This window comes from Nocardia sp. NPDC003269 (assembly GCF_042888005.1).
Classification (GTDB): Bacteria; Actinomycetota; Actinomycetes; order Mycobacteriales; family Mycobacteriaceae; genus Nocardia.
This window is the reverse complement of record NZ_JBIAPA010000002.1, coordinates 793,334-905,597: the sequence shown is the minus strand read 5'-3', so window position 1 is coordinate 905,597 and position 112,264 is coordinate 793,334. Positions and strand designations below refer to the sequence as shown.

Genomic DNA, 112,264 nt, shown 5'->3' with positions numbered 1-112,264 from the left:
ACGGTGACGCGCTGCGCGCGGAGATCCGCTGGGTGGCGCGCCGCGCGAACGTCCCGGTGATCTTCGGCGGCGCGGTGGACGAGGACGCGCTGCTGCTCACCGAGTTCGTCGGCACCGTCACCACCGGACTGCGCGGGCTGACGGTGCTGCGCACGTCCGGGCTCGGCGGCCAGGCGATGGAGCGCCGCAGGCCCGCCTCGGTGGCCGACTATCGCGGCGCCTCCACCATCACCCACCACTACGACGGCCCGGTGTGCGGCGAGGGCCTGCGCTCGGTGGTCGCCGTGCCGGTCGTGGTCGACGACCGGCCGCGCGCGGTGCTGTACGCGGCGACCAGGGGCACGGGCCCGATCGGCGATCGCACGACCGAGGTAATCCTGCAGGCGAGCAGGCGGCTGGCCACCGAGATCGCGGTGCGCGACGAGGTGGACCGGCGGGTCAGGATGCTCGCGCTCGCGACGCCGGCCCCCGCCGCAACGCCCGCGGTCACCGAGGAGCTGCGCGGGATCCACGCCGAGCTGCGGGCGCTGGCGGCGGCCAGTGGCGACGCGGCGGTGCGCGCCCAGCTGTCGGGGGTGTGCGATCGGCTCACCGGCGTCATGACCGGCGAGCCGGCGGCGGAGGTGCCCCGGCTGTCGCGGCGCGAACTCGACGTACTCGCCCAGATCGCGCTCGGCTGCACGAATCAGGAGGCGGCGCTGCGGCTCTCGCTCGGCCCGGAGACCGTCAAGAGCTATCTGCGGCAGGCGATGACCAAACTCGACGCGCGAACCCGGCACGAAGCGGTGGCCCTGGCCCGGCGCCATGGGCTCCTGCCCTGATGTGTGATCGGTCACCCTCCCCGCCGTCCTGACGGCCGGTGCGCGCACCCGCGAGCGGCGCTGCCGCCGAGCACGGTCCCCCGGCGCGGAGCCGGACTCCGGTGCCACCGGAGTGCGCCGTCGCCCGAATCATCCGTGGACGCACGGCCTGTACTGCGAACATGGGCGAAGGGGGCCGGATCGACCCGGTCGATCGGCCGAGCTTCGTTGCGGCGGAAGCCATTCCGGATGGAACGAGCAATCCCCGTCCTGGACGATGACACAACGAATTACCCCTCCGGATACCCGAATATCTTTGGGACAAAACAATCTCGACGTCGATCCGGCCCGGTAGCGTCGGTCGGATGACGGAGCCTTTTCAATTGGCCGGCGTCTCGCTGGACTGTGACGACCCCGAAACCCTCGCCCGCTTCTATCTCGGGCTGCTCGGTGGCCGCGTGCTGTGGAACGACGCCCACAGTGTCGGAATCCGGCTCCCGTCGGGGCTGACGATCGCCGCGCAACGCGTCGAGGACTACTACCCGCCGCAGTGGCCGGGCAGCGCCGCGGTGCAGCTGGAGCTGGCCGCCGACGCCGACCTGGACCTATGCGAACAGCACGCGATGGCGATCGGTGCCAAACCCGCTCCGGTGCAACAGGACCCGCGCTGGCGCGTGCTGCTGGATCCGGCCGGGCACCCGTTCTGCATCACCACCAGGGTGGTGCCCGCCTAGCGCGGGAGTTCGGGCTCCGGGAGCAGGTCCGGCCTGCGCTCGCGGGTGCGTTCCAGGGACCGTTCGTGCCGCCAGGCGGCCACCTTGGCGTGATCGCCGGAGAGCAGGATCGGCGGCACGTCGAGGCCACGCCAGGACACCGGGCGGGTGTAGCTGGGACCTTCGAGCAGCCCGTCGGAGAACGAATCCTCCTGGTGGGACTGCTGATTGCCGAGCACGCCGGGGATCAGCCGCACCACGGCCTCGGTCATCACCAGCACGGCGGCCTCGCCGCCGATGAGCACGTAGTCGCCGATGCTCACCTCTTCGACGCGGACGCGACGGGCGGCGTCGTCGAAGACCCGCTGATCGATGCCCTCGTAGCGGCCGCACGCGAACACCAGGTGCCGCTCGGTGGACCAGCGCTGCGCGGTGGCCTGGGTGAACGGCACGCCGGCCGGGGTGGGGACGACGAGCAGGGCGTCGTCGGGGCAGACCGCGTCGAGCGCGTCGCCCCAGACGGTGGGCTTCATGACCATGCCGGGACCGCCGCCGTAGGGCGAATCGTCGACCGACTTGTGCACGTCGTGCGTCCAGTCACGCAGGTCGTGGACGCCGATCGAGATCAGGCCCTTGTCGACGGCCTTGCCGAGCAGCGCGGTCCGCAGCGGCTCGAGGTACTCCGGGAAGATCGTGACGACATCGAGTTGCACGAATTACTCCGGATCGAGCAGGCCCTCGGGCGGATCGATGACCACCAGTCCATCGGCGATCGACACGGTCGGCACGATGGCGGTGACGAAGGGGATGAGAATCTCGCGGCCGTCGTCGGCGGCGCGCACCGACAGCAGTTCGCCCGCGGCCGAGTGCAGCACCTCGGTGACCTCGCCGACGACGGTGCCGTCGGTGAGCTCGACGCGCAGGCCCTCGAGCTCGTGGTCGTAGAAGGCGTCCTCGTCCTCGGACGGGGGCAGCGAGTCGCTGTCGACGACGAACAGCATGCCGCGCAGCGCGTCGGCCGCGGTGCGGTCGGCGACACCGTCGACGAAGACCAGAAGCCGGCCCGAGTGCTCTCGGGCCGACTTCACGGTGTAGTCGCGAGTCGCCGCGGATTTCGGCATCTTGCCGTGCAGGGTGGCACCGGGGGCGAACCGGAGTTCCGGCTCGTCGGTGCGCACCTCGACGACGAGTTCGCCGCGCACGCCGTGCGACTTGGCGACCCGACCTACGACGAGTTCCATCTAGGCGTCGGTGTCGACCACGTCGACCCGGATACCACGGCCACCGATGCCGGCGACCAGGGTGCGCAGCGCGGTCGCGGTACGACCACCGCGCCCGATCACCTTGCCCAGGTCCTCGGGGTGGACGTGCACCTCGACGGTGCGCCCGCGCCGGCCGGTGATCAGCTCGACGCGGACGTCATCGGGGTTGGCGACGATGCCGCGAACCAGATGTTCGACGGCATCGGCAACAACGGCAGTCATTACTCGGCAGCCTCAGCGGCGGGGGCCTCGGCGGCCTCCTCGTCCTTCTTGGCGGCCTTCTTCTTGGGGGTGACGGCCTCGGCGACGGGCTCGTTGTCGGCGGCGGCCAGCGCGGCGTTGAACAGGTCCAGCTTGGACGGCTTGGCGGCCTTCACCTTGAGGGTGCCCTCGGCGCCCGGCAGGCCCTTGAACTTCTGCCAGTCGCCGGTGATCTCCAGCAGACGCTGCACGGACTCGGTCGGCTGCGCGCCGACACCCAGCCAGTACTGCACGCGCTCGGAATCGATCTCGATCAGCGAGGGCTCTTCCTTCGGGTGGTACTTGCCGATGGCCTCGATGGCCCGGCCGTCACGACGGGTGCGGGCGTCGGCGACAACCACGCGGTACTGCGGGTTGCGGATCTTGCCCAGGCGGGTGAGCTTGATGCGAACAGCCATGCTGATCTGCCTCTTTCAGTAGTTTGGTCACCGCGCGATTCGGCGACCCGCATGGTCTGCGGGTCCGGTTTCGCGCATGAAGTGTGTGACCGCCGCGCGGTACGTGACCGGAGACGGGCTGACACTGTCCAGGAAGGACGGTTGTTCATTGTGCCAGACCGGTCCGCGCCGACTGAAATCGGCCGTTCCGGGTGGCGACCGTCAGCGGTGGCCGGTGACCGGGTCCGGGGTCTTCACCACCAGCCCGCGCAGCACCACCCAGTCGGGGTCGGTGAGCGCGGCCGGGGCGGTGCGGGGGTCGTCGGCGTAGACGACGAAGTCGGCCGGGGCGCCCTCCTCGACGCCGGGGCGGCCGAGCCAGGTGCGCGCGTTCCAGGAGGCGGCGCCCAGCGCGTCGTGCGGCGAGAGGCCGGCGCCGCCGAGGGCGGCGATCTCGTCGGCGATCCGGCCGTGGCGGATGGAGCCGCCCGCGTCGGTCCCCGCGTAGATGGGCACGCCGGCCTCGTGCGCCTTGCCGACCGTGTCGCGGACGCGTCGGTGCAGGTCACGCATGTGGGCGGCGTAGACGGGGAACTTGGTGGCGCTGTCGGCGATGCCGGGGAAGGTATCGATATTGATCAGGGTGGGGACCAGGGCGGTGCCGTGGGCGAGCATCAGCTCGATGGTGTCGTCGGTGATGCCGGTGCCGTGTTCGAGACAGTCGATGCCCGCGTTGATCAGGCCGGGCAGCGCGTCCTCGCCGAACACGTGGGCGGTGACGCGGGCGCCGTTGGCGTGGGCGGCGTCGATCGCCTGATTCAGGATGTCGTCGCTCCACAGTGGGCGCAGATCGCCGACGGAACGGTCGATCCAGTCGCCGACGATCTTGACCCAGCCGTCGCCGAAGCGGGCCTGCTCGGCGACGATCTCCGGCAGGTCGCGTTCGTCGTCGAGCTCGATGCCCAGTTCGCGGATGTAGCGCTTGGGGCGGGCGATGTGGCGGCCCGCGCGGATGATGCGCGGGAGTTCGGCGTGCTCGTCGATGAAGCGGGTGTCGATCGGCGAGCCCGCGTCGCGCAGCAGCAGCGCGCCGGCGTCGCGTTCGGTCTCGGCCTGCTCGATCGCGCCCTCGCGGGTCTCGTCGCCGCCGCCGTAGCGGATCCCGACGTGGCAGTGGGCGTCGACCAGGCCGGGCACGATCCAGCCGGTGCGGCACAGGGTTTCGGCCCCGGGCACCGGCTCGAAGGTGACGAGCCCGTCGACGACCCAGAGGTCGCGCTCCTCGTCGCCGGGGAGAACCACACCACGCAGATGCACACGAACCTCCAGACGTCGGCCTGGCCCCAACCTACCGCCCGCGCTCGGCCGACGCACCCGGGTCGGCGGGCCGCCACCGGCTACCGGGCGAGGTCCGGTTCGTCGAGGAAGACCGTCACCGCGACGATCCGCGGCTCGTCGGCCGCGAAGTCGACGAAGGCCACCCCGCGCGCCGCGCCGATCCGCACGCTCGCGCTGACCGTGCGCCCGGCGGCGATCATCTTCTCCCACCGGATGTCCCGGGCGAACTCGGCGAATCCCGCCGCGTCGACCGGTCGCCCGGCGGGCGCTTCCACCGCCGCCCGCGCGCCGAGCAGATCCCGGACACCGGCCAGGTCGCCCGCGGCGGCGGCGCCGAAGAGCCTGCCGACGACGCGTTTGCCCGTGGTGCCCACACCGCGCAGGCCGCGCATCATGCCCATCGCGCCACCGAACCCCAGCTCGGAGACCAGTTGCGGGCCGAGTTTGGTCCCGGCCAGCATCCCGGACGGACCGGTGCCGAGCAGCCGCCGGATCATCACCGCGAGTTCCCAGTGCGCGGCCAGGCGCGCGATCCGCCAGCCGTCGGCGGATTCGATCAGGTCGTAGCGCAGGTGCATGGGCACGGTGACGGTGGCGCCGGTCGACATGGTGGTCTCGATGTGCAGGTCGCGCACCACCGTGCGCCCGGCGACCAGGTCGCGCTCGACCCGGAAGGCGATGGTGTTCGGCGCGATGAAGACGTTGTAGAACCGCGAGATCGCCTCGCGGCCGATGTGTTCGCGCGCGCCGTACGGATCGTGCACGGCGGCGTTGTCGACGAACAGGCCGACCCAGGCGTCCTTGTCGTGCGCCGCCACCGCGCGGGGCGAGGCCTGTACGGCCGCCAGCAGGTCTTCCGCGGTCCGATCCAACGGCATGTAGGTCCTCCATAGTCGCGCTGCCCCTGCCCGATCCATGATAGAACGTGTTCTAGTTTTGCGTCGGCGATCGTGCCCGGCGCGCTGTTGGACAAAGGAATCTCGATGGACTGGTACACCGGAAACGCCACCTACGACACGGTGCTGGCCATCGCCTTCGCCTTCGCCGCGTTCGTGATCGTGGGCGGACTGTTCGCGCAGAGTCCGTACGGCCGTTTCGCCTCGACCTCGATCGGCTTCAATCTCAACCCCAAGCTGGGCTGGTGGCTGATGGAACTACCCGCGACCGTGGTGTTCGCGGTGTTCTATCTCAGCGGGCCCGACCGCTTCGAGCCGGTGCCGCTGGTGCTGGCGGCGATCTGGCTGCTGCACTACGGCAATCGCGGCTGGTTCTTCCCGCTGTCCATCCGGCAGGTGCCGGGCAAGAAGAGCAGCTTCAACTTCTCGGTGGTCGCGGCCGGGGTGTTCGTGACCTCGCTGCACGGCTACCTCAACGGCGCCTTCTTCAGCAACGACTACAAGAACCAGTACGGCACCGCCTGGCTCACCGACCCGCGCTTCCTGATCGGGCTCGTCGTGTACCTGTGCGGCTTCGGGCTGCTGGTGCGGTCGGAGGCGATCGTGCGCAATCTGCGCGACAAGAACAACCCCGGCGCGGCCGAGTACCGGGTGCCCTTCGGCGGCGGCTTCCGGTTCGTCAGCAGCCCGGCCTACCTGGGCGAACTCATCGCCTGGGCCGGGTTCGCACTGCTCACCTGGTCGCTGGCCGGGGTGGCGATCTTCCTGATCACGGCGGGCAACCTGGTGCCGCGCGCGTTCGCCACGCACCGCTGGTACCGGGAGAAGTTCGTCGACTACCCGGCGAATCGCAAGGCCCTGATCCCCGGCGTGATCTGACCCGGAGACGAGAACACCGCGGCCGATGCTCGGCCGCGGTGTTCTCGTCGGATCAGTTCTTGGGGAACTTCAGCTGGGACAGGTCGATGCCTTCCAGACCCGGCGGCAGCTGGTCGAGGCCGGGCGGCATCTGCGACAGGTCCATGCCCGGCGGCAGACCGGGCATCCCGGCGGGCATTCCGGGGAAACCACCGCGCATCTTCGGCGGGGTCGGGCCGCGCCCACCCTTCTTGCCCTTCTTGCCCTTCTTGTTGTTGCCGCGGCGCGCGCCGGGCAGGCCCATCTGACGGCCCATCATGGCCATCATCTTCTTGGCCTCGAAGAAGCGGTCGACGAGCTGGTTGACCTCGGAGACCTGCACGCCCGAGCCGTTGGCGATGCGCAGGCGGCGGGAGGCGTTGATGATCTTCGGGTTGTCGCGCTCGGCGGGGGTCATGCCGCGGATGATGGCCTGCACCCGGTCGAGCTGCTTGTCGTCGACCTGGGCGAGCACGTCCTTCATCTGACCGGCGCCGGGCAGCATGCCGAGCAGGTTGCCGATCGGGCCCATCTTGCGGATGGCCAGCATCTGGTCGAGGAAGTCCTCGAGGGTGAGCTCGCCGCTGCCGATCTTGCGGGCGGTCTCCTCGGCCTGCTGGGCGTCGTAGACCTGCTCGGCCTGCTCGATCAGGGTGAGCACGTCGCCCATGCCGAGGATGCGCGAGGCCATCCGGTCCGGGTGGAAGACGTCGAAGTCCTCGAGCTTCTCACCGGTGGAGGCGAACATGATCGGCGAACCGGTCACATTGCGGACCGACAGCGCGGCACCACCGCGGGCGTCGCCGTCGAGCTTGGTGAGCACGACGCCGGTGAAGCCGACGCCGTCGCGGAACGCCTCGGCGGTGCTGACCGCGTCCTGGCCGATCATCGCGTCGAGCACGAACAGGGTCTCGTCGGGCTGCACGGCGTCGCGGATGCCCGCGGCCTGGCGCATCAGCTCGGCGTCGATACCGAGGCGGCCCGCGGTGTCGACGATGACCACGTCGTACTGCTTGGCCTTGGCCTCTTCGACACCGGCGCGGGCGACGCCGACCGGGTCGGCCGCGGAGATGCCGAGCGGGTTCTCGCCGCCGCCGATCGAGGTGCCGGGGTGCGGGGCGAACACGGGCACGCCCGCGCGCTCGCCGACGACCTGCAGCTGGGTGACCGCGCCGGGGCGCTGGAGGTCACAGGCGACCAGGATCGGCTGATGCCCCTGGGCCTTGAGCCACTTGGCCAGCTTGCCCGCGAGGGTGGTCTTACCGGCACCCTGCAGACCGGCCAGCATGATGACCGTCGGCGGGTTCTTGGCCAGGTTCAGCCTGCGGGTCTCGCCGCCGAGGATGTTGACCAGTTCCTCGTTGACGATCTTGACGACCTGCTGGGCCGGGTTCAGCGCCGCGGAGACCTCGGCGCCCTTGGCGCGCTCCTTGACGTTGGCGATGAAGCCGCGCACCACGGGCAGCGCGACGTCGGCTTCCAGGAGGGCGAGGCGGATCTCGCGCGCGGTGGCGTCGATGTCGGCCGGTGACAGACGCCCCTTACCGCGCAGATCCTGCAGTGCACCGGTAAGCCGGTCGGACAGGGATTCGAACACCGATCGCGCTCCTGATCTGAAAGGGACGTCTATTGCCCTCCCAGGGTAATGGGTGTTATTCCCGGTGCCGCACGTGCGGTGGCGCGGTGCGCCGCAATTCGTGGTTTTCGATGTTCACCAGGTACACCGCCTCCCGGCCGGTGAGACCCAGCTCACGCGAGAGCGACTCGATCCGCTCCCATTCGGCATCGGGACTGTCGACGTGCCGGGCGGTCGTGGAGGCGATGGTCATCGCCGCCAGGGCCTGGGCGCCGGTGAGCGTGCGCCCCGGTAGCCACGAAACCACCCACAGGTCACCGCCGACGCAGCGCGCGATATGCGAGGTCGCGTCGCTGGTCATCATCGATGCGGATACGACTTCGATAGCCACGGATCTGCTCCCCTCGAACGAGTGACAGCCAGACCTCTCGAATGCTATAGGTCTCATCTCGACTGATCGGGCACCGGAGACCGTTGACGGGCAACCTGATAGCAATCGGTGGTGAAACTGTGTCCTGACTGTCTCAGTCGGCGCTCGGTTCGGGGGGCGGCGGCGGTGCCGGGAGCGGGACCACGTCCAGGACCGCCTTCTCGATGCGGTCGCGCAGCTGCGGGCTGTCGGCGTCACCCAGATCGAGACAGAACGCGTCGACCACGGCCGAACCCATCGTGACCACCTTGGCCCAGCGCACGTTCACCCCGGCCGTCGCGAAGCTACCGGCCAGCCTGCTGAGCAGGCCGACCCGGTCTTCGGCGCGCAGTTCGAGAATCACCTGCCCCGGCGTACTGGTCGCCGACCAGATCATCCGCGGCTGGGCCCGCGCGTACCGGCCCGGTCCGGCGCCGATCGCCTCGGCCTCGCGCTTGGCGAGCACCTCGGGCAGGTTCAGCGCGCCGGTGGTGGCCCGGATCAGCTCCTGGCGCAGCAGACCCGCGTCCGGCGGGTCGCCGAACTTCGGGGTCACCGCGAAGGTGTTGATCGCCGACTCCCCCGCACTGCCCAGCGAGGCCGACAGCACCCGCAGCGAATGCAGGGCCAGCACGCCGGCGGCGTCGGAGAGCAGGCCGGGCTCGTCGGGCGCGATGACGGTCACCAGGTAGGTGTGCTTGCCCTCGCCCGGGGCGAGCGTGACGTGGACGCCGCCCGCGCGCGCCTTCTCCAGCAGGTCGGGGTCGATCGGTTCCGGCTGCGGCAGCGGCTCCCCCGCCATCACCAGCTTGCAGCGCCGCACCAGATCGCCGATGAGCGAGGCCTTCCAGTCACCCCAGACGCCGGGGCCGGTGGCCATCGAGTCGGCCTCGGCCAGCGCGTGCAGCAGTTCGAGCAGACCGACGTCACCACCGAGCGCGTCGGCGACGAATCGCACGGTCTCCGGGTCGGCCAGGTCGCGCCGGGTCGCGGTGTCGGGGAGCAGCAGATGGTGGCGCACGATCGCGCTGAGCGTGCGCACGTCCGAGGGCCACAGGCCGAGCCTGCGGCCGATGTGGGTGGCCAGTTCGGCGCCGACGACGCTGTGATCGCCCGCCCTGCCCTTGCCGATGTCGTGCAGCAGCGCGCCGAGCGCGAGCAGGTCCGGCCGGGCGACCCGGGTACTGAGCGCGCCCGCGTAGGCGACGGTTTCCATCAGGTGCCGGTCGACGGTCCAGGTGTGCAGGGCGTCGCGGGGCGGCAGATCGCGGACCGCGCCCCACTCGGGAAACAGCCTGCCCCACAGGCCGGTGCGATCGAGCGCCTCGACCGCGTCGATGCTGCCGCGGCCCGCGCCCAACAGGACCAGCAGGTCGTTGAGGGCGTCCTTGGGCCACGGCTCGCGTAGCTCGGGGGCATCCTCGGAGAGCCGGTTGAGCGTGGTCGCCGACATCGGCAGCCCGGTCTGCGCCGAGGCGGCGGCGACCCGCAGGATCAGGCCGGGATCGCGCTGTGGCCGCGCGTCCCTGGCCAGCACCACCTCGCCGGAGTGCTCGACCACCCCCTCATCGAGTGGTCGGCGCACCGGCATCCGCCGCAGCCTGGCCAGGCCGCGGCGCGGCAGCGCGTTGGCCGCGGTGCGCAGGCCGACATCGGTCGAATAGCTCACCGTGCGCGCCGAATCGCTCAGCGTGCGGGCCAGATCGAACCGGTCGCCGATGCGCAGCGCGGCGCCGATCTCGTCGGCGTCCTGGGCGCGCAGCTGGTCGCGGGCGCGACCGGCGACCCGGTGCAGTTCGGTGCGCACGTCCAGCAGCCTGCGGTGGGCCTGCTTCAGCCCGCCGCCGGGGACCTCGGGGCCGAGGCCGGGCATGGCGTCGGTCAGCTGGGCGATGGCGAGCGCGTCGAGCAGCTGGATGTCGCGCAGGCCGCCGCGGCCGTTCTTGAGGTCGGGTTCGGCGCGGTGGGCGATCTCGCCGCTGCGCTGCCAGCGCGCGGTGGTCTGGGCGATCAGCTCGTCGAAGCGGGACCGGATGCCGGTCCGCCATTCCCGGCGCACGCCGCCGATGAGCAGGTTGGACAGGTCCTCGTCGCCGACGATGTGGCGGGCTTCGAGCAGGCCCAGCGCGGCGACCATGTCGTCGGCGGCCACCCGCAGCGCCTGCGGCACGGTGCGGACGCTGTGATCGAGCTTGATGTGGGCGTCCCACAGCGGATACCAGAGCTGATCGGCGACCTCCGACACCACGGCCGGGTCGACGTCGTCGTGCAGCAGCACCAGGTCCAGGTCGGAGAACGGCAGCATCTCGCGGCGGCCGAGGCCACCGACCGCGACGACGGCCAGGCCGCTGTCGGCGGTGATGCCGAGCTCGTTGCCCTTGCTGGTCAGCCACAGTTCGAACAGGTCGACCAGGGCCGCGCGCAGCGATTCCGGATCGAGCCGGGGATTGCGGGGCCCCGCCCCGTCGAGCAGCTGCGCCCTGGCCTTCACCAGGTCGGCCGCCCCGTTGTTCTGAATACCGCCGTTCTGTTGTGCCACAGTCCCACCGCCATTCATGCGGGCGGCCCCGCCCCGACCGGTCCTGCCGGTGGGAGCGGGGCCGCCGCTCGATCGTTTACAACCGTGCGTCGCTACCGAATTACAGTGCGTCGCTTCCGCGCTCGCCGGTGCGGACCCGGATGATGGTGTCCACCGGGGTCACCCACACCTTGCCGTCACCGATCTTCCCGGTGCGCGAGGCCTCGACGATCACCTCGACGACCTTCTCGACCGACGCGTCGTCGACGACGACCTCGACGCGAACCTTCGGAACGAAGTCCACCGAGTACTCCGCACCGCGGTAGACCTCGGTGTGGCCCTTCTGCCGGCCGTACCCCTGGACCTCACTGACGGTCATGCCGAGCACGCCTGCCTGTTCCAGCCCGGTCTTCACGTCTTCGAGCGTGAACGGTTTGACGATTGCCGTAACCAGTTTCATGTTCGTCATGCCTCCTTGACGAGCGAGCGTGCCGTGCCACCCACAGCAGCGAAATCGTAAGCGGTTTCCGCGTGCTCGGACTCGTCCAGGCCCGCCGCCTCGGACTCTTCGCTCGCGCGCAGGCCGATGGTGAACTTGATCGCGTACGCGATCACGGCCGTCGCGACGAGCGAGTAGGCCAGGACGGTGAAGGCACCGACAGCCTGCAGCTTCAACTGCTCGACTCCACCACCGTAGAACAGACCCTCGACAGCTGCGGGAGCTTCGGCCGTGGCGACCAGGCCGACCATCAGGGTGCCGACCAGACCACCGACGAGGTGGACGCCGACGACGTCGAGCGAGTCGTCGAAGCCGAAGCGGAACTTCAGGCCGACGGCCAGGGCGCACAGCGCGCCGGAGACGACACCGATGGCCAGCGCGCCGACCACGTTCACCGAGGAACAGGCCGGGGTGATGGCGACCAGACCGGCGACGATGCCCGAGGCGGCACCGAGGGAGGTCGGGTGACCGTCACGAATCTTCTCCACGAGCAGCCAGGCGAGCATCGCGGCCGCGGTGGCGATGGTGGTGGTGATGAAGGTGGCACCCGCGATGCCGTTGGCACCCAGCGCCGAACCGGCGTTGAAGCCGTACCAGCCGAACCACAGCAGACCGGCGCCAAGCATGACGAACGGCAGGTTGTGCGGACGGAACGGGGTCTTCGGCCAGCCCTTGCGCTTGCCGAGGATCAGGCAGAGAACCAGGCCCGCCGCACCGGCGTTGATGTGCACCGCGGTACCACCGGCGAAGTCGATGGCCTTGAGGTTGTTGGCGATCCAGCCGCCCTGCTCAGCGGTGTAGCCGTCGAAGGCGAAGACCCAGTGCGCGACGGGGAAGTAGACGACCGTGGCCCAGATTCCGGCAAATACGAGCCACGAGCCGAACTTGAGGCGGTCGGCGACCGCGCCCGAGATGAGTGCGACCGTGATGATCGCGAACATGAGCTGGAAGGCGACGAAGACCGTCAGCGGGATACCCGCGGTGATCGGGGCCGTCGGGTCCTCCGGGGTCGCGGTGAACAGCGGGATACCCGGCGAGTCGGCGCCGGTGCCACCGAAGATGCTCTTCAGCCCGAAGTACTGGAGGGGGTCACCGAGGAGGTTGCCCTTGTCCTCACCGAAAGCCATCGAAAAGCCGTAGAGAACCCACAGGACGGTGACCACGCCCATCGCGGAGATGCTCATCATGATCATGTTCAGCACGTTCTTGCCACGGACCATACCGCCGTAGAAGAACGCCAGACCCGGCGTCATGAGCAGCACGAGCGCTGCGGACGCCAGCATCCAAGCGGTATCACCGGTATCCGGTGTACCGATCAGTGGAAATGCCACCTTGTCTTCCTCCTCATCTCGGGCCTCGCCGATGACGGCAAAAGGACCTGTACAGAAGGGTCGCCACTCGGTGTTTCATCCGTTGAGCTGTGGTGTTTCACCTGAGTGAACGGATAGCGCGGTTGTGTTGCTTCCACGTTTCCTGCGGTTGGCCGTCGCGGAGCGCCTCACGGTGAGGCCGGTACGAGTGTGCGGTTCGCCCGCGGTTCGCGCGGGGAGGTGGACCCGGCGTTTCCCCTGGAAAACGACGATGCCCGCCCGATCGCTGGATCGGGCGGGCACCGTAGGGATGGTTACGCGGCGCCGCCGAGCAGCGCGTCGACGAAGGCACCGGGCTCGAACGGCGCCAGATCGTCGGCGCCCTCGCCGAGACCGACGAGCTTCACCGGCACCCCGAGCTCGTGCTGCACCTGGAACACGATGCCGCCCTTGGCGGTGCCGTCCAGTTTGGTGAGCACGACACCGGTGATGTCGACGACGTCGGCGAACACCCGGGCCTGCATCAGGCCGTTCTGGCCGACGGTCGAGTCGAGGACCAGCAGCACCTCGTCGACCTCGGCCTTCTTCTCCACGACCCGCTTGACCTTGCCGAGCTCGTCCATCAGGCCGGTCTTGGTGTGCAGGCGGCCCGCGGTGTCGACCAGGACCGCGTCGACCCCGCGATCGATGCCCGCGGTGACCGCGTCGAAGGCGACGGCGGCCGGATCGGCGGCCTCCTTGCCGCGCACGGTCTCCGCGCCGACCCGCTCGCCCCAGGTCTGCAGCTGGTCGGCGGCGGCGGCGCGGAAGGTGTCGGCGGCGCCGAGCAGCACCCGGCGGCCGTCGGCGACGAGCACGCGGGCCAGCTTGCCGGTGGTGGTGGTCTTGCCGGTGCCGTTGACGCCGACGACCAGCAGGATCGCCGGATGATCGGCGTGCGGCAGCGCGTGGATGGACCGGTCCAGCTCGGGGCGCAGCGCCTCGATCAGCACGTCACGCAACGCGGCGCGGGCCTGTTCCGGGGTGCGCACGCTGCGCGCGGCCATCTCCTCGCGCAGGCGTTCGACGATCTTCGCGGTGCTCGCGGTGCCGATATCGGCCAGCACCAGGGTGTCCTCGATCTCCTCCCACGACTCCTCGTCGAGGTCGCCGCCGCCGAGCAGGCCGAGCAGGCTCTTGCCGACGGCGTTCTGCGAGCGGGACAGGCGGCCGCGCAGGCGCTCGAGCCGGCCCGCGGTGGGGTCGATCTCCTCGATCGCGGCGGCGACGGCGTCGACCTCGGCGGGAGCGGGCTCCTCGACGACGGCGGGTTCGGCGGGGGCGGCCTCGGCCGGGGTGGGTTCGGTCTCGGTGGGTTCGGGCTCGACCGGTGCCGGCTCGGCGGGCGCGGTCGGCGCGGTGTCGGTCGCGGTGGTGTCGAGGGAGCTCAGGTCGTCCGGGACCACGACGGTCTCGTCGACCTGCACATCGGCCTCGGGCAGCGGGACGTCGGTGATCCCGCGGCGGGGGGCATCGCGCGGGACGGCCGCGTCGTCACCGACGTGCGGCTGGCCCTCGTCGTCGGTGCGCTCCCCCACCGGTTCGGGCTTCGGCAGCGTGGCCGCCGACCCGCCCTGACTGAAACTGAATCCGCCGGACGCGGTGTACCCACCGGACCGGTCCGTCAACTCCTTGTCCGGCTCGGGCGGTGCCAGGGAGATCTGGCGCCGCTTGTACAGGACGAAACCCGCGACGAGCGCCACCAACAGCACGGCGGCGATCGCGGCGATCAGGATCCACGCTTGCGAACTCACCCGGCCGAGTCTATTCGGGGGGCGGGTCGCGGCACGTCGGCGGCGTCGGCGCGGCGGGTCGGTGACGGGCGCCGGGGCGCATCGGCACGCCGGGGAAACACTACAGATTCGTTGTCCTGCGGAACTTCTGGCGCTCGCCCCATAGGATCGGCGACGTGACCGATCGAAACGTGCTTGGGGGGCCGCTGGAAGAGTGCGGCACCGATCCTCTCACGGGCTTCTACCGGGACGGCTGCTGCAGCACCGGTCCGGAGGATCTCGGCAGCCACACCGTGTGCACGGTCGTGACGGCGGAATTCCTGGAGCATCAGGCATCCATCGGCAACGACCTCAGTACTCCGCGTCCGGAGAACAATTTCCCCGGCCTGCAGCCGGGCGACCGCTGGTGCGTGGTGGCGGTGCGCTGGCTGCACGCCCACGAGGACGGTGTCGCCGCGCCGGTGGTGCTGGCCGCGACACACGAGAACGCCCTGGAGGTCATCTCCATGGACATCCTCCGCAAATACGCGGTAGACGTCCCGGACGACGTCAGCGATCTGCTGTAGGAACCAGGTGACGTCTGCGGTGCGCCTTCTGCCTGCAGGCTGCCGAGCAGTAGCGGGCGGGCCTGCCGGTGCTCGACCGGCGCACCGGCTCGGCGCACACGGGACACCGCGGAGTTTCGTCACCCCGGCGCGTTTCGTCACGGTCTGAGGGCGTCGGTTCCGTGACGCCCGACGGGCGGCCACGCAGCGCGTCGAGGACGAGCACGACGGCGGGCGCGAGCGGGTCGCCCGCGCGCCGATGCCGTTGGATCGCAACGCAGCCGGTGAAGATGTCGAGCACGTCGGCGACGCCGACATCGGGCCGGACCGTGCCCTGACGCTGGGCGGCGGTGAGCAGGGCGCCGAGCGCGCGATGGAAGCGGTTGCCCGCGCCGCGCAGCAGGGCGCGCGGCCAGCCGTCGTCGGATTGCACCAGGTCGCACAGGTCCTTGTTGCCCGGCGTCGTCACGATGACATGGGTGCACAGCGCGAAGAAAGCCGCGCCGGGGTCGGGATCGGCCAGGTGGTCGGCGGCCAGCGCGGCGAGCCGGTCGACCCGCTGCTGCATCACCGCTTCCAGCAGGTCGGTCTTGGTGGGGAAATGCCGGTGGACCGTGCCCGCGCCGACCCCGGCCCGGCGGGCCACCTCGGCGAGTGAGACGGTGGTGCCGCGTTCGGCCAGCAATCGCTGGGCGGCGACCAGGATCAGCGCCCGGTTGCGCCGGGCATCGGCTCGGATCGCCGGTTCCACGCCGTTGTCGACGGTCATTTCGTTACGCCTTCCCCACACCACGCCTGGTCGACCGGGTCGTCCCGCCCGTACCGTCCGGCATACGGGTCGACCGACCCGATTGTAGGGAACGAAACGGAGCTCATCCACATGTCATCAGCACTGCCCGTTCTGATCACCGGCGCGACCGGCAAGCAGGGCGGGGCCACCGCCCGCAAGCTGCTCGCCGACGGCCACCCGGTCCGCGCCCTCGTCCGTGATCCCGCCGCCCCCGCGGCCCGCGCCCTGGCCGCCGCGGGCGCCGAACTCGCGGTCGGCGACTTCGACGACCCGCCGACGCTGCGGGCGGCGGCCACCGGCGTGCGATCCGTATTCCTGGTTCCCCCAGCCGATTACGGCCCCGACGGCTGGGACGCGGGCGACGAGGGCCGCCGTGGCGCCGCCATGGTCGACGCGGCGCGCGCGGCGGGCGCCGACCAGATCGTCTTCACCGGCGTGGCCACCCTCGGCTCGGCCGAGTCGTGGGGCCAGGAGGGTAAGCGCCGGATCGAGGACGCGGTCGCCGCGTCCGGGCTGCGCTACACCGTGCTGCGCCCGGTGCGCTTCATGGAGAACTACCTCATCCAGGGCCTGCCGGTCGACGGCATCAGGGCGGGCGGGGAACACCGGCACCTGTTCCCGGCCGACCGGCCGCTGCAGATGATCGCCCTGGCCGACATCGCCGAATTCGCCGCGCTGGCCTTCGCCGATCCGGCCGGCTGGCACGGCCGGACCCTGGAACTGGCGGGCGAGGCGATCACCCCCGTCGCGGCCGCCGCGGCCATCGCCGAGGCGATCGGCAGGCCGGTCCACTACCGCGAGATCGCGGAGTCCGAGGCCGAGGCGATCGGCCCCCAGCTGGGCAATACCTGGCGCCTGCTCCGCGAAACCGGCGGCTGGCACGCCGACCTGCCCGCCCTGCGCCTGCTGCACCCGGGCCTCACCACGCTGCGGGAATGGCTGGCCACCGGCGGTGCGGCGCGGATTCTGGCCACGATCGAGGAGTCGGCGCCGGTCGCCTGACGCCCACCGGCTCCCCGCGCCACGAGACGGAATCGGCAGGCCGGGACGGTGACGGCGGGATCCCGCCAGCCACCGGTACGGCCGATTCCTACCGTCGATCGATGTGAATGCTGAAGCTGTCGCCACGCTGCCCAGAACCCCGCTGCGTGGCTCCGTCGTGTTGTTCATGTCGCTGGCCGCGGCGCTGGGGACCTCGGCGCTCTATCCGCTGCAACCCGCGATCGCCGAGGTGGCGGACTCGGTCGACGCGCGGATCGCGGTGGTGGGTATCGCGCTGGCGTGCGGGCCGGTCGGATACCTGGTCGGGCTCGGGCTCCTCGTTCCGCTGGTCGACCGGTTCTCGCCCGCGCGGCTGCTCGCGGTCCTGTTCGGGGTGCTGGCCGCGGCGTCGGCGATGTGCGCGGCGGTCGAGCGCGCGTGGCAGCTGGGGCTGGTGATCGGTGTCGTCGGCGCGTGTTCGGCGGTGGGCGCCGGGCTCAGTTCGGTGGCGGGGCGACTCGCGCCACCGCATCGGCGCGCGACGATCCTCGGCATCGTGACCGCGGGGATCTCCGCCGGGATCCTCGCCGGGCGGATCGTCGGCGGGTGGCTCGCCGACGAGATCGGCTGGCGCGGAATGCAGCTGACCTTCGCCGCCGCCTGCGGCTTCGTCGCCCTCGGTTGCCTGGTGGTGCTGCCGGGCGAGCGGGGCGCGACCGACCGCGGCTACCTCGAGACGCTGCGCTCGCTGCCCCGCCTGCTGGCCCGCGACGACACGCTGCGCTCCGCATCGATCCGGGGCGCGCTGTGGTTCTTCGCGTTCTGCGCGGTGTGGAGCGGACTCGCAGTCGCGCTGGCCGAGCCGCCGTTCGCGTATTCGGCGGAACGGATCGGCCTGTACGCCCTGGCCGGGCTGTCGGGCATCGCGGCGACGCGGGTCGCGGGCGCGTGGACCGATCGGGTCGGCCCGCGGCGGGTCCTGCTGATCGGCCTCGCGCTGGCCGGATTCGCCGCGCTCGTCCTGGGCGGCACGCTGCGCAGCACCGCGGTCACGCTCGTCTGCCTCGCGCTGTTCGACGCCGGGCTCTTCGCCGCCCAGGTCGCGAATCAGAGCACCGTGCTCGCCATCGACCCGGCCTCGCCCGCCCGCTTCAACAGCGCGTACATGATCGTGTACTTCGTGGGCGGCAGCCTCGGCACCGCCTTCGGCGCGGCCGCGGTCGAGTGGTTCGGCTGGACCGCGACGGCCACGATCGCGGCACTCGCGATCGTGGCCGCGGCGACCGCCGTCGCGCGGATCAGTTCAACGCGCCGTTGTAATCCGGGAACTTGAAGGTGCGCTCGGCATGCCCGCCGGACAGGTCCGATGGGCTGTTGCCGATGTTCGCGACGATCGTGTACCCCTTGCTCTCGATATCGACCCGGCTCGCCGTCTTGTACTCGGCCAGTCCGGCATTGCCCGCCGACAGCGTGGTCGGCGCGCTGCCGTACAGCCCGTCGACGGGGTAGCCCACCGAAGTCAGGTTCGCCTGCGAGTAGGCGCCGATCAGCGCGGGCCTGCCGGTGACGAAGATGATCGCCGCGCCGTTCTGCTTCGCCCAGGTGGCCAGGTCGAGCACGGGCTGGATCGCCGGGATGATCAGCCCCGCGTTGTAAGACGTCTCGAGCGTCGTGTTGTCGATGTCGAAGACGATCGCGGGCTTGGTCGCGCCGGGCAGCCGACCGGCGAGGTAGGTCTTGGCCTCGGCCACGACGGGCGTGATCTCCCCGATCCACTGCGCATACGGCGGCAGCTCGGACTTGTTGCCCGACAGCGAGGACGAGCCGGAGGAACCACCACCGGACAGCGACGACGATCCGGTGTCGGCACCCGCCACGGGGAACGGGGCGAGGAGCGCGGCCGCGATACCGGCGACCAGCGATGCTGTAACACGTTTCATCCGTCGCACGCTAACAGCGGCCCCGACCGATGAAATGTGTTGGCATTTCACAATCCCGGACAGTGGGACTGCTACGCCGGCGCGCCCACCGGATCGGTATCGGTCACCTCGGCCCGGTTCAACCGCTGCGAGATCACCTGGGTGATGCCGTCACCACGCATGCTCACGCCGTAGAGCGCGTCGGCGATCTCCATGGTCGGCTTCTGGTGGGTGATGACGATCAGCTGGCTCTTCTCCCGCAGCTGCTCGAACAGGCCGATGAGCCTGCGCAGGTTGGTGTCGTCCAGGGCGGCCTCGACCTCGTCCATCACATAGAACGGGGACGGCCGCGCCCGGAAGATGCTGACCAGCAGCGCGACCGCGGTCAGCGACTTCTCGCCACCGGAGAGCAGCGACAGCCGCTTGACCTTCTTGCCCGGCGGCCTGGCCTCCACCTCGATGCCGGTGGTGAGCATGTCGGAGGGGTCGGTGAGCACGAGCCTGCCCTCGCCACCGGGGAACAGCTTGGCGAAGACGCCGACGAACTCCCGCTCCACGTCGGCGTAGGCCTCGGTGAACACCTGCAGGATGCGCGCGTCGACCTCGGCGACCACGTCGAGCAGGTCCTTGCGCGCGTTCTTGACGTCCTCGAGCTGGGTGGCGAGGAAGTTGTAGCGCTCCTCCAGCGCCGCGAACTCCTCCAGCGCGAGCGGATTCACCTTGCCGAGGGTGGTGAGGTCCTTCTCCGCGCGCTTGGCGCGGCGCTCCTGGGAGGCCCGGTCGTAGGGCATCGGCTGCGGCGCGCTGACCTGCTCGCCGCGTTCCTTGGCGGCCTCGTACTCCTGCATCTCCAGCGCCGAGGGCGGCAGCGGGACATCGGGTCCGTATTCGGCGACGAGATCGGCCAGCGCGATGCCGAACTGCTCGGCGATGGTCGTCTCCAGCTGTTCGATGCGCAGCGCCGCTTGGGCTTTGGCGACCTCGTCGCGGTGCACGGCGTCGGTGAGCTGGGCCAGCTGGGTGGTCAGCGCCCGCGCCCGCTCCTTCACCTGCTCGAGCGCGGCGGCGCATTCACCCCGGCGCCGGACCAGCTCGTCGCGCCGGGCCGCGGCGGCGGCCACGACCCGCTCGAGCTCGTGCGCGATCTTCGCGCCCGACTCCGCGACCGCGGCGGCCACCGCGGCCGCCTGGCGACGCGCGGCCTGTGCCCGTTCGGCTCTGGCCCTGGCCTCGCGCTCGGCGCGGGCGGCCCGGCGCAGCGAATCCGCCTTGCCGCGGACCGATTCCGCACGTTCCTCGGCGGTGCGCACGGCCAGCCTGGCCTCGACCTCCATGGTGCGGGCCTCGGCGAGCGCGGCCGCGGCCTCCTCGCGTTCGCGGCCCGCGGTCTCGGTGCCCGCGGCGCCGTAGCTGTCGTCGCCGCCGTCGTGTTCCATCTCGGCGTGGCGCAGCCGGTCCTCGAGCTCGGCGAGGGACGCCAGCGACTTCTCCCTGGCCGCCTCAGCGTCGGCGCGCTGGGTCGCCAGGCGCTCGCCCTCGGTCTGCGCCGACCGCGCGGTCTGGCCGACCCGGGCCAGCCGGTCGTAGATCGCCAGCAGGGCCTGGTCGGATTCGTGCAGCGCCATCAGCGCGTGGTCGGCGGCGTCCTTGCGATCGGTCTGCTCGGCCAGCGCGCCCGCCAGCGCCGCTTCCAGCTCCTCGGCCCGGCGCTGCGCGGCCGCCAATTCGGCGGTGGCGGTATCGATCTCGGCCTGCACCTCGAGCTGGCTGGGCATCCGCTCCGAGCCGCCGACGATCCAGCCCGACCCGGCCAGATCGCCGTCGCGGGTGACCACGCGCAGTTCGGGACGCAGCGCGACGAGTTCGGTGGCGGTCGCCAGATCGTCGACGACCACCACCCCCGCGGTGAGCGCCGCCAGCGCGGGGCGCACCGCCTCGGCACCGTCGACGACCTCGGCCAGCCAGCGCGCCCCCGACGGCAGGCCGCCGCGCTCGGCCGGAACCAGCCCGGCGGTGGCGAAGACGAAGGCGACCCGGCCACCGTCGCCGGAGCGCAGCTCGCGTACGGCGGCGTCGGCAGCGGTCGGGGTCTCGGCGGTGATCGCGTCGGCCAGCGGGCCGAGCAGCGCGGCGACCGCGGCCTCGAAACCGCCGTCGACCCGCAGCTGCGCCGAGAGCCGGTCACCGAGACCACTGACCCCGTGTTCGAGCAGCCAGGCCGCGCCGTCCTTGCGGGCCAGGTTCATCCCGAGCGCTTCGATGCGGGCGCCGAGCCGGGCCACCAGCTTGCTCGCCTCGCGGTCGTGCTCACGCAGTTCCCGCACGCGTTCGTCGGCCAGTGCCAGGGCGGCGACGGCGTGCTCGTGCTGGGCGTCGAGGCCCTTCTCCCCCGCGTCCAGTTCGCCGAGTTCGTCCTGCACCGCGTCGTATTCGACCTGGGCGGCCTCGCCGCGATGGCGGGCGTCGGCGATAGCGACCGAGAGCCGGGCGATCTCGGCGTCCACCGATTGCGACTTCGTGCGCAGGTTCTCGACCTGGCCCGCGAGCCGGGCCAGCCCCTCGCGCCGATCGGCGATCGCGCGCACGGCGGCCAGATGCGCCTGCTCGGCGGCCTTGGCGGCGTGCTCGCGGTCGGCGAGCGCCTCCCTGGCGGCTTCGAGCGTTTCGGCGGCCATCTCCACCGCGTAGCGCAGCTCGGCTTCCTCGGCCTCGATCCGGTCGGCCTCGGCCTCGAGCTGCTCGGGGTCGCGGCCGGTCCCGACGGGCGTCTCGGTGTGCAGATGCCGCGCCCGGTCACCGGCGATGCGGATGGTGGCGTTGACCCGCTCGGCCAGCGCGGACAGCTGGAACCAGGTCTGCGCGGCGGCCTCGGCGCTGGGACTCAGCCGGGAGAGCTGGAACTCCTGCTGCGCGAGCGCGGCATTGGCGGCGTCGAGCTCGGTCTGCACGGTGATCTGCTGCTCGCGGGCGTAGGCCTCCTTGCTGAGCTGGGATTGCAGCTCGCCGCGCCGGGTCACCAGATCGTCGGCAGCCAGCCGCAGCCGGGCATCGCGCAGGTCGGCCTGCACGGTCTGGGCCCGCCGCGCCACCTCGGCCTGCCTGCCGAGCGGCTTGAGCTGGCGGCGCAGTTCGGTGGTGAGGTCGGTGAGCCGGGCGAGGTTGGCCTGCATCGCGTCGAGCTTGCGGACGGCCTTCTCCTTGCGCCGCCGGTGCTTGAGCACACCCGCGGCCTCCTCGACGAACGCGCGCCGGTCCTCCGGGCGCGACTCCAGGATCGCCGAGAGCTGGCCCTGCCCCACGATGACGTGCATCTCGCGGCCGATACCGGAGTCCGACAGCAGTTCCTGCACGTCCATCAGCCGGCAGCTGCTGCCGTTGATCTCGTACTCGCCCGCGCCGTCACGGAACATCCGCCGGGTGATCGACACCTCGGCGTAGTCGATCGGCAGCGCGCCGTCGGAATTGTCGATCGTCAGCGTCACCTCGGCGCGGCCGAGCGGGGCGCGACCGGTGGTGCCCGCGAAGATGACGTCCTGCATCTTGCCGCCCCGCAACGCCTTGGCACCCTGCTCACCCATCACCCAGGTGAGGGCGTCCACGACATTGGACTTCCCGGACCCGTTCGGCCCGACGACACAGGTGATCCCCGGTTCGAAGCGCAGCGTGGTCGCGGAAGCGAAGGACTTGAACCCTTTGAGGGTCAAGCTCTTGAGATGCAAGGCCGGCCCGCCTCTCCGCGATCAGGCCAGACTCGAGCGCGAGGAAAGCGGCGCATGCGGCTGGCGGTCGGTATCGGGTTGCGGTAGCCCGTTCCCGACGAGATACCCGTGTGCTCGCGTGAGCATACCCGTCGCTACCGGGTGCTCTGCGGCAGTGCGTACGATCCGGGCCGCGGGGCGGCCACCGGGCCGCCGAGCGTTCAGCCCCGGTGCGGGCGATCCGGGTTGTGCGGGTCCATGTGCTGGACGTGCTTCATGTGCTTCTCGAGCTGGCGCAGGTGGGTCTGGGTGCCCGGCGTGGCTTCCCAGCCGGTGAGGACGCGGAAGACCAGGACAGCACCCCACGGGCCGATGACCCACATCGGCCAGAAGTAGGTGAGCTCGCCCGCGCTCAACGAGATCAGACCCCAGATGACCACCACGATCAGGCTGACGCCGAGCCAGCTGCCCGCCTCGATGCGCTGCCAGACCGGGATCCGCGCGCCCTTCTTCTCGGCGGGCGCGCTCGCCTGCTGCGTGGTCAGCTGCGGCAGGTCCGACAACACGACGGCGAGCTCGTCGCGGGTGGCGGTCGCGTAGACCTTGGCGACGCGCTGGTCGTATTCGGTGAGGTCGAGCCTGCCGTCGGCGAGATGGGTGCTCAGCTGCGCGACGATGGCGTTGCGCTCGGCATCGGACGCGCGTGTGCCTGGGGTGATGTCCATCCCGACATCCTCTCGTTCACCAACCACAGTGGACAGCTGTTTCCAGCCTCCACCCTCCACTGTGTGATGTCAACCGCGGCGCCGGTCACAGGATGGCGAACGCCACCACCAGACCCAGGGCGAAATGCGCGGCGGCGACCACCAGCACCTCGGGGGTGTAGGTGTCGGAATGCAGCGTGCGGCCGATGTCGATGCCGGTGACCTTCTCGATCACCCGCACCGAGACCACCTGCGCGATGATGCCGACCAGGCCGTACACCACGGCGGCGATCAGCCCCTCGGACAGCTTGTTCACCCCGCCGGTGGCCAGCACCGCGAACACGACGATGAAGGCCATGCTGACCATCCCCGCCGCGGACACGATCAGCGCGTTCGGCTGGCCCGCGACGACGAGGTCGCGCAGCTTGCCGGGCGTGGTCAGGTCGATGGCGAAGAAGCCGATCAGCATCAGCGCGAGACCGATGAGGCAGTACAGGATGATGGCGCCGACGCCTTCACCGAGCGCGCTCCAATAACCCGATTCCAGGGCGAGGGCGGTCATCGTGGTCCTTTCGAACAGTGTTGTGTGGTCACGGGTCAGTCGACGATGCGGTGCGGGACGAAGGCGGCGCCGTCGTCGGTGATCAGGCCCGCCGTCTCCCGGATGCCCAGGCCCGCCGCCGTGTCACCGACGACCCAGGCGCCGAGCACCGGGCGCATGCCGTCGAATTCCGGGAGCGGATCGAGCAATTGGTAGACGAAGCCCTCGGCGCCGTAGACGCCGCCGGTCGCGGTCTCCATGCCGGGACCGACGATGGTCATGTTGGCGCCCTCGCGGCCGAGCTTGGGCTTGCGGATGTATTCGGTGAGCTCGTGCGGGCTGTCGAGGTAGGCGGGCAGCAGGTTCGGGTGGCCGGGATACATCTCCCAGAGCACCGCCAGCAGCGCCTTGTTGCTGAGCAGTGTGGTCCACAGCGGTTCGACCCAGGCGGTGGCGGGCAGGCTCTCGACCACGCGCTTGCCGAAGTCGTCGTCGAGGATCCACTCCCACGGGTACAGCTTGAAGGCCGCTTCGATCGGCGCCTCGGCCAGATCGACGAACCGGTGCAGTTCGGTGTCGTAGCCGATCTCCTCGATCGGCAGCGCGACCGTGTCGAAGCCCGCCTCGGCGGCGGTCTCCTGCATGTAGGCGGTGGTCACGTTGTCCTCGCCGGTCGCGTCCGCGCCCGACCAGGTGAAGTGCAGCTCGGTGCCGGGCAGCACGCCGCGCAGCTCGGTCCAGCGTTCCACCAGCTTCTCGTGCAGCGAATTCCACTGGTCGCCACCGGGATACACCTGCTGCAACCAGTGCCACTGGATGATCGCGGCCTCGAGCAGCGAGGTCGGGGTGTCGGCGTTGTACTCGAGCAGCTTGGCCGGTCGGCGCGCGTCGTAGCGCAGGTCGAAGCGGCCGTAGACGTACGGGTCACTGCGCCGCCAGGATTCGGCGATCGGCCCCCAGCTCCATTCGGGCAGGCCGAAATCGGCGTAGCGCTCGGTGAGGACCACGTGCTCGGCCGCGTGCAGGCACATCGACTGCAGCAGTTCCACATCGGCTTCCAGCGCGAGGATCTCGTCCATCGAGAACTCGTAGTGCACCGACTCGTCCCAGTACGGGCGCGGCTGACCGCTGGCATCGCGGCCGGGCGCGCCGTAGACCAGTCCCTGACTCTCGATGATCTGCTGCCAGCCCGGACGCGGCGTACTCGCCACCCGCCGCACTAGGACCCGCTCCCGCCGGTGGACTTGCTGCCGAGCCCGCCGCGCTGGATCGTGGTGCCGCTCTTGGTGGTGATGGTGGCGTTGCGCGGCTTCACCGAGCTGCCGCCGCTGGGCGGCTTGCCGATGGTGGGGGTGCCGCCGTAGTGGTACCGGTACTGCGGCCAGCCGAGCAGGATCAGGCTGCCCGCGCCGCCGTGGCTGGTGTCGCTGCGGAAGTTGGATTTGCCGTCACCGCAGTAGTCGTCGGCGACGACGACCTCGTTGCCGTTCTGGTCGATCTGCACGCAGGACGCGGTCACCTGATCCGGCGCCGAGATGGCGCGATAGGCCAGGTAGCCACCGCCGACCAGGGCGGCGACACCGACGACGGCGACGCCGCCGATCATCACCCGTTTCCTGGTGCGCCGCTTGGCTTCCGCGGCCTCGGCGGCGGCGCGCTGGGCCTGTTCGGCCTGCTTGCGCGCCTTGTCGCGGGCCCGTGCCTCGCCGACCGTCGGCGGGCGGGGCTGGGTGACACCGGGTTCCTGCCTGGCCATCCGGCCGGGCCTCGCCTGCTCGTTCGCCGTCGGTTCCGGCGGCTGCTGCGGCATCGGCGGCCAGCCCGCGCCGGGGTCGGGCGGTGTCCAGCCCGCACCGGGGTCCGGTGGCTGGTGGGGAGAGCGTCCGGAGCCGCCCGCAGGCGGCTCGTCGGGCGGACCAGGGTTCTGTGTGCTCACCGCTGCCGCCCCCTAGCCCCCGAAGTCACCACTAGCGCTCCTCGAATCCCGTCATGTCGCCCCGCGCGGGCTCCCAGCTTTCCACAACCAGGTCGACCCGACCAGGCGCCTGGCCGGACCGTAGCAGGTCCAGCAGCTTCGCGCCCGCCGTTCGCGGTCCTTCGGCGACGACGTGCACCCGCCCGTCGCTGTGGTTGCGGGCATAGCCGGTGAGCCCGAGTTCCAGTGCGCGCGAGCGGGTCCACCAGCGGAATCCCACTCCCTGCACCATCCCGTGCACCCACGCGCTGAGCCGCTGCGGCCCCTCGCTCATGCGTCGATATCGAAGTTCAGCGTCACCTTGGTGCCCGCCTTGAGGGTGCGGCCCACGGTGCAGACCTTGTCGACGGCCCGCTGCACGGTGACAAGTAGTCGCTCGCGCGCGGCCTCGTCGAGCTCGGACAGGTCCAGCTCGAGGACCTCGTCGAGCTGCGGGTACAGCTCGTTCTCGCGGTCGGCGTCGCCGGAGACGCGGATGGTGGCGTCGAAGTCGTCGCCGAGGCGGCGCGAGAGCGGCAGGTCGGAGCTGAGGCCGGTGCACGCGGCGAGCGCGATCTTCAGCAGCTCGCCCGGAGTGAACGCGCCTTCGACGCCCTGCGAGGCGATCAGGACCTCGGCGCCGCGATTGCTGCGACCGGTGTAGGCCCTGGTGCCGGTGCGCTCGACCCACAGCTCGGTGGGTGCGGTGGTCACGGGTGCGTTCTGCTCAGCCATGCCTAGATCCTGCCATTCACGTCGCGGACGATTCACGCCTGGGAACGCTTGCGTGCGCGGCGGCATTCCGACGGGGTGACCCGCGGCACCCCTCATTCCTGGAAGCGGTACCCCATGCCCGCCTCGGTCAGCAGGTGCCGGGGGTTGGCCGGGTCGTCCTCGAGTTTGCGGCGCAGCTGCGCGAGGTAGACCCGCAGGTAGTGGGTCTCGGTGGCATAGGCGGGTCCCCACACCTCGCGCAGGAGTTCCTTGCGGCCCACCAGCTTTCCGCGATTGCGGACCAGCATCTCGAGCATCCCCCACTCGGTGGGGGTCAGGTGCACCGGCTCACCCCGCTTGGTGACCTTCTTGGCGACCAGATCGACGGTGAACGAGTCGGTGACCACCACCGGGTCGACGCTGTCGACCTCGGTCGCGCCGCGCCGGACCGCGGCGCGCAGCCGGGCCAGCAGTTCGTCCATGCCGAACGGCTTGGTGACGTAGTCGTCGGCGCCCGCGTCGAGCGCTTCGACCTTGTCGGCGGAGTCGGTGCGCGCCGAGAGCACCAGCACCGGCGCCGAGGTCCAGCCGCGCAGCCCGGCCAGCACCTCGATGCCGTCCATATCGGGCAGGCCCAGGTCGAGCACGATGACGTCGGGGTGCCGCTCGGCGGCGGCACGCAGGGCGGCCGCCCCGTTACCCGCGGTGATCACCTCGTACCCGCGCACCGACAGATTGATCCGCAAGGCCCGCACGATCTGTGGCTCGTCGTCGACCACCAGCACCTTGGTGGCCGCGGGCGCCTGATTCTTCACTGTTCCGCCTCTCCGGGACTTCTGGCCAGGCTCGTGTGCGTGGGGACATCGGGTCGGCGGCTTGCGGTCGGGTTCCCGCCCGCGTGAGCCCGTGCCCGGTGAGTTACCCATGTCGGCGCGTTCATTCTGTCGTCCCGTGCGGTTCGGCGGTGAGGTCGGACGACGGCGGTACACCCGACGGCAGGTCGACGAGCATCGTCAGACCGCAGCCAGGAGTCGGTTCGGCGTGGACGGTGCCGTCCATCGCCTCGACGAAGCCGCGCACAACCGACAGGCCGAGGCCGACTCCGGTGGTGTTGTCGCGGTCACCGAGGCGCTGAAAAGGCTCGAACAGCTGCTCCTCGGTGCCTGCGGGGACGCCGGGCCCGACGTCGACGACGGCGATCGAGACCCGGTCGCCGTCATGTTCGGCGGTGACTCGTACCGGTGTATCGCGACCGGAGTGGCGCAGCGCGTTGTCGATCAGATTGGCCAGCACGCGTTCGAGCAGACCGAGGTCCGCCAGTACCGAGACCTCCCCGACCTCCACCTTTACCCGGTCCATCGCCGCGCGCCGCAGGCCGCGGGTACCCATCCCGACGCTGACCAGCGCGCGATGCACCGCCTCGTCCATGTAGACCTGCCGCAGCTGCGGGGTGACGACACCGACGGCGAGCCGCGACGAATCGAGCAGATTGCCGACCAGCGCGGTCAGCTGGTCGACGGACTCCTCGATCGCCTCGAGCAGTTCGCCGGTGTCCTCGGCCGAGAACTCGATGTCGTCGCTGCGCAAGCTCGACACCGCCGCCTTCGCTCCGGCCAGCGGGGTGCGCAGATCATGGCTCACGGCCGACAGCAGCGCCCGGCGCAGCCGATCGGCCTCGAGCAACGCGGCCGCCGCACTGGCCTCTTCGGCCAGCTCGGCCTGCCGCACCAGCCCGACGGCCTGGTTGGCCACCGCGTTGAGCACGGGGCGGTCGGAGGAATCGATCGCCCGGCCCGCGAGCAGCAGGTGGCTCAGCGCGTCGCCCGCCTCGATCACGGTGTCGGCGTCGGATGCCCTGGCGGGCGGGTCGACCCCGACGGAGGCGACGATCTGCTCACCGCACTGCACGCTCACCGCGCGCTGCCCGTAGGTCTCGCGGACCTGCTCGAGCAGATTCGGCAGATCGGCGCCGTGCAGGACCGAGCCGGCGAACATCGTCAGCAGCTCCGCCTCGCGCGAGGCCTTGCGCGCCTGCAGCGTCCGCTTGGCCGCGACATCGACCAGGGCCGCCACGGCCACCGCGACGATGAGCAGGACCACCACGGTGACGAAGTTGTCCGGCTCGGCGATGGTGAAGCTGTAGCGGGGATCGGTGAAGTACCAGTTCAGCAGCAGGCCCGACAGCAGCGCCGACAGCCCGGCGGGCACCACGCCGCCGAACAGCGCCACCGCCACCACACCGATGAAGAACATGGCACTGAGCCCGCCCAGCTGCAGCCAGCCGTCGAGGAGCAGCCCGCACACCAGGCTCACCAGCACCGGCACGACGATCGCGGCCAGCCAGGCCGTCACCGGCCTGTGCGGACGCAGCCAGTGCCTGCGGACGCCGCGGTTGGCTTCCTCGTGGGTCACCATGTGGACGTCGATCTTGCCGGAGCGCTGCACCACGGTGGAGCCGATGCCCTCGTCGAGGATCCGCGCCCAGCGGGACCGCCGCGAGGTGCCGAGCACCAGCTGGGTGGCGTTGACCTCGCGGGCGAATTCCAGCAGCGCGGTGGGCACGTCGTCACCGGTGACGGTGTGCAGCGAGGCGTCCAGACCGGCGGCGAGTTCGCGCAGGGTCGCCATCCGCTCGGTCGAGACCCCGGCCAGCCCGTCACCGCGCACCACGTGCACCACGACCAGATCGGCGCTGGCCTTCGACGCGATCCGCCCGGCCCGGCGCACGACGGTCTCCGATTCCCGGCCGCCGGTGACCGCCACGACCACGCGTTCGCGGGCCTCCCACAGCTCGGTGATCTTGTGGTCGGCCCGGTATTTGGCCAGCGCCGCGTCCACCTGGTCGGCCAGCCACAGCAGCGCGAGTTCGCGCAGCGCGGTGAGGTTGCCGGGGCGGAAGTAGTTGCGCAGCGCCGCGTCGACCTTGTCGGCGGCGTAGACGTTGCCGTGGGAGAGCCTGCGCCGCAACGCCTCCGGGGTGAGGTCGACCAGTTCCACCTGGTCGGCGGCCCGGACCACCGCGTCGGGCACGGTCTCGCGCTGCTCGATCCCGGTGATCTGCGCGACGACGTCGTTGAGGCTCTCCAGGTGCTGCACGTTCACCGTCGAGATGACGTCGATGCCCGCGTCGAGCAGCTGTTCCACATCCTGCCAGCGCTTCTCGTGCGCGCTGCCCGGCACGTTGGTGTGCGCCAGCTCGTCGACGAGCACCACCGCGGGCCTGCGGGCCAGCACCGCGTCGACGTCGAGTTCGGGCAGCTCGGTCCCCCGGTAGGCGACCGTCTTGAGCGGAATCCGCTCGATGCCGTCGAGCAGGTCGGCGGTCTTCTTCCGGCCGTGCGTCTCGACGACGGCGGCGACCACATCGCGGCCGCGTTCCAGCCGCCGGTGCGCTTCGCCGAGCATGGCGTAGGTCTTGCCGACGCCCGGCGCCGCACCGAGGTAGATGCGCAGTTGTCCGCGTTTCACCAGTCCATCATCGCGGGTCGGCGGGCCGGGGCAGGCGAGCGCACCGGCAACACTCCGACGGTCACCATCGGCGCGTGCGAGGTGTTCAACCTGCCGAGCACACGGATCAACAGCAGCGATCCGACGAAACCGAGGATCACCGCAAGGGTCACAACAGACACCGCGATCTCACTTTCCGTGAACAGGGGCCCGGCGGCGTCCGTCGCCGGCCGGAGCCCCATTCTCACCGCGTGTTCGTCGCCCGATCTCGATCTTTACGGGGTGTTGACGGCTTTGGCCCCGGCCTTGACGGCTTCCGCACACCCGATCGGGGCGCCCCCGCGTCAACAGGCCGTAAAGGCCGCGCCGCCCGGCGCTAAGGAGTCGTAAGGAACCCACGCCGCGCCCCGTTCCGGCGTTTCACTCACCTTGGCGCTCCACCTCGGAGCGCAAGGAGGTTGGAAATGTCTGTCGTGGTGTTCACGGTGCTCACCGTGGCGATCTTCGCGCTGCTGGGCGTGATCCAGCGAGGGGTGGAGAAGCTGTGATCGCGAACCTTGTCGGTCTGGCTCTGGCCGTCCTCGTCGCCGTGTACATGGTCGCGGCGCTGCTCTTCCCCGAGAGGTTCTAGGTGAACACGACAACCGCGGGGATCGCGTTCGTCGCGGCCCTGGTCATCACGCTGGCCCTGGTGCATGTGCCGCTCGGCGACTACATGTACCGGGTCTACAGCAGTGACAAGCACTCCCGCGCCGAGCGGCTGATCTACCGCGCCATCGGCGCGAAACCCGAGGTCGAGCAGACCTGGCCGATCTACGCCCGCAGCGTGCTGGCGTTCTCGGCGGTGAGCATCCTGTTCCTGTTCTTCTTCCAGCTGGCGCAGGGCGCGCTGCCGCTGCACCTGAACGACCCGGGCACCGAGATGACCCCGGCGCTGGCCTGGAACACCGCCGTCAGCTTCGTCACCAACACGAACTGGCAGAACTACTCCGGCGAGTCCACCCAGGGTCACCTGGTGCAGATGGCCGGTCTGGCGGTGCAGAACTTCGTCTCCGCGGCCGTCGGCATGGCGGTCGCGGTGGCGCTGGTGCGCGGCTTCGCCCGCCGCCACACCGGTGAGCTCGGCAACTTCTGGGTCGACCTGGTGCGCGGCACCCTGCGGATCCTGCTGCCGATCGCATTCGTCTTCGCGATCGTGCTGATCGCCGGTGGCGTCATCCAGAACTTCCACCTGCACGATCAGGTCGCCCAGACCATCGGCGGCGCCCAGCAGACGCTCACCGGCGGGCCGGTCGCCAGCCAGGAGGTCATCAAGGAACTGGGCACCAACGGCGGCGGCTTCTACAACGCCAACTCCGCGCACCCGTTCGAGAACGCGAGCACCTGGACGAACTTCCTGGAGATCTTCCTGCTGATGGTGATCGCCTTCTCGCTGCCGCGCACGTTCGGCCGGATGGTCGGCAGCACCAAGCAGGGTTACGCGATCGTGGCGGTGATGGGCACGATCGCGCTGATCAGCATCGGGCTGACCAACCTGTTCCAGCTGCAGCACCACGGCACCGTGCCGACCGCGATCGGCGCGTCCATGGAGGGCGTGGAAACCCGCTTCGGCGTGGCGAATTCGGCCAGTTTCGCGGCGTCGACCACCCTCACCTCGACCGGTGCGGTGAACTCGTTCCACGACTCCTACACCAGCCTCGGCGGCATGATGACGATGTTCAACATGCAGCTGGGTGAGGTGGCGCCCGGTGGTGTCGGCTCCGGTCTGTACGGCATGCTGATCCTCGCCGTGATCACGGTGTTCGTCGCGGGCCTGATGGTCGGCCGCACGCCCGAGTACCTGGGCAAGAAGATCACCCCGCGCGAGATCAAGCTGGCCGCCTCCTACTTCCTGGTGAGCCCGCTGATCGTGCTGATCGGCACCGCCATCGCGATGGCCATGCCCGGCCAGCGCGCGAGCATGCTCAACGGTGGCCCGCACGGCCTCTCGGAAGTGTTGTACGCCTTCACCTCGGCGGCCAACAACAACGGTTCCGCCTTCGCCGGTCTCACCGGCAACACCGAGTGGTTCAACACCGCGCTCGGCCTGGCGATGGTGTTCGGCCGGTTCCTGCCGATCATCTTCGTGCTGGCGCTGGCCGGTGCGCTGGCCCAGCAGGGCACCACTCCCGCGTCGATCGGCACGCTGCCGACGCACCGGCCGCAGTTCGTCGGCATGGTCGTCGGCGTGACCGTGATCCTGGTCGCGCTCACCTTCCTGCCCGCTCTCGCGCTCGGGCCGCTCGCCGAAGGAATTCACTGACATGACCAGTCCCACCCTCGAAACACCGGCCGCGCCGCGGCCAGAGCACCGGACCAAGGGCGTACAGAAGGGCGTCCTGGATCCGAAGCTGCTGCTCACCTCCCTCCCGGACGCGCTGCGCAAGCTCGACCCGCGCACGCTCTGGAAGAACCCCGTGATGCTGATCGTCGAGATCGGCGCGGTGTGGTCGACCATCCTCGCGATCGCCGATCCGAGCTTCTTCGCCTGGGCGATCGTGGTCTGGCTGTGGCTCACCGTCGTGTTCGCCAATCTCGCCGAGGCCGTCGCCGAAGGACGCGGCAAGGCGCAGGCCGACACCCTGCGCAAGGCCAAGACCGACACCGTCGCCCGGCGGCTGGCCGACTGGACCCCCGGTGGCCGCATCGTCGAGGAGCGCGTCGCCGCTCCCGAACTTCGCCGCGGCGACTACGTGGTGGTCGAAGCCGGTCAGGTCATCCCCGGTGACGGTGACGTCGTCGAAGGCATCGCCTCGGTGGACGAATCGGCCATCACCGGTGAATCCGCGCCGGTCATCCGCGAATCCGGCGGCGACCGCTCGGCGGTGACCGGCGGCACCACGGTGCTCTCGGACCGGATCGTCGTGCGGATCACCCAGGAGCCGGGCGCCAGCTTCATCGACAAGATGATCGCGCTCGTCGAGGGCGCGAGCAGGCAGAAGACGCCGAACGAGATCGCGCTCAACATCCTGCTGGCCGCGCTCACCATCATCTTCGTGTTCGCGGTGACCACGCTCCAGCCGCTGGCCATCTTCGCGAAGGCGAACAACCCCGGCGTGCCGGACACCTCGGCGCTGGATGTGCACGGCATCACCGGCATCGTGATGGTGTCGCTGCTGGTCTGCCTCATCCCGACCACCATCGGCGCGCTGCTCTCGGCCATCGGCATCGCCGGCATGGACCGGCTCGTGCAGTGCAATGTGCTGGCCATGTCGGGTCGCGCGGTCGAGGCCGCGGGCGACGTGAACACCCTGCTGCTCGACAAGACCGGAACGATCACCCTCGGCAACCGCCAGGCCGCCGAATTCGTGCCGATGCCGGGTGTTCCCGACGACGAGCTGGCCGACGCGGCACAGCTGTCCAGCCTCGCCGACGAGACGCCGGAGGGGCGCTCGATCGTCGTGTTCGCCAAGCAGACGTTCAACAAGCGGGAACGCTCGGCGGGCGAGCTGCCCGGTGCCACCTGGGTGGAGTTCACCGCGCAGACCCGCATGTCGGGCGTCGACCTCGCGGACGGGCACCAGCTGCGCAAGGGGGCAGCCGGTGCCGTCACCGAATGGGTTCGCGCCCAGGGTGGTGCGGTGCCCGAGCAGGCCTCGGTGATCGTCGACGGCATCTCCGCTTCGGGCGGCACGCCGCTGGTGGTCGGTGAGGTCAAGGACGGCACCCCGCGACTGCTGGGCGTCATCCACCTCAAGGACGTCGTCAAGCAGGGCATGCGGGAACGCTTCGACGAGATGCGCCGCATGGGCATCCGCACGGTGATGATCACCGGCGACAACCCGTTGACCGCCAAGGCGATCGCGGACGAGGCGGGCGTGGACGACTTCCTCGCCGAAGCGACGCCGGAGGACAAGCTCGCCCTGATCAAGAAGGAACAGGACGGCGGCCGCCTGGTCGCGATGACCGGCGACGGCACCAACGACGCCCCCGCCCTGGCCCAGGCCGACGTGGGCGTGGCGATGAACACCGGCACCTCGGCCGCCAAAGAGGCGGGCAACATGGTCGATCTGGACTCGGACCCGACCAAGCTGATCGAGATCGTCGAGATCGGCAAGCAGTTGCTGATCACCCGCGGCGCGCTGACCACGTTCTCCATCGCCAACGACATCGCCAAGTACTTCGCCATCATTCCGGCGTTGTTCGTGGCGCTGTTCCCCGGCCTGGACGCGATCGACATCATGCGCCTGGCCAGCCCGCAGTCGGCGATCCTGTCCGCGGTCATCTTCAACGCGATCATCATCGTGGCGCTGATTCCGCTGGCGCTGCGCGGTGTCGACTACCGGCCGAGCAATGCCTCGAAGCTGTTGAGCCGCAACCTGACGATCTACGGGCTCGGCGGCATCATCGCGCCGTTCATCGGCATCAAGATCATCGACCTGCTCGTCCAACTCCTCCCCGGGATGTCCTGAAATGCGTATGTCAACCTGGATCCGCCAGCACCTGGCCGCCCTGCGCGCCCTGCTCGTGCTGACCGTGATCACCGGAATCGTGTATCCCGTCGCGGTGTTCGCGGTGGCCCAGCTGCCGGGACTGAACGACAAGGCCGACGGCTCGCTGATCGAGCGCGACGGAAAACTGGTGGGCTCCAGCCTGATCGGGCAGTCGTTCACCGACGCCGACGGCAAGGCCACGACGCAGTACTTCCAGAGCCGCCCGTCGGCCGCGGGCGACGGCTACGACCCGCTGTCCACCGCCGCGAGCAACCTCGGCCCGGAGGACATCGTCGACACGGCTGCCCGCACCAGCCTGCTCACCACCGTGTGCGCGCGCTCGAAGGAGGTCGGTGACCGTGAGGGGGTCGACGGCGCCCGTCAGTTCTGCACGAAAGACGGTGTCGGCGCGGTGCTCTCGGTGATCGGCCCGCGCGATGCCGACGGTGACGTGTCGCGGCCGGTACAGGTCGTCAGCGTCAACGAACTCTGCCCGACGCAGCCGTTCCTGGCCACGTTCCGCGGCGTCGCCGTGGAATGCGCGAAGGAGGGCGAGGACTACTCGGTCGGCCGGATCATCCCGATCCTCGGCGACGCCCCGGTCGACGCGGCGGTGCCCGCGGACGCGGTCACGGCCAGCGGCAGCGGCCTGGACCCGCACATCTCCCCCGAGTACGCGGCCATCCAGGTCGAGCGGGTGGCGAAGGCGCGTGGGATCACCGCCGATCAGGTGCGCGAGCTGGTGGCGGCCCATACCGCCGGGCGCACACTCGGGTTCCTCGGTGAGCCGCGGGTGAACGTCGTCGAGCTCAACCTCGCGCTGGACGAACGCTTCCCGTTCCAGGGCTGAGCACCACCGCGCGACATTCGGGGCCGGATCCGTACGGATCCGGCCCCGTTGCCGTCTACTGCTCTTCGTCGGTGATCAGCGCCCACCCCTCGGGCAGCCCGTGCACGGTCACCGCCGACCCACAGACCTCGAGGTCGACCGTGACGTCACCGAGCCGGAACTCCGAGAGCCGCACACATCCCCACGCCTCCGGCACCTGCGGCCGCACGGTCAGGGTCTTGGCGGGCACATCGGGGTCGAGCCCGAGGAACGAGCGCACGAGCAGCAGCGGCGCGGCACTCGCCCACGCCTGCGGCGAGCACGAGGTGGGATAGGGCACCGGCGCCGCGAAACGGGCCCGCGGGAAGCCGCAGAACAACTCGGGCAGCCTGCCGTCGAACGCGGCGGCAGCGTCGAGCAATCCGCCCGCCAGCTTCGTCGCCAGCGCCACCGCGCCCGGCACATGCTGGTACCGCATCAACCCGGCGACCGCGATCGCCGTGTCGTGCGGCCACACCGACCCGCAGTGATAGCTCATCGGGTTGTAGGCGCCCATGGTCGAGGCCAGCGTGCGCAGGCCGAAGCCCGAGTCCATCTCGGCCCTGGCCAGGTTCGCGATCAGGCTCTCGGCGTGTTCGTCGGTGGCGATTCCCGACCACAGGCAGTGCGCCGCGTTGCTGGTCAGCGCGTCGACCTGGCGCTTGCTGCCGTCCAATGCCACGGCGTACCAGCCGCATTGGGGTAGCCAGAACTGTTCGGCGAACTTGGTCCGCAGTTCGGCGGCCCGCTCGCGCATGCGGGTGGCCAGGGCCGGATCGTCGAACTGATCGGCCAGTTCCGCCCGGGCCAGATACGCCGCGTACACGTACCCCTGCACCTCGCAGAGCGCGATCGGCGCCTGCGCGATGTGGCCCGCGGCGTCGTTGATCCCGTCGAAGCTGTCCTTCCAGCCCTGGTTGATCAATCCGCGATCGGTGGCGCGCACGTACTCGACGAAGCCGTCGTCGTCGCGGTCGCCGAAATCGGTGATCCAGCCGATCGCGGCGTCGGCCGCGGGCAGCAGGGTGGCGATCGAGGCCGGCTCGGCGCCCCAGCGCAGGCACTCGGCCAGCAGCATCACGAACAGCGGTGTGGCGTCGACGGTTCCGTAGTAGATCTGGCCGCCGAGCACCTGCCCGACCGCGGGACCACGCCGCATCTCGTGCATGATCCGGCCCGGTTCCTCCTCCACCAGCGGATCGACCGTCTGGCCCTGCAATTCGGCCAGCTGCTGGAGCGTGCCGAGGGCGAGATCGGTCTCCAGCGGCAGCGACATCCACGCCGTGAGCAGCGAGTCCCGGCCGAACAGCGTCATGAACCAGGGCGCGCCCGCGGCGACGAACGGCCTGCCGGTGCCGGAATCGGTGTGGATCTGCAACGCGCCCAGGTCGCTCTCGCTGCGGCGCAGGATCTGGTTGAGCAGCCCGGAATCGGCGCTGATGTCGGTGGCGGTGGCCCGCCAGGCCTGGATCTTGCGCACCGGCTCGCTGGCCCGGTAGCGCTCGCCCGGGGTACCTTGGGTCTGCGGGCGCTGCGCGGCGCCCGCCGGTTGCGCGGTGATCTCGGTCTGCCAGCGGCCGCCCGCGGGCACGACGACGCGCCAGATCATGGTGCCGGGCAGCACCATCGGCTCCACCGTCGAGGTGAGCGCGAGCCCGCGCGACAGGTCGGCCCGGTCGTGCAGCAGCAGTTCGCCGTCGGAGGTGGTCATCTCCGCGCGGCGGCCGCCCATCCGGCCTTCCTTCACCGAGAACAGGTCGACGAAATCGGCGTCGACGTGCAGCTCGAGCACCACCGCGGTGGCCTCGCGGCTCATGTTCTCCAGGGTGATCAGCTCGTGCATGCCCTCGGCGACGAGCCGGTCGCGCACGACCAGCAGGGTGCTGTCGGCCCGGCCCTGCTGCGGCGGCCTGCGCAGCACGAACCGCGCGGCGAAGGCCTCCGGGCTGAGCACCGACAGCGGCTCGGGCCGCTTGCCGTCGATCATCAGCTCCCAGCGCGAAATCACCCGCGCGTCACGGAAGAACAGGCCCTGCGGCTTGCCCGGCTCGATGTCACCGAGCCGGTCGGACAGGCAGAAGGTGCCGCCTTCGACGAGGGTGACGTTGCCGCCGTTGCCGCCGAGCCCCGCGGGTTCCCCCGCGTTGAGCGGGCTCGGCGACGACGCGTTGTTCAGGCTCATCCGCGCCCGCTGACCGCCGCCCCGACCGGCATCGGCATGGTGAAGGCGTTGCCGTAACCGATCGTGGTGCGGGCCAACAATTGCCGGTACACCTGCTCGTAGCCGCCGCCGAGGGTGTCGGCGCCGAAATTCGCTTCCACGTGTGCCCGGCAGGCCGCCGGATCGAAGGTCGCGACTTCGGCGATGGCGGCGGGCAGCTCGTCCGGTTCCTCGCAGATCCGCCCGGTGACGCCGTCGACCACGACCTCGGCCACCGCACCACCGCGCAACGCGACCACCGGCGTTCCGCAGACCATCGACTCGATCATCACCATGCCGAACGGCTCCTCCCAGCGAATGGGGAACAGCAGACACCGTGCTCCGGACAACAGTTTACGCTTGGCCGCCGCGTCGGCGAGGCCGAACACATGATCGGCGTCGGTCAGCCGCGGTCGCACGTACTCCTCGAAGTAGGCCTTCTCCGGTGGCTCGGAGCACTTGCCCGCCAGGATGAGCGGGATGCCCGCCGCGTGCGCGGCGTCGAGTGCCAGATGGGGGCCCTTGTCCATGGTGAAGCGGCCGAGGAACAGCGCGTAGTCCTGCTTCTCGGTCGCGAACGGCCACAGGTCCGGCCGCAGCGCGTTGTGCACGCGGCCCGCCCAGGGCAGTTCGGGCGCCAGTTCGCGCTGCCGGTCGCTGATCGCGACGAGCGAGCATTCCTCGCCCAGTTCGCGGTAGTAGCGGTAGCAGTCGTCCTGCACCGGCCCGTGCACGGTCACCACGGTCGGCAGGCCGAGATTGGCGTACGCCGGGGCGTTGAGCGGGCCGGCGAAGGTGTGATCGTGCACCAGGTCGATCCCTTGGGTCTCGGCCAGGCGCTCGATCGCGCGGCGCACCCGCAGCGCGTGCACCACCTCGGGGAACGGATCACCGAGTCGTTCCGGGACGATCCGGTCCCACAGCGGGACGAAATCCGCCTTGGTACCCGGCTCGCCCGCGCCGAACAGGGTGACGTGATGGCCGCGCTCGCACAGCGAGTCGACCAGATCGGCGACGACGGCTTCCACGCCGCCGTAGGCCTTCGGGGGAACATCGAAATACGGTGGAACAACCATCGCGATCCGCAGTGGGCCGCCGTTGTGCTCGATCGCATAGAGATCGGACGTGGAGAACCCGGTCGGCGACATTGCCGACGTATCTGCACTCATGACCTTCCTTCCAGGGACACAACCTCGCAACACTTGCGCGAACAAGAGATGGCCGCCTCGGCGGGGGTGGAGACGAGAGCTTCACCGCCGTCCATGGGGCATGGTTGGCCTGGCCAAGCGGGAAGCGCACCACGCGGGTGCCCGCCTGAACAGAGGGGCCGTAGTGGAACGTACCCCGCTACCGGAGAGTAAACCAGTGGGTTGCTGGCAAAACGTGTCGGCGATTCCTTGACGAGACAGGAGATTCCGCCGTCAGGGGCGGTCTACGGCGTACAGAATTTCGGTTCCACCGGGTCGACACATGGGATGTTGCCGAACTCGGTCATGGTGAGCCTGGCCTTACCCCGGGTCAGGTAGTCGAGGAACTGCGCGACCAGCGAATCACCGGCGATCGGACCGTGCGTGTAGGCGTATTCCACGCCGGTGAAGCGGTAGGCACCGGACCGGATCGTCTCCGGCGTCGGGCGCACCCCGTCGATCGTGACCGCCGCGACCCCGTCGGCGATCGCCGAGGTCTCCAGATACCCCACCGCGCCAGGAATTTTGGCAACGAACATAGCCACTTCGTCGGTGACATCGACCTCGCACTGCTCGCCGCCCACGGCCATGCCGACGCAGCTGGTGTAGCGGAACACCTTGCGGTTGTCCTCGAGCAGCCGCGATTCCAGCGCGCGCCGGGTGCCCGAGCCCGCGGTCCGGTCGATCAGGACCACGGGGAGATCGGGTCCGCCGATCTGGCTCCAGTTCTTGATGTTTCCCCGGTACAGGTCCCGGATCTGCTGGGTCGAGAGGTCTTTCAGCCCGACCCCGGGATGCACGACGAGCGAGAACGAGCCAAGGGCCAGCGGGAGTTCGGTGAGCGCCGCGAACGAGGTTCCCTTGGCGCCGTCACCGATCGCGAGCATGCCCGGCGTCGGTCCGGCCTTGGTGATCGCGCGCAGGCCCGGCTCGGTGCCGGTGAAATCGAAGCTGAATCGCGCTCCGGTGCAGGTCTTCTCGTAGTTCCCCGCGGCCGCGCGGATCATCGGCGCCATGGCGGTCGAACCGACGACGGTCAGCTCGCCCGCGGCGCAGTCCCGCGGGGGTGGATCACCGCGCAGCACCGTGGCCAGCAACTGCACCATCACCACCAGGGCGAGGAACACGCTCAGGCCGAGCAGGGCGGGTTCGCGCCGGGAGCGGCTGGTGGTCTCGACGAATCGGCCGCCCTTGAGGCTGCCCGCCTTGGTCACCACCTTCGCCGCGTTGATGTCCTGCGGATCGGGCGCCGGACCGGCGAGCACGGCCAGCACCTTGTAGTGCTCACCGCGTTCGAGCCGTTCGCTCGGCAACACGATCCGCGCGGCATTGTCCGCGCCGACGCCGGCGGCCAGCTCCCGCAGGGCGTCGCTGAGCGCGGTCACCGAGTGTCCGGTGCGGGTGACCCGCTCGGTGACCTCGAGCGCACGGATCGTGTGGTGCGGGAACAGCAGTCGCGGACTCTCGCCGACATAGTCGTCGGCCTCGATCGCCGTGGAGCCGTAGTTCTCGATCCGGATCAGCACCACCGACACCGGATCCGCGGTCGACGTGCCGCCCTGGGCCGTCGCGCCGTTCGGGTCGGCGAGCTGGATCCGGCTGGCCGGCGTATTCATCTGCACGCGGTAACCGAGGCGCTTGCGGCCGACGAAGACGAACTCCCGCAGGAACGCCGCCGTCGCCACGAACAGACCGAGCACCGACAGCACGATCTCGACCGGGAACTCGCCCATCGGCTCCCCTCCCCCACCCGGATACCTGTCTCCGCCTGTCTATCAGGCGGATCCGACATCGCGGCGCCCGGCGCCGGTTGTTCGGCGAGTCTTCACCCGGTGGTCGTCGCGCACCAGGTCAGCAGCTCGTCGACCGGCCAGGTATTGATCACCCGGTCGGCCGGGACACCGTGCGCCAGTGCGCGTTCGCAGCCGTATCCCTGCCAGGCCAGCTGGCCGGGTGCGTGCGCGTCGGTGTCGATGCTGAAGTGGCAGCCCATTTCGACGGCGAGGTCGATGAGGCGCCCTGGTGGGTCGCGACGTTCGGGTCTGCTGTTGATCTCCACGGCGGTGCCGTATTTCCGGCAGGCCTCGAAGACGAGTTCGGCGTCGAAGCTGGACTCGGGGCGGGTGCCGCGGCTGCCTTCGACGAGGCGGCCGGTGCAGTGGCCGAGGATGTCGACATTCGGGTTCGCGACGGCGTAGACCATCCGTTTGGTCATGGTGGCGCTGTCGTCGCGCAGGTGTGAATGCACACTGGCGACAACGACATCCAGCCGTTCGAGCAGCTCGGCGCGCTGGTCGAGGGTGCCGTCGTCGAGGATGTCGACCTCGATGCCGGTGAGGATGCGGAAGGGCGCCAGCTGCTCCTGGAGTTCGGCGATCACGTCGAGCTGGCGCAGCAGCCGGTCGGCGGACAGGCCGTTGGCGACCTTCAGCCGTGGCGAATGATCGGTCAGCGCACAGTATTCGTGCCCCAGCGCGGCGGCGACCCCCATCATCTCCCCGATCGGGCTGCCGCCGTCGGACCAGTCCGAGTGGGTGTGCAGATCGCCGCGCAGCACCGTGCGCAGCGGGTCGCCCGCCGGGCCGATGGGTTGCGCGGCGCCGCGCAATTCGGCCAGGTAGTCGGGAACCGCACCGGCGCACGCCTGTTCGATGACGGCGGCGGTCTTCGGCCCGATCCCGGCCAGCTCGCGCCAGCTGTGCTCGCGCGCCCGCGCGGCCTGCTCGGACTCGGACAGCCCGGCGACGATATCGGCGGCGCGGCGATACGCCTTCACCCGGTGGGTCTCCGCACGGGATCGCTCGAGCCAGAACCCGATCTCCCGCAGGGCCGCCACCGGGCCCGGACCCGCTGCCGTCACCGTGCGCTACCTGATCCGGCCGTACTTGAGGAACGCGACGCCGTCGGCGTACACCCGGCTGGTGATCACCCGGAAGCGTTCCGGCTCCGGCAGTTTCGCGCCGCCGCCGAACAGCGGCCGACCGGTCCCGAGCACCACCGGATGCAGCTTGAGGAACACCTGGTCGATCTCGGGCAGCAGCGCCTGGGCCAGCTCACCGCCACCACAGAGCCAGATCCCCAGTCCCGCTTCGCGTTTGAGCGCGCGGACGGCGGAGATCGGGTCGGCGGTGATCAGCTCGACCCCGGGCGCCGGCGATTCCGGCAGCGTCGTGGACACCACGAACTGGCGCAGGTGCTCGTAGGGGCTGGCGGTGCCGGTGCGCACGCCGAAGTCGTGCGTCTTGCGGCCCATGATCACGGTGTCGAAGTAGACGTTGCCCGCCGCGATGCCGCGCGCCTCGCGCACCTTGGTCGGCAGCGTCTCGGGGTACTGCGAGATGATCGCGGGCCCGTGATCGCCGCCGACCGGGAAGAAGTCCAGGGTCCCGTCCTCGGCGGCGATGAATCCGTCGATCGTCGATGCCACGAAATAGGTCAGCTTGCGCATAACGTCCTCCTGCACGGACCCGGTCCGATACGACCTGTCAGGAGAAACGGTAGCGTGCCCGGATCAGCGGCGGCGAGGCTTCCGCTGACACTTCGGGCAGGAAAACGACGAGCGATTCATGAATTGCTCACGGATCAGCGGCGCGCCGCACCGGTCGCACGGCTCGTTCTCGCGGCCGTAGGCGGCCAGTGACCGGGAGAAATAGCCGGACTCGCCGTTCACATTCACATACAGCGCGTCGAAGGAGGTACCGCCGACGGCCAGCGCCTCGCTCATGACCGCGGTGACGCCGTCGAGCAGCCGGCGCACCACCGGCCGGGAGAGTTCGGCCGCCACCCGCGTGCCGTGCAGACCCGCCCGCCACAGCGCCTCGTCGGCGTAGATGTTGCCGATGCCCGACACCACGGTCTGATCGAGCAGCACCCGCTTGATCTCGGTGTTCTTGGCCCGGATCGCCGCCACCACGGCCTCGGCGTCGAAACGCGGGTCCAGCGGATCGCGGGCGATGTGGGCGACGGAGTCCGGGACGACGGTGCCGTCGACCTCCACGAGGTCGGCCAGCGCCCAGCCGCCGAAGGTGCGCTGATCGACGAAGCGCAGCTCGCTGCCGTCACCGAGGGCGGCGCGGATGTGGGCGTGCTTCTCGACCGGGGCGCCGGCGGGCTGCACCAGCATCTGCCCGCTCATGCCCAGGTGGACGACCAGGGCGGTCTCCGGCTCGTCGAAAGTGAGCCACAGGTACTTGCCGCGGCGCCGCGCGTCCTCGATCTTCAGGCCGGTGAGGCGGGCCGCCAGGTCGGCGCCACCCGCGAGGTGCCTGCGCACGGCCCGGGGATGGGTGACGGTGACGGCGTCGATCGCCCGGCCGACCGCATGATCGGCCAGACCGCGCCGCACCACCTCGACTTCGGGCAGTTCGGGCACGGTCAGGCTTCGGTGGTTTCGGTGGTTTCGGTGGCCGAGGATTCGTCGGTGAGTGCCTTGTAGGCGGTGCCCGCGGCCTTCTGCTCGGCTTCCTTCTTGGACCGGCCGACACCCTGCCCGTACGGACGACCGGCGATCACCGTGGTCGCGGTGAACTCCTTGTTGTGGTCCGGGCCGGTGGAGGTGATCTCGTAATTGGGCACGCCGAGCCCGCGCTCGGCGGTGAGCTCCTGCAGGCTGGTCTTCCAGTCGAGGCCAGCGCCCATCCGGGGGCCGCGCTCGAGCAGTTCGGCGAACAGCCGCAGCACGACGCCACGGGCCACCTCGATGCCGTGCTCGAGATGCACGGCGCCGAGCAGGGACTCCATGCCGTCGGCGAGGATGCTCGGCTTGTCGCGGCCGCCGGTGAGCTCTTCGCCCTTGCCGAGCAGCAGGTACTGACCGAGTCCGCCGTCGCCGAGACCACGCGCCACCTCGGCGAGCGCGTGCATGTTCACCACACTGGCGCGCAGCTTCGCGAGCTCACCCTCGGACTTGTCCGGGTGCTCGGTGTAGAGGCGCTCGGTGATGCTCAGGCCGAGGACCGAGTCGCCGAGGAACTCGAGGCGCTCGTTGGTCGGCAGACCGCCGTTCTCGTACGCGTACGACCGGTGCGTCAGCGCGAGGCGCAGAAGCTCCGGTCGTACGTCGACACCGAGGGCGGTGAGCAGGCTGGCGTGATCGGCCGAACCTGCGGTTTCTTTGCTCGCTGTCACGAATCAGACAGCAGAGGTGACCTGGCGGCCCTTGTAGGTGCCGCAGGACGGGCACGCGATGTGCGGGAGGGTCTTCTCACCGCAGGCACGGTTCGGGCAGGTGACCAGGGTCGGCGCGGCGGCCTTCCACTGGCTGCGCCGCGACCGGGTGTTGGAACGGGACATCCGGCGCTTGGGAACAGCCACGGCTACTTCTCCTCTGTGTTTTCGCTGGCCACGTGGGCATCGTTTGCCACGGGAGCGGATCGGTCTGGGGTGGTGGAACCCTCGGCGGGGTCGCCGGTGCCGGGCGCCTCTGCGGCGAAACTCGCCAACTTGGCCCAGCGAGGGTCCAGTATCTCATGCCCATGATCAGGACCCGCAATCGCCATCCGCACACCGCACTCGGGGCACAGGCCCGCGCAGTCCGGGGTGCACAGCGGCTGCAGCGGAAGCTCCAGCCCGATGGCGTCGAGGATCACCGGCTCGAGGTCGATGAGGTCGTCTTCCATGCGGTAGACCTCGTCGTCCTCGGTCGTCTGCTCGGTGGTGCTGTCCGGATACGCGAACAGCTCCGTCAGACGAATCTCGACCTGGTCGTCGAACGGTTCGAGGCAGCGCGAGCACTCCCCTACCGTCGGCCCGGAAACCGTGCCGGTGACCAGCACACCCTCCGAGACGGCCTGCAACTGCAGGTCGAGTTCCACCACGGCGTCGGCCGGGATGGCGATCAGGTCCAGACCCAGCCGCTCATGGTCGGTGACGGTACGCCGCAGCTCCCGCATGGTTCCCGGCCTGCGGCCGAGACTGCGGACATCCAGCACGAAGCCCGCGTCGGACACAGGACCACTGGTCTTGTGCGGACGCGACGGCGAACCGGAAGCGGCGGGCATCACTGACTCACTTACTTCTGAGGGGATTTGGGCAACCACTCAACAGTACGGCAGGACCCCGCCCGAACTCAAAACGCGACCGCGCGCTCAGCGCCGGTGGTCGGCCGCGTATTCCGGGTATTCGGCGGACTGACCGCCGCGCATCTGCTGACGGCCGCGGGTGATCGTGCGCCGCGTCGTGTTCAGCGTCTCCTCCATCTCGGCGAGCCTGCCGCCGAAATCGGCCATCTGCTCGTCGACGTAGTCGTCGCACTCGGCGCGCACCCGGTCGGACTCGGCCTGGGCGCTGTCGATAAGGCGCGCCGACTCCGCGTGCGCGGCCCGCACGACCTCGGTCTGCGCGACCAGGCGGGCCTGCTCGGCCTTGCCGTCGGCGACCGAGCGCTCGTAGGAGTCCTTGCCCGCCTGGATGGCCCGGTCGGCGTCGATCTGGGCGCGGCCGGTGAGCTCGTCGTACTCGGCGTTGCCGTCGGCGATCACCTGATCGGCCTCGGCCTGCGCGGTCGCGACCAGGCGATCGGCGTGGGTGGTGGCCTCGGCGACCATCCGGTCGGCGTGTGCCTTGGCATCGGCCAGGATGCGGTCGGCCTCGGCGCGGGCCTTCTCGATGGTGGTGCGCGCCTGCTCGTTGGCGGAGGTCACCGTGGTCTCGGCGCCGGTACGGGCGTCGCCGACGATCTTGTCGCGATGATCGAGGACGTCCTGGGCGTCGTCGAGCTCACCGGGCAGGGCGTCGCGGACGTCGTCGAGCAGTTCGAGGACATCGCCGCGCGGCACGATGCAGCTGCGGGTCGGCGGGATGCCGCGCGCCTCTTCGACGATGGCGACCAGTTCGTCGAGTGCTTCGAATACGCGATACATGCTCACTACCCTCCTGCTTCCTCACGGCGAAACCACTACCGCCGTGGCCCAGTGTGCCCGTCGGCGGCGCGTGTTCCGAATGTCGTCGCGGTGTGTCGCGAGAGTGTCCTAGATCGCACAGATATCAAGTGGAGTGAATCCCTCCACTTCCGCTACCATCGGTAGGCACGACATCGCCGTCCGCCGGGAAGCACTGCACCTTTTTTGCTGTTGTACTCCTCGACGCCTTTCACAGGATCGGAGTCGACCATGACCGTTCTGGAAACACCGAGAAACCCGGTGCTGCACGTTGCGGGCATGTTCGCTCCCTGGGCGGGTCCGTTCCCGCTCGTGGCGCCGGTCGAGCCCGCTCCCGCGCTGCGCCCGCGGTTCGACAAGACCCTGGCCTACCTGCGCGGCGACCGCGCACTCCCCCAGCTCATCCGCTTCGCTCTGGTCGGCGGCTCCAGCAATATCGCCTACGTGCTGCTGTTCTTCGCCATGCACGGGGTCGGCCCGCTGATCGCCAATGTCGCCGGTTCGGTCGTCAGCACGATCATCGCCAACGAACTGCACCGTCAGCTCACCTTCCACGCGGCCGACCGGGTCACCTGGTTCACCGCGCAGTGGGAGGGCGGCGGACTGGCCCTGCTGGGCCTGGGCATCACGACGGCGAGCCTGGCCGCCCTCGGGGTGTGGGCGCCCGGCCTGGGCGACAGCGTGCAGGCCCTGGCCGTGCTCGCCATCACCGCCGCGGTCGGCGGGATGCGCTTCCTCGCCCTGCGCGGCCTCGTCTTCTAGCCCCGACGCTCGGCCAAGCGGTCGAGGAGGCGCTTGTGGACGGCGGGCGGGAGCATGTCGCTGACGTCGCCGCCGTAGGCCGCGACTTCCTTGACCAGCGAGCTGGACAGGAAGCTCAGGGACGGGTTGGTGGCGATGAAGAAGGTGTCGACGCCGGCCAGTTTGTGGTTCATCTGGGCCATCTGGAGCTCGTAGCCGAAGTCGCCCGCGTCGCGCAGGCCCTTCACGATCGCGCCGACACCCTCCTGCTTGGCGAAATCGACCAGCAGGCCCTGCCAGGACGCGACCCGCACGTTGGGCAGGTGGGTGACCGATTCGCGCAGCAGTTCCATGCGCTCGTCCACGGTGAACATGCCCTGTTTCTTGGGGTTCACCATGACGGTGATGATCACCTCGTCGAACTGCGCGGCCGCACGGGCGAACACGTCGAGGTGACCGTTGGTGACCGGGTCGAAGGAGCCGGGGCACAGTGCTGCAGCCATGGTTCAGACGCTAGCACCGAATTCGGCGAGCTCGATTCTGGTCTCCCCGTACTTGCGCGGCTTCAGCGGCGCATAGCCTGCGGGCCAGGCGATCTCGGGTGAGCGGATGGACCGCTCGACGATCACCAGCGCGTCGGGCGCGAGCCAGCCGTTGGCCGCCAGCGCGGTGAGGTCGGCGATCACGTCCTCGGTGCTCACGTCGTACGGCGGATCGGAGAAGACCACGTCGTAGGTGCCCGGCGCGGCGTGCGCCAGCACCGTGCCGACCGTGCCGAGGCGCAGTTCCGCGCCGGGCAGGCCGAGCTCGGCGATATTGGCGCGCACGACCGCGGCCGCCTTGCGGTCGGCCTCGACGAGCAGGGCGTGCGCCGCCCCGCGCGAGAGCGCTTCCAGGCCGAGCGCGCCCGAACCGGCGTACAGGTCGACGACCCGCGCGCCGTCCAGGTCCAGGCGCGCGTCGATCGCGCTGAACAGCGCCTCGCGCACCCGGTCCGAGGTGGGCCGGGTACCGGCGGGCGGCACCTTCAGCCGCCGCCCGCCCGCCGTACCCGCGACGATGCGCGTCATTCCGACTCGCGCGCTGCCAGTTCCACCAGCAGATCGCCGCCCTCGACCTGCTGCACCTTGGCGGTCGCGATCCGGCCGACGATGCCGGCGCGCGGCGCGGTGATGGCCGCCTCCATCTTCATCGCCTCGATGGTGCCGACGGTGTCGCCCGCGTGGATCTCGTCGCCCTCCGACACCGCCAGCGTGACGACACCGGCGAACGGCGCCGCGATGTGGCCGGGGTTGTTCTTGTCGGCCTTCTCCGCGGCGGGCACCTCCGACGCGATCGAGCGGTCCCGCACCGCGATCGGGCGCAGCTGCCCGTTCATGATGCACATGACCGTGCGCATACCCTTCTCGTCCGGCTCGGAGATCGCCTCGAGCCCGATGAGCAGCGTGACGCCCTTCTCCAGCTGCACCCGGTGCTCCTCGCCGCGGCGCAGACCGTAGAAGAACTGGTTCTCCGACAGGCCGGTGGTGTCGCCGTACTTCTCCCGGTGCGCCTGGAACTCCGCGGTCGGGCCGGGGAACAGCAGGCGGTTGAGGGTGTGGCGGCGCTCGGCCGAGGTGCCGTCGAGACCGGCCTGGTCGGCCGCGGTCAGCGGGGTCTCCGGCTTGGGCTCGCTGCGCCCGGCCAGCGCCTTGCTGCGGAACGGCTCGGGCCAGCCACCGGCGGGCTCGCCCAGCTCACCGCGCAGGAAGCCGATCACCGAGTCGGGGATGTCGTAGCGGCCCGGATCGGCGGCGAAGTCCTCGATGTCGACGCCGGTGCCGACCAGCGCCAGCGCCAGGTCACCGACGACCTTCGACGACGGGGTCACCTTGATCAGGCGGCCCAGCAGCCGGTCGGCCGCGGCGTACTTGGCCTCGACCTCCTCGAACCGGTCGCCCAGGCCGAGCGCGATCGCCTGCTGACGCAGGTTCGACAGCTGACCGCCCGGGATCTCGTGGGTGTACACGCGCCCGGTCGGCGCGGGCAGACCCGACTCGAACGGCGCGTACACCTTGCGCAGCGCCTCCCAGTACGGCTCCAGATCGCAGACGTTCTGCAGGTTCAGGCCGGTGTCGCGCTCGGTGTGCGCGGTGGCGGCGACGATCGCCGACAGCGCGGGCTGCGAGGTGGTGCCCGCCATCGCGGCCGAGGCGCCGTCGACCGCGTCGGCGCCCGCCTGCCACGCGGCCAGGTAGGTCGCCAGCTGCCCGCCCGGGGTGTCGTGGGTGTGCACGTGCACCGGCAGATCGAAGTTGCTGCGCAGCGCGGTGACCAGCTTCGCCGCCGCGGGCGCGCGCAGCAGACCGGCCATGTCCTTGATCGCGAGCACGTGCGCGCCCGCGTCGACGATCTGCTCGGCCAGCTTCAGGTAGTAGTCGAGCGTGTAGAGCGACTCGTTCGGGTCGAGCAGGTCACCGGTGTAGGACAGCGCGACTTCGGCGATGGCCGTGCCGGTTTCACGCACCGCGTCGATGGCCGGGCGCATCTGGTCGACATTGTTGAGCGCGTCGAAGATGCGGAAGATGTCGATGCCGGTGGTCGCGGCCTCGGAGACGAAGGCGCGGGTGACCTGCTCCGGGTACGGCGTGTAGCCGACGGTGTTGCGACCGCGCAGCAGCATCTGCAGACAGATGTTCGGCACGGCCTCACGCAGCGCGGCCAGCCGCTCCCACGGGTCCTCGTGCAGGAAGCGCAGCGCCACATCGTAGGTCGCGCCGCCCCACGCCTCGATCGAGAGCAGTTCCGGGGTCAGCCGGGCGACGTGCCCGGCCACGCCGAGCAGGCCGTTGGTGCGCACGCGGGTCGCCAGCAGCGACTGGTGCGCGTCGCGGAAGGTGGTGTCGGTGACGCCGAGCGCCTTCTGCTCGCGCAGGGCGCGGGCGAACCCGTCCGGGCCGAGGGCGAGCAGGCGCTGGCGCGAGCCGTCCGGCGGCGGCAGGGTCAGGTCGGCGGCGGGCAGCTTGTCGTACGGGTACACCGTGGTCCGGCGGTCGCCGTGCGGCTTGTTGACGGTGACGTCGGCCAGGTAGCTCAGGATCTTGGTGCCACGGTCGGCCGAGCCGCGCGAGGTCAGCAACTCCGGTCGCTCGTCGATGAACGAGGTGGTGACCCGGCCCGCCTGGAAGTCCGGATCGTCGAGCACCGAGAGCAGGAAGGGGATGTTGGTCGTGACGCCACGGATGCGGAACTCGGCGAGCGCGCGCCGGGCGCGGGCGGCCGCGGCGGGCAGGTCGCGACCGCGGCAGGTCAGCTTGACCAGCATCGAGTCGAAGTAGGCGCCGATCTCCGCGCCCAGGTTCGCGCCGCCGTCGAGGCGGATGCCCGCGCCGCCGGGGGTGCGGTAGGCGGTGATGCGGCCGGTGTCGGGGCGGAAGCCGTTGGCCGGGTCCTCGGTGGTGATGCGGCACTGCAGCGCGGCGCCACGGATCGACACCGTGTCCTGGCTCAGGCCCAGGTCTGCCAGGCTCTCGCCGGACGCGATGCGCAGCTGCGACTGCACCAGGTCGACGTCGGTGATCTCCTCGGTGACCGTGTGCTCGACCTGGATGCGCGGGTTCATCTCGATGAAGACGTGGTTGCCGCGCTCGTCGAGCAGGAACTCCACCGTGCCCGCGTTGCTGTAGCCGATCTGGCGAGCGAAGGCCACGGCGTCGGCGCAGATCCGTTCGCGCAGTGCGGGATCCAGGTTCGGCGCGGGCGCGAGCTCGATCACCTTCTGGTGGCGGCGCTGCAGCGAGCAGTCGCGCTCGAACAGGTGCATGACATTGCCGTGCTGGTCGGCGAGGATCTGCACCTCGATGTGGCGCGGGTTCACCACGGCCTGTTCGAGGAACACGGTCGGATCGCCGAAGGCCGACTCGGCCTCGCGCGAGGCCGCCTCGATCGACTCGCGCAGCTGCTCGGGCGCGGCCACGCGGCGCATGCCGCGACCGCCACCACCGGCGACGGCCTTGACGAAGATCGGGTATTCGAATTCCCGCGAGGCGGCCAACAGCGCGTCGATGTCGGCGGACGGCTCGCTGGACTTCAGCACCGGCAGCCCGGCGGCCTTGGCGGCGGCGATGGCGGTGGCCTTGTTGCCCGCCATCTCGAGCACGGCGGCCGAGGGACCGATGAAGGTGATGCCCTCGCGCTCACAGGCGGCCGCGAGGTCGGGGTTCTCGGACAGGAAGCCGTAGCCGGGGTAGATCGCGTCGGCGCCCGCGCTCTTGGCCGCGTCGATGATCGCCTCGATGGACAGGTACGCCCGGACCGGGTGCCCCTCCTCGCCGATCTGATACGACTCGGCCGCCTTCAGCCGATGGACGGAGTTGCGGTCCTCATGGGGGAACACCGCGACCGTTCCGATGCCGAGTTCGTATGCCGCGCGGAAGGCGCGAATGGCGATCTCACCACGATTGGCGACCAAGACTTTCGAGAACATTGGACCACGGTACCCGGCCGCGACCGCAGCACTGTCACGCAAGGTGGCTTCGCAGCAATCTTCACATCGCACACCCGCCCACCTGCGAAGTTGCGTTCATCGAGCCGTCACATCTCACCGCGGCGGCAGGCCTGCGGTGCGCCGCCGAAGCGCAGGTCACGCGGGCCGCGCCGGGCGGGGTGGTCGCGGCGGCCCGCGCCGAGGCCCTATGCTTGGCGGCGCAGCTGGTTCGCCTGCGCGGTGGAAGAGTCGGAGCCCCGACCTCCCGCGCCGGTGTCGAAGCCCGGGCACACCGTGCCGGGTGAAGAGGGAACCCGGTGGGAATCCGGGACTGTCCCGCAGCGGTATGCAGGAACGACCGCCGTCATCAGCACTGGGCACGATGCCCGGGAAGCGACGGCCAGTAGGTCGGTCGATCACACGACCGGTGCCCGCGAGTCCGAAGACCTGCCGACTGTGCCGGATACGCCGTATCCGGCGGCCACCGCCTCGTGGATCGGGCGCGCGGACCACCTGTGCCGACCCGTCGTGTCCTCACGACGGGTTCCTCCGGTGTCGGCGTCGCCCGCGAAAGGCGTCGGCTCTCCCCGCACGACACTGGAGAATCTCCGTGACTGTTTCGCACTCCCCGTTCACCGCGACGGTTCTGGGCCTGCCGCGGGTCGGCCCGCGCCGGGAACTCAAGCGCGCCACCGAGTCCTACTGGGCAGGCCGGCTCGGCGCCGAGGACCTGCACGCCGTCGGGCGCATGCTGCGCACCGTGCAGTTCGCCGCGTTGCAGGCGGCCGGACTGGATTCGGTGCCCGTCGGCACCTTCTCCTACTACGACCAGATGCTCGACACCGCGGTCCTGCTCGGTGCGCTGCCGCACCGGGTGGCCGAGATCGCCGACCCGCTGGACCGCTATTTCGCGGCCGCGCGCGGTACCGACACCATCGCGCCGCTGGAGATGACCAAGTGGTTCGACACCAACTACCACTACCTGGTGCCCGAGATCGACGCGGCCACCACGTTCACCCTGCACCCGGAGCAGCTGCTGACCGAGCTCGCCGAGGCGATCCAGCTCGGCGTGCAGGCGCGGCCGGTGGTGATCGGCCCGCTGACCTTCCTGAAGCTGGCCAAGTCCGCCGACGGCGCCGCGCTGGACCGGCTGCCGGAACTGCTGCCGCTGTACCTGGACCTGCTGGCGCGCCTGGCCGCGGCGGGCGCGCAGTGGGTGCAGATCGATGAGCCGGTGCTGGTCACCGATCTGACCGAGGCCGAGATCGAGCTGGTGCGCGAGACCTACGCCGCGCTGTCGGCCGCGCCGGACCGGCCCGCGATCCTGGTCGCCACCTACTTCGGGCACCCCGATGCCGCGCTGACGGCGCTGGCGGACACCGCAATCGACGGCGTCGCGCTCGATTTCACCGCCGGTACCGAGACGTCCGCGATCGCCGGGATTCCGGCGCTGGCGGGCAAGCTGCTGGTCGCCGGTGTCGTCGACGGCCGCAATATCTGGCGCACCGACCTCGACGCCGCGCTCGCCACGCTCGGCGCCCTCGGCGGCGAGGTGGCCGTGTCGACGTCCTGCTCGCTGCTGCACGTGCCGTACTCGCTGACCCCGGAGACCGGGCTCGATGACCAGCTGCGGTCGTGGCTGGCCTTCGGCGCCGAAAAGGTCGGTGAGGTGCGGGTGCTCGCGACCGCGCTGGCCGAGGGCACCGGCGCGGTCGCCGCCGAGCTGGCCGCCGCTCGCGCCGCGGCGCGGACCCGACGCACCGACCCGCGCCTGCACGACGACCGGGTCCGCGCCCGGCTGGCCGCGCTCGACGACGCCGACCTCACCCGCTCCCCCGCCGACGAGCGCCGGGCGGCGCAGCGCGATCACCTGGACCTGCCGGTGCTGCCGACCACCACGATCGGCTCCTACCCGCAGACCTCGGCCATCCGCCTGGCCCGCGCCGCGCTGCGCACCGGCGAGATCGACGAGGCCGAGTACGTGCGCCGGATGCGCGCCGAGATCGCCGACGTGATCACCCTCCAGGAGCGGCTCGGCCTGGACGTGCTGGTGCACGGCGAGCCGGAACGCAACGACATGGTCCAGTACTTCGCCGAGCTGCTCGACGGTTTCGCCGCCACCGAGGCGGGCTGGGTGCAGTCCTACGGCACCCGCTGCGTGCGTCCGCCGATCCTGTTCGGCGATGTCTCCCGGCCCGCGCCGATGACGCTGTCGTGGATCGGCTACGCCCAGTCGCTGACGGCCAAGCCGGTCAAGGGCATGCTCACCGGTCCGGTGACGATCCTGGCGTGGTCGTTCGTCCGTGACGATCAGCCGCCGGCCGACTCGGCCCGCCAGGTCGCGCTGGCGATCCGGGACGAGACGGTCGACCTGGAGACCCAGGGCGCCCGGATCATCCAGGTCGACGAGCCCGCGCTGCGCGAGCTGCTGCCGCTGCGCGCGGCCGATCAGCCCGCCTACCTGCGCTGGTCGGTGGACGCGTTCCGGCTGGCCACCGCCGGGGTCGCCGACACCACCCAGGTGCACACGCACCTGTGCTACTCGGAGTTCGGCGAGGTGATCTCGGCGATCGCGGGCCTGGACGCCGACGTCACCTCCATCGAGGCGGCCCGCTCGCACATGGAGGTGCTCGACGACCTGAACGCGGCCGGATTCGCGCTCGGGGTCGGCCCCGGCGTCTACGACATCCACTCGCCGCGGGTGCCCTCGGTCGAGGAGATCACCACCTCGCTGTCGGCGGCGCTGACAGCGGTTCCAGCCGAGCGGCTCTGGGTGAACCCGGACTGCGGTCTCAAGACCCGCGGCCCGGTGGAGGTCGAGGCGTCGCTGCGCAATCTGGTGACGGCGGCCGCCGCGCTGCGCTGATACAGCTCTGCCCCGGACGGCGCGATCCGTCCGGGGCAGGGGGTGCGGGCCGCGTCGTCCGCGATGAGGGGCGGACGACGCGGGCCGGTTCAGTGGCGTGTGGCGGGCACCGGGCGCTGGTCGACGCCGCGATACTCCGACAGCGGCCGGATCAGCGCGTTCGCGGCCGACTGCTCCGCGATGTGCGCGGTCCAGCCGGTGATCCGGCTCATCACGAAGATGGGGGTGAACATCTCGATGTCGAGGCCCATCAGGTAGTAGGCGGGTCCGGCGGGGAAGTCGAGATTCGGTGCGATGCCGGTCCGCTCGGCCATGGCCGCCGCGAGCGCGTCGTACATCCGCACCCACCGCTGTTCCCCGGTCACCGCGGCGACCTCGTCCAGGGCGGCCTTCATCGTGGGCACCCGGGAGTCGCCGTCGCGATACACCCGATGCCCGAAACCCATCACCTTGCGCCGCGCGGCCAGCGTCTCGGCCACCCAGGCGGCGGCCCGCTCGGGGTCACCGATCTCGAGCATGGTGTGCATGACCGCCTCGTTGGCACCGCCGTGCAGCCTGCCCTTCAACGCGCCGATGGCCGCGGTGATCGCGCTGTACATGTCCGAGCCGGTGGAGGTCACCACCCGGGCGGCGAAGGTGGAGGCGTCGAAACCGTGCTCGGCGTACGCGATCGGGTCCAGGCCGCGCCGCCTGCGCATCGCGGCCGCGATCACCGTGGGCAGCAGCGCGGTCAATCGCAGTGCGGCGGCGAGCCTTTCCCGCTCGCCGACGTTCTCGGAGGCGGCGTCCTCGGTGCCGAGGAAGCTCACGACCACCTTGGAGATGCTCGTCGTGTCGACCACCACGCCCGCCAGCCCCTTGGCGATGGCGCTCGATGCGTCTGTCCACTGGTCATGGTCACTCACCCACTGTGAAATCGAAGATGCCGGAGTCGAATTCGTTGTAGCGCTGGTAGCCGAGCAGTTCGTAGAGCCGGGACCGGTGCTGCATGCGGTCCAGCAGGGCCGATTGGGTACCGGCCGTGGCGATCTCGCGCAGGCCGTCCTCGATCGCGCCCATCGCCAGCCGGTGAAGATCAGGTCGGCGCCGGCGTCGGCGTACGCCTCGGCCCGGTCGATCGCCGCGTCCAGCCCCTCGATGGCGCGCGCGTCCGTGCGGGCGCAGAGCACGAAGCCCGGATCGCGGCGCACCGCCACGGCCGCCCGGATCCGGCGCACCAGATATATAGGGAAGCGAGTGGTCGAGGGTCTCGCGGCTGGCGCGCGGGTCGAACTTCTGCGGGTCGCCGGAGCCGGTGCCGATCACGTAGTGCGTGTGATGGCTGGTGTGCAGCACGATCGAGGCGATCCGGGCGGTGTCGGCGATCCGCGCGTGCAGCCTGCGCGCGAGGTCGATCGGGGCCTGGCTCTGGTATTCGGCCGAGTGCTCCTTGGTGTAGCTGTCGCCTGGTAGATGGTCTCGGCGTCCAGCCCGAGCAGGGTGCCGATGCCCGCCGCGGCCGACGGGCCGAGATGGGCGACATGGTCGATCTTGTGCTCGTGCAGGCAGATGGCGCGCACCAGGTCGATCTGGATCTCGTAGCCGGTGGCCAGCCCGCGGATCAGCTCGGCGCCGCTGCGCCCGGCGTGCTGGGCGACGGCCAGGATCGGCGGGATGTTGTCGCCGGGATGGGAATACTCGGCGGCCAGGAAGGTGTCGTGGAAGTCGAGCTCGCGCACGGCCACCCCGTTGGCCAGCGCCGCCCACTCGGGGGAAAAGCGCTGCGCGCCCGGCAGTCCGAACACGGTGGCGCCGTGCCGCGACGAGTGCGCGGGCAGCGGGTGCGCGCTCGCCTGCGCCCTGGCGGTCCGCACCGGGCCGCGCAGGACCGAGGCCGCGGCCACCGCGGCGTTGTCGATGATCCGGTTGACGATCATGTCGGTGACCTCGCCGGATACCGGCACGGGGTCGGTGGCCACCTCCGCCACCAGGGTGGCCAGGTGCTGCGCGCGGGGGAACTCCTCGGCGGCGCCGACACTGCGAACGATATGGGTCTTCACTGATCCTCCGATTCCAGCCGGTCGATCCCAGCCACAGTTCGCACGCTACGCACCTCGAACAACCCGGAGAACATGCTGAACAAGCGTATTTTTGCGTGCGACACCCAGCAAATCAGCGAAGGTTGCGAAGATCGAGCGCTAGAGTCGGTGGGGTGATCTCCGAGCGCTCCGGACCCCAGACCCGACCCACCGGTCTCTTCGCACGTTACGCACCGGTAGTCACAGGTAAAATCCCTTGCAGGACTAGGCTTCTCCCCAGACAATCACGATTTCGAGCGAACTTTGCAAACCCGGCGAGTTAGGATCTCCGGCGTGCGGAAGATGTACGCGGGGGCCAGGCTACGACGGCTGCGTGAAGAACGACGGATGACTCAGGCGGCGCTCGCGAAATCGCTGGATCTGTCCCCGAGTTATCTGAACCAGCTCGAACGCGATCAGCGCCCGCTCACCATTCCCGTTCTGCTGAAACTGAACTCGACCTTCGACCTGGACGTCCAGTTCTTCGCCGCCGACTCCGACGCGCGACTTGTCTCGGATCTGCACGAGGTCCTGGTGGAAGCCGCGGGTGGCGGCGACACCGCGCCGATCACCGAGGTCGAGGAACTCGCGACCCGGCTGCCCGAGGTGGCCCGCATCGTCATCGCCATGCACCGGCGCCTGCGCGCGGCCACCGATCAGCTCGACCTGCTGTCCTCCCGGGTGGACACGCCCAGCGGCGCGCCGGGCACGCCCATGCCCTACGAGGACGTGCGCGACTTCTTCTACGACCACCGCAACCACATCTCGACCCTCGATCACGCCGCCGAGCAGCTGTTCGAGGAGTCGGGGCTGAGCATCGGCTCGCTGGACCGGCAGCTGGCCAGGATCGCCGAGGAACGCGCGGGCGTCACCGTGCTGGTCCGCGGCGACGGCGCCGACCCGACCATCCCCAAGCGCCACTACGACCCCGACACCCGCACGCTCACCCTGGCCCGGCGGCTGCGGCCCGGACAGCGTGCCTTCCAGATCGCGACCACCCTCGGCCTGCTGCTCTACGGGCGCGAGATCGACAACGTCCTCGCCGAATCGCGGGCGCTCACCGGGGAATCCCGCACGCTGGCCAGGGTCGGGCTGGCCAACTACTTCGCGGGCGCGCTGATCCTGCCCTACGGCCGCTTCCTGCGGTCGGCGGAGGAACTGCGCTACGACGTCGACCTGCTCGCGCTGCGCTTCGAGGTCGGCTTCGAGACGGTGTGCCATCGGCTCAGCACCCTGCAGCGGCAGGGCCAGCGCGGGGTGCCGTTCTTCCTGGTGCGCACCGACCGGGCCGGCAATATCTCGAAACGGCAGTCCGCCACCGCGTTCCACTTCTCCCGGGTCGGCGGCAGCTGCCCGCTGTGGGTGACCCACGAGGCCTTCGCGCATCCGGGCCGCATCCTCACCCAGATCTCGGAGATGCCCGACGGTCGCCGCTACCTGTGGATCGCCCGGACCACCCCGGCATCGGCGCAGGGCTTCGGCACGGCGTCGAAGAACTTCGTCATCGGGCTGGGCTGCGATATCGAATACGCCGACCGGCTGGTGTACTCCCAGGGCCTGCAACTCGACGATCCGCAGGTGGCGGTGCCGATCGGGGCGGGCTGCAAGGTGTGCGAGCGACCCGCGTGTCCGCAGCGCGCGTTCCCGCAGATCGGGCGCCCGCTCGCGGTGGCCGAGCACACCAGCACCGACCTGCCGTATCCGCGCCTCCCGCGCTGAGCGTCAGGACTTCGCGAGGTACTCGATGCGCTCGCCGTCGACGGCGGCGTCCATCATCCCCGCCAGCCCGGGATGCTTCACCAGGCCGGGATCGTCGGCGACGACCCGCCTGGCCAGCTCCTGGGCGGCGGTGATCACCTCGAGGTCGTCGAGCAGCGACAGCAGCCGCAGCGACCGCGCGGTGCCGGACTGGGCCGCGCCGAGCACATCGCCCTCGCGGCGCTGCCGCAGGTCGAGCACGGAGAGTTCGAAGCCGTCGGTGGTGGCGGCGACCGCCTCCAGGCGGGCCATCGCCGTGCCGCCGGGCGCGGCGTCGGTGATCAGCAGGCACAGGCCGGGATGCTTGCCGCGCCCGATCCGGCCGCGCAGCTGGTGCAGCTGACTCACGCCGAACCGGTCGGCGTCGACGATCACCATCACCGTCGCGTTCGGCACGTCGACGCCGACCTCGACGACCGTGGTGCAGACCAGGACATCGATGCCGCCGTCGTTGAACTGACGCATCACCTGGTCCTTCTCGTCCGACGGCAGGCGCCCGTGCAGCAGCCCGACCCGCACGCCGGACAGCGCGCCCGCGCTCAGCGTCTCGTACATCTCGACCGCCGCCTGGGTGGTCGGGCCTTCCTTCTCCTCGGCCGACTTCTTGCCCTTGGCGGGCGGGGCGTCGGGGTCCTCGCCGATGCGCGAGCACACCACATACGCCTGCCTGCCCGCGCCGACCTCTTCGAGAATGCGCTCCCAGGCCCGGTCCACCCAGCCCGGATGCAGCTTGCGCGGCACCACCTTCGACACGATCGGCGAGCGGCCCCTAGGCAGCTGGGTGAGAGTGGAGGTCTCCAGGTCGCCGAGCGTGGTCATCGCGATGGTGCGCGGGATCGGGGTGGCCGTCATCACCAGCAGGTGCGGGCTGATGCCGTCCTTGGCCTTGGCGCGCAGGGCATCTCGCTGTTCGACGCCGAAGCGGTGCTGTTCGTCGACCACAACCAGGCCGAGGTCGAAGAACTCCACCGCGTCCTGGATGAGCGCGTGCGTGCCGATGACCAGGCCCGCCTCGCCGGTCATCGCGTCCAGCAGCGCCGCCTTCTTGGCCGCCACCGACATCGAACCGGTCAGCAGCACCACCTTCGTCGACTGCTCGGCCGCGCCCAGCTCGCCCGCAGTGCCGAGGTCACCGAGCATCGCCCGCAGCGACCGGTAGTGCTGGGCGGCGAGGACTTCCGTCGGCGCGAGCAGCGCGCACTGCCTGCCCGCGTCGACCGCCTGCAGCATCGCGTGCAGGGCGACGATCGTCTTGCCCGAGCCGACCTCGCCCTGGAGCAGCCGGTGCATCGGGCGGGTGCGCGAGAGGTCGGCGGAGATCTCGTCGATCACCTGCTGCTGACCCTCGGTCAGCTCGAACGGCAGCCGCTCGTCGAAGGCGGCGGCGATGCCGTCGGTGCGCGGCGGACAGGCCGGGGCGGTGCGGCCCTCGACCTCGTGCCTGCGCTCGGCGAGCACCAGTTGCAGGGCCAACGCCTCGTCGAATCGCAGTCGGTCCCTGGCCTTCTCGATGTCGAGCTTGTGCTCGGGCAGGTGGATCAGCCGCAGCGCGTCGGAGACCTCGAGCAGGTGGCGTTCCGCGCGCAGGTCGGCGGGCAGCGGGTCCTCGATCGGGTCGAGCTGGTCGAGGATCTGGCGGATGCAGGCCAGCAGGTCCCAGCTCTGCACCTTCGCGGTCGCCGGGTAGACCGGCACGAATTCGCGCTCGAAGAACGACGCGTCCACGCCCCCGGCGCCTTTCGCGCTCTGCGCCAGCCCGCGCAACGCGCCGCTGCCGCGCACCGAGGTCAGCTCCTCGACACCGGCCTCGGCCTTGTCGGGCAGGATCAGATAGTCGGGGTGCGAGAGGTTCCAGCGGTCGGGGCGCCACCAGTGCACGGTGCCCGACATCATCGCCCGCACACCCTCCTTCACCAGGTAGCGCACCTTGTCGCCGTTGAAGAAGGTGGCCTCGATCGGGCGGGCGGCGCCGGTGTCGAGCTGCACCTTCAGCAGCGAGCCGCGCCGGTTCTTCATCGGGCGCAGTTCGGTTTTGGTGATCCGGCCGATGACGGTGATGTGCGCGCTCTCCTCCGGTTCCTCCTCGGTGAGCGGCTGCCCCTGGGTGGCGTAGCGGACGGGATAGTGGCGCAACAGGTCCTCGACCGTGGTCATGTCGAACGCCTCGGTCAGCCGTTCGGCCGCCTTCACTCCGAGCACGTGGTCGAGCCGGTCACTCAACGTCGCCATCACTCGACCCCTATCTGCACCAGATCCGCTTGCTGCCCACCGGAATACACCACGACCTCGACTCCGGGGAAACCGGCCGTCACGTGCTCGGCCAGGACGGCGCCCAGTTCGGGGCCCGCGTCGGCGCCCATCAGCAAGGTCACCAGTTCGCCGCCGAGACCGAGCATCCGGTCCAGCAGGATGCGGCCCGCGCCGACGACATCGGGGTCGATGACCACCACGTCCTGGCCGACCAGGCCGAGTCCGTCACCGGGCGAGCACATTCCGACCATGGTCAGGGCGCGCACCCGCGCCGGGCGCAGCGCGCCCCAGCGGGTGGTCGCGGCCGCCTCAGACATCGCGAAGGCGTCGTCGACGGCGATCCGGCCGCGATCGTGGACCGCGAGCGCGGCCAGGCCCTGCACCATCGACGCGCTCGGCAGCAGCAGGACGTCACGTGACCCGTCACGGGCGGCGACACCGGCGGCCACGAGTTCCTGCGCGGGCAGCGCGCCGTTGGGCAGCACGAGGACTTCCCGGTTCGGCATCGCGCGGATGGCGGTCAGCAGGGCGGTCGTGTCGAGCTGGCGGTCCCCGCGCAGCACCACCGCGCCCGCGTCCTCGAACAGGCGGGCGGCCGCCGCGCCGGAGGCCACGGCGAGGATGCCCCGGTCGGCCGGTGGGTTCACCTCGGGCCCGCCCGAGCCGCCGTCGACCGTCGGCCTGCCCTGCGCCGCCGCACCGGTGTTCGCTGCGTGGGGGAACGCACTGCCCGCGTCCGCTGCCCCGGCGACCTGCGCCGCCACCACCTCGCCGGTGCGGCGCGGACCATCGGCGCGCGCACCGTCGCAGGCCGCGTCGGCGAGGTGCTCGGCATGTCCGCCGTGGGGCGCGGTCACCGCGAAGCTCTCGATGCGGATGCCGGTGACGGTGCCGATCGCGAGGCCGGCCTCGATCGCCGCGCCCGCGTCGCGGCAGTGCACGTGGGCCGACCAGGTGCTGTCACCGTCGCCGACCACCACGACCGAGTCACCGAGGACCGCGAGCCGGTCGCGCAAGCCGCCCGCCGCGGCCTCGTCGGTGCCCGAGATCACGTACATGACCTCGAAGTGCGGGTCGGGGGAATCGCGGTGGCCGTCCCAGGAGTCGGCCTCGGTGGTCCGCGCGTCGGACAGGATGGCCGGACGTTCCCGGCCGTCGACGGCCGGCGATCGGGCGAGGTCGCCGGGGCGCTCACCCTCGGGTCGGTGGTCTTCGGCGCCGGACCTGCGCTGGGCTGCGCCCGACCGGTCGGCTCGGAGATAGCTGTCCCTGGCCGGCGCCTGCCCGCAGACCTGCGTCACGAGGGAGTCGAGCAGGACCAGCAGTCCCCTGGCGCCCGCGTCGACGACCCCGGCCGCCCGCAGGACACCCAGTTGCGCCGGGGTTTCGTTCAGCGCACGTGCGGCGCCCTCGGCCGCCGACTGCGCGACGGAGACGAGCGAGAGTTCCGCCGAACCGGCGGCCGCGACGGCGGCGCGATCGAGCACGGTCAGGATCGTGCCCTCGACCGGGGCGCTGAGGCCGGTGCGCACGAGCACGGCTGCCCGCCGCAAGGCCGTCCGCAACCGTTCCCCGGTCAGCGGGCCCCCGACCACCGCCTCGGCGATCCCGCGCAGCACCTGCGACAGGATGATCCCCGAGTTCCCCCGCGCGCCCGTGGTCGCGCCGCGCGCGAGCGCCTGCGCGACGAGATGTGCGGGCACCTCGGCACCGGCACGGCGATCGCCCACGTCAGCGGCACCGATCGGTGCCCGGCCACGGCCCACCGGTGCACCGCCGTCGTCCCCCGGGGCGGTCGCCGGGCCTGCATCCGCGTCCGGGTAGCCGCCGGTGGCCGAGTCGTCACCGATACCGGGATCGGCGGCCATGGGAACGGCGCGACCAGCGGTCCGGTCGGGACGCGCCGCGTCGGGGACCGCACGTTCGGCGGCGGCGACGGCCGCGCGCATGGTGGCGAGCAGGTTGGTGCCGGTGTCGGAGTCGGCGATGGGGAACACATTGAGCGCGTCGATCTCGGCGCGGCGTAGTTCCAGATCGGTGCGGCAGGTCCTGGCCCAGTCCAGCAGCTCGGCGCCGTCCAGCGCCTCCCGCACCTGCGACACCGTCACCTCGCTCACTGTTTGCCGTGCCCGCCCGCCGGGCACCGCACGCCAGGTTAGCGCCAGCAACCGACAGGGGTATGCTGAGCGCGGACGGGCCCGTCATCCGGGCCGTGCCCGGCGTGTCGACCGGGACACCCGGTTTGGAAGTTCACGGCCCGGCCAGCTACCCTTGCAGGGTTGCCTCGCGCGGCCATCCGGTCTGCGCTGGCCGACGCGAGTCGGCAAGGCATTTGACGACATCAGTTTCCGGTACAGCGGGCATCCGTGCGCGCTGACCGCTTATGACATGAAGGAGCTCGCGACATGGCTGCCGTTTGCGACGTCTGCGCCAAGGGCCCCGGTTTCGGGAAGTCGGTCTCGCACTCGCACCGGCGCACCAACCGTCGCTGGAACCCGAACATCCAGACCGTGCGTGCGCAGGTTGCCCCTGGCAACACCCGCCGGATGAACGTGTGCACCTCCTGCCTGAAGGCGGGCAAGGTCGTCCGCGGCTGATTCTCAGCCCGTACATTCTGCCGACAGTGCCCCGGCACCCCGCGTGGGTGGTCCGGGGCTTTGTCGTCGATGGGGGCCGACGTGGCTGACTGGCGCATCGAGGCACTGACCGCCGAGCGGGTCACCGAGCTCGCCGCCTGCCACATCGCGAGCTGGCGGGAGGCCTACGACGCCCTGGTGCCGGGCCACGTGCTGTCCGGCTTCGATCTCGAACGCTCCGCGCTCACCTGGGAACGCCGCCGCACCGACGGCGCGCACCGGCTGCCGATCGCGCTGGCCGGTGACCGGCTGATCGGCTTCGCCTCGGCGACCGAGTTCGAACTGGAAGCGCTCTACGTCCGCGCGGCCTGGCACGGCACCGGCGTCGCCGACGCCCTGATCGAGTCCGCCGCCCCCGGCTCGCCGTGCACGCTGTGGGTGTTCGGCGACTATCCGCGCGCCCACGCCTTCTATCGCAGACACGGCTTCGCCGACACCGGGGTTCGCCGGGTCGACCCCTTCACCCTGCTGCCCGAACAGTGGTGGCGGCGCGGCGCTCGCTAGGGTGACGCCATGAGTACCACCGAACCGGTCACCGCCGTCACGGTCGTCGACGGCGTCCTGCAGCTGCCGATCGCCACCGCCGCCGCGGGCACCTCGATGAATTTCGACCTGATCAACGCGGGCACCGAGGCCCTGCGCGCCCTCGATCCCGAGGTCGGCGCCGTGCTGCTCACCGGCACCGGCGCCAACTTCTGCGCGGGCGGCAACGTCCACCATTTCGCCGGCGCCGAGGACCGTGGCGCCTACCTGCACCAGCTCGCCTCCGAGCTGCACGACTTCGTGCGCGCGCTGGCCGCGACGCCGGTCCCGGTCGTCGCCTCGGTGCACGGCTGGGCCGCGGGCGCCGGCATGAGCCTGGTGTGCGCCGCCGATATCGCGATCGGTGGCCCGTCGACCAAGCTGCGCCCCGCCTACCCGGGCATCGGCCTGAGCCCCGACGGCGGCATGTCCTGGCTGCTGCCCCGGATCGTCGGGAAGAGCCGGGCCGCCGAGATCCTGCTCACCGACGCCGTGCTCGGCGCCGACGAGGCCGTGCGCCTGGGCATCCTGAGCCGCACCGTCGCCGACGACGAGGTGCGCGCCGAGGCGCTGCGGATCGCCCAGAGCTTCGTCACCGGCCCCCGCACCACCTACGCGGCCATGAAAAAGCTGCTGGCCCAATCGCCGACGGCGACTCTGGACCAGCAGCTCGACGCCGAACGCGACAGCATCGCCGCCGCCGCGAACGGCGCAACCGGCCGGGAAGGCGTCGACGCCTTCGTCGGCAAGCGCAAGCCCGAGTACCTCGGGCTGAGCTGACTCGACGTCAGCAGGCGGCGCCGAGGGCGCTGAAGGTGTTCTGCAGCAGGCAGGTCACCTTCGCGTTCACGCCGGAGGAGATGGTGGAGGTGCCGGTGGAGGTCCACTCCTCACCGATCTGGGTGGTGGCGACCGGCGCGGCCTGCTCGTCGTAGGGCTCGAGCGCGAGGCCCGCCGCGTTGGCCGAGGCGGCGCCCGCGGTCAGGGCTGCGGCGACGGCGACGGCGGCGGTCGCGACGGCGGCGCGAACGGTGGTGATGTGCATCGGGTTGTGCTCCTTCATCATTTTCTTCTGGTGCGGGCGACGCCCCGGGTCAGGGCAGCCGCCAGTCGACGGGTTCGGCTCCGAGTTCGTCGAGCAGTTCGTTGACCCGGGAGAAGGGCCGCGAACCGAAGAATCCGCGCGAGGCCGACAACGGTGAGGGGTGGGCCGATTCGAGGTAGGGGATCTCGGCCTCGGTGAGGGTCGGCTTGAGCGAGCCCGCGTCGCGCCCCCACAGCACGGCGACCAGCGGCTCGTCCCGGGCGACCAGCGCCCGGATGGCCTGTTCGGTGACCGCTTCCCAGCCCTTGCCACGATGCGAGGCCGGGGTGCCGGGCGTCACGGTGAGCACCCGGTTCAGCAGCAGCACGCCCTGATCCGACCACGGGCTCAGGTCGCCGCAGGTGGGCGTATCGAAGCCGAGGTCCTTGCTGTACTCGGCGAAGATGTTGGACAGGCTGCGCGGCACCGGCGAGACATCAGGGGCGACAGAGAAACTCAGCCCCATCGCGTGGCCCGGCGTCGGGTAGGGATCCTGGCCGACGATCAGCACGCGCACGGCGTCGAACGGACGGCGGAACGCGCGTAGCACGTTCTCCCCAGCGGGCAGATAGCCCCGGCCCGCGGCATTCTCGGCGCGCAGGAATTCGCCCATCTCGCTGATCCGGTCGGCCACCGGTTCCAGTGCCCGGGCCCAGCCCGGATCGATGATCTCCGACAGTGGTTTGGCACCCATGACCGCACAACCTATCGGTTCCGGGCGCCGGGCGTGGCGTCCGCCCCACGGAACGATTCCCAGCCGGTGCCGCCGGTCGGCGCCGCACCGTCCACGGTGACGCCGCTGCCTGCGGTGACGACCCCGATCGGCCGCCAGCCCGGCGGCAGCGCGGTGCCCGCCGGCCAGGTGCCCGCGAAGGCGTGGTCCTCGCCGCCGGCCAGAATCCATTGCGCCGCATCGACATCGAGCAGTGCGGCGACCGCGGCCAGTTCGGGGTCCGCCAGTGCCGCGCTGTCCACGTCGACAGCGACGCCCGAGGCGGTCGCGAGATGACCCAGGTCGGCGAGCAGTCCGTCCGAGACGTCGGTGAGCGCGGTCGGCACCGCACCCCCGGCGACATCGAGCACAGCGGCATAGGGCGGCTGCGGAACCCGATGCGTCGCAAGAGCATGCGCGAAGGCCGGATCGGAAGGGTCGGCGTCGCCGGACAATACGGCCAGCCCGGCGCCGGACCACCCGAGTTCGCCCGCCACCGCGACGATGTCGCCGACCTGCGCGCCGGAACGGGTGAGCGCCCCCTGGCCACCGAGGTCGCCGAACGCGGTCACCGAGACGACCAGCTGGTCGCTGCGCACCAGATCGCCGCCCGCGATGGACCCGCCCGCGCGCCCCGCCTCGGCCCACATGCCGTCGGCGATGCCGGTCACCACCGCCACGGGGGTGTCGGCCGGGCAGCCGAGCGCGACGACGAACGCCGTCGGGCGCGCGCCCATCGCGACGATGTCGGCGGCGTTCTGCGCGATGGCCTTGCGGCCGATGTCCTCGGGCGCCGACCAGTCGCGCCGGAAGTGCCTGCCCTCGACGAGCATGTCGGTGCTCACCACGAACCGCCCGTCGGGCGCGGCGACCAGCGCGGCGTCGTCACCGGGCCCGAGCAGCACGTGCGGCGCCTGCTCGCGGTTCGCGGTGATCCGGTCGATCAGGGCGAACTCACCCAGCTCACGCACCGTCTGCGGACGGCTGTCCTCGCTGATGACCGGCCCCTTCCCAGTGTGCTGCTGACCGACGAAATCGCCCCGACGGTACCCTTTCGGAGGCGATCGGACACAACGGAAGGACCAGACGATTATGGCGGCGGATTCGTCGGACCCGACAGCGGCGGACGACCGGGACGACACGTCCCCGGGTGGCGACACCCCCGAAGCCACGACCGACCAGTCCGCGACCGGCGCGGCGGACGAGTCGACGGACGCGAGTTCCACCGACGGCGCGGCGAAGCCGACCACCCGGACACAGCCGGACGCCGATGACGACGACGCGTCGACGCCCTACTCCCCCGCGCTCATCGCCACCGCCGTCGCCCTGCCGATCGTGCTGATCGTCGGCGTCCTCGTCGCCGCCGTCATCGCCCTGCGCGCCCCGGTCGAACGCGAGCCCCTCGCCCTCGGCCCGGTCCCCGCCCCGGCGGCCGACAGCCCGGCCTGCCAGGCGCTGCTCCCGGCCCTGCCCGCCGATCTCGGCGAGTACACCAAGTCCACCCTGGTCGAACCGGCGCCGCCCGCCACCCGGGCCTGGCAGCACCCCGACGGCGGCGAGCCGATCGTGCTGCGCTGCGGCCTGGACCGGCCGCTCGAATTCAACCGCGCGTCCCCGCTGACGGTGATCGACGGCGTGAAGTGGTTCCAGGTCCGCGACGAGGTGGGCAAGGTCGGCACCTGGTTCGCCGTCGACCGCGAGACCTACATCGCCCTGACCGTCCCCGACGGCTCGGGCACCGACGCCATCCAGACCGTGTCCGGGGTCGTCACCGCGACTCTCCCCGCCCGCGAACCGACCCCGGGCGAGCTCTGATCTTCGGCGGCCGACAACGTGGTGGTCGAGCCCGCTGTCAGCGCAAACCGGTGCCGCGCGCCACGGCTGTCTCGATCAGCGTCGACACCAGCGCCGGGTAGTCGACGCCGGTCGCCTCCCACATCCGCGGGTACTGCGAGATCGGGGTGAAGCCGGGCATGGTGTTGATCTCGTTGATCACCGGGCCGTCGGCGGTGACGAAGAAGTCGACCCGGGCCAGGCCCTGGCAGTCCAGGGCGCGGAAGGCGCGCACGGACAGCTCGCGGATCTGCTCGGCGACCGCGTCGTCGAGCTTGGCCGGGACGTCGAATTCGCAGACGTCGTCGAGGTATTTGGTGGCGAAGTCGTAGAACTCCGGGGCCGCGGCGTCGGCGTCGGGCATCCGGATCTCGGAGACCACGCTGGCCCGCACCTGCCCGTCGGCGAATTCCAGGACGCCGCACTCGACTTCGCGGCCGACGATGCCCGCCTCCACGATCACCTTCGGATCGTGTTCGCGCGCGGCCGCGACGGCGGCGTCCAGATCGGCCCAGTCGGTGATCTTGGTGATGCCGATCGACGACCCGCCGCGCGCGGGCTTCACGAACGCGGGCAGGCCGAGGCGCGCCCGCTCGTCCACGGTCAGCGTCGCCGTGCCGGGGCGCAGCACCACCTGCACGCCGACCGGCAGCCCCTCGGCGGCCAGCAATTTCTTGGTGAACTCCTTGTCCATGCCCGCCGCACTGGCCAGCACGCCCGCCCCCACGTAGGGGATGCCGGCTAACTCGAGCATGCCCTGGAGTGTGCCGTCCTCGCCGAACGGACCGTGCAGGATCGGGAAGACCACATCGATACCGCCCAGCGTGGCGCCGGGATCGTCGAGGGCGACCAGCGCGCCGCCCCGGCCCGGGTCGGCGGCCAAGGTGAGCGCGGTGCCCGCCGCGTCGACCGCGGGCAGCGCGTCATGGCTGAGTTCGAGCGCGCCGAGGCCGTCGGCGAGCACCCAGCTGCCGGTGGTGGTGATGCCGATCGGCACCACCTCGTAGCGCTCGGGATCGAGGTTGCGCAGCACACTGCTCGCCGACACACACGAGACGGCGTGCTCGCTGCTGCGCCCGCCGAAAACCACGGCCACCCTGATCCGGTTCGTCATGAACGTCACCGTAACCGGTCGGCCGACCTGCGGCGCTATCGACCTACTCGGGTTTGATCCGCCTGCCGAGCAAACTGTCGACCGCCTCGCTGACCGAAAGACCCTCGTGACACACCCGGTGCACCGCGTCGGTCAGCGGCATCTCCACGTCGTGCGCGGCCGCCAGGGCCCGCACCGATGTGCACGACTTCACACCCTCGGCCACCTGCCCATTGGTCGCCTCCTGCGCCGCCTGCATCGACCCGCCCGCGCCGAGCACGTGCCCGAAGGACCGGTTACGCGACAGCGGCGAGGTGCAGGTGGCCACGAGATCGCCGACCCCGGCCAGCCCGGCCAGGGTGACCGGCTGCGCGCCGAGCGCGACCCCGAGCCGGATGACCTCGGCCAGCCCGCGGGTGATCAGGCTGGCGATCGTGTTGTCGCCCAGCCCCATCCCCGAGGCGATGCCGCACGCCAGCGCGATGACGTTCTTGCACGCGCCACCGATCTCGCAGCCGATCACGTCGGTGTTGGTGTACGGCCGGAAATACCCGGTGGCGCAGGCCCGCTGCGCGGCCCCGGCCCGCTCGGTGTCGCTGCACGCGATCACGGTGGCCGCGGGCTGCCGTTCGACGATCTCGCCCGCGAGATTCGGGCCGGACAGCACCGCGATGCGGCCCGGCTCGGCCCCGGTGACCTCGGCGATCACCTGACTCATCCGCAGCAGCGTGCCGGTCTCGATGCCCTTGGCCAGGCTCAGCAGGGTGGCGTCGGGGTCGATGTCGCCCTTCCACCGGTCCAGATTCGCGCGCAGCGACTGCGAGGGCACCGCGAGGACGACCAGATCGGCGCCGTCGAGCGCGGCCCGGTGATCGTCGGTGGCGCGCACGGGTGGCAACTGCACGCCGGGCAGGTAGAACGGATTGCGGTGCTCGCTGTCGAGCGCCTGCGCCACCTCGCTCCGTCTGGCCCAGATCGTGACCTCGGTCCCCGCCTCAGCCAACACCTTCGCGAACGCGGTGCCCCACGACCCCGCACCCATAACCGCCGCCCTCGTCATCAGCTCAATATGCCATGTAAGGATTGATGTCATGCGTCCGCACACCGTGCACGCCGTGATGGCGGTCAAGCACATCGATCGGGCCAAGAGCAGGCTGGCCGACGTGCTGACTCCCGAGCAGCGCGGTCAGCTGGTGCTGGCCATGTTCGCCGATACCGTCGTGGCCGCGACCGCCGTGCCGGAGGTGCTGTCGCTGACGGTGGTCACCCCCGATCCGGTCGTCGCGGCCCGCGCCCGCGAGCTCGGCGCGCACGTCCTCGACGAGCCGGCCGGCGCCCCCGATCCGCTCAACGCCGCGCTGTCCGCGGGCGCGGCCGACGTGCGCGACCGGCACGGCCCGGCCCATCTGCTGGCGCTGCAAGCGGATTTGCCCGCATTACGCCCGGCCGAACTGGCCGACCTGCTCACCGTCGCCCCCGACGGCGTCCGCTCGGTGGTGATCGACCACACCGGGACCGGCACCGCGGCATTACTGGTCCGCGATACGACCGCCGCGCTGGCGCCCCGATTCGGCGCCGACTCCGCCAACGCGCACCGCGCCGACGGCGCGCGAGCGCTCGCCGGACACTGGCCCGGCCTCCGATGCGACGTGGACACCCCCGCCGACCTCGCCACCGTCCACGGGCTCGGCGTCGGCCCGCACACCACGCGCACGCTCCGCGAATTCGGGCTGTCCGGTCATTTCGGTGATCCCGTTCGCACCGTGTGCTAGCCGATCGCCGCCACTGACCAGGATCGGACGAACGCGGCAACGTCATACTGCGGACTGCCCGGTTCGTAGGGGATGATTGACAGCGTGAGCGATACGGAAACCATCAAGCAGCAGTCTCCGATTTCCCCGCCACCTGCGGCCGCCACCGCCTCGGGCGGTGACCCGACGGCGCAGCGATTGCCCAGAGATCGCTACCTCAACCGCGAGCTCAGCTGGCTGGACTTCAACGCCCGCGTGCTGGCGCTCGCCGAGGACGCCTCGTTACCGCTGCTCGAACGCGCCAAGTTCCTGGCGATCTTCGCCTCGAACCTCGACGAGTTCTACATGGTCCGGGTCGCCGGCCTGAAACGCCGTGCCGAGACCGGCCTGTCCGTGCGCTCCGCCGACGGCCGCTCCCCGTCGGAACAGCTGGAGATGATCGCCGCCCGCGCCCAGGAACTCGCCGAGCGGCACGCGCACGTGTTCCTCGACGAGGTGAACCCGGCGCTGGCCGCGGAGGGCATCGACCTCATCGGCTGGGCCGATCTCGACGACGATGAACGGCAACGGCTCTCGGGCTACTTCACCGATCAGGTGTTCCCCGTGCTCACCCCGCTGGCCGTCGACCCGGCGCACCCGTTCCCCTACATCTCCGGCCTGAGCCTCAACCTGGCGGTGACGGTGAAGGACACGGGCACCGGCGGCGAGCACTTCGCCCGCGTGAAGGTGCCCGACAACGTCGACCGGTTCGTGCGCGTGCGCCGCACCAAGGCGCCCTCGGCGATCGCGGCGTTCCTGCCGATGGAAGACCTCATCGCCGCGCACCTGGACCTGCTGTTCCCCGGTCTGACCGTGGTGGAGACGCATTCGTTCCGGATCACCCGCAACGCCGACTTCGAGGTCGACGAGGACCGCGACGAAGACCTGCTGCAGGCGATGGAACGCGAACTCGCGCGGCGCCGTTTCGGCAAGCCGGTGCGGCTCGAGGTCTCCGACGACATGACCGAGCACATGCTGGAGCTGCTACTACGGGAGCTCGAGGTCGACCCCGCCGACGTCATCCAGGTGCCCGGCCTGCTCGACCTGTCCTGCCTGTGGCAGGTCTACGGCGTCGACCGGCCCGATCTCAAGGACGCGCCGTACGTTCCGGCCACTCCGGCGGCCTTCGGCGAGCGCGAGACGCCACGCAACGTCTTCGCGGCGCTGCGCGAGGGCGACGTGCTGGTGCACCACCCCTACGATTCGTTCTCCACCAGCGTGCAGCGCTTCATCGAGCAGGCCGCGGCCGACCCGCAGGTGCTGGCGATCAAGCAGACGCTGTACCGCACCTCCGGTGACTCGCCCATCATCAACGCGCTGATCGAGGCCGCCGAGGCGGGCAAGCAGGTCGTCGCGCTGGTCGAGATCAAGGCCCGCTTCGACGAGCAGGCCAACATCAAATGGGCCCGCGCGCTGGAACAGGCGGGTGTGCACGTGGTCTACGGCCTGATCGGCCTCAAGACCCACTGCAAGACCTGCCTGGTGGTGCGGCGCGAGGGTTCGACCATCCGCCGCTACTGCCACATCGGCACCGGCAACTACAACCCGAAGACCGCGCGCCTGTACGAGGACGTCGGGTTGTTCACCGCCGCACCGGAGATCGGCGCCGATCTGACCGACCTGTTCAACTCGCTGACCGGGTACTCCCGCAAGGAGGACTACCGGAATCTGATGGTCGCCCCGCTGGGTGTGCGGGCGGGCATCATCGAGCGGATCGACCGCGAGATCGAGCTGGCCAGGGAGGGCTTCGACGCCCGGATCCGGCTCAAGGCCAACGCGATCGTCGACGAGCAGATCATCGACGCGCTCTACCGGGCCTCCCAGGCGGGCGTGCCGGTGCAGATCGTGGTGCGCGGCATCTGCGGCCTGCGTCCCGGGGTGCCGGGCCTGAGCGAGAACATCGAGGTGCGCTCGATCCTGGGCCGGTTCCTGGAGCACTCCAGGGTGATCGAGTTCCGGGCCCAGGAGCAGACCTGGATCGGCAGCGCCGACATGATGCACCGCAATCTGGACCGCCGCGTCGAGGTCATGGTGCAGGTGAAGGATCCGCGCCTGGTCGAACAGCTGGCCGTGGTGTTCGATTCGGCGCTCGATCCGATGACCCGCTGCTGGGTGCTCGGCCCGGACGGCACCTGGCAGGCCAGCCCCACCGACGCCGACGCCGATCAGGTACGCGATCACCAGCAGTTCCTGATGCGCCTGCGCCGTCCCGATCAGCCGTGAGCAAGGACGCACAGACCGCGATGCATGATCCCCGGGTCCGACCCAATATCCATGCCGCGGGCGCGGTCCTGTGGCGCGAGAGCGCCGCGGGGCCCGAGATCGCGGTGATCCACCGGCCCAAGTACGGCGACTGGTCGTTGCCCAAGGGCAAGCTCGACCCCGGGGAGACCCCGGTGGTCGCCGCGGTGCGCGAGGTCGGCGAGGAAACCGGCCTGCCGTGCACGCTCGGGCGCTATCTCGGGCACGTCACCTATCCGATTCCCGGCCACCGGCAGCTCAAGCGGGTCGACTACTGGGCCGCGGAGGCGGCGGCGGGCGAGTTCGCCGTCAACGCCGAGGTCGACCAGCTGCGCTGGTTCCCGCTCGACAAGGTGATGGATCAGCTGTCGTATCCGATGGATCGTCAGGTCATCCGGATGTTCGCCCGGCTGCCCGCGCGGACGAACACGGTGCTGCTGGTCCGCCACGCCAAGGCGGGCAAGCGCGCGCGTTTCGACGGACCCGACGAGTTGCGCCCGCTCGAGCCCGCCGGCGAGCAGCAGGCGAAGGCTTTGACACCGAATCTGCTGGCGTTCGGCGCATCCGAGATCCATTCGGCCGATCCGCTGCGCTGTATCCAAACCGTGACCCCGTTGGCGGAACAGTTGAACGCCGAAATCAATTGCGAGCCAATGTTTTCCGAGCAAGGTTACGATTCAGCGAAAAGCGCCGCGCGGCAACGATTTCTGTCGTTGGTAACGGATCGGGGTGTGCCGGTGGTGTGCAGTCAGGGCGGGGTGATTCCGGATCTGACGCAGTGGCTCGCCGAGCGGGGTGGGCTCACCCTGCCGCCCGCGCGCAATCGCAAGGGCAGCGTCTGGGCATTGTCGTTCGTTGCGGACCGATTGGTCGCGGCCGACCATATGGACCGCTCGCTCTCGACGGGAATCGTCACCGCCTGAGTCGCCCGCAGCGCCCCCGAAACAGCCGAAACGGCCCCGGATTCCCGGGGCCGTTCTCGGTCCAGTGGTGGGTGATGCGGCCTACGTGCACATTCCCCGACCCGATCCCGCTGCGGCGGGATCAACGAGCACGACGGGTGGCTGTCTTCTTCGCAGCAGTCTTCTTGGCAGGAGCCTTCTTGGCGGCCGTGGTCTTGGCCGCGGTGACCTTCTTGGCCGGCGCCTTCTTGGCCGCCGTCGTGACCTTCTTGGCCGGAGCCTTCTTGGCCGCGGTCACTTTCTTTGCCGCTGTGGTCTTCTTGGCGGCGGTGGCCTTCTTCGCTGCCGCCGTCGTGGTCTTCTTGGCGGCGGGTGCCTTCGTGGCTGCCTTACGGGCGGTGGTCTTGGCCGGACCCTTCGACGGCGTCGCCTTCTTGGCGGCGGTCTTCTTGGCCGCCGTCTTCTTGGCTGCCGCCTTCTTCGCCGCCACCGGGGCGTTCACGCCACGCTTGACGGCGGGCCCGGACGCGGCCAGCTTCTGCTTACCCGCGATCACCGCCTTGAACTGAGCGCCCGGCCGGAAGGCAGGCACCGAAGTCGCCTTGACCTTCACGGTTTCGCCGGTACGCGGGTTGCGGGCAACCCTGGGGGCACGCTTGCGCTGTTCGAACACACCGAATCCGGTGATGGTGACGCTTTGACCTTTGTGCACGGCGCGAACGATGGTATCGACCACGTTCTCGACAGCCGCAGTTGCCGTGCGCCTGTCCGTACCCAACTTTTCGGTCAGAACGTCGATCAGTTCCGCCTTGTTCATTGAATCCTCCGCAGACTAATGGCCCGTCGTCGGACCGACTAGGTACCACGGTAAACCCAGTTTGAGCAAGAGTCTATGTGCCACGCCAAAATTCATGTGGTTTAGCACACGTCCAGCTACCGCCCCCAGGGAAGCGCCACTAAGCGTCCCAGGTGATTACGCCTGCGAAATAGGCTCCGGCAGCGTCACGGGTTTCCATGACGGCCTTCCCTTTTCGAACTCGCCGATGACGTCGGCCTGCCGCAGCGTGAGGCCGATGTCGTCCAAACCCTCCAGCAGACGCCACCGGGTGTAGTCGTCAATTTCGAACGGCAACACGACGGTTCCCGCCGTCACGGTGCGTGCGGTCAGGTCGACAACCAATTCGAGGCCGGGCTGTTCCTCGATCAGCTTCCACAGCATTTCGACATCGTTCTGTGACATCTGCGCGGCCACCAGGCCGCCCTTCCCCGCATTCCCGCGGAAGATGTCGGCGAAACGCGACGAGATGACCACCCGAAAGCCGTAGTCCGACAGCGCCCACACCGCGTGCTCTCGCGACGATCCGGTGCCGAAATCCGGCCCGGCCACCAGCACGCTGCCGTGGCGGTACGGCTCGGTGTTCAGAATGAAGTCCGGATCGGCCCGCCAACCGGCGAACAAGCCGTCCTCGAAACCCGTGCGGGTCACTCGCTTCAGGTAAACGGCCGGGATGATCTGGTCGGTGTCGACATTGGACCGGCGCAGCGGGACCCCGATGCCTTTGTGAACAGTGAAGGCTTCCATAACGATTCTCCTTCGATCGTGGTGGTCGGGGCTCAGGCCAGATCGGCGGGCGAGGACAGGGTCCCGCGGACCGCCGTGGCGGCCGCGACCAGGGGCGAGACCAGGTGGGTACGGCCACCCTTGCCCTGCCTGCCTTCGAAATTGCGGTTCGACGTCGACGCGCAGCGCTGGCCCGGCTCGAGCTGATCGGGATTCATGCCCAGGCACATCGAGCAGCCCGCCTGGCGCCATTCCGCGCCCGCGGCGGTGAAAATCTCGCCGAGTCCTTCTTTTTCCGCCTGGGCGCGCACCTTCATGGAGCCGGGAACGACCAGCATTCGCACGCCGTCGGCCACATGACGGCCCTTCAGCACATCGGCGACGGCCCGCAAATCCTCGATCCGGCCGTTGGTGCAGGATCCGACGAAAACGGTGTCGACGGTGACCTCACGCAGCGGCATCCCCGGCGTCAGGTCCATGTAGCGCAAGGCCTTCTCGGCGGCGTCGCGCTCGTTCTCGTCGGCGATCTGGGCCGGATCCGGCACGTTCGCGCCCAGCGGCAGGCCCTGACCGGGGTTGGTGCCCCAGGTGACGAACGGGGTCAGCTGGTTCGCGTCGATGTGGACCTCGGCGTCGAAAACCGCGCCGTCGTCGGTCTTCAGTGCCTCCCAGGCGGCCACCGCGGCGTCCCAGTCGGCGCCCTGCGGCGCGTGCGGGCGGCCCTTCAGGAATTCGTAGGTCACCGCGTCGGGGGCGATCATGCCGGCGCGAGCGCCCGCCTCGATGGACATGTTGCAGATGGTCATCCGCGCTTCCATCGACAGCTTGCGGATCGCCTCGCCGCGGTACTCCAGCACATAGCCCTGGCCGCCGCCGGTGCCGATCTGGGCGATCACGGCCAGGATCAGGTCCTTGCTCGTGACGCCGGGGGCCAGTTCGCCGTCGACGGTGATGGCCATCGTCTTGAACGGGCGCAGCGACAGCGTCTGGGTGGCCAGCACGTGCTCGACCTCGCTGGTGCCGATGCCCATCGCCAGCGCGCCGAACGCGCCGTGGGTGGAGGTGTGGCTGTCACCGCACACCACGGTCATGCCCGGCTGGGTCAGGCCAAGCTGCGGGCCGACCACGTGCACGATGCCCTGCTCGACGTCGCCCATCGGGTGCAGCCGGACGCCGAACTCGGCGCAGTTGCGCCGCAGGGTCTCGACCTGGGTGCGCGAGATCGGGTCGGCGATCGGCTTGTCGATGTCGACGGTGGGGACGTTGTGGTCCTCGGTCGCGATGGTGAGATCGGGCCTGCGCACCGGACGGCCCGCCGCGCGGAGCCCGTCGAAGGCCTGCGGGCTGGTCACCTCGTGCACGAGGTGCAGATCGATGTAGATCAGGTCGGGTTCGCGGGCGGAACCTTCACCTTCGCCGGGGACGACGACGTGCTGGTCCCACACCTTCTCGGCCAGTGTGCGGGCGCGCTCGGCCATTGCTTCATCACCTTTCGACGGACATACTTGGAATCTCAAGATATGAGACGTTAGTATCGTTCTATGAGACAGCATAGCGGTATCGGGGTCCTCGACAAAGCCGTGGCGGTGCTCTATGCCGTCGCGGACGAGCCATGCGGTCTCAACGACCTGTGCACCCGCACCGGCCTGCCCCGCGCCACGGCGCACCGGCTGGCGGTCGGGCTGGAGACGCACCGGCTGCTGGCACGTGACGGCAACGGGCTGTGGCGTCCCGGCCCCGCGCTCACCGAACTGTCGGCGGGGGCCGCCGATCCACTGGTGGAGGCCGCAGGGGCCATTCTGCCCCGCCTGCGGGAGATCACCGGCGAGAGCGTCCAGTTGTACTGCCGCGACGGCAACGCGCGCGTCTGCGTGGCCGCGCTGGAGCCGCCCGTCGGCCTGCGCGACACGGTGCCGGTCGGCTCCCGACTACCGCTCACCGCGGGCTCGGCGGCCAAGGTCCTGATGGCGTGGGCCGATCCGGAGCTCCAGCGCACCGTCCTGGCCGACGCGGTGTTCGGCGACCGCGCGCTGGCCGAGGTGCGCAAGCGGGGCTGGGCGCAGAGCGCGGCCGAACGCGCACAGGGCGTGGCGAGCGTCTCGGCGCCGGTGCGCGACGCGGCGGGCGTGGTGGTGGCCGCGGTCTCGGTGTCGGGCCCGATCGATCGGATGGGCAGGCGGCCGGGCGCGCGCTGGGCCGCCGATCTGGTCGCCGCCGCCGAGGCGCTGCACAAGCGGCTGTAAACGAAGAAGACCCCCGGTCGAATTCGACCGGGGGTCTTTCTTTGTAGCCCCGACGGGATTTGAACCCGCGCTACCGCCTTGAGAGGGCGGCGTCCTAGGCCGCTAGACGACGGGGCCAGGACGATCTCACCGAAGTGAAATCTTGCTGGGGTACCAGGACTCGAACCTAGAATGGCTGAACCAGAATCAGCTGTGTTGCCAATTACACCATACCCCAAGGATGGAAACGTCCGACCTCCCTCTCACCGGCTGGTTGTCGGTGTTGCGAGGCCGTGTTCCGCGGCGAGGAGAAGATTACCAGCCACAGTGGGGTAAACTACAAATCGCCTGGTCAGAAGCCTATTTTTGGCTGTTTCGACCGTTCCGGGGCGGCGCGGACGCCGCCCCGGACGCACTCACTGCGCGGCGGGCACCCAACCGCGGGCGGCGCGGAGCCGGTCGAGCGAGACCTCGCGGCCGAGCAGCTCCATCGACTCGTAGAGCGGCGGGCTGATGTGCGAGCCCGTCACCGCGACGCGCACCGGCGCGAACGCCTTGCGCGGCTTGAGCCCCAGATCGTCGATCAGCGCCTTCTTCAGCGCCTCTTCCAGGGCCGGAGTGGTCCACTCGGTCAGCGGCTCCACCGCGGCGATGGCGGCGTCGAGCACCGGGTCGGCCTCGGCGCCGAGGTTCTTGGCGCCCGCGGCCTGGTCGATCGCGAACTCATCCGGCGCCACGAACAGGAATTTCAGCAGGTCCCAGGCGTCGCCGAGCACGACGATGCGGGTCTGCACCAGTTCGGCGGCGGCGAGGAAGGTCTTCTCGTCGATTTCGGCGCCGATATGACCCTGCGCGGTCAGGAACTCGCGCAAACGGTGGCCGAAATCACCCGGCTCGAGCAAACGAATCTGCTCGGCATTGATGGCATCGGCTTTCTTCTGGTCGAATCGGGCCGGATTCGAATTGACCGTCGAAATGTCGAACGCGGCCACCATCTCGGCCATCGAGAACACGTCGCGGTCCTCGGCGATACCCCAGCCGAGCAGGGCGAGGTAATTCAGCAAACCCTCGGGGATGAATCCGCGGTCCCGGTGGACGAACAGATTCGATTCCGGGTCGCGCTTGGACAGCTTCTTGTTGCCCTGGCCCATCACGAACGGCAGGTGACCGAACTGCGGGGTGAACTCCGCGACCCCGATACGCTGCATCGCCGCGTACAAGGCGAGCTGGCGCGGTGTCGAGGACAGCAGGTCCTCACCACGCAGCACATGGGTGATCTTCATCAACGCGTCGTCGACCGGATTCACCAGCGTGTAGAGCGGATCGCCATTACCCCGGGTGAGCGCGAAATCGGGCACGGTGCCGGCCTTGAAGGTGGTTTCCCCGCGCACCAGATCATTCCAGCCGAGATCTTCGTCCGGCATCCGCAGCCGGATCACCGCGGGCCTGCCCTCGGCCCGGTAGGCCGCGATCTGCTCGGCGGTCAGGTCGCGATCGAAGTTGTCGTACCCCAGTTTCGGGTCGCGACCGGCCGCGCGATGGCGCGCCTCGACCTCGTCCGGCGTGGAGAAGGACTCGTAGGCCTCGCCCGCCTCGACCAGCTTGCGCACGACCTCGAGATGCTGATCACGGCGCAGCGACTGCCGGTACGGCTCGTACGGGCCGCCGACCTCGGGGCCCTCGTCCCAGGTCAGGCCCAGCCAGCGCAGCGCGTCCAGGATCGCCCGGTAGGACTCCTCGGAATCGCGTGCGGCGTCGGTGTCTTCGATGCGGAAGACGAAACTGCCGCCGTGATGGCGCGCGTACGCCCAGTTGAACAGTGCCGTGCGGATCAGGCCGACATGCGGCGTGCCGGTCGGCGACGGGCAGAAACGGACCCGTACTTCAGTCATGACTCTCTCTCCGCGGTATCAGCGCTTGGTGGCAACAGGATTGGTGAGGGTGCCGATGCCCTCGACGGTGACCGACACGTTCTGCCCGGCCGCCAGCGGGCCGACGCCTTCCGGTGTGCCGGTGAGGATCACGTCACCGGGCAGCAGGGTCATCACGGTCGACACCCACTCGATGATCTTCGGGATGTCGTGCAGGAACAGCGACGTGCGGCTGCGCTGGCGAACCTCCCCCTCGACCTCGGTGACGATCTCCAGATCGCTTGGATCGATGGCGGTTTCGATCCACGGGCCGAGCGGGCAGAACGTGTCGTAGCCCTTGCCCCTGGTCCACTGCCCGTCGTGGCGCTGCTGGTCACGGGCGGTGACGTCGTTGGCGACGGTGTAGCCCAGGATGACCTCGGCGGCCTTCGCGGCGGGCACGTCCTTGCACGGACGGCCGATCACCACGGCCAGCTCGCCCTCGTAGTCGACCTGGGAAGAGCTGGGCGGCAGGATGATCGGCGCGTTCGGGCCGACGATCGCGGTGTTGGGCTTGAGGAAGATGACCGGGTCGGCCGGCGCCTCGCCGCCCATCTCGGCCGCGTGCGCGGCGTAGTTCTTGCCGATGCAGATCACCTTGCTCGCCAGGATCGGGGCCAGCAGGCGGACATCGGCCAGCGGCCAGCTCCGGCCGGTGAACGTCGGCGAGCCGAACGGGTGTTCGGCGATCTCCTTGGCGGTGGCATCGCTGCCGTCACCTTCGATGCTGACGAACGCGACTCCATCGGGACTGGCAACTCGACCTAAGCGCATGCCCCGGAGTCTATCGAGACGCGCCCACCTGCCCGAACGCGCCCGGGATGCCGGACGCGCGCGGTCATGCGCGCGCACACCGGATGCGGGAAAGCTCACACCGGTGTGATTCGAAGCCGCTGCCCGCCTGCGACATTCGCCACCCGCGCCGCGGGCGCCGGTTGTGATCTGTCAGACACCGAATCGAGGGGCGCCATTCGGCGGTCACGGGTGTACCGTGAACCCAGATGTTCACCACATGAGACATCGATCTCAAATATTGAGAGGCAATCGTGCAATCGGGCGAGGTGAGAATCGTGACAGAGGTGCGGCTGACGGCCGAGACGACCAGGATGAGCGACGGCAGACGCTGGCTGATGCTCGCCCTCGGCGTCTTCGCGCAGACCTCGAGCTCGATCTTCATCCACGGCACGCCGTTCCTGCTGCCCGCGCTGACGGCCAGGGGCGATTCGCTGGCCGCCGCGGGCGCGCTGGTCGCGCTGCCGACCGTCGGCCTGGTGTGCACGCTGATCGCGTGGGGCTATGTCGTCGACCGGATCGGCGAGCGGGTCGTGCTGGTGGCGGGCACGGCGCTGATGTTCGTGGCCGGTGTCGCCGCCGCGCTGGTGGACAACCCGATCGCGTTCGGCGTGCTGCTGTTCCTGGGCGGTGTCGGCGCGGCCAGTTCCAACGGCGCGAGCGGGCGGGTGATCGTCGGCTGGTTCCCGCCGGACCGGCGCGGTCTGGCCATGGGCATCCGCCAGACCGCGCAGCCGCTGGGTGTCGGCCTGGCCGCGCTGAGCATCCCGTGGGTCGCCACCCAGTACGGCATCCCCGCCGCGCTGCTGGTCCCCGCGCTGATGGCGGGGGTCGCGGCAGTGGGCTGTCTGGTCGGCATCGTCGACCCGCCGCGCCCGCCCGCCAAGGCCGCCGACCGCGCCAACCCCTATCGCGGTGATTCCACCCTGTGGCGGATCCACGCCGTGTCGATCCTGCTGGTCTTCCCGCAGGCCACCCTGTGGACCTTCGCCCTGCTGTGGTTGCACCGGGACCTGGGCTGGTCACTGGCCGCCGCGGGCGCGCTGATGACGGCCACCCAGTTCCTGGGCGCCGCCGGGCGCATCGGCGCGGGCGCCTGGTCGGACCGGGTCGGCAGCAGGCTGGGCCCGCTGCGTCAGGTGGCGGTGGCCGCGGTCGTGGCGATGGCCGCGCTGACCGTGACCGCCTGGACCGACTGGTGGTGGCTGGCCGTTCCGCTGATGGTCGCGGCGTCGGTGATCTCGGTGTCGGACAACGGCTTGGCCTTCACCGCCGTCGCCGAGATCGCGGGCCCGTTCTGGAGCGGTCGCGGGCTGGGCATCCAGAACACCGGCCAGAACCTCGCCATCGCCGCCGTCCCACCGGTTTTCGGCCTGCTGATCACCGCCGCCGGCTTCCCCGCCGCCTTCGCCATGGCCGCGATCGCCGCCGCCGCGGCAGTCCCCCTGGTCCCGCGAGCGACCGGAAAATAGCTGCCACACAGCGGAACCACCGAAGGCCCGCCCCGGCGAACCGGGACGGGCCTTCGGTTGTTCAGAATTCGATCAGCTGTGCAGGGTCGAACGACACCCGAGCATCATCGACGCCCGGGATTTCGGCAGTGAACATCGCACCAGAGCTCACCGGTGGATCCGCGCGATAGGTTCCGGTATCGGTGTCGAGCCGGAGACGGAGCAGGCGAATGTCGGGCCGGTGCTCGACGATCCAGTACTCCGGGATACCCAGTTCCGCATACTCACGGACCTTCCGCACCCGGTCGGTGCGCTCGCTGCCGCTCCCCGGTGAGACCACCTCGGCTGCCAGCAACAGGTCCAAACCCGGCAGCAGCTTCGGCACTTCGTCGACGATCACCGCCCGCGCGACATCGCGCGGGACCATCAGCACATCCGGTTTCCGGACTCCGGTCGGTGTGCTGACCTCCCATTCGCCCCCGTCGAGCACCACCAGCGAGTCGTCGGGCAACGAGTCCTGCAGAATTCCGCCGAGTCGCCGCGCGATCCAGTTGTGCCGAGCCCCCGCAGCCACCTCGACCAACCACCCGTCCTCGAGTTCGAACCCTTTGCCGTCCTCTGGCAGGTCGTGCAGATCGAGCACAGTGTAGGGGCCGTAGCCGCTGTCACCGGCAGCGCGGTCCACGGTCATCTCGCCTCCAGATCTGTGCCGCGGGCTCCCCGGGTCGGTCCGGCGCCCGGGTGCGGCAGGCCCCGGTGGGTTCAGTCTAGGACGACGTCACCTGCCATGACACGAACCGGACCGTCGGCAACCACGAGAGCCCGTTCCAGCGGCATGCCGGAACGGGCTCTCAGGTCCTGAGTCCTCAGACGATGGCGGCGATCCGGTCGCCGACCTCGACGGTGGAGGCGGTGCCGGTGCGCGAGGCCAGGTCCTTGGCGACGGCGGACTCGATGCGGGCCGCTCCCTCGGTGTTGCCGAGGTGGTTGAGCAGCAGCGAGACCGACAGGATGGCGGCGGTCGGGTCGGCCTTGGACTGGCCCGCGATATCGGGGGCGCTGCCGTGGACCGGCTCGAACATCGACGGGTTCACGCCGGAGGCGTCGATGTTGCCCGAGGCGGCCAGGCCGATGCCACCGCTGACGGCGGCGGCCAGGTCGGTGATGATGTCGCCGAACAGGTTGTCGGTGACGATCACGTCGAAGCGGCCCGGGTCGGTCACCATGTGGATGGTGGCGGCGTCGATGTGCTGGTAGGCGGTCTGCACGTCCGGGAACTCGGCGGCGACCTCGTCGACGGTGCGCTGCCACAGCGAACCGGCGAAAGCGAGCACGTTGTTCTTGTGCACCAGCGTCAGGTGCTTGCGGCGCGCCTGCGCGGTGGCGAAGGCGTAGCGCACGACGCGCTCGATGCCGAAGCGGGTGTTGTTGGAGACCTCGGTGGCCACCTCGTGCGGCGTGCCGACGCGGATCGCGCCGCCGGTGCCGGTGTACGGGCCCTCGGTGCCCTCGCGCACGACGACGAAGTCGATGTCCGGGTTGCCCGCGAGCGGGCTGGTGACGCCGGCGTGCAGCTTCGAGGGCCGCAGGTTCACGTGGTGGTCCAGCGCGAAGCGGGTCTTGAGCAGCAGACCGCGCTCGAGCACGCCGCTGGGCACCGACGGGTCACCGATCGCGCCGAGCAGGATCGCGTCGTGCTGCTTGAGCTCGGGCAGCACCGACTCCGGCAGGATCTCGCCGGTGCGGTGGTAGCGGGCGGCGCCCAGGTCGTATTCGGTCTTCTCGACGCCGGGCGAGACCACGTCGAGCACCTTGAGCGCCTCGGCGATGACCTCGGGACCGATGCCGTCACCGGCGATAACTGCGAGTTTCATGAACTAGCTCCGTTCGAAGTCGGGGCGGATCGTGCCGCGCCGCGGATACAGGAGCGCGCCGTCACCGTGGGGTGACGGCGCGCAGCTGCCGATGTCCCGGCTATCGGGACGTCACAACTCAGGCCAGGTCGACGAGGACGACCTTCGAGGCGCCGACGGCCTCGGCGATCGCGGTCTGCACCTCGGCGGAGACCTCACGGTTGACGCGCAGCACCACGGTGGCGCCCTCGGCGTCCACGTCCTGGCTCAGCTGCGCGGCCAGGATGTCGATCTCGGCCTCGCCCAGCTTGGTGCCGATCTTGCCCAGCGCGCCCGGCTTGTCGCCGTAGTTCAGCACGGCCAGGTTCAGGCCCTCGGCGCGCATGTCGTAGTTGCGGCCGTTGATGTTGACGATCTTCTCGACCAGGCTCGGCTCGGTCAGCGTGCCTGCCACGTTCAGGGTCGAGCCGTCGCCGAACACGGCGCGCAGGTCGACGACGCTGCGGTGGTTCGGGCTCTCGGTGGCGGTGGTGACCTCGGCGGTGATGCCGCGCTCCTTGGCCAGCGCCGGGGCGTTGACGAAGGTGACCTGGTCCTCGACCAGCGCCGAGAACACACCGCGCAGCGCGGACAGCTCCAGCACGGCCACGTCCTGCGAGGCCAGCTCGCCGCGCACCTGCACCTCGACGCTGACGGGCAGCTCGTTGGCGATGGCGCCGAGCAGCGCACCCTGCTTGCGGACGACGTCGAGCCACGGCGCGACGACATCGTTGACCGCGCCACCGGTGACGTTCACCGCACCCGGCACGAACTCACCGGCCAGCGCCAGCAGCACCGACTTGGCGACATCGGTGCCGGCGCGGTCCTGGGCCTCGGCGGTGGAGGCGCCCAGGTGCGGGGTCACGACGACCTCGGGCAGGTCGAACAGCGGGCTGTCGGTGCACGGCTCGGTCTCGAACACGTCCAGGCCGGCGGCACGCACGTGGCCGGACTTGATGGCGTCGGCGAGCGCCTGCTCGTCGATCAGGCCACCGCGCGCGGCGTTGACGATGATGACGCCCGGCTTGGTCTTGGCCAGGGTCTCGGCGTTGAGCATGCCCTTGGTCTCGGGCGTCTTGGGCAGGTGGATCGAGATGAAGTCGGCGCGCTCGAGCACCTCCTCCAGGCTCAGCAGCTCGATGCCGAGCTGGGCGGCACGCGCGGGCGAGGTGTAGGGGTCGTACGCGACGATTTTGGTCTCGAAGGCCGCCAGACGCTGCGCGAACAGCTGGCCGATGCGGCCGAGGCCGATGACGCCGACGGTCTTGCCGAGGATCTCGACACCGTTGAACTTGCTGCGCTTCCAGGTCTTCTCGCGCAGGGTCGCGTCGGCGGCCGGGATCTGGCGGGCGGCGGCGAGCAGCAGGGTGACCGCGTGCTCGGCGGCGGTGTGGATGTTGGAGGTCGGCGCGTTGACGACCATCACGCCACGCTCGGTGGCGGCGGGCACGTCGACGTTGTCGAGGCCCACGCCGGCACGGGCGACGATCTGGAGCTTCTTGCCCGCCTCGAGCACCTCGGCGTCGACGGTGGTGGCGGAGCGCACGAGCAGCGCGTCGGCCTCGGGGACCGCGGCGAGCAGCGCCGGGCGGTCGGGGCCGTCGACCCAGCGAACCTCGACACCGTCACCGAGCGCGTCGACGGTCGACTGGGCGAGCTTGTCGGCGATCAGAACTACAGGACGGCCTGCTTGGCTCACTGTGGGGTACTCCTGGGGAAGAAAGGGGTCGGCAGTTACCGCCGACCAGAATAGTCGCCGGGGTTCGGGTGCCCTTACCCCCCTGCCCGAAAACCGGGTGAACCCTGGGCGTCGCCCCGCCTACCATCACGCCATGTCCTTGCGCACCGTCCCCGCCTCGATGGATCCGGCCGTCGTGGCCGCCGTCGACGCCGAGCTCGACCGGGTGGCGGCCGAGCACGGCGTGACGATTCGCCTGGCCATCGAAAGCGGTAGCCGGGCTTGGGGTTTCCCCTCACCGGACTCCGATTACGACTGCCGTTTCGTCTATGTGGCGAGCCTCGAGACCTACCTGTCGCCGTGGTCGACCCGCGATGTCATCGAGACGCCGCTGGTCGGGCTGCTCGACGTGAACGGCTGGGATCTGGCCAAGGCGCTGCGCCTGCTGGTCCGGGGCAACGCCGTGCTGGTGGAGTGGCTGATGTCACCCATCGTCTACCGCGGCGACGAGGCGTTCCGCACCCGGCTGCGCGCGGTGGCCGAGGAGGTGGCCGATCGCGACCGCATCGCCAGCCACTACCTGCACCTCGGTACCCGCCAGTGGGCGTTGTTCCAGCGCAACGGTGGTTTGAAGAAGGTGTTCTACGCGCTGCGCCCGGCGATGGCGCTGCGCTGGCTGCGCGAGCATCCCGGCGCCGCGGTGGCGCCGATGCACCTGCCGACCCTGCTGGCCCAGTGCGAGCTACCCGCCGACCTGGTCGCCGCGATCGGCGAGCTGACGGCGCTCAAGTCCAGGACCAGGGAGATGGGGACGGGCGAGCCGCCGCGGCTGATCACCGATTTCATCGCGGCCGAGTTCGAGGTGGCGACCGCGGAGTTCACCGCGCGCGGGCCGCGGGATCTGACGGCGGCGCGGGCCGTGACCGACGAGTTCTTCCGCGCGGAGGCACTGGCCCCCAGATAGCAGAAACTCCGCACCTACCGGTGCGGAGCTTCACGTTCGTACGCTGGTCGAGCGCAGAATCAGAGGACGCGGACGTCCTGAGCCTGCGGGCCCTTCTGACCCTGACCGATCTCGAACTCCACACGCTGGCCCTCGTCGAGGGAGCGGAAGCCCGAGCCGCTAACAGCCGAGTAGTGCACGAAGACGTCGGGTCCGCCGCCGTCCTGCGCGATGAAGCCGAAGCCCTTCTCGCTGTTGAACCACTTCACAATGCCCTGAGCCATTTCAAAACCTTCTGTAGACGAGCCAGGTCCTAATAGTCCGGTCCCGGTCTCGGCTTCAACAATGCCATGATCCGACGAATTCCTCCACACCCGAGCTCGCGCACTGTGAGGAACCCAACCCGCGGTTGCTGCCACCTGGTGCTGTCACACAGCGGGCGCGCCGGGCAACGAGGTGGATGCTCGGCGTATGCCGAGGTAGTTGCGGCGCGGATGCCGGATTCCCGCGGAAGCGCTCACCAAACCGACTGGCACGGTTCACCATCGACACCTCTACGTGGCAGTGAGCCGTCACCGTCAGCATCCCTAGACATTTTCGAGAAACCCAGTACGGCAAATTTCCTACCAGCGTATTTTCCGAGATCGTGAGGGAGCACACACCTCGTGGAGAAATCACGCAAGGAGTAGACAGTGCTGGACATCAACCATTTCACCTACGGCTGGGTAACCCCACTGCTGGCGTATCTCATGTCGGTCCTCGGGTCGATGCTGGCACTGCGTTGCATGGTTCGCTCGCGCGCTTCCGGTAGTCACGGCGGCTGGCTCACCGCGGCCGCGATCGCCCTCGGCGGCACCGGAATCTGGGTCATGCATTTCATCGCGATGCTCGGTTTCTCCGTGCACGGCGCGACCATCCGCTACAACGTCCCGATCACCTTGTTCAGCGCCGCCGTGGCGATGGGCGTGGTGTGGCTCGGACTGTCGATCGTGGTGCGGCGCAGCTGGGACAGCGCGGCCCTCCCGGTGGGCGGGACGATCACCGGACTCGGGGTCGGCGCGATGCACTATTCCGGCATGTACGCGATGAAGACCGATATCGAGATCGTCTACGACCCGTTCGTGGTGGCCGTCTCGATGGTCATCGCCGTCGTCGCCTCCACGGCCGCGCTCTGGTTCGCGCTGCACATCCACGGCATCATCGCGACCATCGGCGCCGCTCTGCTGATGGGTGTCGCCGTCACCGGCATGCACTACACCGGCATGTTCTCGATGAGCGCGCACACCAGCGCCCACGTCGCCCATGCCACCGGCGCCACCGCCACCCAGCTGCTCACCCCGCTGATCATCGGCATCAGCATGGTCACCATGATCCTGCTCATGCAGGTCGGCATCACCGAGGCCGAGGACCCCAACCTGTCCCGGCCGGTGCACGGTCAGCGCGCGAGCCGGTTCTGGCCGAGCGGCCAGAACTAGCGGATCCGTCGTCCTAGACGACCCGCACGTGGTGCGCTTCCGGGCCGCGGCGGGTCTCCCTGACCCCGAATTCCACGCGCTGACCGGCCCGCAACGTGCGGAACCCCTCGCCGACGAGCTCGGTGTACTCCACGAACACCTCGGGCCCACCGGCGTCGGGGGTGATGAACCCGAATCCCTTACCGCTGTCGAACCAGCTCACAACGCCGTTCGGCATCGACCGACCTTCCGAATCAATTACCTGACATGCAGATTCGTTCATCGTCGCATGCCGGTGCCCGCGAGTTGTAGCAGGGCGTCGGCGACCGTTCCCGTCCCGGCGACACCGCCCGCGCGCCACCCGGTCCACGACACGGCAGCGAGCGACCTCGCGCGCGCATCGGCCCTGGCTAGACTCCCTGCACAGGTCCGCCCGGACCGCCCGGTCGCGAGAACGGAGATTCGGTGCACGCCCCCATCGCGCGAGGCCCGAACACACCGCGACCACCCCTGCGGGCCGTCCGATGATCCGGCGGCCGACCGCCACCGAGATCCGGACCGCCGTCGAAGCGGTCACGGTGTTCGTGGCCGCCGCGGTCGCCGTCCTCGCCATCATGCTGCCGATCAGCTTCGCCGCCCTGGCCGAGTCGCGCCATGTCGACCTGCTGGTGTTCAACATCCCGCGCGCGATGACCGGCGGCGCTTTCGTCGCGGTCATCACCGCCGCGGTCACCGTCGCCGTCGGCAGTGTGCGCACGGCCAAATGGACGGCGCAGGTCGCGCTCGCGGGGATTCTGCTGAGCCATCTGGTCCTGGCGCGCAACGTCGACAGCACGCATTTCACCGGCCTGTCCCTGCCGACGCTGAACTTCCTCGACGCCCTCCTCGCCGGAATGGCGGTGGGCGCCTTGGCCATCGCGGTCTGGCCGAGCCCGCTGCTGCGCACGGTGTATTTGTTCGCCGTGCCCGCCGCGACCGTGCTCGGCGACCTCACCGAGGCACCCACCGACCAGACCTCGGCCGGTTTCGACGGCGTCCTCGCCGGCTCGCTGCCACTGTGGTTCATCGCGGCCACCGTGCTCGCCCTCGGTTATTTCGCGGCGACCACCACCACCCCGCCGCGCTCCGTCCTCGACACCGCGATCCCGCTGGCTCCCGTGTTCGCCGCCGTCATCGCCTTCTCGGTGATCCTGGCGACGTCACTGGCGCTGGCGGTCCGCGAGATCACCGTCCCGTACGTGCTCGCCGGCGCGATCGTGGTCGTGGCGGCCGCGACAGGGGCAGCGCTGATCCTGCCCGACCGCGACGGTGTCCTGCTCCTGCTGATGACCACGTTCGCCGTGGCAGGCAGCCTCGTCATCCCGCTCCCCCGCTCCGGCCTGGTCGACCTGGCCACCATGATCGCCCTCGGCGCCGGGCTCCTGCTCGGTCTGCGCGCGCCCCGCGCGATCATCGCCGCGCTCACCGTGGTCGCGCTGTCGGTATTCGTGCTGGCCACCGACCTCCTCGACCCACCCGCCGCGCTCAACGCCGCCGTCGGCTGCCTGGCGCTGGGCGCGGTGTGCGGGTACTGCGTCGGCTCGGCGGTCCCGCGGAGCCCCACCTCTGCCGTCGTCGGCCTGTCGATCCTGTTCGTGCCGTCGCTCGGCGTGGCGTTGAGCGACGACAAATTCGGCCACCTGGCCTACTCACCCTCGTGGTACCGCACCGCCGACGTCGACCGCGGTCCGATCCCCGCGACGGCGTCGATCGGCATCGCCCTCGCCTGCACCGCCGCGATCGTGCTGCTGCAGCGCCGTCGGCCCGCCGTCTAGTCCCAGCCCAATTCGGAGAACACCCGCCCGCTCAGCGCCGCCCGCACCCCGACCGCGCAGTACTCCACGATCTCCCCCGGCAGCGCCGCCGGATCGAACCACCGCAGTTCCGAACACTTCCCCGGCTCCCGATTGGCGACCTCCCCACCCCAGCGCCGCACGGTGAAGAACAGTTGCACCCGCTCGTCGCTGTGCAGCACATGCGCGAATTCCACCTCCCGCGCGTCGATCTCGACCCCCACCTCCTCGCGCGCCTCCCTGATCAACCCCGCGACAGCCGACTCCCCCGCCTCCAGATGCCCCGCCGGCACATGGAACAACCCGTCCCCGAACCCGGTATCGCGCCTGCGCCCCAACAGCACTCGTCCGTCCCCGTCGAGCAGAACCAGATGCACCCCGACCAACACCCGATACTTGTCCACGAATTCACCCTACCGAGATGCCGAGACCACCCCTGTCACAGCCGGATTCGGGGTACAACCGGTACATGAGTTTCCCGGTGACCTTCGGGTTCGCCCAGATCGGCCTGCTCGCCCTGCTCGCACTCGCCGTAGCCCTGCTCGTCTCGGCCGTCCTCGCGGCCCGCCGCCGCGGCGGCCTCACATCCGTCCTCGGCCGCGGCGCCCCCGGCTTGGCCCTGCTCCTCGTCGCCACCCTCCTGCTCTGGATCGCCACCCTCCTACAGACCTACCTGGGCCTGTCCGGCGAGATCACCGCCGCCCACGTCGTCGCGAAACCCGTTGCCGGCCAGTCCGACCAGCTCGACCTCGAACTCACCCTCTTCGACGACGACGGCGCCGTCGACACCCACACCACCCACCGCGTCGAAGGCAACCTCTGGGCCCTGCAAGCCAACATCGTCGAACTCCACCCCTGGGTCAACGCCCTCGGCTTCCACTCCGGCTACAAGATCACCCGCCTCTACGGCCAGCGCCTCGACGGCAAAGCCACCACCCAGGACCACATCATGCTCAACGGCAGCGACCGAGACTTCTTCGAAGACATGAACACCGGCACCTGGTACACCTCCCCCTTCGTCAAATCCGCCTACGGCAACGCCGTCATCGCCACCCCCGGCGAATACGACGTCCTCATCTCCCACGACGCCATCAAGGTCCGCGCGACGAACTGATCCACCCGAGCATGCAGGGCTAGGACAGTGCGACAGCCGCCATGGTGTCCCAGCGATATTCCCGTGCCTCTCGACGCACGACGACGAGCTCGATCTGCTTCACCCGCACCGCTACCGGTTCGATTCCGCGCAGCGCCCGAACCGCATCGATGACAGGCCCCGCCGGACGCTCGATGTTGTTGTAGGCGATGCCCAGATGAGGCCGAAACCTGGTCGGCTCTGCGCCTACCCCGGCCAACGCCGCGTGCAAGTCCAACAGCCGATCCCACGGGGCGACGCTGAGCCTGATTGCGCTACCCGACCCGGTGAGCGGACCGACAGTCACGTCGAAGGCGTCGAACCCACGCAATTCCTCCTGTGCAGCAGCGACCTTGCTCGCAATTTCGGTCTCCGTGAATTGATCCACTCCACCGATCCCGAGCACGGTGATGTGCAATCCGTCCAGCGGGACCGGATCGGTACCGTCCACACCGAGCCGACGCTGGCACTCCCCGGCGAGCTCACGCATACCCGAGTCGTCGAAGGTGAGATACCAGTAGTAGCCCCTGCGCCCGGTCGGCCAGTGCTTCACCGTCCAGTGATCGCGCATCACATCGACTCCGCAGAAGGCATCCCAATCGTTCGTGACGATCGCCGTGCAATCCGAGAGCGAACTCGGGAGTCTTGCAGGAAACGCCGGGCGCAACACTCCCACCTGCCTCCCATCCCGTACACCGAGTTCCTGCTGGTCGCTCGGATCACTCTGCCGAGAAACATCGCCCACCATGGTTGTAACCTTCCTGCGGTTCGAGCAGTGCCATCGATCTCGAGTGTGCCCGGACTGTCTCAGGCCCAGCTGGCGAACATCGTGCCGATCGGTTTCGTGATCTTGCCGGGCAGGCGCGAAGCCTGCCAACGGGCTCCAACCGCGATATGTCGGATGACCGTGGCACACTGCACCTGTGGATCTAGGGGACGAACGGGCACTTCGACTGGATATCTTCGATGCGCTGAGATCATTGGTCGAGGAGCGCGGCGGCTCGGTAACGCGCGCCGACCTGTTTGACTTCCGGGTCGGGGACCTTCCGATTCAGTTGATCGACCGTAACCGTGGAATTCGAAACCCGAAGACCTTCGCCTCGACACTGTCCATCATGTCGAAGCCCGACAGCCCCTACGTCGACGCGATCGTCGGCGACTCGTTGTTCTCCTACGCCTACCGCGATGGGTCGATCGATGCCGGCGACAACGTCAAATTGCGCAAGTCGGCGGACACCCAACTGCCACTCATTCTTCTGCGCTGGATCAAGGTCGGGGATGCCATTCGGTATCTGCCCATCTTTCCGGTCTATGCCGTTGCCGACGACCCGGAAAATCGACGAATCCTGCTTGCCCTCGACGAGTCCCTGCGTGACGTGAGCGATCCACAGCATCTGTCCGAGACCGAACGCCGCTACGTCCAACGAGTCACCAAGCAGCGCCTGCATCAACCTCAGTTCCGCAGCCGAGTGCTGTTGGCCTACAAGAACCGGTGTGCCGTATGCCGGCTCGGACGGCCACAACTGTTGGAAGCAGCGCACATCATCGGCGACACAGAGGTGCACGGCATCGCGGACATACCGAATGGACTGAGCCTGTGCAGGATCCACCATGCAGCCTACGACCGGAATCTGATGGGGATCTCACCCGACTGCCGAGTCCATATCGGACCGGTACTGGCAGCTGCTGACAACGAAGGTCCGATCCTCAAGTTCGGGCTCAAAGGGATGAGTCATGTCCGGCTGACCCTTCCCGACAAGAAGGCGCTGCATCCAGCACCAGACCGGCTGGCCGAGCGGTTCGAGCAATTCCTGAGCGGTGAGTCCACACCGCATCCCACGCAGCTGGGTTCGGAGCAGCTTGCCAACGTCGATGTGCAGAAGACGGCGTCGGTTCTGATCGGACCGCAGTTCCCGTTGACCGATGTCACCTCGACGGAAGCACGATCCGCCGAGGTGACATAGACGTCACTCGTCGTCGCAGTCGATGATCGCGGCGTCGGTCGCGGAGTTCTGTGTGGTGAAGCGAACGACGCGATCGATGCCACCGTAGGCCGCGGCGGGCGCGACGAATCCGAAGGTCAGCACCAGCTTTCCGGGATCTATGGAGCCATCGGGTTTCACGCTGTCCACGTGACCGGGTTCGACCACGGCATGGATCATGATGGCGCCGGTCCGCTCTCCCACCAGCGCTTCCGTGTTCGGATCCCTCGAATCACCGATCGCCCCGGCTATCCGCAGCGCAATGCTGCGGTGCCGACTCGTGCTGATGGATCCGAACAACGGATCACGACGGCGAAAGCGGTCCCATCGCGTGAACGCCCGGCCACCGACCAGTACTTGCTGGGTGCCCTTCTCCCGCTGCGGTGCTAGAACAACCCAGTCGTCCACCGCCCGGCCTGCACCACGCGTGATCGAACGCAGGTACTCGAGATGCGGACTGAATTCGCCCACCCCACGCCATTTCGTCTGCTCTGCCAGTTCCAGGAACTCCTCAGGCGACAACCGTCCTGTCAACGCGGTCAGGTAGTGCGCCTTCGGCCCGACGGGGTCCTTTGCATGCCGACCGTTCTCGGCCGGAAAGTGGTACGCGAATCGCGTGGTCTCGGTGGACAACCTGCCGAACACGGGTGTCCACAGCCCGGTGTTGTGCTTCAAGTGGGTACTCAGTGTCGGATAGGCGGTGGGCTCCAGCCACTTTCCCGGCGAACGCACCTCGACCAACTTCGAGTTGTACATCTTGTTCGGGCTCGTCGGCTTCAGATGCGGAAAGTGCTGGGAGACGAGCGGCGGGACCTGGGCAGGCGTCACCTGTGGCTCCCCGTCCACCAGAACCGAATACTGTTGCAGCTCACGCCGGAAGGCGTCTTCGTCCTGACAGACCGCTTCGAACGCGCGAAGCAAGTCGAACCCCCTGGCACCCACTCCCTGTTGCTCGCGTCCGATGTAGAGGCGCACCAGATCGCGATAGCCGGGCCGGAATCCGAACCACCGGCCCATCTGCATCAGCGCCGACATGTTCGTGGCGCGCCGGAGGAAGTAGGAGATCGTCAAACCCTCGACAGTGAACCCGCGGGACAGCTTCTGTCCGCCGATCAGAATCTTCCAGATCTGACGTTTGTCGAAGTCGGCTTCTCCTGTCTCGATGTCCTTGTCGCTGTTGACGACGATGATCGGCTTCTGATCACCGCCGATCCGGAACACCGCAGCGCCGATATAGGGCTGCAGCTCAGTGAAACTCGCCGGGACCGCGTGCCCGGCGGCGCGGACCGCCGACACCTGGGACAGGTCGTTGTCGAACAGGATTCGCAACCGTTCGTGTCCGCTCGGCCCCGAATAGTTTGCGTCCCACCACAACTTGGTGATACGTCCCAACAGTTCGCGGTGGTCGATGGTCCATCCCGACTCGTGGATCAGCATCGTGTGGTGCTGGAAATAGCCATCGCCCAGACAACCCCGATCCTCGCGAAACAGCTTCATCGCCGCCGCGAGGACGTACATGTCGATGGCTTCGCGCAGGGTGGCAGTGTCGTCATCTTCGACGTCATCGACCTGCACGCTGCGAACGTGCGCCTTCTCGTTCGAGTTGGCGTAGGTCCGTTCTGCAGCCGGTATGTCGTCGTCGAGATCGTGGAAGTCGCGCGCACCCATGTACTCGACGGGACGCTCGAGCGAGACGATGAAGTCCTTCGGGAAGATATCCGCCGCGTCACTGGGATCGATGAAGACGTTGGCATACGGGGTGGCGGTGTACCCGACGTACTGGGCCCGCGGCAGCATCGTCAGCAGTTCGGAGATCTTCTTGTTGATGGCGGTCCGCTCGGCGTCCGGCTTCTGACGAGCGGTGTTCACCGATGCTTCGTCGGACTCGTCGTCGATGATCAGCACCGGAATCTCGGCGAGCGGCGTCTTGATCTTGTTCAGATCCTGGACCAGCTTGCTCAGAACGGTCTTGTTCTTCTTCACCACCATCAGCCGCGCCGACGAACGGTGCAGGTTGACCGGGTCGTACAGCGGCAACGCCGGCTGCTGTTTCTCGAACTCGAGGGCGACGATGCCCTGGCGAAGGCTCTTGTAGTCGTCCTGCCGGGTGGTCATCCGCACGATGTCGAAGGCGCCCAATGCGGCTGGCTGCCCACCGAATTCGACGAACTTGCCCTTGATCCAGGCGGGGTCGTCGGCATAGTCGGACTCGAACTCACTCGCGCCACGCAGGATGTTCTCCCTGCCGACCAGTTCCATATCGAGTCGCCGCTGCGTCTGCGCACGGAGCAGGTTCAGGGTTCCGCCGAGAACGATGACCAGCCGGTATCCGGCATCGACCGCTTTGGCGATCACACCGGTGAAGTTCGCGGTCTTGCCGGACTGGACGTATCCGACAACAAGGCCCTTCGACTGGTACGCGTCCGGACGGGACGGGTCGGAGAGCCGCTCCACGACGCTGTCGGTCGCGGTATCCAAGCCGTCTACCGCGTCACTGGACCATCCCTTGGAGGCGAGGAGATTCCGATAGGCTGGCCAGTACCACTCTCGTCCGTATTTGGTGGACGTGCGATACCAGGGTTCGAACCGCTCGCTGATCACCACCGGAGGTGGTGTCTTCATCACCGGCGCACAGGCTTCGAGCAGCTTTCGTGTTCCGGATTCGAGGTCGAGCAGATCATAGATTTCGACGCGCCGCTCGTCGGTTCGCGGCGGGACAGCCGACCAGCCCGGCGCAACAGCGAAATCCCACTGGGTCAGCTGCTTTCGCCACATGTCGATCAACTGATCGGTCGGCGCAGCCGCGAGCAACCTGGCTCGGAAGTCCTCTTCGTTGGCAGCGGGCTGCGCCGCCGGCAGGTCGTACACCTGATACCTCATCGCACGGGCGAGGCTTTTCGGTTTGCTGCCCGCCATATCGGCCAGGACAGCTCGATGCAGGTCGAGACGAGCCGAATCGAGTGACGCGGTGGGATCTTCCATCGCTACGCACCTGCCTGATCACGCTCGACCCGAGCGGCCGAAATGAGCACCGATTGCCACAACGCGAGGTTGTCCTTGATCCGCGGTCCGTTGTGCTCCTTGCCGAACACCTCGTGCAGCAGGAAGAACATCAGCGCCTTGACCAGCGGAGCGTCGTTGAGACTGCCGTTGCGACCGTTCAACACCGCCGATCGAAAACGCTTGTTGAGCACGATCGTTCGCGTATCTCGGTCGATATCGAAGAACGTGTCATCGGGCAGTTGACGCCACTCGATGCCGATGGGGTCCTCGCCGGGAATCTGGGGCAGCTCGTCGTTGATGGCTTCTTTGACCGACGGTGCGAACCCTCGTCCGGGCGGAATGATCGCCTTACGGACAGCACCTTGTCGCTGTCGCGCCTCGCGGTAGACCGACTGCGCATCGTTGATGTAGTCGGCGAACGATCGCCCGGCGTCGTCTGTGGCGCCGTCGAGCGCCGAGACGAATTCCGGCGAAACTTCGACGCCTTCCTTCTTCACCGTGAGCCGAAAGACATCGCCGAACGCCGCGGGAAGGGAGACATCCACGCGAGCCAACGACAGATGTTGCTCGGGCTGGCGGAAATTGTTCCAGCCGCCCGCCTGGACGATCCGGCCGTTGCGATAGAAGTAGAAGCCCTGGCGGTCCAGGACACTACCCACTGCCTTGTATTCACTCACCGACGAACGCGGAGTCCAGATATGCGCGGTGAGCTCGACCTTTCCGATCGAATCGATATCGGCGACAAAGGTTCGCGGGTAGTCGCGATGACCGGTGACCGGGTAGCCGAACGGATTGAGCCCGACGACGCCGAGGTTGGTGTACACGGTGTTCGTGCGAACGTCCTCGACCGCGATGGTGATGTTGAAATCGTCGCGGGCGAGGAAACGATGCAGCTGCAACCCGAGATGGGCACCGAGTCGGTTGATCATCCGATCGAGATAGCGGCCGGTCTGGGCGCTACCGACGTTGCGCGGAAAGTCCTTCACGCCGTCCCATCGCACGACAGTGCCGTGCCACTCGATCGGGCACCGGTGGTACCTGTCGATCAGTGTCTGGGCGTAGTGCGGATCGACGATGTCGCATTGGAATCCGTCCCGCGCCCGCTCCATCGCCCACTGCAGACCCGCCGGTCGGGTCTTCTTGGTCCGACTGACCACCGTGACCGCCGAAGCCTGGCTCAGCGACGCGGATTTGAGACCGGTGCCGAACATACCGAGCGCGTTCTCGGCGTAATCACGTCGGCCACCGACGGTCATCGCGACGTCGAGCTCGTCCTCGGTCATGCCACAGCCGTCGTCGATGATGAGCAGGCTCAGCAGGTCGTCCCCGTCCCGAAGGAAGTGGATCACGACATCTCTGGCGCCCGCGTCGATCGAGTTGTCCACCAGATCCGCGACCGCGGCTTCGAACCCGTAGCCCTGACTGGTCAGCGCCTCCATGTATCGAGCGTCCGGCGGTAGGTACTTCCGCCCCGTCGTCGGCACATCGAACTGCCAGTCGGCCGTCATCGTCACCCCGCATCACCAGCACCAATAGTCGTAGAACTGTCCGGGGTTTGATCAGTGCCGGCGTAGTGACCGTTACACGCGACACGCAGGGGCGGCATGCCCCAGCCAGGGCAGGTTCGCGACTAGCCCGCGAACGGGGTCGACACCATCCATTCGGCTTTGGCGAGTAGTTCGTCGAAGGTGACGACTTCGGGCGATGTCAGGTCGCGGCGGTACAGCTCGAACGATCGGATCTTCTGCTCGTGGTGCCCCCCGGACGGGGCGAGGAACTGACCCAGCTGCCCGACCACCACGTAGGAGCGCGGCCGCAGCATGTAGGTCCAGTCGTCCGGGACATAGAAGCCCTCGGCGTCTTTCGATTGCAGTTGGTCGTGGATCGTCTTCGTGGCGAGGTGAACCGTCGACTGCACCTGGGCAACCGCTCCCGAGAGTTCGGACGACGGCATCCACACGCCGGAGCGGTACTCCCTCTCCCGAAGCAGCTCGGTCTTATGCGTTTTGAACTCGACGAAAACCATCGACCGCACACGACCCGCGGTGCGCATCAACGCGTCGGTCCGTTTGCCGACCTCCGCGATCGAATAGCCGGCGACCACTTGTTCCAGCCGATCGTCGCTCCACGAGGTCAACAGCTGGGTAGCGAGCGAGGTGCCCAGAATCCACGAATTCTGCTCGAAGAAGCGCTGCCACACTTTCTCCGTGCCCTTGCCAGGAATCTCGGCGGCCTCCTCGGCGAAGGCGTCGTCGTCGGTCATCAGTCGTCGGAATCGTTCGACCTGCACCCGACGGTGTGCCCATCCGATGACGTCGTTCGCGGTGACATCTTCGGCGATGAGCTGGCGGAACAGGGCCGGATTGGCGCGGTAGGCCTCGACCAGACGCGGCTCGTAGTCGTCACCGGGCGCGGCCAACCCGAACGTCTCGCAGAACAACTCGACGAGGCTGATCCCGATCGTCCGATCAACCTGCAGCGATTGGCTGCTCTTCGGTTCGGACGCTCGATGTTTGGATCCGAACGTCGACAGGTGCAACAGCTTTTCACCGTCGCCGTCGGTGATCTCCTGGTATCGGCACTCCACACTCGATTCGGCGCTGTGTGGTCGGATTCGCTGCGAATTCTTGACGACCTTCGTCACCCTGGCCATGCCCCAACCCCCTGAGTCCGACAGCGCTGCCGCACCACATGGCGATAGCCAGTCGATGCAGCCCTCAGCAACAGTGCCAAAATCTGCGCGACTCGGCCACACTCCAACCGCGATCTGTCTAATCAGTCGTCGTCAAGACATGGATAATCCCGTAGTACGGGCTAGGTAGGAATCGGCGCGAGCTCACTGCCGATGGACATAGTCCTTGAACATCGTCGGTGAGACGTCGGTTCACATGTATTCGTGCCGTTGTTTTCGTTGCTGTGCACAGATATTCGCGAAGTTGTGGTCGGGGGTGGGGGGAGGCGGCATGCTCGGTGGGGAGTTCGCGTTACCCAGGAGTCACATGATGAGTCGAAGTGACCGTGAGGGTGGCGTGCCCGCGACGCTGCCTTCGCTACAGAGTTTGCCCGCCGACGAGGCTCGGGATCTGTTCGAGTTGATGCGGGCGGCGGTGACGTTCGAGGCGAAGGCGCTGGACAAGTCGATCGACTCGATGTTGGGGGCGTTGCCGCGGCCGTTCCGCGCGGTGACGAAGAAGATCATGTTCGGCGGCAGATGACGGATCTGACGACGCGGGCGCAGTTGATCCTGCTGGCTCGCACGCTGCATGTGCATCCTCAGCGGGTGCAGCATCTGCGGTATCTGGGGGCCGATCGGCTGCACGAGTTGCAGCAGCAGATCGCGGGGGTGCTGTTCGATCAGCACACCGAGACGTTTCGTCGGATCAGCGCGCTGGTGCCGTTCATTCCGCTGTCGATCTCGATTCCGCTGGTACAGCGGCTGGTTCCGCCGATGACGACCGGGCGGGCGGCGGGGTCGGTGGGGGTGGAGCATCCGGTCAAGGCCGCGGAGACGTTGATGATGCTGGATCCGGGGTACGCGGCGGATTGCGCGCCCTATCTGGATCCGCGGGCCATCGCGCAGCTGGCGGACGTGGCGCCGCCGGGGCCGGTGGTGGAGATCGTCAACGAGCTGCTGCGGCGGTGTGACTACGTGACGGCGGGGCCATTCCTGTCCTGTGCCACACCGGAGTTGATCGCCGCGGTCGAGGCCGACGTGCAGGACGACGCGGGGCTGATCCACTCGGCGGCGTACTCCTACGACTCCGACATCCTGAGCTCGGTCATCCGGCAGTTGCTCGATGGGCCGCATCGGCGGATCCCGCGGATGGCGCAGGCGGTGATGGCGGGGCGGCCCGCGCTGCAGCACGCCGCGCTGTCGGTGTTCTCGCGGTGCGCGCCGGATGTGATCAGCCGGGTCGGTGACGTGCTGTTCGGCAGCGCCTCGCAGCGGGAGGTCGCCAATCTGGTGCGGAACGCGATCGAGGTGGGGGCGGTGCCCGAGTTCCTCACGGTGGTCGGGCATCTCACGCCGCTCGGGCTGTGGACGCTGGTGGGGAATCCGGTGTTCGGTGATCCGGGGGTGGGGGTCGGGCTGGTCGCGCCGCTCGACGATCGCAGTGACGTGGGGAGCTGGCGGGGGCTGTTCGTGTTGATGTCGCGGATGGACGAGACCATCCGGGGTGTGGTCGGGTACGCGCTGGCGGCGCTGTCGGACGCGACGGTCGCGGAGTTGCCCGCGCACGCCACCGAGACCGGGTCCTGGCCCGCGCTGCTCGATCTGGTCGCGGTGTCGGGGGCGGACGCGCAGGGGAGATTCGGGGCGGTGTGGTCGGATCTGGTGCCGGAGCGGCGGGCGCATCTGCATCGGTGCATCCACGAGCACCACTACGACACCCGGCTGGCGGACATCACGGCCGCGGTGGATCCGGTCGCGGTGGATCAGCTGTTCTTCCGGCGGCGGCGGATGCAGCGGTATCGCAACGGCTGAGCGGATCGATGGCTCGGTCGTGGTCGCGGACATCGTGTAGTCGGTCGCCGCTCGGGGTAACTGGGTAGGGGCGGCGGGCTCTCTCGCGGGCTCGGTGGACAGGACAGCTGGGCGGATTCGGGAGAGGGTGGGGTCGACCGGAGACAGCGAGGAGGAGCGGATGTACAGGGTTGCCGATCAGCGGCCGGCCAGTGGGGGGACGGCCGTGGTGGCGGCGGTGCTCGCACTGCTCGGGGGGATCGCCGGGGTTGTGGGGGTGGTGTTCGGTCTGTACAAGATGGTGCGGAGTGAGACCGGGGTGTTCGGGTGGGGGATCGCGCCGGGGTGGGTGTCGGTGGTGTCCGGAGCGACCTTGCTGGTCGACGTGGTGTCCGCGGTGGCGCTGTTGGTGGGGGCGATTCTGGCGTTCCGGCGGCGTGCGGCGGGGCCGACGCTGGTGGTGCTGGGAAGCGCCGGGACGGTGGGCGCGTATGTGGTGACGGCGATCTCGACCGCGGTTCAGCTGATCCAGTACGACCTGCCGATCGGGCGGCATATCGACGTGGTGCTGGGACAGTCGGTGTTCAACGGGCTGTACTCGATGGAGCGCAACCTGCCGTGGGTGGTGTCGGTGCTGCTGTTGGTGTTTCCGGTGGTGACGTTCGTGCTCGCGGTGCTGCCGTCGACCAAGCGGTGGTGCAAGGGGGGCGCGGCGCAGCGGCCGCCTGGTGGTGCGTGGGCGCCGGGGATGGTGCCGGTGGCCGGTGCTCCGGGCCGACCCGGGCCGGGCGCGCCGCAGCACGCGCTCCATGGCCAACTTCCGGGGGCTCAGTTCGTCGGCGGTGCACCGCATCCCGGGATGCGGCCGCTCCTCGATGCGCCTCGTCCGGGCGGGCAGCAGACGCCGGGCACTCCGTATCCGAGCGCCCAACCCACACCTGGTGCGCCGTACGCGGGTGCCCAACCCACACCTGGTGCGCCCAACGCGGGCGCTCAACCCGCACCCGGTGCGCCCTACGCGGGCGCTCAACCCGCACCCGGTGCGCCCTACGCGGGCACCCAACCCGCACCCGGTGCGCCCTACGCGGGCACCCAACCCGCACCCGGTGCGCCCTACGCGGGCGCTCACCCCGTGCCCGGTGCACCCTCCGTCGGAGCCCAGCTCGCACCGAACGCCCCTAGCCCCGACGCCCAGGCGCCCTATCCCAGCGCACCACTGAGTCCCGACGCGCAGCGTCCGGACAGCTCGTCACCGAATCAGGGCCAGCCGCAGGGACATCGCGTGCCCCAGCAGGACCATCGTCCGCAGGATGGATACCGGGCCTGACAGATCAGGGCACGACAGCGGCGGGAATCTGGGGCAGGGTGTAGGCCTGCAAGATCTGGTTCGAAAGGATTCACCTGTGAGCTCGAAACAATCCCACCGTCGTCTGCTCCGACTCGCGCTGACCGGCGCGTTCCTCGCCCTCCCGCTCGTCGGTGTCGCCGGTCCGGCCGTCGCGCAGTCCGAGCAGGCGCCCGCCGCTGCCGAGTTCGTCGACCGCGGTTGGCACGACCACGACAACGGGCTGCATCTGGGACACAACCCGCTGCGGAAGTGGCTGCATCAGCTGCTGCCGCACGGTGCGTTCGGTAGCTGCGACTGATCGATCGGGGCCCGTCCTCCGGGTCGGGGCGGGCCCTGGCCGCCGTGGAATTGCCAGCGGCGGTGCGGGATATCCAGAATGAGCGCATCATCTCGATGCGAGGAGTTCTGGTAGTGACACGCGGGCCGTTGGTCTTCGTCGGTGCCGCGGTGGCGGCATTCTGTGGCGCGGTCGGCGCGCTCGTCGCCGCGGACTCGCTGCTGGGCGAGCGGAAACGCGCGTTGCTCGCGGCGCACTGCGCGACCGTGGTCGACGTTCCCGGCGGGGCGGTGCTGCTGAACTCCCTCGGGGCCGGGTTGCTGCTCGGCACCGTGGTGCTGCTGGCCGGGCTGATCGTGGCGCTGACCCGCGTCCCCGGGCGGTGGAGACCGGGCGCGATCACGGTGGCGGGCCTCGCGCTCGTTGGGGTCGGTGTGTACGCGACGCTGGTGACGGTCGCGACGATCTCGCCCGACGCCACCGAGCCGGGTTCCGCGGACTATCACCCCTGCGCGACCAGAGCCTGAGGGCTAGGACGCGGCGCTGAACCGCGCTCCCCATTCCGCCACTCGCTCGGTCAGTTCCGGCGGGCCGAGGACACGGAACTCGGCCGCCACCTTGCCCAGCAACAGCATCGGCCAGTCGAGGTTGTCGACGGTCATCTCGACGTGGGTGCGGTCGGCGGGCAGGGCGGTGACGACGCACCAGCGGCCGACGCGGGCGTGCACGTCGAGGGCGGGCGCTTCGATCTCGGCGGTGACGGTGTAACCCGTTCGGCGGGAACCGATTCCCGCGCGGACGAACTCCGCGGCGTCGGGAGCGGGCAGCTCGCGCGGGCGGAACCGGACGCCGGTGGCGCGCGAGGCGCTGAGGCGGTCGACGCGGAAGTTGCGCCAGTCGTGGCGGGTCAGGTCGTAGGCGACGAGATACCAGCGGCGGCCCAGCGAGACCAGACGGTGCGGTTCGACCTCGCGGGTGCTGGTGCGGCCGTCGGCGGCGGTGTAGGTGAAGGTGAGGCGTTCCTCGCCGCGGCAGGTCAGCGCGAGGTCGGTGAGGACGGCCGGGTCGACGTCGGAGAGCGGGACGGCGTTCCAGCCGGTGGAGACGGTCATCGCGCGCAGCGCGTCGACCCGGCGGCGCAGGCGGGTCGGCAGGACGGTGACGAGCTTGGCCAAGGCTCGGATCGACGGCTCGGCCAGGCCGTCGCCCGCGCCCTGGGACCCGGCTTGCAGGCAGACGGTGATGGCGACGGCCTCGTCGTCGTCGAGGACCAGCGGCGGGAGCGCGGCGCCGGCCGCGAGCTGGTAGCCGCCGTCGACGCCGGGACGGGCGTCCACCGGATAGCCGAGATCGCGCAGCCGGTCGATGTCGCGGCGCAGGGTGCGCGCCGAAACACCAAGGCGCCCGGACAGTTCCGTGCCCGGCCAGTAGCGATGGGTCTGCAACAACGACAGCAGACGGAGGGTGCGTGCGCTCGTGTCGGCCATGTTTTCCATTCTCGCGCACATTGCGGACAGAAAGTGGCCGCAATGGGTTCTACCTTGGTTTTCATACCGACAACGAAGGGAATCCGCTCATGACCACCACCGCCGCCACCCTCCTCGACGCCGAGCGCTCCGACCTGCTGGAGATGCTGACCAAGCACCGGTTCTTCCTGCGTTTCACCACCCGCGAGCTGACCGACGAGCAGGCCCGGACGCGGACCACCGCCAGCGAACTGACGCTGGGCGGGCTGATCAAGCACGTGGCGGCGGTGGAGGCGAACTGGGCGACGTTCATCCTCGACGGGCCAAAGGCCGCGCCCGATTTCTCCGCGATGACCGAGGAGGAGATCGCCGCGTGGGGCGACGCCTTCGTCCTGCGGCCGGACGAGACCCTCGCGGGCGTGCTGGCCGAGTACGAGCGGGTGGCCGCGCGCACCGACGAACTGGTGCGCACGCTGCCCGACCTGAACGTGACTCAGCCGCTGCCGCAGGCGCCCTGGTTCGAGCCCGGCGGACGCTGGAGCGCGCGCCGGGTCTTCATGCACATCATGACCGAGACCGCGCAGCACTCCGGCCACGCGGACATCATCCGGGAATCCCTCGACGGGGCGAAGTCGATGGGCTGAGCTCGGACTGGATGGCCTCGGCCGCCGCGCGATGCTCGGCGGCGGCGTCCGGGTCGGTCGGTTCGAGGACCTCGGCGATGCCCTGGTGGGCCAGCGCCTCCTCGAGCCGGTAGCCGAGTCTCGGCGCCAGGTCCAGGGTGTGGCGATGCAGGCGCAGCGCCTCGTCGGGGAGGCCTGCGAGGCGGCAGGTTTCGGCGTAGCCGTTGAGGAAGTGGATCTTCCAGTGCTCCTCGAACAGGTCGTCGAGCAGGGCGAACGCCTCGCGATGGCTGGCCAGGGCCGCCTCGTAGCGGCCCATCCGGCGCAGCGCGACCCCCTGGCAGTTCAGGCCCCAGGCCTCGTTGTGCTTGTGGCCGTCGGCGCGGGCCAGGGCCAGCGCGCTGCTCAGGTGCTCGAGCGCTTCCTCCGGCTCGTCGGCGGCGATGGCCACCCCGAGGGTGATCTGGGCCTGCAGCGACGGCGGCCAGGACGGGTCGCCCGCGGGGAGCTCGAGTGCCTCGCGGGCCAGGGCCGCGGCCTGTTCGCGATGGCCCAGTTGCAGCACGGCCCAGGCCTCGCTGGCGATGGCGTCGGCGGCGCTCATCGGGCACCCGCTGTCGGCGTAGAGGTCGCGGGCCTGGCGGAACAGTTCGAGCGGTTCCTCGGTATCGCCTTCGTCCCAGCGCAAGTGGGCGCAGCGCATGGTCAGCTCGGCGCGCGGCAGCGGGTCGCCCGCGGCCGCGATCAGCGGGGCCGCGGCGGCGTAGGCGGCGGCCGCCTCGCTCATCCGGCCCGCGTTGTAGCGGGCGAAACCGAGGTCGCTGTGCGCTTCGGCGAGCTGCCGTGGGTCACCGAGATGCTCTGCGGCGGTGAGGGATTGTTCGAACAGCGCGTTGAGATGGGTGGTGCCGCAGCGCCGGGCGAAGAACGCGCGCATGAACCGCGGCAGCTCGCACACATGGACGTTCGCGCCCACCTCGACGGCCGCGTAGAACACCGCCATCAGGTTGGTGTACTCGGAGACGAACCAGAAGAACGCGGCGTCGCGGTGCGGGAACACCGGTAGGTCGGCCGGGGGCGAGCCCGCCGAGACCGGGCGGGTCGGCGACAGGAACGGCATCGCGGCGTCGGCGGCGGCCGCGGTGTGCACGTAGTAGTCGAGGATCCGGCCCAGCGCGCGCTCGCGATCGGCGTCGGAATCCTGCTCGGAACTCGCGTGCCTGGCGTGCTGACGGACCAGATCGTGCAGCCGGTAGCGGCCCTCGGCCGGCTGCTGGACCAGGTGCGCGTCGAGCAGATCCTCGAGCATGGCGCGCGCCGTGCGCAGCGGCACATCGGCGACCGCGGCGGCGACATAGTCGGTGAAGGTGGATCCCGGGATCAGGCCGAGCAGGCGGAACAGCCTGCGCTGATCGCGGTTGAGCTGGCGAACCGACATGCCGAACGCGGTGTCGAATTCGGTGGCGCCCTCGGCCATTCGCTCGACGAGGATGCCGACCGACCAGCCAGGACGATGCCGCAGCCGGGCCGCGGCCAGCCGCAGCGCCAGCGGCAGATTGCCGCACAGCCGCAGCACCTCGGCGGCCTGCTCCGGTTCCCGCGCGAGCCTGCCGTCGGGGCCCCGCGCGTCACCGCTGGCCCGGACCAGCAGTTCCGCGCTCTCCTCGGCGGTGAGCACGTCGAGGGTCACCGGCGGCACCTCGTCGAGCTCGAGCAGCCGATTGCGGCTGGTGATGATGGCGACCGACGCGCCCGCACCCGGCAGCAGCTGGCTGACCTGCGCGGCGTCGGCCACATTGTCGAGCACGACCACCGCGCGCAGCCGGGCCAGCTCCGAGCGCCAGCACGCCGCTCGCAGCTCGACCCCGCCGTCCTGCGGCACCTTCTCCGAGGGCACCTGCAGGGCGGCCAGCAGCGCGCGCAGCGCGGCGTCGGGGTCCAGCGGCTGGCGGCCGTCGGTGAAGCCGTGCAGGTCGAGATAGAGCTGGGCGTCGGGATATTCGGCGGTCAGCTGATGCGCGGCGTGCACGGCCAGGGAGGTCTTGCCGACCCCGGCCATGCCGTCGATGGCGACCACCCGGTCGGACCGGACGGCGGCCAGCACATCGGCCATGGCCTGTTCGCGGCCGGTGAAGTCGGGGACGTCGCGGGGCAGGTCGTTGCGCGGCGGCGGCGGGGCGTCGGCGGGCGGGCTCGGCGGGGCGACCTGGCGGCTCGTCTTCGGCGGCGCGGGCAATGGGCTGTTGGCCCGCTCCCACAGCGGCCGCAGCGGACGCGGATCGCGTTTGACCAGGCGGCACAGTTCCAGCACGGCGGGCCACGGCGGCACCGTCTGCCCGCTGAGGTAGCGCGACAGCGACGACGAGCTCAGCCCGGTGTCGCGGGCCAGCGCGCGCACGCCGCGGCCCGACAGCTCCTGGATCAGGCGCAGGCGCGCGGCGAGTTCGTCCTGCGGGTAGGCCCTTGCCGTCTGCTGTTGCACAACCACCGTTTCCCATTCCGTTGTCCCGGCCCGGATCAGCGAGTTTTCCGATGACAATCGCGAGGTCAGGGCCGTTTTCCACTGTCCCACAGTGTCCCACAGCCATCGTGTTCCGTCGCCCGGCGGGCTGTTATTGAGTCACACCGCAAGCAGCGGAGCAGAACGGAAACAAGGAGCACGACATGCAGTCTCGGATGCAGAACCCGGCCATGGTCCTCACCGACGCGATGGGCCCGATCCAGCAGGTGCTGAAGGCGGTGCAGACCGGCGGCGTCGACGGCGAGATCCTGGAGCTGGTGCACCTGCGGGTCAGCCAGATCAACGGTTGCAGCGCCTGCGTCGACGGCGGCACCAAGACCGCCCGCAAAGCCGGTGTCAGCGAGGATCGCCTCGCCACGGTCGTCGCCTGGCGCGAGACCCCGTACTTCACCGACGAGGAGCGCGCTGCGCTCGAACTGGCCGAGGCGGCGACCCGCCTGGCCGACCGCCCCAACGCCGTCACCGACGAGATCTGGGACGCGGCCGCCAGCTACTTCGACGAGCGCCAGCTCGCCTCGATCGTGCTGATGATCGGCGTCACCAACATGTTCAACCGGCTCAACGCCACCACCCGCCAGATCGCCGGCGCCTGGGGCTGAGCCCCACCCTCCCCCGACCCGTCCTGATCCACCGAAAGGAAACCTTCGAGATGACCACCAACCAGTCCGCAAAGAAGAACTCGCACGGGGGTTTCTCCCGGTGGATGCAGCACCGGATGAACGCCAGGATGAACCGCAAGGTCCGCGCGGGCAAGGGCACCTTCATGGGCATGGACGTGCTGATCCTGCACACCGTCGGCCGCCGCAGCGGCGCGCCGCGCCAGACCCCGCTCTCCTGGTTCGCCGACGGCGACTCCTGGCTGCTGGTGGCCTCGGGCGGCAAGAACGGGCACCCCGACTGGCACCTCAACCTGATGGGACACCCGGAGCAGGCCACCATCGAGCTGCCCGGCGCGGCGCCGCTGCCGGTCACCCCGCACGTGCTCACCGGCGCGGACCGGGCCACGGCCTGGGAGTCGATCACCGCCGCGCAGCCGCGGTACGGCAAGTACCAGGACAAGAGCGAGCACGAATACGCGGTGGTGCGGCTCAGCCCGCGCTGACCGACCGCGAGCTCACGCGGGCAGCAGCCGGCCGATCACCTCGGCCAGCTGCCGCACCGTGCGGCATTCGTGCATGGTGACGATGTCGGTGTAGACGTGGGCGGCCGAATCACCGGTCGACCACGAGCGCGACGGCTCCGGATTGAGCCAGTACACCGCCTTGGCCCGTTCGGTCATCGCTTGCAGCGCGGCCAGATTCGGGTCGGTGCGGTTGGTGCGGGCGTCGCCGAGGATGAGGACGCAGGTGCGCGGGCCCAACGCGTCGAGGTAGTGGTCGACGAAACCCTGGAAGGCCTCGCCGTAGTTGCTCGAGCCGAACCGGGCGACCCCGGCGTCGCGGACGATCTCGCGCGCGAAGCCGACGGGCGGCGGTTCGCCCGGGGTGAAGTAGCCGGTGATCTCGGCGCACACGTCGACGAAGCCGAAGCTGCGGACCTTGCTGAACTGGTCCTGCAGGGCCTGCACCAGCTGCAGGGTGAACTCGGCGAAACCGGTCACCGAGCCCGAGACATCGGCCAGCACAACGAGATCGGGGCGCCCGTGGCGGCGGGCCCGCAACACCGGATCGATCGGGACACCGCCGGTGGCCATCGACCGGCGCAGGGTGCGGCGCAGGTCGATCTGCCCGCGCACCGCCTTCTTGCGGCGCACCGCCAGCCGGGTCGCGAGCTTGCGGGCCAGTGGATGCACGAGCCGGCGCATCTCGGCCAGGTCCTGTTCGCGGGCACCCAGGAAATCCGTACTGTCGGCACCGGATTCGACGCCGCGGCGCGCGATGTAGTCCGTGCCGCGCAACTGCGCCGAGCGCAGCCGGGCCTCGGCCTGCACCTCGGTGCGGAACCGCTCGACCCGGCGCCGCGCCTCGATCGTGTGCACCGCCGCGTCGAATTGGCCGGTCCCGCCCATGGTTTGGGCGACCTGCTCGGAGATCTCGTCCGGGCGCAGCGATTTCATCGTCAGATACGACGACCAGCCCGCGCCCGACGCGGAAGTGACCCGTCCCGCGCTCTCCCCCGCGCCGCCGTAGGCGCCGAAGGTGTTGAGCGCCTCCCTGGCGAGTTCGGCGGTGTCGGCGCCCTGGATCAGGGCCGCGATCACCCGCTCGCGCAGCGGATCGGCGTCCGCGCCCGCCGCCGCGACCGGCCTGGTCCCGTCGAGGAAGTAGAGGTCGAAGAGCTGGTCGAACACCGTGCGCTGGCCGTTGCGGCGCAGCAGGCAGGCGGCCAGGCCAGAGCGCAGTACCCGGGCGTCCGCGGTGCCGAGGGCGACGATCGTGGCGGCGGCGTCGACGGTTTCGCTGGGGCCCGCGTGGATGCCGTGCTCACGCAGCAATCCGACGAAGCCGACCAGGCGATCGGACATCGGCGCTTCGACACCGCCGTGCGCGGGCACGATGGTCATCACGACGCGGTACCTAGGGCGGTCATCGGACCACGCTGCCGTCGGGCCGCTCGTCGAGGCCGAGCTTCTCGATCGCCACCCGATGATCGGACTGATACTTCAGCAGCACACCCAGCGTGGCCCGGACGACCCCCGCGCTCAGTGTCCGGCTGCCCAGCGCGACCAAGGTCTTCGCCCAATCCACGGTTTCGGCGATGGACGGCGCCTTGCGCAGGGACAGCTGCCGCAGCGCGCTCACCGTGGCCACGACCGGCTCGGCCAGCGCCGCGTCCAGTTCGGGCACCTTGAGCCGCACGATCGCCTTCTCCAGCTCCGCCGTCGGATAGTCGATGTGCAGGTACAGGCAGCGCCGCTTGAGCGCCTCGGACAGGTCGCGATGGGCGTTCGAGGTGAGGATCACGAAGGGCTTGCGGACGGCGGTGACCGTGCCGAGCTCGGGAATGCTCACCTGGAAGTCGCCGAGCACCTCCAGCAGCAGACCCTCCAGCTCCACATCGGCCTTGTCGAGCTCGTCGATCAGCAGCACCGTCGGATCGGGGTTGCGGATGGCCGCCAGCAGCGGCCGGGCGAGCAGGAACTCCTCGGTGAAGACGTGGTCGCGGGTGCCCTCCCAGGTCTCCCCCGAGGTCGCGGTGATCCGCAGCAGCTGTTTGGCGTGGTTCCACTCGTAGAGCGCGCGGGCCTCGTCGATGCCCTCGTAGCACTGCAGGCGGATGAGCTCGGCCGAGACCGCCGTGGCGACGGCCTTGGCCAGCTCGGTCTTGCCGACCCCGGCCGGACCCTCGATCAGCAGCGGCTTGCCGAGGTGATCGGCCAGGAAGACCGCGGTCGCGATGTCGAGGGACGGAAGGTAGCCGGCCGCGGTCAGCCGGTCCTGCACCTGGTCCACCGAGGCAAAGAACTTACTCATCGGTAACCAGTGTAGTGGCCTCGGCTCAGTAGGCGCGCGCGGCCGCGGTGATCCGCCCGGAGTCGATGGCGGCGAGCAGGGAGTGCCGGTCGGTGACGGTCTGATCGGCGTAGGACAGGCCGAATTCGCCCATCGCGCGATCGAATCGATCGTTGCCGCCGAGGTAGGCGGCGATGGCCACCCGGTCACCGGAGCGCGCGTGCGCGCGAGCCAGGACCGAGCCGCACAATTCGGCGTACCGGGCCAGCTCACGATGGGTCATCGTGCCGACGTCGGCGGATCCCTTCATGTCGCGCAACTGCCGCATGTAGAAGAAGCGGCCCGCCGGACCGGTCGCCCAGGCGAGGAAGACGTCGCTGGCCGACTGCATGAGCCGCTGACCGACGACCACCCGGTGCCCCTGGTGGTGATACTTGCTCGGCTTCAGGTGCGGCGCGAGCACCGAGGTCTCGGCCTCCTTCATCTGCAGGAACAGCGGCGCGCCCGACTCCTTGTCCATCATCAGCGCGATGAAACACCGGGTGCCGACGCTGCCGACGCCGACCACCTTCATCGCCTGATCCACGAGGCGGTACCGGTCGAGCAGCACGCGGCGCTCGTCGGGCAGGCTCCGGCGGAAGTCGGCGAAGACCTCCTTGATGATCTTGCCGTCGGCCAGCTCGATCGGCACCAGCAGCGGCGGCTGGCTCTTGATCCGCGGGACGCCGTTGGCGTCCGGCTCGGTGAGCTTGTTCAGCGCCTGCAGGCTGGTCTTGCTCCGCGCGGTGTCGACGGTCTTGTCGAACCGTTTGCGCGTCTTGGGTTTGCGGATCAGGTCGGCGACCTGATCGGCGTCGACCCGCTCGTACCACACGGTCATGCTGTCGGATTCGGCGAGCATGTCCATCGCCTCGCGATACCCGCGCGCGGCGGCCTCGGCGGCGGTGGCTGCCCGATCGTCCTCGCAGCCGTTGTCGCGGGCGGCGACCGCGACGCTCGCGGCCAGGCGCTTGACGTCCCATTCGAACGGGCCGGGCAGGGTCTCGTCGAAGTCGTTGACGTCGAAGACGAGGTTGCGCTCCGGCGAGGCGTAGAGACCGAAATTCGACAGGTGGGCGTCACCGCAGAGCTGCACGGTGAGGCCGCTGTTCGCGCTCTGCGCCAGATCCGCCGCCATGATCGCGGGCGCGCCGCGCAGGAAGGTGAACGGTGACACGCTCATCCGGGCGTACCTGATCGGCACCAGCTCCGGCACCCTGGACTCGGCCTGCCGCTCCAGAATGGTGACCGGGTCCTCCCGATCCGGGCCCGCACCCCACTCCCCCAGCTCCGAGCGCGAGATCCGCTTGCGCGCCGCCTTTCCCTGTTCGACCGCTTCGTCCGCGAAGTCCTCCACCGTCTTGTTCGTCATCGAGCAAGTCTCGCGCTATCGGTGATCAACAGCAAGGATCCGCGCCGGGCCGGAGCGCAGCGGACGCCCGGCAAACCGAAGGGCCCGCTCGCGCGTGGCGAACGGGCCCCTCAGAAGAACAGCGAGAACTTACGCGGTCTCGGTGATCGGGCGGTCGACCCAGCTCATCAGGCTGCGCAGCTTGGCGCCGGTGACCTCGATCGGGTGCTCGGCGTTGGCCTTGCGCAGACCCTCGAGCTCGGTGTTGCCGTTCTCGACGTTGGCGACCAGGCGGCGGGTGAACTCGCCGGACTGGATGTCGGCCAGGATCGCCTTCATGCGCTCCTTGGTGCCGGCGTCGATGACGCGCGGACCGGACAGGTAGCCACCGAACTCCGCGGTGTCGGACACCGAGTAGTTCATGCGCGCGATGCCGCCCTCGTACATCAGGTCGACGATCAGCTTCAGCTCGTGCAGCACCTCGAAGTAGGCCATCTCGGGGGCGTAGCCCGCCTCGACCATGACCTCGAAACCGGTCTTGACCAGTTCCTCGGTACCACCACAGAGGACGGCCTGCTCACCGAACAGGTCGGTCTCGGTCTCTTCCTTGAAGGTGGTCTTGATGACGCCGGCACGGGTGCCGCCGATGCCCTTGGCGTAGGACAGCGCCAGCGCCTGGCCCTCGCCGGTCGGGTCCTGGTCCACGGCGATCAGGGCCGGGACGCCCTTGCCGTCGGCGAACTGACGACGCACCAGGTGGCCGGGGCCCTTCGGGGCGACCATCGCGACGGTGACGTTGGCCGGAGCCTTGATCAGACCGAAGTGGATGTTGAGGCCGTGGCCGAAGAACAGCGCGTCGCCGTCCTTCAGGTTCGGCTCGATGTCGTTGGTGAAGATCGACGCCTGGGCGGTGTCGGGCGCCAGCACCATGATCACGTCGGCCCACTCCGAAACCTCGGCGGGGGTGCCGACGGTCAGACCGGCCTCTTCGGCCTTCGGCCGCGACTTCGAACCCTCAGCGAGGCCGACGCGGACGTCGACGCCGGAGTCGCGCAGGCTCAGCGAGTGCGCGTGGCCCTGGCTGCCGTAGCCGATCACGGCGACCTTGCGGCCCTGGATGATCGACAGGTCAGCGTCGTCGTCGTAGAACATCTCGACTGCCACTGTGGAGTCCCTTCTGGATAATTTCTGGTGGGTAAAAGTTAGCGGGTGGCCGTGATCGACTTCGGACCGCGTCCGACTGCGACCACGCCCGACTGCACGATCTCGCGGATGCCGTAGGGCTCGACCATGCGCAGCAGGGCATCCAGCTTGGACCGGGTGCCGGTGGCCTCGATGGTCAGCGCGTCGGGCGACACGTCGATCACCTTGGCGCGGAACAACTGCACGGCCTCGATCACCTGGGTGCGCACCGACGCGTCGGCCCGCACCTTCACCAGGATCAGTTCGCGGGCCACCGAGGCGTCGGCGTCCTGCTCCACGATCTTGATGACGTTGATCAGCTTGTTGAGCTGCTTGGTGACCTGCTCGAGCGGCAGATCGTCGACGGTCACGACGATCGTCATGCGCGAGATCTCGGGGATCTCGGTGCCACCGACGGCCAGCGACTCGATATTGAAGCCACGGCGCGAGAACAGGCTCGCGACACGCGCCAGCACGCCCGGCTTGTCCTCGACGAGAACGCTCAGGGTGTGGGTGGTGCTCATTCCTGGGAACCCTTCTCGAAGGCCGCCTGCTCGCGCTCCATCGCCTCGTGGATGACGGCGGGCTCGGAGACCTGCTCGTCCTCGTCGAAGAGCGGGCGGATGCCGCGGGCGAACATGATCTCGTCGTTGCTGGTGCCCGCGGCGACCATCGGCCACACCTGGGCATCCTTGCCGACGATGAAATCGATCACGACCGGGCGGTCGTTGATCGCCTGCGCCTGCCGGATCGCGGCCTCGACGTCCTCTTCCTTCTCCACGCGGATGCCGACGCAGCCCAGCGCCTCGGCCAGCTTGACGAAGTCGGGGATCCGCAGGGTGTGCGTGCCGAGATCGGTGTTGGAGTAGCGCTGTTCGTAGAACAGGGTCTGCCACTGGCGGACCATGCCGAGGTTGCCGTTGTTGATCAGCGCGACCTTGATCGGCACGCCCTCCACGGCGCAGGTGGCCAGCTCCTGGTTGGTCATCTGGAAGCAGCCGTCACCGTCGACCGCCCAGACCTCCTTCTCCGGGGTGCCCATCTTGGCGCCCATGGCCGCGGGCACCGCGTAGCCCATGGTGCCGAGGCCACCGGAGTTCAGCCAGGTGCGCGGCTTCTCGTACTTGATGAACTGCGCGGCCCACATCTGGTGCTGACCGACGCCGGCGCAGTACACCGCGTCGGGACCGGCCAGCCGGCCCAGCGTCTCGATGACGAACTCCGGCGAGAGCGAACCGTCGCTCGGGGTCTTCCAGCCCAGCGGGTAGTTGT

At 69.7% G+C, this 112,264-nt stretch carries 105 protein-coding genes, 2 tRNA genes, 1 pseudogene and 1 riboswitch (2 of these 109 cut by a window edge); of the genes and pseudogenes, 36 read left to right on the top strand and 72 right to left on the bottom strand.

Features of this window, described 5'->3' with window-relative positions:
• Nucleotides 1-821, top strand: partial view of a LuxR C-terminal-related transcriptional regulator gene (locus ACFYWJ_RS14570; protein ID WP_355280514.1) — the 3' portion only. 31 nt of this gene lie to the left of the window's left edge; only the last 821 of its 852 coding nucleotides appear in the window; the start codon falls outside the window, past its left edge; it ends in the stop codon at nt 819-821.
• A gap of 344 nt (nt 822-1,165) precedes the next feature.
• Nucleotides 1,166-1,534, top strand: a complete 369-nt coding sequence (locus ACFYWJ_RS14565) for a VOC family protein (RefSeq protein ID WP_355280513.1) — start codon at nt 1,166-1,168, stop codon at nt 1,532-1,534.
• On the opposite strand, the gene trmD is transcribed toward ACFYWJ_RS14565, so the two are convergent.
• The 6 genes from trmD to ACFYWJ_RS14535 form a co-directional block, all read right to left on the bottom strand.
• Nucleotides 1,531-2,226, bottom strand: coding sequence for a tRNA (guanosine(37)-N1)-methyltransferase TrmD (trmD, locus tag ACFYWJ_RS14560; RefSeq protein WP_355280512.1), 696 nt, complete (start codon nt 2,224-2,226; stop codon nt 1,531-1,533). The genes ACFYWJ_RS14565 and trmD overlap by 4 nt on opposite strands.
• Before the next feature lie 3 nt (nt 2,227-2,229).
• Nucleotides 2,230-2,754: a ribosome maturation factor RimM gene (gene rimM, locus ACFYWJ_RS14555; RefSeq protein ID WP_355280510.1), complete on the bottom strand. Its 525-nt coding sequence runs from the start codon at nt 2,752-2,754 to the stop codon at nt 2,230-2,232.
• Nucleotides 2,755-2,997, bottom strand: coding sequence for an RNA-binding protein (locus ACFYWJ_RS14550; protein ID WP_019048210.1), 243 nt, complete (start codon nt 2,995-2,997; stop codon nt 2,755-2,757).
• Nucleotides 2,997-3,434: a 30S ribosomal protein S16 gene (gene rpsP, locus ACFYWJ_RS14545; RefSeq protein ID WP_355280508.1), complete on the bottom strand. Its 438-nt coding sequence runs from the start codon at nt 3,432-3,434 to the stop codon at nt 2,997-2,999. Before rpsP ends, ACFYWJ_RS14550 begins: the two co-directional genes overlap by 1 nt.
• 201 nt (nt 3,435-3,635) lie before the next feature.
• Nucleotides 3,636-4,730 (bottom strand): amidohydrolase family protein, encoded by a 1,095-nt coding sequence (locus ACFYWJ_RS14540; RefSeq protein WP_355280507.1) that lies wholly within the window; start codon nt 4,728-4,730, stop codon nt 3,636-3,638.
• An 80-nt stretch (nt 4,731-4,810) separates the two neighbouring features.
• Nucleotides 4,811-5,629 carry a nuclear transport factor 2 family protein gene (locus ACFYWJ_RS14535; protein WP_355280506.1) on the bottom strand — a complete coding sequence of 273 codons (819 nt, stop codon included), beginning with the start codon at nt 5,627-5,629 and terminating at the stop codon, nt 4,811-4,813.
• A gap of 105 nt (nt 5,630-5,734) precedes the next feature.
• Between ACFYWJ_RS14535 and ACFYWJ_RS14530 the strand changes: the two genes are divergently transcribed.
• Nucleotides 5,735-6,526 carry a 3-oxo-5-alpha-steroid 4-dehydrogenase gene (locus tag ACFYWJ_RS14530; RefSeq protein WP_355280504.1) on the top strand — a complete coding sequence of 264 codons (792 nt, stop codon included), beginning with the start codon at nt 5,735-5,737 and terminating at the stop codon, nt 6,524-6,526.
• A 52-nt stretch (nt 6,527-6,578) separates the two neighbouring features.
• Here the strand turns inward: ACFYWJ_RS14530 and ffh are convergent, their stop codons facing one another.
• The 6 genes from ffh to ftsY form a co-directional block, all read right to left on the bottom strand.
• Complete coding sequence (gene ffh, locus ACFYWJ_RS14525) at nt 6,579-8,141, bottom strand: signal recognition particle protein (RefSeq protein ID WP_355280503.1); 1,563 nt, start codon at nt 8,139-8,141, stop codon at nt 6,579-6,581.
• Between the two features lie 55 nt (nt 8,142-8,196).
• Complete coding sequence (locus tag ACFYWJ_RS14520) at nt 8,197-8,511, bottom strand: hypothetical protein (protein WP_355280501.1); 315 nt, start codon at nt 8,509-8,511, stop codon at nt 8,197-8,199.
• 133 nt (nt 8,512-8,644) lie between these two features.
• The gene (locus tag ACFYWJ_RS14515; RefSeq protein WP_355280499.1) at nt 8,645-11,086 is read right to left on the bottom strand and encodes a [protein-PII] uridylyltransferase; all 2,442 of its coding nucleotides are present in this window, start codon (nt 11,084-11,086) and stop codon (nt 8,645-8,647) included.
• 82 nt (nt 11,087-11,168) lie between these two features.
• Nucleotides 11,169-11,507 carry a P-II family nitrogen regulator gene (locus tag ACFYWJ_RS14510; protein WP_110036141.1) on the bottom strand — a complete coding sequence of 113 codons (339 nt, stop codon included), beginning with the start codon at nt 11,505-11,507 and terminating at the stop codon, nt 11,169-11,171.
• Nucleotides 11,508-11,512: 5 nt separating this feature from the next.
• Nucleotides 11,513-12,829, bottom strand: coding sequence for an ammonium transporter (locus ACFYWJ_RS14505; protein ID WP_355280497.1), 1,317 nt, complete (start codon nt 12,827-12,829; stop codon nt 11,513-11,515).
• Between the two features lie 341 nt (nt 12,830-13,170).
• Nucleotides 13,171-14,649, bottom strand: coding sequence for a signal recognition particle-docking protein FtsY (ftsY, locus tag ACFYWJ_RS14500; protein ID WP_355280496.1), 1,479 nt, complete (start codon nt 14,647-14,649; stop codon nt 13,171-13,173).
• Nucleotides 14,650-14,804: 155 nt separating this feature from the next.
• On the opposite strand from ftsY, the gene ACFYWJ_RS14495 reads away from it, so the two are divergent.
• The gene (locus ACFYWJ_RS14495) at nt 14,805-15,194 is read left to right on the top strand and encodes a DUF2237 family protein (RefSeq protein WP_019048221.1); all 390 of its coding nucleotides are present in this window, start codon (nt 14,805-14,807) and stop codon (nt 15,192-15,194) included.
• Here the strand turns inward: ACFYWJ_RS14495 and ACFYWJ_RS14490 are convergent.
• Nucleotides 15,178-15,942, bottom strand: a complete 765-nt coding sequence (locus ACFYWJ_RS14490) for a helix-turn-helix domain-containing protein (RefSeq protein WP_355280494.1) — start codon at nt 15,940-15,942, stop codon at nt 15,178-15,180. The genes ACFYWJ_RS14495 and ACFYWJ_RS14490 overlap by 17 nt on opposite strands.
• Before the next feature lie 111 nt (nt 15,943-16,053).
• On the opposite strand from ACFYWJ_RS14490, the gene ACFYWJ_RS14485 reads away from it, so the two are divergent.
• Together ACFYWJ_RS14485 and ACFYWJ_RS14480 are read left to right on the top strand one after the other, a co-directional pair.
• Complete coding sequence (locus tag ACFYWJ_RS14485) at nt 16,054-16,965, top strand: NmrA family NAD(P)-binding protein (protein WP_355280492.1); 912 nt, start codon at nt 16,054-16,056, stop codon at nt 16,963-16,965.
• 103 nt (nt 16,966-17,068) lie between these two features.
• On the top strand, nt 17,069-18,277 hold the full coding sequence (locus ACFYWJ_RS14480; RefSeq protein WP_355280491.1) for an MFS transporter: 1,209 nt from the start codon (nt 17,069-17,071) through the stop codon (nt 18,275-18,277).
• On the opposite strand, the gene ACFYWJ_RS14475 is transcribed toward ACFYWJ_RS14480, so the two are convergent.
• The 11 genes from ACFYWJ_RS14475 to ACFYWJ_RS14425 form a co-directional block, all read right to left on the bottom strand.
• Nucleotides 18,243-18,884: an HAD family acid phosphatase gene (locus ACFYWJ_RS14475; protein WP_355280489.1), complete on the bottom strand. Its 642-nt coding sequence runs from the start codon at nt 18,882-18,884 to the stop codon at nt 18,243-18,245. The genes ACFYWJ_RS14480 and ACFYWJ_RS14475 overlap by 35 nt on opposite strands.
• A gap of 71 nt (nt 18,885-18,955) precedes the next feature.
• A complete protein-coding gene (gene smc, locus ACFYWJ_RS14470; protein WP_355280488.1) occupies nt 18,956-22,582 on the bottom strand; it encodes a chromosome segregation protein SMC in 3,627 nt (1,208 codons plus the stop codon).
• Between the two features lie 200 nt (nt 22,583-22,782).
• Nucleotides 22,783-23,286 (bottom strand): DUF1707 domain-containing protein, encoded by a 504-nt coding sequence (locus ACFYWJ_RS14465; RefSeq protein WP_355280486.1) that lies wholly within the window; start codon nt 23,284-23,286, stop codon nt 22,783-22,785.
• Nucleotides 23,287-23,371: 85 nt separating this feature from the next.
• Nucleotides 23,372-23,827: a DUF350 domain-containing protein gene (locus ACFYWJ_RS14460; RefSeq protein ID WP_355280484.1), complete on the bottom strand. Its 456-nt coding sequence runs from the start codon at nt 23,825-23,827 to the stop codon at nt 23,372-23,374.
• Between the two features lie 35 nt (nt 23,828-23,862).
• Nucleotides 23,863-25,026 carry a glutathionylspermidine synthase family protein gene (locus tag ACFYWJ_RS14455; RefSeq protein WP_355280482.1) on the bottom strand — a complete coding sequence of 388 codons (1,164 nt, stop codon included), beginning with the start codon at nt 25,024-25,026 and terminating at the stop codon, nt 23,863-23,865.
• Nucleotides 25,026-25,742, bottom strand: coding sequence for a hypothetical protein (locus ACFYWJ_RS14450; RefSeq protein ID WP_355280481.1), 717 nt, complete (start codon nt 25,740-25,742; stop codon nt 25,026-25,028). Before ACFYWJ_RS14450 ends, ACFYWJ_RS14455 begins: the two co-directional genes overlap by 1 nt.
• A 31-nt stretch (nt 25,743-25,773) precedes the next feature.
• A complete protein-coding gene (locus ACFYWJ_RS14445) occupies nt 25,774-26,055 on the bottom strand; it encodes an acylphosphatase (protein ID WP_355280480.1) in 282 nt (93 codons plus the stop codon).
• Entirely contained in the window at nt 26,052-26,495 is a 444-nt protein-coding gene (locus ACFYWJ_RS14440) for an OsmC family protein (protein WP_355280478.1), read from the bottom strand. The genes ACFYWJ_RS14445 and ACFYWJ_RS14440 overlap by 4 nt, the downstream gene beginning before the upstream one ends.
• A gap of 92 nt (nt 26,496-26,587) precedes the next feature.
• The gene (locus ACFYWJ_RS14435) at nt 26,588-27,289 is read right to left on the bottom strand and encodes a response regulator (RefSeq protein ID WP_355280477.1); all 702 of its coding nucleotides are present in this window, start codon (nt 27,287-27,289) and stop codon (nt 26,588-26,590) included.
• 121 nt (nt 27,290-27,410) lie between these two features.
• Nucleotides 27,411-29,942 carry a sensor histidine kinase KdpD gene (locus tag ACFYWJ_RS14430; protein ID WP_355280476.1) on the bottom strand — a complete coding sequence of 844 codons (2,532 nt, stop codon included), beginning with the start codon at nt 29,940-29,942 and terminating at the stop codon, nt 27,411-27,413.
• On the bottom strand, nt 29,939-30,103 hold the full coding sequence (locus ACFYWJ_RS14425) for a hypothetical protein (RefSeq protein WP_355280474.1): 165 nt from the start codon (nt 30,101-30,103) through the stop codon (nt 29,939-29,941). The genes ACFYWJ_RS14430 and ACFYWJ_RS14425 overlap by 4 nt, the downstream gene beginning before the upstream one ends.
• A 282-nt stretch (nt 30,104-30,385) precedes the next feature.
• On the opposite strand from ACFYWJ_RS14425, the gene ACFYWJ_RS14420 reads away from it, so the two are divergent.
• Genes ACFYWJ_RS14420 through ACFYWJ_RS14400 form a run of 5 tightly spaced genes read left to right on the top strand, consistent with a single transcriptional unit; the run spans nt 30,386 to nt 35,243 of the window.
• Nucleotides 30,386-30,469 carry a potassium-transporting ATPase gene (locus ACFYWJ_RS14420; protein ID WP_110035904.1) on the top strand — a complete coding sequence of 28 codons (84 nt, stop codon included), beginning with the start codon at nt 30,386-30,388 and terminating at the stop codon, nt 30,467-30,469.
• On the top strand, nt 30,466-30,552 hold the full coding sequence (locus ACFYWJ_RS14415) for a potassium-transporting ATPase subunit F (protein WP_110035905.1): 87 nt from the start codon (nt 30,466-30,468) through the stop codon (nt 30,550-30,552). The genes ACFYWJ_RS14420 and ACFYWJ_RS14415 overlap by 4 nt, the downstream gene beginning before the upstream one ends.
• The gene (kdpA, locus tag ACFYWJ_RS14410; RefSeq protein WP_355280473.1) at nt 30,553-32,223 is read left to right on the top strand and encodes a potassium-transporting ATPase subunit KdpA; all 1,671 of its coding nucleotides are present in this window, start codon (nt 30,553-30,555) and stop codon (nt 32,221-32,223) included. It abuts the gene before it with no gap.
• Nucleotide 32,224: 1 nt separating this feature from the next.
• A complete protein-coding gene (gene kdpB / locus ACFYWJ_RS14405; protein ID WP_355280471.1) occupies nt 32,225-34,372 on the top strand; it encodes a potassium-transporting ATPase subunit KdpB in 2,148 nt (715 codons plus the stop codon).
• A 1-nt stretch (nt 34,373) separates the two neighbouring features.
• Nucleotides 34,374-35,243: a potassium-transporting ATPase subunit C gene (locus ACFYWJ_RS14400; RefSeq protein ID WP_355280469.1), complete on the top strand. Its 870-nt coding sequence runs from the start codon at nt 34,374-34,376 to the stop codon at nt 35,241-35,243.
• A 55-nt stretch (nt 35,244-35,298) separates the two neighbouring features.
• Here ACFYWJ_RS14400 and ACFYWJ_RS14395 read toward each other — a convergent pair whose 3' ends face one another.
• The 10 genes from ACFYWJ_RS14395 to ACFYWJ_RS14350 form a co-directional block, all read right to left on the bottom strand.
• Complete coding sequence (locus ACFYWJ_RS14395) at nt 35,299-37,443, bottom strand: glycogen debranching N-terminal domain-containing protein (RefSeq protein ID WP_355280467.1); 2,145 nt, start codon at nt 37,441-37,443, stop codon at nt 35,299-35,301.
• A complete protein-coding gene (locus ACFYWJ_RS14390; protein ID WP_355280673.1) occupies nt 37,440-38,609 on the bottom strand; it encodes a glycosyltransferase family 4 protein in 1,170 nt (389 codons plus the stop codon). The genes ACFYWJ_RS14395 and ACFYWJ_RS14390 overlap by 4 nt, the downstream gene beginning before the upstream one ends.
• A gap of 284 nt (nt 38,610-38,893) precedes the next feature.
• On the bottom strand, nt 38,894-40,381 hold the full coding sequence (locus ACFYWJ_RS14385) for a substrate-binding domain-containing protein (protein ID WP_355280465.1): 1,488 nt from the start codon (nt 40,379-40,381) through the stop codon (nt 38,894-38,896).
• A 92-nt stretch (nt 40,382-40,473) separates the two neighbouring features.
• Nucleotides 40,474-41,508 (bottom strand): PHP domain-containing protein, encoded by a 1,035-nt coding sequence (locus ACFYWJ_RS14380; RefSeq protein ID WP_355280464.1) that lies wholly within the window; start codon nt 41,506-41,508, stop codon nt 40,474-40,476.
• 6 nt (nt 41,509-41,514) lie between these two features.
• Nucleotides 41,515-42,096, bottom strand: coding sequence for a dihydrofolate reductase family protein (locus ACFYWJ_RS14375; RefSeq protein ID WP_355280462.1), 582 nt, complete (start codon nt 42,094-42,096; stop codon nt 41,515-41,517).
• A 63-nt stretch (nt 42,097-42,159) separates the two neighbouring features.
• Entirely contained in the window at nt 42,160-43,020 is an 861-nt protein-coding gene (gene mutM / locus ACFYWJ_RS14370; RefSeq protein ID WP_355280460.1) for a bifunctional DNA-formamidopyrimidine glycosylase/DNA-(apurinic or apyrimidinic site) lyase, read from the bottom strand.
• A 2-nt stretch (nt 43,021-43,022) separates the two neighbouring features.
• On the bottom strand, nt 43,023-43,775 hold the full coding sequence (rnc, locus tag ACFYWJ_RS14365) for a ribonuclease III (RefSeq protein WP_355280459.1): 753 nt from the start codon (nt 43,773-43,775) through the stop codon (nt 43,023-43,025).
• A 3-nt stretch (nt 43,776-43,778) separates the two neighbouring features.
• Nucleotides 43,779-43,961, bottom strand: coding sequence for a 50S ribosomal protein L32 (gene rpmF, locus ACFYWJ_RS14360; RefSeq protein ID WP_355280457.1), 183 nt, complete (start codon nt 43,959-43,961; stop codon nt 43,779-43,781).
• Nucleotides 43,962-43,963: 2 nt separating this feature from the next.
• On the bottom strand, nt 43,964-44,647 hold the full coding sequence (locus tag ACFYWJ_RS14355) for a DUF177 domain-containing protein (RefSeq protein WP_355280455.1): 684 nt from the start codon (nt 44,645-44,647) through the stop codon (nt 43,964-43,966).
• An 87-nt stretch (nt 44,648-44,734) separates the two neighbouring features.
• On the bottom strand, nt 44,735-45,508 hold the full coding sequence (locus ACFYWJ_RS14350) for a DivIVA domain-containing protein (RefSeq protein ID WP_355280454.1): 774 nt from the start codon (nt 45,506-45,508) through the stop codon (nt 44,735-44,737).
• A gap of 249 nt (nt 45,509-45,757) precedes the next feature.
• On the opposite strand from ACFYWJ_RS14350, the gene ACFYWJ_RS14345 reads away from it, so the two are divergent.
• Complete coding sequence (locus ACFYWJ_RS14345; RefSeq protein WP_355280452.1) at nt 45,758-46,288, top strand: GtrA family protein; 531 nt, start codon at nt 45,758-45,760, stop codon at nt 46,286-46,288.
• On the opposite strand, the gene coaD is transcribed toward ACFYWJ_RS14345, so the two are convergent.
• Genes coaD through ACFYWJ_RS14330 form a run of 3 tightly spaced genes read right to left on the bottom strand, consistent with a single transcriptional unit; the run spans nt 46,285 to nt 50,732 of the window.
• Nucleotides 46,285-46,770, bottom strand: coding sequence for a pantetheine-phosphate adenylyltransferase (coaD, locus tag ACFYWJ_RS14340; protein WP_355280450.1), 486 nt, complete (start codon nt 46,768-46,770; stop codon nt 46,285-46,287). The genes ACFYWJ_RS14345 and coaD overlap by 4 nt on opposite strands.
• A 3-nt stretch (nt 46,771-46,773) precedes the next feature.
• A complete protein-coding gene (gene rsmD, locus ACFYWJ_RS14335) occupies nt 46,774-47,337 on the bottom strand; it encodes a 16S rRNA (guanine(966)-N(2))-methyltransferase RsmD (RefSeq protein WP_355280449.1) in 564 nt (187 codons plus the stop codon).
• A complete protein-coding gene (locus ACFYWJ_RS14330) occupies nt 47,334-50,732 on the bottom strand; it encodes a pyruvate carboxylase (protein ID WP_387163192.1) in 3,399 nt (1,132 codons plus the stop codon). The genes rsmD and ACFYWJ_RS14330 overlap by 4 nt, the downstream gene beginning before the upstream one ends.
• Before the next feature lie 260 nt (nt 50,733-50,992).
• Nucleotides 50,993-51,202: riboswitch (cobalamin riboswitch) on the top strand.
• Between the two features lie 140 nt (nt 51,203-51,342).
• On the opposite strand from ACFYWJ_RS14330, the gene metE reads away from it, so the two are divergent.
• Nucleotides 51,343-53,598, top strand: coding sequence for a 5-methyltetrahydropteroyltriglutamate--homocysteine S-methyltransferase (metE, locus tag ACFYWJ_RS14325; RefSeq protein WP_355282863.1), 2,256 nt, complete (start codon nt 51,343-51,345; stop codon nt 53,596-53,598).
• An 89-nt stretch (nt 53,599-53,687) separates the two neighbouring features.
• Here metE and ACFYWJ_RS14320 read toward each other — a convergent pair whose 3' ends face one another.
• From ACFYWJ_RS14320 to ACFYWJ_RS14310, 3 genes and pseudogenes are all read right to left on the bottom strand, one after another.
• On the bottom strand, nt 53,688-54,464 hold the full coding sequence (locus tag ACFYWJ_RS14320) for a citrate/2-methylcitrate synthase (protein WP_387163332.1): 777 nt from the start codon (nt 54,462-54,464) through the stop codon (nt 53,688-53,690).
• A 31-nt stretch (nt 54,465-54,495) separates the two neighbouring features.
• Complete coding sequence (locus tag ACFYWJ_RS14315) at nt 54,496-54,657, bottom strand: hypothetical protein (RefSeq protein WP_355282883.1); 162 nt, start codon at nt 54,655-54,657, stop codon at nt 54,496-54,498.
• Nucleotides 54,658-54,819: 162 nt separating this feature from the next.
• Nucleotides 54,820-55,637, bottom strand: a pseudogene (locus ACFYWJ_RS14310) (MmgE/PrpD family protein); the annotation flags it as partial.
• Between the two features lie 312 nt (nt 55,638-55,949).
• Here ACFYWJ_RS14310 and ACFYWJ_RS14305 point away from each other — a divergent pair.
• Nucleotides 55,950-57,374 carry a short-chain fatty acyl-CoA regulator family protein gene (locus ACFYWJ_RS14305; protein WP_355282861.1) on the top strand — a complete coding sequence of 475 codons (1,425 nt, stop codon included), beginning with the start codon at nt 55,950-55,952 and terminating at the stop codon, nt 57,372-57,374.
• A gap of 3 nt (nt 57,375-57,377) precedes the next feature.
• Here ACFYWJ_RS14305 and recG read toward each other — a convergent pair whose 3' ends face one another.
• Both recG and ACFYWJ_RS14295 read right to left on the bottom strand, forming a co-directional pair.
• The gene (gene recG / locus ACFYWJ_RS14300) at nt 57,378-59,642 is read right to left on the bottom strand and encodes an ATP-dependent DNA helicase RecG (RefSeq protein WP_355282858.1); all 2,265 of its coding nucleotides are present in this window, start codon (nt 59,640-59,642) and stop codon (nt 57,378-57,380) included.
• Nucleotides 59,642-61,771 (bottom strand): DAK2 domain-containing protein, encoded by a 2,130-nt coding sequence (locus tag ACFYWJ_RS14295; RefSeq protein WP_387163196.1) that lies wholly within the window; start codon nt 61,769-61,771, stop codon nt 59,642-59,644. The genes recG and ACFYWJ_RS14295 overlap by 1 nt, the downstream gene beginning before the upstream one ends.
• Before the next feature lie 297 nt (nt 61,772-62,068).
• Here ACFYWJ_RS14295 and rpmB point away from each other — a divergent pair, with 297 nt between their 5' ends.
• The 3 genes from rpmB (at nt 62,069) to ACFYWJ_RS14280 (ending at nt 63,601) form a co-directional block, all read left to right on the top strand.
• Entirely contained in the window at nt 62,069-62,260 is a 192-nt protein-coding gene (gene rpmB / locus ACFYWJ_RS14290; RefSeq protein ID WP_011210730.1) for a 50S ribosomal protein L28, read from the top strand.
• 81 nt (nt 62,261-62,341) lie between these two features.
• Nucleotides 62,342-62,803, top strand: a complete 462-nt coding sequence (locus ACFYWJ_RS14285; RefSeq protein WP_355282852.1) for a GNAT family N-acetyltransferase — start codon at nt 62,342-62,344, stop codon at nt 62,801-62,803.
• A gap of 9 nt (nt 62,804-62,812) precedes the next feature.
• Nucleotides 62,813-63,601, top strand: a complete 789-nt coding sequence (locus tag ACFYWJ_RS14280; RefSeq protein WP_355282850.1) for an enoyl-CoA hydratase-related protein — start codon at nt 62,813-62,815, stop codon at nt 63,599-63,601.
• 7 nt (nt 63,602-63,608) lie between these two features.
• Here ACFYWJ_RS14280 and ACFYWJ_RS14275 read toward each other — a convergent pair whose 3' ends face one another.
• From ACFYWJ_RS14275 to ACFYWJ_RS14265, 3 genes are read right to left on the bottom strand one after another with little or no spacing between them, the layout of a single operon-like run.
• Complete coding sequence (locus ACFYWJ_RS14275) at nt 63,609-63,866, bottom strand: hypothetical protein (protein ID WP_355282847.1); 258 nt, start codon at nt 63,864-63,866, stop codon at nt 63,609-63,611.
• 49 nt (nt 63,867-63,915) lie between these two features.
• Entirely contained in the window at nt 63,916-64,599 is a 684-nt protein-coding gene (locus tag ACFYWJ_RS14270) for a uracil-DNA glycosylase (RefSeq protein ID WP_355282844.1), read from the bottom strand.
• 11 nt (nt 64,600-64,610) lie between these two features.
• The gene (locus ACFYWJ_RS14265; RefSeq protein ID WP_387163201.1) at nt 64,611-65,588 is read right to left on the bottom strand and encodes a thiamine-phosphate kinase; all 978 of its coding nucleotides are present in this window, start codon (nt 65,586-65,588) and stop codon (nt 64,611-64,613) included.
• A gap of 121 nt (nt 65,589-65,709) precedes the next feature.
• On the opposite strand from ACFYWJ_RS14265, the gene ACFYWJ_RS14260 reads away from it, so the two are divergent.
• Nucleotides 65,710-66,432 (top strand): DUF3515 family protein, encoded by a 723-nt coding sequence (locus tag ACFYWJ_RS14260; RefSeq protein WP_355282841.1) that lies wholly within the window; start codon nt 65,710-65,712, stop codon nt 66,430-66,432.
• A 37-nt stretch (nt 66,433-66,469) separates the two neighbouring features.
• Here the strand turns inward: ACFYWJ_RS14260 and ACFYWJ_RS14255 are convergent, their stop codons facing one another.
• Together ACFYWJ_RS14255 and ACFYWJ_RS14250 are read right to left on the bottom strand one after the other, a co-directional pair.
• Nucleotides 66,470-67,564, bottom strand: coding sequence for a D-alanine--D-alanine ligase family protein (locus tag ACFYWJ_RS14255; RefSeq protein WP_355282839.1), 1,095 nt, complete (start codon nt 67,562-67,564; stop codon nt 66,470-66,472).
• Between the two features lie 43 nt (nt 67,565-67,607).
• Nucleotides 67,608-68,603, bottom strand: coding sequence for an NAD(P)H-dependent glycerol-3-phosphate dehydrogenase (locus ACFYWJ_RS14250; protein WP_355282836.1), 996 nt, complete (start codon nt 68,601-68,603; stop codon nt 67,608-67,610).
• Between the two features lie 31 nt (nt 68,604-68,634).
• On the opposite strand from ACFYWJ_RS14250, the gene cofC reads away from it, so the two are divergent.
• From cofC to ACFYWJ_RS14235, 3 genes are all read left to right on the top strand, one after another.
• Nucleotides 68,635-69,315 (top strand): 2-phospho-L-lactate guanylyltransferase, encoded by a 681-nt coding sequence (gene cofC, locus ACFYWJ_RS14245; RefSeq protein ID WP_355282834.1) that lies wholly within the window; start codon nt 68,635-68,637, stop codon nt 69,313-69,315.
• A 72-nt stretch (nt 69,316-69,387) separates the two neighbouring features.
• Nucleotides 69,388-71,556 (top strand): RNA degradosome polyphosphate kinase, encoded by a 2,169-nt coding sequence (locus ACFYWJ_RS14240; protein ID WP_355282831.1) that lies wholly within the window; start codon nt 69,388-69,390, stop codon nt 71,554-71,556.
• Nucleotides 71,557-71,576: 20 nt separating this feature from the next.
• Nucleotides 71,577-72,497, top strand: coding sequence for a bifunctional NUDIX hydrolase/histidine phosphatase family protein (locus tag ACFYWJ_RS14235; RefSeq protein WP_355282875.1), 921 nt, complete (start codon nt 71,577-71,579; stop codon nt 72,495-72,497).
• Between the two features lie 121 nt (nt 72,498-72,618).
• On the opposite strand, the gene ACFYWJ_RS14230 is transcribed toward ACFYWJ_RS14235, so the two are convergent.
• From ACFYWJ_RS14230 to leuC, 3 genes are all read right to left on the bottom strand, one after another.
• Entirely contained in the window at nt 72,619-73,293 is a 675-nt protein-coding gene (locus tag ACFYWJ_RS14230) for an HU family DNA-binding protein (protein WP_355282828.1), read from the bottom strand.
• 156 nt (nt 73,294-73,449) lie between these two features.
• A complete protein-coding gene (gene leuD, locus ACFYWJ_RS14225) occupies nt 73,450-74,058 on the bottom strand; it encodes a 3-isopropylmalate dehydratase small subunit (protein WP_355282825.1) in 609 nt (202 codons plus the stop codon).
• A 32-nt stretch (nt 74,059-74,090) separates the two neighbouring features.
• Nucleotides 74,091-75,515 (bottom strand): 3-isopropylmalate dehydratase large subunit, encoded by a 1,425-nt coding sequence (leuC, locus tag ACFYWJ_RS14220; RefSeq protein ID WP_355282822.1) that lies wholly within the window; start codon nt 75,513-75,515, stop codon nt 74,091-74,093.
• A gap of 63 nt (nt 75,516-75,578) precedes the next feature.
• On the opposite strand from leuC, the gene ACFYWJ_RS14215 reads away from it, so the two are divergent.
• A complete protein-coding gene (locus ACFYWJ_RS14215; protein ID WP_218719237.1) occupies nt 75,579-76,280 on the top strand; it encodes an IclR family transcriptional regulator in 702 nt (233 codons plus the stop codon).
• Nucleotides 76,281-76,324: 44 nt separating this feature from the next.
• Here ACFYWJ_RS14215 and ACFYWJ_RS14210 read toward each other — a convergent pair.
• The 4 genes from ACFYWJ_RS14210 to ACFYWJ_RS14195 all read right to left on the bottom strand — a co-directional run bounded on the left by ACFYWJ_RS14210 (nt 76,325) and on the right by ACFYWJ_RS14195 (nt 78,943).
• Nucleotides 76,325-76,397 (bottom strand) — tRNA-Glu (locus ACFYWJ_RS14210).
• A 28-nt stretch (nt 76,398-76,425) separates the two neighbouring features.
• Nucleotides 76,426-76,497, bottom strand: a tRNA-Gln gene (locus ACFYWJ_RS14205).
• 178 nt (nt 76,498-76,675) lie between these two features.
• Complete coding sequence (gene gltX / locus ACFYWJ_RS14200) at nt 76,676-78,151, bottom strand: glutamate--tRNA ligase (RefSeq protein WP_355282819.1); 1,476 nt, start codon at nt 78,149-78,151, stop codon at nt 76,676-76,678.
• An 18-nt stretch (nt 78,152-78,169) separates the two neighbouring features.
• Complete coding sequence (locus ACFYWJ_RS14195; RefSeq protein ID WP_355282817.1) at nt 78,170-78,943, bottom strand: fumarylacetoacetate hydrolase family protein; 774 nt, start codon at nt 78,941-78,943, stop codon at nt 78,170-78,172.
• A 332-nt stretch (nt 78,944-79,275) separates the two neighbouring features.
• Here ACFYWJ_RS14195 and ACFYWJ_RS14190 point away from each other — a divergent pair, with 332 nt between their 5' ends.
• The gene (locus ACFYWJ_RS14190; protein WP_355282873.1) at nt 79,276-80,433 is read left to right on the top strand and encodes an MFS transporter; all 1,158 of its coding nucleotides are present in this window, start codon (nt 79,276-79,278) and stop codon (nt 80,431-80,433) included.
• A 61-nt stretch (nt 80,434-80,494) separates the two neighbouring features.
• On the opposite strand, the gene ACFYWJ_RS14185 is transcribed toward ACFYWJ_RS14190, so the two are convergent.
• From ACFYWJ_RS14185 to serA, 3 genes are all read right to left on the bottom strand, one after another.
• Nucleotides 80,495-81,103, bottom strand: coding sequence for a Uma2 family endonuclease (locus ACFYWJ_RS14185; RefSeq protein ID WP_355282815.1), 609 nt, complete (start codon nt 81,101-81,103; stop codon nt 80,495-80,497).
• 175 nt (nt 81,104-81,278) lie between these two features.
• Entirely contained in the window at nt 81,279-82,286 is a 1,008-nt protein-coding gene (locus tag ACFYWJ_RS14180; protein WP_355282812.1) for a 3-isopropylmalate dehydrogenase, read from the bottom strand.
• 118 nt (nt 82,287-82,404) lie between these two features.
• Nucleotides 82,405-84,003: a phosphoglycerate dehydrogenase gene (gene serA / locus ACFYWJ_RS14175; RefSeq protein ID WP_355282809.1), complete on the bottom strand. Its 1,599-nt coding sequence runs from the start codon at nt 84,001-84,003 to the stop codon at nt 82,405-82,407.
• A 133-nt stretch (nt 84,004-84,136) separates the two neighbouring features.
• Between serA and ACFYWJ_RS14170 the strand changes: the two genes are divergently transcribed.
• Nucleotides 84,137-84,946 carry a nucleotidyltransferase domain-containing protein gene (locus ACFYWJ_RS14170; protein WP_355282806.1) on the top strand — a complete coding sequence of 270 codons (810 nt, stop codon included), beginning with the start codon at nt 84,137-84,139 and terminating at the stop codon, nt 84,944-84,946.
• A gap of 59 nt (nt 84,947-85,005) precedes the next feature.
• On the opposite strand, the gene ACFYWJ_RS14165 is transcribed toward ACFYWJ_RS14170, so the two are convergent.
• The gene (locus ACFYWJ_RS14165; protein ID WP_014987157.1) at nt 85,006-85,209 is read right to left on the bottom strand and encodes a cold-shock protein; all 204 of its coding nucleotides are present in this window, start codon (nt 85,207-85,209) and stop codon (nt 85,006-85,008) included.
• Between the two features lie 408 nt (nt 85,210-85,617).
• Between ACFYWJ_RS14165 and ACFYWJ_RS14160 the strand changes: the two genes are divergently transcribed.
• Nucleotides 85,618-86,400, top strand: coding sequence for an MHYT domain-containing protein (locus tag ACFYWJ_RS14160; protein ID WP_355282803.1), 783 nt, complete (start codon nt 85,618-85,620; stop codon nt 86,398-86,400).
• Nucleotides 86,401-86,413: 13 nt separating this feature from the next.
• Here ACFYWJ_RS14160 and ACFYWJ_RS14155 read toward each other — a convergent pair whose 3' ends face one another.
• A complete protein-coding gene (locus ACFYWJ_RS14155) occupies nt 86,414-86,617 on the bottom strand; it encodes a cold shock domain-containing protein (protein WP_355282800.1) in 204 nt (67 codons plus the stop codon).
• A 286-nt stretch (nt 86,618-86,903) separates the two neighbouring features.
• Between ACFYWJ_RS14155 and ACFYWJ_RS14150 the strand changes: the two genes are divergently transcribed.
• A complete protein-coding gene (locus tag ACFYWJ_RS14150; RefSeq protein WP_355282798.1) occupies nt 86,904-88,193 on the top strand; it encodes a hypothetical protein in 1,290 nt (429 codons plus the stop codon).
• Here the strand turns inward: ACFYWJ_RS14150 and ACFYWJ_RS14145 are convergent.
• Entirely contained in the window at nt 88,190-88,615 is a 426-nt protein-coding gene (locus tag ACFYWJ_RS14145; protein ID WP_355282796.1) for an NUDIX domain-containing protein, read from the bottom strand. The genes ACFYWJ_RS14150 and ACFYWJ_RS14145 overlap by 4 nt on opposite strands.
• Before the next feature lie 65 nt (nt 88,616-88,680).
• Here ACFYWJ_RS14145 and ACFYWJ_RS14140 point away from each other — a divergent pair, with 65 nt between their 5' ends.
• Nucleotides 88,681-89,325 carry a hypothetical protein gene (locus ACFYWJ_RS14140; protein WP_355282793.1) on the top strand — a complete coding sequence of 215 codons (645 nt, stop codon included), beginning with the start codon at nt 88,681-88,683 and terminating at the stop codon, nt 89,323-89,325.
• 19 nt (nt 89,326-89,344) lie between these two features.
• Here the strand turns inward: ACFYWJ_RS14140 and ACFYWJ_RS14135 are convergent, their stop codons facing one another.
• Complete coding sequence (locus ACFYWJ_RS14135; RefSeq protein ID WP_355282791.1) at nt 89,345-90,091, bottom strand: 2'-5' RNA ligase family protein; 747 nt, start codon at nt 90,089-90,091, stop codon at nt 89,345-89,347.
• 175 nt (nt 90,092-90,266) lie between these two features.
• Here ACFYWJ_RS14135 and ACFYWJ_RS14130 point away from each other — a divergent pair, with 175 nt between their 5' ends.
• The gene (locus tag ACFYWJ_RS14130) at nt 90,267-91,307 is read left to right on the top strand and encodes an HNH endonuclease (protein ID WP_355282788.1); all 1,041 of its coding nucleotides are present in this window, start codon (nt 90,267-90,269) and stop codon (nt 91,305-91,307) included.
• Between the two features lie 3 nt (nt 91,308-91,310).
• Here the strand turns inward: ACFYWJ_RS14130 and ACFYWJ_RS14125 are convergent, their stop codons facing one another.
• The 3 genes from ACFYWJ_RS14125 to ACFYWJ_RS14115 form a co-directional block, all read right to left on the bottom strand.
• On the bottom strand, nt 91,311-94,307 hold the full coding sequence (locus tag ACFYWJ_RS14125; protein WP_355282786.1) for a Z1 domain-containing protein: 2,997 nt from the start codon (nt 94,305-94,307) through the stop codon (nt 91,311-91,313).
• 2 nt (nt 94,308-94,309) lie between these two features.
• Nucleotides 94,310-95,767 carry an ATP-binding protein gene (locus tag ACFYWJ_RS14120; RefSeq protein ID WP_355282783.1) on the bottom strand — a complete coding sequence of 486 codons (1,458 nt, stop codon included), beginning with the start codon at nt 95,765-95,767 and terminating at the stop codon, nt 94,310-94,312.
• A 191-nt stretch (nt 95,768-95,958) separates the two neighbouring features.
• Complete coding sequence (locus ACFYWJ_RS14115) at nt 95,959-96,981, bottom strand: Shedu immune nuclease family protein (RefSeq protein ID WP_355282781.1); 1,023 nt, start codon at nt 96,979-96,981, stop codon at nt 95,959-95,961.
• A 376-nt stretch (nt 96,982-97,357) separates the two neighbouring features.
• Here ACFYWJ_RS14115 and ACFYWJ_RS14110 point away from each other — a divergent pair, with 376 nt between their 5' ends.
• The 5 genes from ACFYWJ_RS14110 (at nt 97,358) to ACFYWJ_RS14090 (ending at nt 100,945) form a co-directional block, all read left to right on the top strand.
• On the top strand, nt 97,358-97,543 hold the full coding sequence (locus ACFYWJ_RS14110; protein ID WP_355282778.1) for a hypothetical protein: 186 nt from the start codon (nt 97,358-97,360) through the stop codon (nt 97,541-97,543).
• Complete coding sequence (locus ACFYWJ_RS14105) at nt 97,540-98,814, top strand: hypothetical protein (protein ID WP_355282775.1); 1,275 nt, start codon at nt 97,540-97,542, stop codon at nt 98,812-98,814. The genes ACFYWJ_RS14110 and ACFYWJ_RS14105 overlap by 4 nt, the downstream gene beginning before the upstream one ends.
• A gap of 160 nt (nt 98,815-98,974) precedes the next feature.
• On the top strand, nt 98,975-100,120 hold the full coding sequence (locus tag ACFYWJ_RS14100) for a hypothetical protein (protein ID WP_355282773.1): 1,146 nt from the start codon (nt 98,975-98,977) through the stop codon (nt 100,118-100,120).
• A 76-nt stretch (nt 100,121-100,196) separates the two neighbouring features.
• Nucleotides 100,197-100,439: a hypothetical protein gene (locus ACFYWJ_RS14095; RefSeq protein ID WP_355282771.1), complete on the top strand. Its 243-nt coding sequence runs from the start codon at nt 100,197-100,199 to the stop codon at nt 100,437-100,439.
• A gap of 113 nt (nt 100,440-100,552) precedes the next feature.
• Nucleotides 100,553-100,945 carry a hypothetical protein gene (locus ACFYWJ_RS14090; protein WP_355282769.1) on the top strand — a complete coding sequence of 131 codons (393 nt, stop codon included), beginning with the start codon at nt 100,553-100,555 and terminating at the stop codon, nt 100,943-100,945.
• Between the two features lie 3 nt (nt 100,946-100,948).
• Here the strand turns inward: ACFYWJ_RS14090 and ACFYWJ_RS14085 are convergent, their stop codons facing one another.
• Nucleotides 100,949-101,905, bottom strand: a complete 957-nt coding sequence (locus tag ACFYWJ_RS14085; RefSeq protein ID WP_355282767.1) for a YafY family protein — start codon at nt 101,903-101,905, stop codon at nt 100,949-100,951.
• An 89-nt stretch (nt 101,906-101,994) separates the two neighbouring features.
• Between ACFYWJ_RS14085 and ACFYWJ_RS14080 the strand changes: the two genes are divergently transcribed.
• Entirely contained in the window at nt 101,995-102,528 is a 534-nt protein-coding gene (locus ACFYWJ_RS14080) for a DinB family protein (protein WP_355282764.1), read from the top strand.
• Here ACFYWJ_RS14080 and ACFYWJ_RS14075 read toward each other — a convergent pair.
• The gene (locus ACFYWJ_RS14075) at nt 102,488-104,995 is read right to left on the bottom strand and encodes a helix-turn-helix domain-containing protein (RefSeq protein WP_355282761.1); all 2,508 of its coding nucleotides are present in this window, start codon (nt 104,993-104,995) and stop codon (nt 102,488-102,490) included. The genes ACFYWJ_RS14080 and ACFYWJ_RS14075 overlap by 41 nt on opposite strands.
• A 176-nt stretch (nt 104,996-105,171) precedes the next feature.
• Between ACFYWJ_RS14075 and ACFYWJ_RS14070 the strand changes: the two genes are divergently transcribed.
• On the top strand, nt 105,172-105,627 hold the full coding sequence (locus ACFYWJ_RS14070) for a carboxymuconolactone decarboxylase family protein (protein WP_218719210.1): 456 nt from the start codon (nt 105,172-105,174) through the stop codon (nt 105,625-105,627).
• A gap of 50 nt (nt 105,628-105,677) precedes the next feature.
• The gene (locus ACFYWJ_RS14065; protein ID WP_355282757.1) at nt 105,678-106,130 is read left to right on the top strand and encodes a nitroreductase/quinone reductase family protein; all 453 of its coding nucleotides are present in this window, start codon (nt 105,678-105,680) and stop codon (nt 106,128-106,130) included.
• Between the two features lie 12 nt (nt 106,131-106,142).
• Here ACFYWJ_RS14065 and ACFYWJ_RS14060 read toward each other — a convergent pair whose 3' ends face one another.
• From ACFYWJ_RS14060 to ACFYWJ_RS14035, 6 genes are all read right to left on the bottom strand, one after another.
• Nucleotides 106,143-107,531 carry a VWA domain-containing protein gene (locus ACFYWJ_RS14060; protein ID WP_355282754.1) on the bottom strand — a complete coding sequence of 463 codons (1,389 nt, stop codon included), beginning with the start codon at nt 107,529-107,531 and terminating at the stop codon, nt 106,143-106,145.
• A 22-nt stretch (nt 107,532-107,553) separates the two neighbouring features.
• The gene (locus ACFYWJ_RS14055; protein WP_355282751.1) at nt 107,554-108,441 is read right to left on the bottom strand and encodes a MoxR family ATPase; all 888 of its coding nucleotides are present in this window, start codon (nt 108,439-108,441) and stop codon (nt 107,554-107,556) included.
• A 25-nt stretch (nt 108,442-108,466) separates the two neighbouring features.
• Entirely contained in the window at nt 108,467-109,831 is a 1,365-nt protein-coding gene (locus ACFYWJ_RS14050) for a DUF2252 domain-containing protein (RefSeq protein ID WP_355282748.1), read from the bottom strand.
• 129 nt (nt 109,832-109,960) lie between these two features.
• Entirely contained in the window at nt 109,961-110,962 is a 1,002-nt protein-coding gene (gene ilvC, locus ACFYWJ_RS14045) for a ketol-acid reductoisomerase (RefSeq protein WP_355282871.1), read from the bottom strand.
• A 50-nt stretch (nt 110,963-111,012) separates the two neighbouring features.
• Nucleotides 111,013-111,516, bottom strand: coding sequence for an acetolactate synthase small subunit (gene ilvN, locus ACFYWJ_RS14040; protein ID WP_019048314.1), 504 nt, complete (start codon nt 111,514-111,516; stop codon nt 111,013-111,015).
• A protein-coding gene (locus ACFYWJ_RS14035) for an acetolactate synthase large subunit (protein ID WP_355282744.1) crosses the window boundary here: on the bottom strand, nt 111,513-112,264 show its end. The gene runs 1,186 nt beyond the window's last position; 752 of the gene's 1,938 nt are visible here — the last part of the coding sequence; its start codon lies off the right edge, out of view — the gene reads right to left on this strand; it ends in the stop codon at nt 111,513-111,515. The genes ilvN and ACFYWJ_RS14035 overlap by 4 nt, the downstream gene beginning before the upstream one ends.

Excerpts from the sequence above, each read along its gene's own strand:
- ACFYWJ_RS14565 (WP_355280513.1), top strand. The coding sequence starts at position 1,166 with ATGACGGAGCCTTTTCAATTGGCCGGCGTCTCGCTGGACTGTGACGAC.
- rimM (WP_355280510.1), bottom strand. The coding sequence starts at position 2,754 with ATGGAACTCGTCGTAGGTCGGGTCGCCAAGTCGCACGGCGTGCGCGGC.
- ACFYWJ_RS14550 (WP_019048210.1), bottom strand. The coding sequence starts at position 2,997 with ATGACTGCCGTTGTTGCCGATGCCGTCGAACATCTGGTTCGCGGCATC.
- rpsP (WP_355280508.1), bottom strand. The coding sequence starts at position 3,434 with ATGGCTGTTCGCATCAAGCTCACCCGCCTGGGCAAGATCCGCAACCCG.
- ACFYWJ_RS14535 (WP_355280506.1), bottom strand. The coding sequence starts at position 5,629 with ATGCCGTTGGATCGGACCGCGGAAGACCTGCTGGCGGCCGTACAGGCC.
- ACFYWJ_RS14530 (WP_355280504.1), top strand. The coding sequence starts at position 5,735 with ATGGACTGGTACACCGGAAACGCCACCTACGACACGGTGCTGGCCATC.
- ACFYWJ_RS14515 (WP_355280499.1), bottom strand. The coding sequence starts at position 11,086 with ATGAATGGCGGTGGGACTGTGGCACAACAGAACGGCGGTATTCAGAAC.
- ACFYWJ_RS14510 (WP_110036141.1), bottom strand. The coding sequence starts at position 11,507 with ATGAAACTGGTTACGGCAATCGTCAAACCGTTCACGCTCGAAGACGTG.
- ACFYWJ_RS14505 (WP_355280497.1), bottom strand. The coding sequence starts at position 12,829 with ATGCTGGCGTCCGCAGCGCTCGTGCTGCTCATGACGCCGGGTCTGGCG.
- ACFYWJ_RS14490 (WP_355280494.1), bottom strand. The coding sequence starts at position 15,942 with ATGACCGTCGACAACGGCGTGGAACCGGCGATCCGAGCCGATGCCCGG.
- ACFYWJ_RS14485 (WP_355280492.1), top strand. The coding sequence starts at position 16,054 with ATGTCATCAGCACTGCCCGTTCTGATCACCGGCGCGACCGGCAAGCAG.
- ACFYWJ_RS14475 (WP_355280489.1), bottom strand. The coding sequence starts at position 18,884 with ATGAAACGTGTTACAGCATCGCTGGTCGCCGGTATCGCGGCCGCGCTC.
- ACFYWJ_RS14465 (WP_355280486.1), bottom strand. The coding sequence starts at position 23,286 with ATGGACATCACCCCAGGCACACGCGCGTCCGATGCCGAGCGCAACGCC.
- ACFYWJ_RS14460 (WP_355280484.1), bottom strand. The coding sequence starts at position 23,827 with ATGACCGCCCTCGCCCTGGAATCGGGTTATTGGAGCGCGCTCGGTGAA.
- ACFYWJ_RS14445 (WP_355280480.1), bottom strand. The coding sequence starts at position 26,055 with ATGAGCGAGGGGCCGCAGCGGCTCAGCGCGTGGGTGCACGGGATGGTG.
- ACFYWJ_RS14440 (WP_355280478.1), bottom strand. The coding sequence starts at position 26,495 with ATGGCTGAGCAGAACGCACCCGTGACCACCGCACCCACCGAGCTGTGG.
- ACFYWJ_RS14420 (WP_110035904.1), top strand. The coding sequence starts at position 30,386 with ATGTCTGTCGTGGTGTTCACGGTGCTCACCGTGGCGATCTTCGCGCTG.
- kdpB (WP_355280471.1), top strand. The coding sequence starts at position 32,225 with ATGACCAGTCCCACCCTCGAAACACCGGCCGCGCCGCGGCCAGAGCAC.
- ACFYWJ_RS14400 (WP_355280469.1), top strand. The coding sequence starts at position 34,374 with ATGCGTATGTCAACCTGGATCCGCCAGCACCTGGCCGCCCTGCGCGCC.
- ACFYWJ_RS14395 (WP_355280467.1), bottom strand. The coding sequence starts at position 37,443 with ATGAGCCTGAACAACGCGTCGTCGCCGAGCCCGCTCAACGCGGGGGAA.
- ACFYWJ_RS14390 (WP_355280673.1), bottom strand. The coding sequence starts at position 38,609 with ATGTCGCCGACCGGGTTCTCCACGTCCGATCTCTATGCGATCGAGCAC.
- ACFYWJ_RS14385 (WP_355280465.1), bottom strand. The coding sequence starts at position 40,381 with ATGGGCGAGTTCCCGGTCGAGATCGTGCTGTCGGTGCTCGGTCTGTTC.
- ACFYWJ_RS14375 (WP_355280462.1), bottom strand. The coding sequence starts at position 42,096 with ATGCGCAAGCTGACCTATTTCGTGGCATCGACGATCGACGGATTCATC.
- ACFYWJ_RS14355 (WP_355280455.1), bottom strand. The coding sequence starts at position 44,647 with ATGCCCGCCGCTTCCGGTTCGCCGTCGCGTCCGCACAAGACCAGTGGT.
- ACFYWJ_RS14350 (WP_355280454.1), bottom strand. The coding sequence starts at position 45,508 with ATGTATCGCGTATTCGAAGCACTCGACGAACTGGTCGCCATCGTCGAA.
- ACFYWJ_RS14345 (WP_355280452.1), top strand. The coding sequence starts at position 45,758 with ATGACCGTTCTGGAAACACCGAGAAACCCGGTGCTGCACGTTGCGGGC.
- coaD (WP_355280450.1), bottom strand. The coding sequence starts at position 46,770 with ATGGCTGCAGCACTGTGCCCCGGCTCCTTCGACCCGGTCACCAACGGT.
- rsmD (WP_355280449.1), bottom strand. The coding sequence starts at position 47,337 with ATGACGCGCATCGTCGCGGGTACGGCGGGCGGGCGGCGGCTGAAGGTG.
- ACFYWJ_RS14330 (WP_387163192.1), bottom strand. The coding sequence starts at position 50,732 with ATGTTCTCGAAAGTCTTGGTCGCCAATCGTGGTGAGATCGCCATTCGC.
- ACFYWJ_RS14315 (WP_355282883.1), bottom strand. The coding sequence starts at position 54,657 with ATGGGCGCGATCGAGGACGGCCTGCGCGAGATCGCCACGGCCGGTACC.
- recG (WP_355282858.1), bottom strand. The coding sequence starts at position 59,642 with ATGGCGACGTTGAGTGACCGGCTCGACCACGTGCTCGGAGTGAAGGCG.
- rpmB (WP_011210730.1), top strand. The coding sequence starts at position 62,069 with ATGGCTGCCGTTTGCGACGTCTGCGCCAAGGGCCCCGGTTTCGGGAAG.
- ACFYWJ_RS14280 (WP_355282850.1), top strand. The coding sequence starts at position 62,813 with ATGAGTACCACCGAACCGGTCACCGCCGTCACGGTCGTCGACGGCGTC.
- ACFYWJ_RS14275 (WP_355282847.1), bottom strand. The coding sequence starts at position 63,866 with ATGCACATCACCACCGTTCGCGCCGCCGTCGCGACCGCCGCCGTCGCC.
- ACFYWJ_RS14270 (WP_355282844.1), bottom strand. The coding sequence starts at position 64,599 with ATGGGTGCCAAACCACTGTCGGAGATCATCGATCCGGGCTGGGCCCGG.
- ACFYWJ_RS14260 (WP_355282841.1), top strand. The coding sequence starts at position 65,710 with ATGGCGGCGGATTCGTCGGACCCGACAGCGGCGGACGACCGGGACGAC.
- ACFYWJ_RS14255 (WP_355282839.1), bottom strand. The coding sequence starts at position 67,564 with ATGACGAACCGGATCAGGGTGGCCGTGGTTTTCGGCGGGCGCAGCAGC.
- ACFYWJ_RS14250 (WP_355282836.1), bottom strand. The coding sequence starts at position 68,603 with ATGACGAGGGCGGCGGTTATGGGTGCGGGGTCGTGGGGCACCGCGTTC.
- cofC (WP_355282834.1), top strand. The coding sequence starts at position 68,635 with ATGCGTCCGCACACCGTGCACGCCGTGATGGCGGTCAAGCACATCGAT.
- ACFYWJ_RS14240 (WP_355282831.1), top strand. The coding sequence starts at position 69,388 with ATGATTGACAGCGTGAGCGATACGGAAACCATCAAGCAGCAGTCTCCG.
- ACFYWJ_RS14235 (WP_355282875.1), top strand. The coding sequence starts at position 71,577 with ATGCATGATCCCCGGGTCCGACCCAATATCCATGCCGCGGGCGCGGTC.
- ACFYWJ_RS14230 (WP_355282828.1), bottom strand. The coding sequence starts at position 73,293 with ATGAACAAGGCGGAACTGATCGACGTTCTGACCGAAAAGTTGGGTACG.
- leuD (WP_355282825.1), bottom strand. The coding sequence starts at position 74,058 with ATGGAAGCCTTCACTGTTCACAAAGGCATCGGGGTCCCGCTGCGCCGG.
- leuC (WP_355282822.1), bottom strand. The coding sequence starts at position 75,515 with ATGGCCGAGCGCGCCCGCACACTGGCCGAGAAGGTGTGGGACCAGCAC.
- ACFYWJ_RS14215 (WP_218719237.1), top strand. The coding sequence starts at position 75,579 with ATGAGACAGCATAGCGGTATCGGGGTCCTCGACAAAGCCGTGGCGGTG.
- gltX (WP_355282819.1), bottom strand. The coding sequence starts at position 78,151 with ATGACTGAAGTACGGGTCCGTTTCTGCCCGTCGCCGACCGGCACGCCG.
- ACFYWJ_RS14195 (WP_355282817.1), bottom strand. The coding sequence starts at position 78,943 with ATGCGCTTAGGTCGAGTTGCCAGTCCCGATGGAGTCGCGTTCGTCAGC.
- ACFYWJ_RS14190 (WP_355282873.1), top strand. The coding sequence starts at position 79,276 with ATGAGCGACGGCAGACGCTGGCTGATGCTCGCCCTCGGCGTCTTCGCG.
- ACFYWJ_RS14185 (WP_355282815.1), bottom strand. The coding sequence starts at position 81,103 with ATGACCGTGGACCGCGCTGCCGGTGACAGCGGCTACGGCCCCTACACT.
- ACFYWJ_RS14180 (WP_355282812.1), bottom strand. The coding sequence starts at position 82,286 with ATGAAACTCGCAGTTATCGCCGGTGACGGCATCGGTCCCGAGGTCATC.
- ACFYWJ_RS14170 (WP_355282806.1), top strand. The coding sequence starts at position 84,137 with ATGTCCTTGCGCACCGTCCCCGCCTCGATGGATCCGGCCGTCGTGGCC.
- ACFYWJ_RS14165 (WP_014987157.1), bottom strand. The coding sequence starts at position 85,209 with ATGGCTCAGGGCATTGTGAAGTGGTTCAACAGCGAGAAGGGCTTCGGC.
- ACFYWJ_RS14155 (WP_355282800.1), bottom strand. The coding sequence starts at position 86,617 with ATGCCGAACGGCGTTGTGAGCTGGTTCGACAGCGGTAAGGGATTCGGG.
- ACFYWJ_RS14150 (WP_355282798.1), top strand. The coding sequence starts at position 86,904 with ATGATCCGGCGGCCGACCGCCACCGAGATCCGGACCGCCGTCGAAGCG.
- ACFYWJ_RS14140 (WP_355282793.1), top strand. The coding sequence starts at position 88,681 with ATGAGTTTCCCGGTGACCTTCGGGTTCGCCCAGATCGGCCTGCTCGCC.
- ACFYWJ_RS14135 (WP_355282791.1), bottom strand. The coding sequence starts at position 90,091 with ATGGTGGGCGATGTTTCTCGGCAGAGTGATCCGAGCGACCAGCAGGAA.
- ACFYWJ_RS14125 (WP_355282786.1), bottom strand. The coding sequence starts at position 94,307 with ATGGAAGATCCCACCGCGTCACTCGATTCGGCTCGTCTCGACCTGCAT.
- ACFYWJ_RS14120 (WP_355282783.1), bottom strand. The coding sequence starts at position 95,767 with ATGGAGGCGCTGACCAGTCAGGGCTACGGGTTCGAAGCCGCGGTCGCG.
- ACFYWJ_RS14115 (WP_355282781.1), bottom strand. The coding sequence starts at position 96,981 with ATGGCCAGGGTGACGAAGGTCGTCAAGAATTCGCAGCGAATCCGACCA.
- ACFYWJ_RS14105 (WP_355282775.1), top strand. The coding sequence starts at position 97,540 with ATGACGGATCTGACGACGCGGGCGCAGTTGATCCTGCTGGCTCGCACG.
- ACFYWJ_RS14100 (WP_355282773.1), top strand. The coding sequence starts at position 98,975 with ATGTACAGGGTTGCCGATCAGCGGCCGGCCAGTGGGGGGACGGCCGTG.
- ACFYWJ_RS14085 (WP_355282767.1), bottom strand. The coding sequence starts at position 101,905 with ATGGCCGACACGAGCGCACGCACCCTCCGTCTGCTGTCGTTGTTGCAG.
- ACFYWJ_RS14080 (WP_355282764.1), top strand. The coding sequence starts at position 101,995 with ATGACCACCACCGCCGCCACCCTCCTCGACGCCGAGCGCTCCGACCTG.
- ACFYWJ_RS14070 (WP_218719210.1), top strand. The coding sequence starts at position 105,172 with ATGCAGTCTCGGATGCAGAACCCGGCCATGGTCCTCACCGACGCGATG.
- ACFYWJ_RS14065 (WP_355282757.1), top strand. The coding sequence starts at position 105,678 with ATGACCACCAACCAGTCCGCAAAGAAGAACTCGCACGGGGGTTTCTCC.
- ACFYWJ_RS14060 (WP_355282754.1), bottom strand. The coding sequence starts at position 107,531 with ATGACCATCGTGCCCGCGCACGGCGGTGTCGAAGCGCCGATGTCCGAT.
- ACFYWJ_RS14055 (WP_355282751.1), bottom strand. The coding sequence starts at position 108,441 with ATGAGTAAGTTCTTTGCCTCGGTGGACCAGGTGCAGGACCGGCTGACC.
- ACFYWJ_RS14050 (WP_355282748.1), bottom strand. The coding sequence starts at position 109,831 with ATGACGAACAAGACGGTGGAGGACTTCGCGGACGAAGCGGTCGAACAG.
- ilvC (WP_355282871.1), bottom strand. The coding sequence starts at position 110,962 with ATGTTCTACGACGACGACGCTGACCTGTCGATCATCCAGGGCCGCAAG.
- ilvN (WP_019048314.1), bottom strand. The coding sequence starts at position 111,516 with ATGAGCACCACCCACACCCTGAGCGTTCTCGTCGAGGACAAGCCGGGC.